The organism is Pseudoxanthomonas sp. J31 (assembly GCF_000510725.1).
Lineage (GTDB): Bacteria > Pseudomonadota > Gammaproteobacteria > Xanthomonadales > Xanthomonadaceae > Pseudoxanthomonas.
On record NZ_AZNZ01000002.1, the window covers coordinates 333741 to 442883 of the forward strand.

The 109143-nt window shown below is 71.7% G+C and carries 103 protein-coding genes, 8 tRNA genes and 1 other RNA gene (1 of these 112 cut by a window edge); 53 read left to right on the top strand and 59 right to left on the bottom strand.

Annotation, left to right across the window (positions count from 1 at the left end; genetic code table 11):
• Positions 1 to 57: 57 nt before the first annotated feature.
• Entirely contained in the window at positions 58 to 429 is a 372-nt protein-coding gene (locus PSEJ31_RS0104795) for a YciI family protein (protein ID WP_028914809.1), read from the bottom strand.
• Positions 430 to 617: 188 nt separating this feature from the next.
• Here PSEJ31_RS0104795 and PSEJ31_RS0104800 point away from each other — a divergent pair, with 188 nt between their 5' ends.
• From PSEJ31_RS0104800 to PSEJ31_RS15670, 4 genes are all read left to right on the top strand, one after another.
• A complete protein-coding gene (locus PSEJ31_RS0104800; RefSeq protein WP_028914810.1) occupies positions 618 to 1583 on the top strand; it encodes a helix-turn-helix domain-containing protein in 966 nt (321 codons plus the stop codon).
• A gap of 185 nt (positions 1584 to 1768) precedes the next feature.
• Positions 1769 to 1966 (top strand): hypothetical protein, encoded by a 198-nt coding sequence (locus PSEJ31_RS0104805; protein WP_028914811.1) that lies wholly within the window; start codon positions 1769 to 1771, stop codon positions 1964 to 1966.
• The gene (locus PSEJ31_RS16295) at positions 1963 to 2502 is read left to right on the top strand and encodes a DMT family transporter (protein WP_051403650.1); all 540 of its coding nucleotides are present in this window, start codon (positions 1963 to 1965) and stop codon (positions 2500 to 2502) included. Before PSEJ31_RS0104805 ends, PSEJ31_RS16295 begins: the two co-directional genes overlap by 4 nt.
• Positions 2427 to 2921: an EamA family transporter gene (locus tag PSEJ31_RS15670; RefSeq protein WP_051403651.1), complete on the top strand. Its 495-nt coding sequence runs from the start codon at positions 2427 to 2429 to the stop codon at positions 2919 to 2921. Before PSEJ31_RS16295 ends, PSEJ31_RS15670 begins: the two co-directional genes overlap by 76 nt.
• Positions 2922 to 2996: 75 nt before the next feature.
• Here PSEJ31_RS15670 and PSEJ31_RS0104815 read toward each other — a convergent pair whose 3' ends face one another.
• Positions 2997 to 3995, bottom strand: coding sequence for an AraC family transcriptional regulator (locus PSEJ31_RS0104815; RefSeq protein WP_028914812.1), 999 nt, complete (start codon positions 3993 to 3995; stop codon positions 2997 to 2999).
• 74 nt (positions 3996 to 4069) lie between these two features.
• Between PSEJ31_RS0104815 and PSEJ31_RS15675 the strand changes: the two genes are divergently transcribed.
• Entirely contained in the window at positions 4070 to 5299 is a 1230-nt protein-coding gene (locus PSEJ31_RS15675; RefSeq protein WP_051403652.1) for an MFS transporter, read from the top strand.
• Between the two features lie 11 nt (positions 5300 to 5310).
• Positions 5311 to 6339 (top strand): NADP-dependent oxidoreductase, encoded by a 1029-nt coding sequence (locus PSEJ31_RS0104825; protein WP_028914813.1) that lies wholly within the window; start codon positions 5311 to 5313, stop codon positions 6337 to 6339.
• Positions 6340 to 7048: 709 nt separating this feature from the next.
• On the opposite strand, the gene ffs is transcribed toward PSEJ31_RS0104825, so the two are convergent.
• From ffs to PSEJ31_RS0104860, 8 genes are all read right to left on the bottom strand, one after another.
• An RNA gene (ffs, locus tag PSEJ31_RS16455) (signal recognition particle sRNA small type) lies at positions 7049 to 7139 on the bottom strand.
• Positions 7140 to 7302: 163 nt separating this feature from the next.
• Entirely contained in the window at positions 7303 to 8373 is a 1071-nt protein-coding gene (locus tag PSEJ31_RS0104830) for a beta-propeller fold lactonase family protein (RefSeq protein WP_028914814.1), read from the bottom strand.
• Positions 8374 to 8394: 21 nt separating this feature from the next.
• Complete coding sequence (locus PSEJ31_RS0104835) at positions 8395 to 8859, bottom strand: molybdenum cofactor biosynthesis protein MoaE (protein ID WP_028914815.1); 465 nt, start codon at positions 8857 to 8859, stop codon at positions 8395 to 8397.
• 1 nt (position 8860) lies between these two features.
• Complete coding sequence (locus tag PSEJ31_RS0104840; protein ID WP_028914816.1) at positions 8861 to 9106, bottom strand: MoaD/ThiS family protein; 246 nt, start codon at positions 9104 to 9106, stop codon at positions 8861 to 8863.
• Positions 9103 to 9612 (bottom strand): cyclic pyranopterin monophosphate synthase MoaC, encoded by a 510-nt coding sequence (gene moaC, locus PSEJ31_RS0104845; RefSeq protein ID WP_026010627.1) that lies wholly within the window; start codon positions 9610 to 9612, stop codon positions 9103 to 9105. The genes PSEJ31_RS0104840 and moaC overlap by 4 nt, the downstream gene beginning before the upstream one ends.
• Positions 9613 to 10632 (bottom strand): GTP 3',8-cyclase MoaA, encoded by a 1020-nt coding sequence (gene moaA, locus PSEJ31_RS0104850; protein ID WP_019399122.1) that lies wholly within the window; start codon positions 10630 to 10632, stop codon positions 9613 to 9615.
• Positions 10629 to 11390: an MBL fold metallo-hydrolase gene (locus PSEJ31_RS0104855; RefSeq protein WP_019399121.1), complete on the bottom strand. Its 762-nt coding sequence runs from the start codon at positions 11388 to 11390 to the stop codon at positions 10629 to 10631. The genes moaA and PSEJ31_RS0104855 overlap by 4 nt, the downstream gene beginning before the upstream one ends.
• 1 nt (position 11391) lies before the next feature.
• Positions 11392 to 12141 carry a 3-deoxy-D-manno-octulosonic acid kinase gene (locus PSEJ31_RS0104860; protein ID WP_028914817.1) on the bottom strand — a complete coding sequence of 250 codons (750 nt, stop codon included), beginning with the start codon at positions 12139 to 12141 and terminating at the stop codon, positions 11392 to 11394.
• A 30-nt stretch (positions 12142 to 12171) separates the two neighbouring features.
• Here PSEJ31_RS0104860 and PSEJ31_RS0104865 point away from each other — a divergent pair, with 30 nt between their 5' ends.
• Positions 12172 to 13209: a glycosyltransferase family 9 protein gene (locus tag PSEJ31_RS0104865; protein ID WP_019399119.1), complete on the top strand. Its 1038-nt coding sequence runs from the start codon at positions 12172 to 12174 to the stop codon at positions 13207 to 13209.
• Between the two features lie 42 nt (positions 13210 to 13251).
• A complete protein-coding gene (locus PSEJ31_RS0104870) occupies positions 13252 to 16299 on the top strand; it encodes a spermine synthase (RefSeq protein WP_028914818.1) in 3048 nt (1015 codons plus the stop codon).
• Here PSEJ31_RS0104870 and PSEJ31_RS0104875 read toward each other — a convergent pair.
• Both PSEJ31_RS0104875 and PSEJ31_RS0104880 read right to left on the bottom strand, forming a co-directional pair.
• Positions 16275 to 16682, bottom strand: a complete 408-nt coding sequence (locus PSEJ31_RS0104875) for a DUF6165 family protein (RefSeq protein WP_019399117.1) — start codon at positions 16680 to 16682, stop codon at positions 16275 to 16277. The genes PSEJ31_RS0104870 and PSEJ31_RS0104875 overlap by 25 nt on opposite strands.
• Before the next feature lie 364 nt (positions 16683 to 17046).
• Positions 17047 to 17137, bottom strand: a tRNA-Ser gene (locus PSEJ31_RS0104880).
• Between the two features lie 159 nt (positions 17138 to 17296).
• On the opposite strand from PSEJ31_RS0104880, the gene PSEJ31_RS0104885 reads away from it, so the two are divergent.
• Positions 17297 to 18001 carry a protein phosphatase 2C domain-containing protein gene (locus PSEJ31_RS0104885; protein WP_019399116.1) on the top strand — a complete coding sequence of 235 codons (705 nt, stop codon included), beginning with the start codon at positions 17297 to 17299 and terminating at the stop codon, positions 17999 to 18001.
• A gap of 9 nt (positions 18002 to 18010) precedes the next feature.
• Here PSEJ31_RS0104885 and dnaQ read toward each other — a convergent pair whose 3' ends face one another.
• The 3 genes from dnaQ to PSEJ31_RS15680 are packed head-to-tail and all read right to left on the bottom strand — an operon-like array spanning position 18011 to position 19884.
• On the bottom strand, positions 18011 to 18754 hold the full coding sequence (gene dnaQ, locus PSEJ31_RS0104890) for a DNA polymerase III subunit epsilon (RefSeq protein ID WP_019399115.1): 744 nt from the start codon (positions 18752 to 18754) through the stop codon (positions 18011 to 18013).
• Between the two features lie 10 nt (positions 18755 to 18764).
• Entirely contained in the window at positions 18765 to 19211 is a 447-nt protein-coding gene (rnhA, locus tag PSEJ31_RS0104895) for a ribonuclease HI (protein WP_019399114.1), read from the bottom strand.
• A 13-nt stretch (positions 19212 to 19224) separates the two neighbouring features.
• The gene (locus tag PSEJ31_RS15680) at positions 19225 to 19884 is read right to left on the bottom strand and encodes a hypothetical protein (protein WP_019399113.1); all 660 of its coding nucleotides are present in this window, start codon (positions 19882 to 19884) and stop codon (positions 19225 to 19227) included.
• A gap of 12 nt (positions 19885 to 19896) precedes the next feature.
• Between PSEJ31_RS15680 and gloB the strand changes: the two genes are divergently transcribed.
• The gene (gloB, locus tag PSEJ31_RS0104905; RefSeq protein ID WP_026010625.1) at positions 19897 to 20655 is read left to right on the top strand and encodes a hydroxyacylglutathione hydrolase; all 759 of its coding nucleotides are present in this window, start codon (positions 19897 to 19899) and stop codon (positions 20653 to 20655) included.
• Positions 20652 to 21806 carry a lytic transglycosylase domain-containing protein gene (locus PSEJ31_RS0104910; protein ID WP_028914819.1) on the top strand — a complete coding sequence of 385 codons (1155 nt, stop codon included), beginning with the start codon at positions 20652 to 20654 and terminating at the stop codon, positions 21804 to 21806. The genes gloB and PSEJ31_RS0104910 overlap by 4 nt, the downstream gene beginning before the upstream one ends.
• Positions 21807 to 21891: 85 nt before the next feature.
• Here the strand turns inward: PSEJ31_RS0104910 and PSEJ31_RS0104915 are convergent, their stop codons facing one another.
• The 8 genes from PSEJ31_RS0104915 to tig form a co-directional block, all read right to left on the bottom strand.
• Positions 21892 to 23856: a peptidyl-prolyl cis-trans isomerase gene (locus tag PSEJ31_RS0104915; protein ID WP_028914820.1), complete on the bottom strand. Its 1965-nt coding sequence runs from the start codon at positions 23854 to 23856 to the stop codon at positions 21892 to 21894.
• Between the two features lie 271 nt (positions 23857 to 24127).
• Positions 24128 to 24204: transfer RNA gene (locus PSEJ31_RS0104920), tRNA-Asp, on the bottom strand.
• Between the two features lie 76 nt (positions 24205 to 24280).
• Positions 24281 to 24355 (bottom strand) — tRNA-Val (locus tag PSEJ31_RS0104925).
• A 33-nt stretch (positions 24356 to 24388) separates the two neighbouring features.
• Positions 24389 to 24661, bottom strand: a complete 273-nt coding sequence (locus PSEJ31_RS0104930) for an HU family DNA-binding protein (protein WP_019397794.1) — start codon at positions 24659 to 24661, stop codon at positions 24389 to 24391.
• A gap of 214 nt (positions 24662 to 24875) precedes the next feature.
• Positions 24876 to 27347 (bottom strand): endopeptidase La, encoded by a 2472-nt coding sequence (gene lon, locus PSEJ31_RS0104935; RefSeq protein ID WP_028914821.1) that lies wholly within the window; start codon positions 27345 to 27347, stop codon positions 24876 to 24878.
• Between the two features lie 177 nt (positions 27348 to 27524).
• On the bottom strand, positions 27525 to 28814 hold the full coding sequence (gene clpX, locus PSEJ31_RS0104940) for an ATP-dependent Clp protease ATP-binding subunit ClpX (protein WP_019397796.1): 1290 nt from the start codon (positions 28812 to 28814) through the stop codon (positions 27525 to 27527).
• A gap of 147 nt (positions 28815 to 28961) precedes the next feature.
• Entirely contained in the window at positions 28962 to 29585 is a 624-nt protein-coding gene (clpP, locus tag PSEJ31_RS0104945; protein WP_019397797.1) for an ATP-dependent Clp endopeptidase proteolytic subunit ClpP, read from the bottom strand.
• Positions 29586 to 29685: 100 nt separating this feature from the next.
• Entirely contained in the window at positions 29686 to 30981 is a 1296-nt protein-coding gene (gene tig / locus PSEJ31_RS0104950; protein WP_028914823.1) for a trigger factor, read from the bottom strand.
• A gap of 251 nt (positions 30982 to 31232) precedes the next feature.
• Here tig and PSEJ31_RS0104955 point away from each other — a divergent pair.
• The 6 genes from PSEJ31_RS0104955 to PSEJ31_RS0104980 all read left to right on the top strand — a co-directional run bounded on the left by PSEJ31_RS0104955 (position 31233) and on the right by PSEJ31_RS0104980 (position 32751).
• Positions 31233 to 31309 (top strand) — tRNA-Pro (locus tag PSEJ31_RS0104955).
• 39 nt (positions 31310 to 31348) lie between these two features.
• A tRNA-Arg gene (locus tag PSEJ31_RS0104960) sits at positions 31349 to 31425 on the top strand.
• Positions 31426 to 31459: 34 nt separating this feature from the next.
• Positions 31460 to 31536, top strand: a tRNA-His gene (locus PSEJ31_RS0104965).
• Positions 31537 to 31614: 78 nt separating this feature from the next.
• A tRNA-Lys gene (locus PSEJ31_RS0104970) sits at positions 31615 to 31690 on the top strand.
• An 82-nt stretch (positions 31691 to 31772) separates the two neighbouring features.
• A tRNA-Leu gene (locus tag PSEJ31_RS0104975) sits at positions 31773 to 31858 on the top strand.
• A 137-nt stretch (positions 31859 to 31995) separates the two neighbouring features.
• On the top strand, positions 31996 to 32751 hold the full coding sequence (locus tag PSEJ31_RS0104980; protein ID WP_019399631.1) for a Bax inhibitor-1/YccA family protein: 756 nt from the start codon (positions 31996 to 31998) through the stop codon (positions 32749 to 32751).
• A 143-nt stretch (positions 32752 to 32894) separates the two neighbouring features.
• Here PSEJ31_RS0104980 and PSEJ31_RS0104985 read toward each other — a convergent pair whose 3' ends face one another.
• From PSEJ31_RS0104985 to grxC, 3 genes are all read right to left on the bottom strand, one after another.
• The gene (locus tag PSEJ31_RS0104985) at positions 32895 to 33899 is read right to left on the bottom strand and encodes an isocitrate dehydrogenase (protein ID WP_028914824.1); all 1005 of its coding nucleotides are present in this window, start codon (positions 33897 to 33899) and stop codon (positions 32895 to 32897) included.
• Between the two features lie 150 nt (positions 33900 to 34049).
• Entirely contained in the window at positions 34050 to 34433 is a 384-nt protein-coding gene (locus PSEJ31_RS0104990; protein WP_028914825.1) for a carboxymuconolactone decarboxylase family protein, read from the bottom strand.
• Entirely contained in the window at positions 34430 to 34717 is a 288-nt protein-coding gene (gene grxC, locus PSEJ31_RS0104995; RefSeq protein ID WP_028914826.1) for a glutaredoxin 3, read from the bottom strand. The genes PSEJ31_RS0104990 and grxC overlap by 4 nt, the downstream gene beginning before the upstream one ends.
• A gap of 200 nt (positions 34718 to 34917) precedes the next feature.
• On the opposite strand from grxC, the gene PSEJ31_RS0105000 reads away from it, so the two are divergent.
• From PSEJ31_RS0105000 to PSEJ31_RS0105025, 6 genes are all read left to right on the top strand, one after another.
• Complete coding sequence (locus tag PSEJ31_RS0105000) at positions 34918 to 36558, top strand: M48 family metalloprotease (RefSeq protein ID WP_051403663.1); 1641 nt, start codon at positions 34918 to 34920, stop codon at positions 36556 to 36558.
• 75 nt (positions 36559 to 36633) lie between these two features.
• Positions 36634 to 37323, top strand: coding sequence for a phosphate regulon transcriptional regulator PhoB (phoB, locus tag PSEJ31_RS0105005; protein ID WP_026010729.1), 690 nt, complete (start codon positions 36634 to 36636; stop codon positions 37321 to 37323).
• A gap of 11 nt (positions 37324 to 37334) precedes the next feature.
• Positions 37335 to 38759 (top strand): phosphate regulon sensor histidine kinase PhoR, encoded by a 1425-nt coding sequence (gene phoR, locus PSEJ31_RS0105010; RefSeq protein WP_019399625.1) that lies wholly within the window; start codon positions 37335 to 37337, stop codon positions 38757 to 38759.
• Positions 38756 to 40885, top strand: a complete 2130-nt coding sequence (gene ppk1, locus PSEJ31_RS0105015; RefSeq protein WP_232210972.1) for a polyphosphate kinase 1 — start codon at positions 38756 to 38758, stop codon at positions 40883 to 40885. The genes phoR and ppk1 overlap by 4 nt, the downstream gene beginning before the upstream one ends.
• 46 nt (positions 40886 to 40931) lie before the next feature.
• The gene (gene ppx / locus PSEJ31_RS0105020; RefSeq protein ID WP_028914829.1) at positions 40932 to 42458 is read left to right on the top strand and encodes an exopolyphosphatase; all 1527 of its coding nucleotides are present in this window, start codon (positions 40932 to 40934) and stop codon (positions 42456 to 42458) included.
• A 336-nt stretch (positions 42459 to 42794) separates the two neighbouring features.
• Positions 42795 to 44276, top strand: coding sequence for a VWA domain-containing protein (locus PSEJ31_RS0105025; protein ID WP_232210973.1), 1482 nt, complete (start codon positions 42795 to 42797; stop codon positions 44274 to 44276).
• 189 nt (positions 44277 to 44465) lie between these two features.
• Here PSEJ31_RS0105025 and PSEJ31_RS0105030 read toward each other — a convergent pair whose 3' ends face one another.
• From PSEJ31_RS0105030 to PSEJ31_RS0105040, 3 genes are read right to left on the bottom strand one after another with little or no spacing between them, the layout of a single operon-like run.
• Entirely contained in the window at positions 44466 to 45410 is a 945-nt protein-coding gene (locus PSEJ31_RS0105030) for an aspartate carbamoyltransferase catalytic subunit (protein WP_019399621.1), read from the bottom strand.
• 59 nt (positions 45411 to 45469) lie between these two features.
• Positions 45470 to 45940 carry a Holliday junction resolvase RuvX gene (gene ruvX / locus PSEJ31_RS0105035; RefSeq protein WP_028914831.1) on the bottom strand — a complete coding sequence of 157 codons (471 nt, stop codon included), beginning with the start codon at positions 45938 to 45940 and terminating at the stop codon, positions 45470 to 45472.
• Entirely contained in the window at positions 45933 to 46499 is a 567-nt protein-coding gene (locus PSEJ31_RS0105040) for a YqgE/AlgH family protein (RefSeq protein WP_028914832.1), read from the bottom strand. Before PSEJ31_RS0105040 ends, ruvX begins: the two co-directional genes overlap by 8 nt.
• 80 nt (positions 46500 to 46579) lie before the next feature.
• Between PSEJ31_RS0105040 and PSEJ31_RS0105045 the strand changes: the two genes are divergently transcribed.
• Entirely contained in the window at positions 46580 to 47125 is a 546-nt protein-coding gene (locus PSEJ31_RS0105045) for a DNA-3-methyladenine glycosylase I (protein WP_028914833.1), read from the top strand.
• A 43-nt stretch (positions 47126 to 47168) separates the two neighbouring features.
• Complete coding sequence (locus PSEJ31_RS0105050; RefSeq protein WP_028914834.1) at positions 47169 to 48038, top strand: DUF72 domain-containing protein; 870 nt, start codon at positions 47169 to 47171, stop codon at positions 48036 to 48038.
• Positions 48039 to 48041: 3 nt separating this feature from the next.
• On the opposite strand, the gene PSEJ31_RS0105055 is transcribed toward PSEJ31_RS0105050, so the two are convergent.
• The 3 genes from PSEJ31_RS0105055 to PSEJ31_RS0105065 all read right to left on the bottom strand — a co-directional run bounded on the left by PSEJ31_RS0105055 (position 48042) and on the right by PSEJ31_RS0105065 (position 51247).
• Positions 48042 to 48716, bottom strand: a complete 675-nt coding sequence (locus tag PSEJ31_RS0105055) for a YitT family protein (protein WP_026010725.1) — start codon at positions 48714 to 48716, stop codon at positions 48042 to 48044.
• A gap of 216 nt (positions 48717 to 48932) precedes the next feature.
• Positions 48933 to 50063: a PilT/PilU family type 4a pilus ATPase gene (locus PSEJ31_RS0105060; protein WP_026010724.1), complete on the bottom strand. Its 1131-nt coding sequence runs from the start codon at positions 50061 to 50063 to the stop codon at positions 48933 to 48935.
• 146 nt (positions 50064 to 50209) lie between these two features.
• The gene (locus PSEJ31_RS0105065; protein ID WP_019399613.1) at positions 50210 to 51247 is read right to left on the bottom strand and encodes a type IV pilus twitching motility protein PilT; all 1038 of its coding nucleotides are present in this window, start codon (positions 51245 to 51247) and stop codon (positions 50210 to 50212) included.
• A gap of 107 nt (positions 51248 to 51354) precedes the next feature.
• Here PSEJ31_RS0105065 and PSEJ31_RS0105070 point away from each other — a divergent pair, with 107 nt between their 5' ends.
• From PSEJ31_RS0105070 to PSEJ31_RS0105085, 4 genes are all read left to right on the top strand, one after another.
• Positions 51355 to 52062, top strand: coding sequence for a YggS family pyridoxal phosphate-dependent enzyme (locus PSEJ31_RS0105070; protein ID WP_084220805.1), 708 nt, complete (start codon positions 51355 to 51357; stop codon positions 52060 to 52062).
• 52 nt (positions 52063 to 52114) lie between these two features.
• Positions 52115 to 52951 (top strand): pyrroline-5-carboxylate reductase, encoded by an 837-nt coding sequence (proC, locus tag PSEJ31_RS0105075; protein ID WP_028914836.1) that lies wholly within the window; start codon positions 52115 to 52117, stop codon positions 52949 to 52951.
• A 1-nt stretch (position 52952) separates the two neighbouring features.
• A complete protein-coding gene (locus PSEJ31_RS0105080; protein ID WP_037034593.1) occupies positions 52953 to 53423 on the top strand; it encodes a DUF4426 domain-containing protein in 471 nt (156 codons plus the stop codon).
• 209 nt (positions 53424 to 53632) lie between these two features.
• Positions 53633 to 54040, top strand: coding sequence for a hypothetical protein (locus PSEJ31_RS0105085; protein ID WP_028914838.1), 408 nt, complete (start codon positions 53633 to 53635; stop codon positions 54038 to 54040).
• Between the two features lie 47 nt (positions 54041 to 54087).
• Here PSEJ31_RS0105085 and PSEJ31_RS0105090 read toward each other — a convergent pair whose 3' ends face one another.
• The 9 genes from PSEJ31_RS0105090 to PSEJ31_RS0105130 form a co-directional block, all read right to left on the bottom strand.
• Entirely contained in the window at positions 54088 to 54948 is an 861-nt protein-coding gene (locus PSEJ31_RS0105090) for a pirin family protein (RefSeq protein ID WP_028914839.1), read from the bottom strand.
• A 120-nt stretch (positions 54949 to 55068) separates the two neighbouring features.
• Complete coding sequence (locus PSEJ31_RS0105095) at positions 55069 to 55914, bottom strand: ABC transporter permease subunit (RefSeq protein ID WP_019399607.1); 846 nt, start codon at positions 55912 to 55914, stop codon at positions 55069 to 55071.
• Entirely contained in the window at positions 55911 to 56816 is a 906-nt protein-coding gene (locus PSEJ31_RS0105100) for an ABC transporter permease subunit (protein ID WP_156924928.1), read from the bottom strand. Before PSEJ31_RS0105100 ends, PSEJ31_RS0105095 begins: the two co-directional genes overlap by 4 nt.
• A gap of 2 nt (positions 56817 to 56818) precedes the next feature.
• Positions 56819 to 57958: a polyamine ABC transporter ATP-binding protein gene (potA, locus tag PSEJ31_RS0105105; protein WP_026010722.1), complete on the bottom strand. Its 1140-nt coding sequence runs from the start codon at positions 57956 to 57958 to the stop codon at positions 56819 to 56821.
• Positions 57959 to 58024: 66 nt separating this feature from the next.
• Positions 58025 to 59161: a polyamine ABC transporter substrate-binding protein gene (locus tag PSEJ31_RS0105110; RefSeq protein WP_037034499.1), complete on the bottom strand. Its 1137-nt coding sequence runs from the start codon at positions 59159 to 59161 to the stop codon at positions 58025 to 58027.
• A gap of 154 nt (positions 59162 to 59315) precedes the next feature.
• A complete protein-coding gene (locus PSEJ31_RS0105115) occupies positions 59316 to 60440 on the bottom strand; it encodes a polyamine ABC transporter substrate-binding protein (RefSeq protein ID WP_028914842.1) in 1125 nt (374 codons plus the stop codon).
• A 73-nt stretch (positions 60441 to 60513) separates the two neighbouring features.
• Positions 60514 to 61878 (bottom strand): aspartate aminotransferase family protein, encoded by a 1365-nt coding sequence (locus PSEJ31_RS0105120; RefSeq protein WP_019399601.1) that lies wholly within the window; start codon positions 61876 to 61878, stop codon positions 60514 to 60516.
• Positions 61879 to 61933: 55 nt separating this feature from the next.
• A complete protein-coding gene (locus PSEJ31_RS0105125) occupies positions 61934 to 63325 on the bottom strand; it encodes a glutamine synthetase family protein (RefSeq protein WP_028914843.1) in 1392 nt (463 codons plus the stop codon).
• Positions 63322 to 64110 carry a gamma-glutamyl-gamma-aminobutyrate hydrolase family protein gene (locus PSEJ31_RS0105130; RefSeq protein WP_028914844.1) on the bottom strand — a complete coding sequence of 263 codons (789 nt, stop codon included), beginning with the start codon at positions 64108 to 64110 and terminating at the stop codon, positions 63322 to 63324. Before PSEJ31_RS0105130 ends, PSEJ31_RS0105125 begins: the two co-directional genes overlap by 4 nt.
• 168 nt (positions 64111 to 64278) lie before the next feature.
• Here PSEJ31_RS0105130 and PSEJ31_RS0105135 point away from each other — a divergent pair, with 168 nt between their 5' ends.
• From PSEJ31_RS0105135 to PSEJ31_RS0105155, 5 genes are all read left to right on the top strand, one after another.
• Positions 64279 to 65661: a glutamine synthetase family protein gene (locus tag PSEJ31_RS0105135; RefSeq protein WP_028914845.1), complete on the top strand. Its 1383-nt coding sequence runs from the start codon at positions 64279 to 64281 to the stop codon at positions 65659 to 65661.
• Between the two features lie 24 nt (positions 65662 to 65685).
• On the top strand, positions 65686 to 66963 hold the full coding sequence (locus tag PSEJ31_RS0105140; RefSeq protein WP_019399670.1) for an FAD-binding oxidoreductase: 1278 nt from the start codon (positions 65686 to 65688) through the stop codon (positions 66961 to 66963).
• A gap of 90 nt (positions 66964 to 67053) precedes the next feature.
• Entirely contained in the window at positions 67054 to 68349 is a 1296-nt protein-coding gene (locus PSEJ31_RS0105145; RefSeq protein ID WP_037034502.1) for a diguanylate cyclase, read from the top strand.
• Positions 68350 to 68443: 94 nt separating this feature from the next.
• Entirely contained in the window at positions 68444 to 68905 is a 462-nt protein-coding gene (locus PSEJ31_RS0105150) for a bacteriohemerythrin (protein ID WP_028914847.1), read from the top strand.
• A gap of 70 nt (positions 68906 to 68975) precedes the next feature.
• Positions 68976 to 69467: a bacteriohemerythrin gene (locus PSEJ31_RS0105155; protein WP_019399667.1), complete on the top strand. Its 492-nt coding sequence runs from the start codon at positions 68976 to 68978 to the stop codon at positions 69465 to 69467.
• Between the two features lie 36 nt (positions 69468 to 69503).
• Here PSEJ31_RS0105155 and PSEJ31_RS0105160 read toward each other — a convergent pair whose 3' ends face one another.
• Positions 69504 to 70766 carry an MFS transporter gene (locus tag PSEJ31_RS0105160; RefSeq protein WP_125076127.1) on the bottom strand — a complete coding sequence of 421 codons (1263 nt, stop codon included), beginning with the start codon at positions 70764 to 70766 and terminating at the stop codon, positions 69504 to 69506.
• 232 nt (positions 70767 to 70998) lie between these two features.
• On the opposite strand from PSEJ31_RS0105160, the gene PSEJ31_RS0105165 reads away from it, so the two are divergent.
• The gene (locus tag PSEJ31_RS0105165; RefSeq protein ID WP_051403654.1) at positions 70999 to 72195 is read left to right on the top strand and encodes an efflux RND transporter periplasmic adaptor subunit; all 1197 of its coding nucleotides are present in this window, start codon (positions 70999 to 71001) and stop codon (positions 72193 to 72195) included.
• An 82-nt stretch (positions 72196 to 72277) separates the two neighbouring features.
• On the top strand, positions 72278 to 75442 hold the full coding sequence (locus PSEJ31_RS0105170) for an efflux RND transporter permease subunit (protein ID WP_028914850.1): 3165 nt from the start codon (positions 72278 to 72280) through the stop codon (positions 75440 to 75442).
• Between the two features lie 48 nt (positions 75443 to 75490).
• Here the strand turns inward: PSEJ31_RS0105170 and PSEJ31_RS0105175 are convergent, their stop codons facing one another.
• On the bottom strand, positions 75491 to 76585 hold the full coding sequence (locus tag PSEJ31_RS0105175) for an aldo/keto reductase (RefSeq protein WP_051403655.1): 1095 nt from the start codon (positions 76583 to 76585) through the stop codon (positions 75491 to 75493).
• 128 nt (positions 76586 to 76713) lie between these two features.
• Between PSEJ31_RS0105175 and PSEJ31_RS0105180 the strand changes: the two genes are divergently transcribed.
• The 3 genes from PSEJ31_RS0105180 to PSEJ31_RS0105190 all read left to right on the top strand — a co-directional run bounded on the left by PSEJ31_RS0105180 (position 76714) and on the right by PSEJ31_RS0105190 (position 78104).
• Positions 76714 to 77001, top strand: coding sequence for a DUF3247 family protein (locus PSEJ31_RS0105180; RefSeq protein ID WP_019397885.1), 288 nt, complete (start codon positions 76714 to 76716; stop codon positions 76999 to 77001).
• Positions 77002 to 77192: 191 nt separating this feature from the next.
• The gene (locus tag PSEJ31_RS0105185; protein ID WP_028914852.1) at positions 77193 to 77696 is read left to right on the top strand and encodes a hypothetical protein; all 504 of its coding nucleotides are present in this window, start codon (positions 77193 to 77195) and stop codon (positions 77694 to 77696) included.
• Positions 77697 to 77822: 126 nt separating this feature from the next.
• Entirely contained in the window at positions 77823 to 78104 is a 282-nt protein-coding gene (locus PSEJ31_RS0105190; RefSeq protein WP_019397883.1) for a hypothetical protein, read from the top strand.
• Here PSEJ31_RS0105190 and PSEJ31_RS0105195 read toward each other — a convergent pair.
• A complete protein-coding gene (locus PSEJ31_RS0105195; RefSeq protein WP_051403665.1) occupies positions 78101 to 79177 on the bottom strand; it encodes an MFS transporter in 1077 nt (358 codons plus the stop codon). The two genes, PSEJ31_RS0105190 and PSEJ31_RS0105195, sit on opposite strands and share 4 nt — an antisense overlap.
• Positions 79178 to 79370: 193 nt before the next feature.
• Between PSEJ31_RS0105195 and PSEJ31_RS0105200 the strand changes: the two genes are divergently transcribed.
• The 3 genes from PSEJ31_RS0105200 to PSEJ31_RS0105210 all read left to right on the top strand — a co-directional run bounded on the left by PSEJ31_RS0105200 (position 79371) and on the right by PSEJ31_RS0105210 (position 80696).
• Positions 79371 to 79601 (top strand): DUF6522 family protein, encoded by a 231-nt coding sequence (locus tag PSEJ31_RS0105200; protein ID WP_019397881.1) that lies wholly within the window; start codon positions 79371 to 79373, stop codon positions 79599 to 79601.
• A 96-nt stretch (positions 79602 to 79697) separates the two neighbouring features.
• On the top strand, positions 79698 to 79964 hold the full coding sequence (locus tag PSEJ31_RS0105205; RefSeq protein ID WP_026010367.1) for a hypothetical protein: 267 nt from the start codon (positions 79698 to 79700) through the stop codon (positions 79962 to 79964).
• 66 nt (positions 79965 to 80030) lie between these two features.
• A complete protein-coding gene (locus PSEJ31_RS0105210) occupies positions 80031 to 80696 on the top strand; it encodes an HAD hydrolase-like protein (RefSeq protein ID WP_019397879.1) in 666 nt (221 codons plus the stop codon).
• Position 80697: 1 nt separating this feature from the next.
• Here the strand turns inward: PSEJ31_RS0105210 and PSEJ31_RS0105215 are convergent, their stop codons facing one another.
• Both PSEJ31_RS0105215 and xth read right to left on the bottom strand, forming a co-directional pair.
• Positions 80698 to 82884 (bottom strand): hypothetical protein, encoded by a 2187-nt coding sequence (locus PSEJ31_RS0105215; protein WP_028914854.1) that lies wholly within the window; start codon positions 82882 to 82884, stop codon positions 80698 to 80700.
• Positions 82885 to 82986: 102 nt separating this feature from the next.
• Positions 82987 to 83790 carry an exodeoxyribonuclease III gene (xth, locus tag PSEJ31_RS0105220; protein WP_028914855.1) on the bottom strand — a complete coding sequence of 268 codons (804 nt, stop codon included), beginning with the start codon at positions 83788 to 83790 and terminating at the stop codon, positions 82987 to 82989.
• A 152-nt stretch (positions 83791 to 83942) separates the two neighbouring features.
• On the opposite strand from xth, the gene PSEJ31_RS15685 reads away from it, so the two are divergent.
• On the top strand, positions 83943 to 84557 hold the full coding sequence (locus tag PSEJ31_RS15685) for a M23 family metallopeptidase (RefSeq protein ID WP_051403656.1): 615 nt from the start codon (positions 83943 to 83945) through the stop codon (positions 84555 to 84557).
• A gap of 267 nt (positions 84558 to 84824) precedes the next feature.
• Here the strand turns inward: PSEJ31_RS15685 and PSEJ31_RS0105230 are convergent, their stop codons facing one another.
• The 4 genes from PSEJ31_RS0105230 to PSEJ31_RS0105245 form a co-directional block, all read right to left on the bottom strand.
• Positions 84825 to 85586 (bottom strand): DUF72 domain-containing protein, encoded by a 762-nt coding sequence (locus tag PSEJ31_RS0105230; RefSeq protein WP_028914856.1) that lies wholly within the window; start codon positions 85584 to 85586, stop codon positions 84825 to 84827.
• A 61-nt stretch (positions 85587 to 85647) separates the two neighbouring features.
• Positions 85648 to 86550 carry a 4-hydroxy-tetrahydrodipicolinate synthase gene (gene dapA / locus PSEJ31_RS0105235; protein WP_028914857.1) on the bottom strand — a complete coding sequence of 301 codons (903 nt, stop codon included), beginning with the start codon at positions 86548 to 86550 and terminating at the stop codon, positions 85648 to 85650.
• Positions 86551 to 86822: 272 nt separating this feature from the next.
• Positions 86823 to 87323: a lipocalin family protein gene (locus tag PSEJ31_RS0105240; RefSeq protein ID WP_028914858.1), complete on the bottom strand. Its 501-nt coding sequence runs from the start codon at positions 87321 to 87323 to the stop codon at positions 86823 to 86825.
• 78 nt (positions 87324 to 87401) lie between these two features.
• Positions 87402 to 87671 (bottom strand): hypothetical protein, encoded by a 270-nt coding sequence (locus PSEJ31_RS0105245; protein WP_019397872.1) that lies wholly within the window; start codon positions 87669 to 87671, stop codon positions 87402 to 87404.
• 221 nt (positions 87672 to 87892) lie between these two features.
• Between PSEJ31_RS0105245 and PSEJ31_RS0105250 the strand changes: the two genes are divergently transcribed.
• Positions 87893 to 88687 carry an OBAP family protein gene (locus tag PSEJ31_RS0105250; RefSeq protein WP_232210974.1) on the top strand — a complete coding sequence of 265 codons (795 nt, stop codon included), beginning with the start codon at positions 87893 to 87895 and terminating at the stop codon, positions 88685 to 88687.
• Between the two features lie 108 nt (positions 88688 to 88795).
• Here PSEJ31_RS0105250 and PSEJ31_RS15690 read toward each other — a convergent pair whose 3' ends face one another.
• Positions 88796 to 89008 carry a hypothetical protein gene (locus tag PSEJ31_RS15690; RefSeq protein ID WP_019397870.1) on the bottom strand — a complete coding sequence of 71 codons (213 nt, stop codon included), beginning with the start codon at positions 89006 to 89008 and terminating at the stop codon, positions 88796 to 88798.
• 299 nt (positions 89009 to 89307) lie between these two features.
• Here PSEJ31_RS15690 and PSEJ31_RS0105260 point away from each other — a divergent pair, with 299 nt between their 5' ends.
• The gene (locus PSEJ31_RS0105260; RefSeq protein ID WP_028914860.1) at positions 89308 to 89736 is read left to right on the top strand and encodes an organic hydroperoxide resistance protein; all 429 of its coding nucleotides are present in this window, start codon (positions 89308 to 89310) and stop codon (positions 89734 to 89736) included.
• Between the two features lie 218 nt (positions 89737 to 89954).
• Here PSEJ31_RS0105260 and PSEJ31_RS0105265 read toward each other — a convergent pair whose 3' ends face one another.
• The 4 genes from PSEJ31_RS0105265 to PSEJ31_RS0105290 form a co-directional block, all read right to left on the bottom strand.
• On the bottom strand, positions 89955 to 90524 hold the full coding sequence (locus PSEJ31_RS0105265) for a dihydrofolate reductase family protein (RefSeq protein ID WP_019397868.1): 570 nt from the start codon (positions 90522 to 90524) through the stop codon (positions 89955 to 89957).
• Positions 90525 to 90621: 97 nt separating this feature from the next.
• On the bottom strand, positions 90622 to 92817 hold the full coding sequence (locus tag PSEJ31_RS15695; RefSeq protein ID WP_232210975.1) for a GGDEF and EAL domain-containing protein: 2196 nt from the start codon (positions 92815 to 92817) through the stop codon (positions 90622 to 90624).
• A 456-nt stretch (positions 92818 to 93273) separates the two neighbouring features.
• Positions 93274 to 94776 carry an aldehyde dehydrogenase gene (locus PSEJ31_RS0105280; RefSeq protein WP_028914862.1) on the bottom strand — a complete coding sequence of 501 codons (1503 nt, stop codon included), beginning with the start codon at positions 94774 to 94776 and terminating at the stop codon, positions 93274 to 93276.
• A gap of 350 nt (positions 94777 to 95126) precedes the next feature.
• Positions 95127 to 95675, bottom strand: a complete 549-nt coding sequence (locus PSEJ31_RS0105290) for a cupin domain-containing protein (protein WP_019397864.1) — start codon at positions 95673 to 95675, stop codon at positions 95127 to 95129.
• 234 nt (positions 95676 to 95909) lie between these two features.
• Between PSEJ31_RS0105290 and PSEJ31_RS0105295 the strand changes: the two genes are divergently transcribed.
• The 6 genes from PSEJ31_RS0105295 (at position 95910) to PSEJ31_RS17340 (ending at position 102746) form a co-directional block, all read left to right on the top strand.
• Entirely contained in the window at positions 95910 to 97205 is a 1296-nt protein-coding gene (locus tag PSEJ31_RS0105295; protein ID WP_125109082.1) for an aspartate aminotransferase family protein, read from the top strand.
• Positions 97206 to 97238: 33 nt separating this feature from the next.
• Positions 97239 to 98357: an alanine dehydrogenase gene (gene ald / locus PSEJ31_RS0105300; RefSeq protein ID WP_028914865.1), complete on the top strand. Its 1119-nt coding sequence runs from the start codon at positions 97239 to 97241 to the stop codon at positions 98355 to 98357.
• A 31-nt stretch (positions 98358 to 98388) separates the two neighbouring features.
• Positions 98389 to 99879: a CoA-acylating methylmalonate-semialdehyde dehydrogenase gene (locus PSEJ31_RS0105305; RefSeq protein WP_028914866.1), complete on the top strand. Its 1491-nt coding sequence runs from the start codon at positions 98389 to 98391 to the stop codon at positions 99877 to 99879.
• A 184-nt stretch (positions 99880 to 100063) separates the two neighbouring features.
• Positions 100064 to 101308 (top strand): DUF445 family protein, encoded by a 1245-nt coding sequence (locus PSEJ31_RS0105310; protein ID WP_037034507.1) that lies wholly within the window; start codon positions 100064 to 100066, stop codon positions 101306 to 101308.
• A 191-nt stretch (positions 101309 to 101499) separates the two neighbouring features.
• Positions 101500 to 101871 carry a response regulator gene (locus PSEJ31_RS0105315; protein WP_019397859.1) on the top strand — a complete coding sequence of 124 codons (372 nt, stop codon included), beginning with the start codon at positions 101500 to 101502 and terminating at the stop codon, positions 101869 to 101871.
• 29 nt (positions 101872 to 101900) lie between these two features.
• Positions 101901 to 102746: a chemotaxis protein CheX gene (locus tag PSEJ31_RS17340; protein ID WP_028914868.1), complete on the top strand. Its 846-nt coding sequence runs from the start codon at positions 101901 to 101903 to the stop codon at positions 102744 to 102746.
• A 57-nt stretch (positions 102747 to 102803) separates the two neighbouring features.
• On the opposite strand, the gene rlmKL is transcribed toward PSEJ31_RS17340, so the two are convergent.
• From rlmKL to PSEJ31_RS0105340, 4 genes are all read right to left on the bottom strand, one after another.
• Positions 102804 to 105029, bottom strand: a complete 2226-nt coding sequence (rlmKL, locus tag PSEJ31_RS0105325) for a bifunctional 23S rRNA (guanine(2069)-N(7))-methyltransferase RlmK/23S rRNA (guanine(2445)-N(2))-methyltransferase RlmL (RefSeq protein WP_028914869.1) — start codon at positions 105027 to 105029, stop codon at positions 102804 to 102806.
• A 118-nt stretch (positions 105030 to 105147) separates the two neighbouring features.
• Entirely contained in the window at positions 105148 to 106758 is a 1611-nt protein-coding gene (locus PSEJ31_RS0105330) for an ATP-binding cassette domain-containing protein (RefSeq protein ID WP_028914870.1), read from the bottom strand.
• A gap of 194 nt (positions 106759 to 106952) precedes the next feature.
• Positions 106953 to 107483, bottom strand: a complete 531-nt coding sequence (locus tag PSEJ31_RS0105335) for an alpha/beta hydrolase (protein WP_019399480.1) — start codon at positions 107481 to 107483, stop codon at positions 106953 to 106955.
• Positions 107480 to 107998, bottom strand: coding sequence for an MOSC domain-containing protein (locus PSEJ31_RS0105340; RefSeq protein ID WP_037034510.1), 519 nt, complete (start codon positions 107996 to 107998; stop codon positions 107480 to 107482). Before PSEJ31_RS0105340 ends, PSEJ31_RS0105335 begins: the two co-directional genes overlap by 4 nt.
• Positions 107999 to 108022: 24 nt before the next feature.
• Here PSEJ31_RS0105340 and PSEJ31_RS0105345 point away from each other — a divergent pair, with 24 nt between their 5' ends.
• Positions 108023 to 108607: an N-acetylmuramoyl-L-alanine amidase gene (locus PSEJ31_RS0105345; protein ID WP_028914871.1), complete on the top strand. Its 585-nt coding sequence runs from the start codon at positions 108023 to 108025 to the stop codon at positions 108605 to 108607.
• Positions 108608 to 108682: 75 nt separating this feature from the next.
• On the top strand, positions 108683 to 109143 hold the 5' portion of the coding sequence (gene tesB, locus PSEJ31_RS0105350; RefSeq protein WP_037034513.1) for an acyl-CoA thioesterase II. 451 nt of this gene lie beyond the right edge of the window; only the first 461 of its 912 coding nucleotides appear in the window; its start codon is at positions 108683 to 108685; its stop codon lies beyond the right edge, outside the window.

The window sequence follows — 109143 nt, forward strand, 5'->3', positions numbered from 1 at the left end:
CGCTTGCCCGGGCCACGCAGGCAGCGCATTGCCCGCAACGGTGTGGAGTCATCCTGCTCAGCTGGCCTGGCAGAACTCCAGCGGCACCAGCTCCACCGCCCACCCGGCTTCTTCGCCCAGCAGCGCGGCCGGGTGCATCGCGGCGATCCGCAGCGCCTCCTCCTCGCTGTCGGCCTCGATCACGAACAGGCCACCCACCACTTCCTTGGACTCGGCGTACGGGCCGTCGCTGATGCTCGTCCTGCCGCCGCGCGGGCGCAGGGTCTTGCGCGCCGGCGGCTCGGCCAGCGAGGCCGAAAGGCGCATCCTGCCGGTGGCCTGCATCTTCCGGTCCAGCTCCGGGCATTGGCCGACGAGTGCGGCGACGGCCTCCGGCGCCATCGCGGCGAAGGCTTCGGGGGAGTAATAGGCCAGGCCAAGGTATTTCATCGCGTTGCCTTCATGGGACTGCCCGCACGACGAGCCAGCGGACCGGATATCGACCGGCGGCGGTGCCGGCGATGATGCGGCCGGGCGGCACGGTCCTGGCCCGTTTCCAGCGCCGCGTGGCCCGGCCGGCGCTTGTTGGCCCGGATGCCCGGCCATAGCATCGATCGGGCCAACCAGGCCGCCTCCCCATGCCGCGCATCGCCGTCCTTGCCTCCGAAGGCATCAGCCTCTTCCACCTGTCCGTGCCCAGCCTGGTGTTCGGGCGCGACCGCCGCGATGCCGGCCTGCCGCGCCACGAGGTGGTGGTCTGCGCGCAACAGCCCGGTCCGGTGGCCACGGCCGATGGCCTGCCCGTCGAGGTGGCGCACGGGCTGGAGGCGCTGGAAACCGCCGACATCGTCATCGTCCCCTCCTGGGGCACGCCTGAGGTCCCGGCGCCGGAGGCGGTCATCTCGGCGCTGGCGGCCGCGCATGCGCGCGGGGCGACCATCGTCGGTTTCTGCGTGGGCGCGTTCGTGCTGGGCGATGCGGGCCTGCTGGACGGGCTGCCGGCCACCACGCACTGGGCCTGGCGCGAGCGCTTCGGCCAGCGCTTCCCCACCTCCTGCTTCCGGCCCGACGTGCTGTACGTGGATACCGGCCGCGTCGTCACCTCGGCCGGCACCGTCGCCGCGATCGACTGCTGCCTGCACCTGGTGCGCCGGCGCTACGGCGCGGAGGTAGCCAACCGGGTGGCGCGCCGGCTGGTCACGCCGCCGCACCGCGACGGCGGGCAGGCGCAGTACATCGAGCAGCCGGTGCCCGAGCGCGTGTCCGACGACCGCCTCGCCACGGTGGTCGAATGGGCGCGCGGCCACCTGGACCAGCCGCTGTCGATCGACACCCTTGCCGGCATGGCGCTGATGAGCCGGCGCAACTTCACCCGCCGCTTCCGCGAGGCGGTGGGTACTTCGGCCCAGCGCTGGATCGCGACCGAACGCCTGCGCCTGGCGCAGCGCCTGCTGGAAACCACCGACCTGGCCATCGACCAGGTCGCCGAGGCCGCCGGCTTCGGCACCTCGCTGTCGCTGCGCCAGCGCTTTGCCGAGGACGTGGGCATGTCGCCCTCGGCGTACCGGCGGGCATTCCGGCAATCGGCCGGGCGCGCGGCCTGACGCGGCACATCGCTGCCATCGCGCGTGGGCTGCGCCGGGCGCAGCCGCTGGCGCGCGCCGGCACGCCATACCGCCGGCTTGCGGAGATTGGCCCGATTCCATTGCCTGCTGTCGCAAAGGCCAATGTCGGGCTTCCCGGGCGGACAGGAAGATGGCTCCCCTGCTTTCCCCCTGCGAGGTCCGCCATGCATCCCATCCGCCGCGCCCTGCCCGTGATCGACGTGCAGAACGCGTACTTCGACGGCCAGCTGCCCATCGGGTTTCCCGACCGCCGCCGCAGCCTGGCCAACATCATCGCCGCCATGGACGCCGCGCACGGCCACGTCGTCCCGGTGGTCGTGGCCCAGGACATCACCCGGGCCGCGGGAGGGAAGGCGGCATGAGCGCGCTGCCCACCCCGCCGCCGGGCCGGAGCCTGGCCGGCACCTACCTGCGCATGCTGGGCGCCACCGCGATCTGGGCGGTGACCTTCCATGTCGGCCACTACACCGCCCAGCACGCCGATCCGCTGGGCGTGGCCCTCCTGCGCTTCCTGTTCGCCGGCCTGACCCTGGCCGGGATCGCGGTGCTGCGCGGGCAGTCGCTGCGGATCACCCGGGCGCAGCTGCCGCTGGTCCTGGCCCTGGCCATCCCCGGCGTGGTCGCCTACACCCTGTTCTTCCTAGCCAGCGTGCAGAGCATTTCCGGCACCCGCGCGGCGCTGATCACCGCCGGCAGCCCGGTGATGGTGGAACTGGCGTCGATCGTGCTGCTCGGCACCGCCGCCAGCGCCTCGCGCTGGACCGGGATCGTGCTGCGCTGCTGGGCACGGCGGTGGTCCTCACCCGCGGCAACCTGCAGGACGTGGCCACCACCGTCGGCCGCGGCGAGCTGTTCGCGCTGGGCTGCATGCTGGCCTGGTCGGCGCATGTGTTCATGAGCCGGCGGATCGCCACGGTGGGCCTGAGCGCGCTGGTGGCCACCGCCTGGTCGGTGCTGGCGGGTGCGGCGCTGCTGGCGGTGCCACTGGCGCTGGGCGGCAATCCCCAGCGCGTGCTGCACTACCCGGCCGGGGTGTGGCTGTCGGTACTGCACATGGCCTGGCTGGCGACCGCGCTGGCCTTCATCTGGTTTGCCGACGGCGTGCGCGCGGTGGGCCCGACGCGTGCCTCGGTGTTCACCAACTTCGTGCCGGTGGTGGCGGTGCTGGTGGGCGTGCTGGCGCTGGGCGACCACCTGCACTGGTCGATGGCCGTCGGCGGCCTGCTGGCGGTGGCCGGAGTCTGGCTGGCCAACCGCCAGCCCGCGCCGGCCGTCGTCCGGGCCGAAGCCGCCGAACGTTCCTCCTGCCACGCCTAGGCTGCGTGCGGCCTGCCGCGGCGGTGCGCGCCTGCGGTTCCGGCAGGCCAGCCGCACCCGCCGGGCCTGCGGCGCTCAGGCGTTCCCGGCCCGCAGCGCGCTCGGCGGCACGCCCATGATCCGCTTGAACGCGCGGCTGAAGGACGCCTCTGAGTCGTAGCCCAGGCGCTCGGCCGCGACCGCCACGCGCATGCCTTCGCGCTGGATCCAGCGGCGGGCCTGGAACATCTTCACCTTGGCCACGTAGCGTGCCGGGGTCTCGCCGACGATGCGGGTGAAGGACCCGGCGAAACGCGAGCGCGAGGCCCCCATGATTGCCGCCAGCGAGGGCACGTCCCAGTTGCGCCCGGGATCGGCGTGGATGGCGGCGATGACCTTGCCCAGCTTCGGGCGCCGTACCGCGGCGATCCAGCCGGTGGAGTCACTGCAGCCGCATTCGACCCAGGCACGGATGATGCTGGCGGCCAGCACGTCGGCCAGGCGTGCAAGGATGCCGCAGCTGCCGATGCGGTCCGCCTCGGCCTCGCGTTCCATGGCCTCCAGCAGCACCGGCACGGCCGGATCGCGGCTGACCAGTGCGCCGGCATGCATCACCTCCGGCATCATCGCCAGCAGCGGATGCAGCGGGTCGAGGTTGAAGCGCATCGCACCGCAGAACATCACGCACTCCGGCGCGGCCTGCGCGCCGGCGCCCGACACGGCCGCCGCGGCGCTGCCGTTGCCCAGCAGGTAGAGGTTGTCGGCGACCGGCTGGCGCGCCAGCGCATGGATATCGATGGCCGGGACGTCAGGCGCGCTGGCCAGCACGTGCATGCTTCCGCGCGGCAGCAGCACCGCGTCCCCGGCCCGCAGGTGCTTCCATTCCATGTGCGGCGTCCACAGCCAGGCCTCGCCGCGGGCGACGAAGTGGAAGCGCGCATCGCGCTGGGCGGGGAACGCCAGCGCCCACGGCTCGCGCATCTCGCAGCGGCCGTATTCCACGCCTTCCAGGCGCATGTCGAGCAGGACGCGGGTCAGCAGATCGCCGGCGTGCGGTTCGATCGGCCGATGCAGGCGGGAGGAATCGTCAAGCATAAGGGACTTTCCATCATTCAAACGCCCACAGCCTACGCCTAACGTGGCCGCCCTCCCCCACTTGGCTGGCTGTCATGTCCCGAACCGAGTGTTCCGTTTGCGATGCCACCACCCTGGTGGCCAATGCCGGGCCGGCGGCGCGCTGGCCGGCGGTGTTCTCCCTGACCCTTGGCGTGTTCGGCCTGGTCACCGCCGAGTTCCTGCCGCCCAGCCTGCTGACCGCGATGGCCGCCGACCTCGGCGTCAGCGAAGGCGCCGCCGGGCAGACCGTCACCGCCACCGCGGTGGCGGCGGCGATCGCCGGCCCTTCGCTGCCGGTGCTGACCGGGCGGATCGACCGGCGCCTGGTGATGCTGGGGCTGACCGTACTGCTGGTGCTCTCCAATGCCATGGCGGTGTGGGCCAGCGACCTGTGGACCCTGCTGGCGGCGCGGGTGGTCCTGGGCGTGGCCCTCGGCGGCTTCTGGTCGATGGCCGGGCCACTGGCCATGCGCCTGGTCCCGGAGGCGTGGTTCGCGCGGGCGATGGCGCTGGTGCTGTCGGGCGTGTCCCTGGCCACCGTGTGCGCCGCGCCGGTTGGCGCGTGGATGGGCGATACCTGGGGCTGGCGCAGCGCGTTCATCGCCGCCGGCGTGCTCGGCCTGGTGACCCTGGCCACGCAGTGGCCCACCCTGCCGAAGCTGCCGGCGCGCGGTACCGCCGACCTGCACACCCTGGTCCGGCTGCTCGGGCGCCCGCCGGTGCGCGCGGTGCTGCTGGCGGTGCTGCTGGTGATCTCCGGGCACTTCGCCGGCTTCACCTACGTGCGGCCGCTGATGGAAAACGTCGCCGGCCTGCCGATCGGCGCGATCTCGGCGGTGCTGCTGGGTTACGGCATCGCGGGCTTCTTCGGCAACCTCGCCGGCGGCCACGTGGCCGGGCGCAGCGAGCGCATGGCGGTGGTCCTGGGCAGCGCCTCGATCGCGGTGCTGGCGGCGGCGATGCTGGTGGCCGGACACTGGGCCGCGCTGACTTCGGTGGCGATCGTCCTGTGGGGCTTCGCGTTCGCCGCGTTCCCGGTCGCGTTCCAGGTCTGGATCATGCGTGCCGCGCCGGACCAGGCCGAGGCCGCCAACGGCCTGGTGGTGGCCGCGTTCCAGGTCGCCATCGCCAGCGGCGCCATCGGTGGCGGCGTCCTGGTCGACAGCATCGGCGCGCTGGGCGGGCCGCTGTTCGCGCTGGTGGCGATGTCGCTGGGCGCGGCGCTCACGCTGAAGTTCGGGCCGCGCGGCGGTTCGCCGGTCGCGGTCGCGCCCGGACACTGAGGAGGCCAACCGTGGAAGCTCCCCTCCGCAATCGCCGCCTCGTCCTGGCCGCCCATCCGCGCGGCCTGCCAACCGAGGACGACTTCCGCCTGGAAACCGCGCCCGTTCCCGGACCCGGCGAGGGCCAGGTGCTGCTGCGCACGCTGTTCCTGTCGATCGATCCCTACATGCGCAACCTGATGGACCAGGCGGGCCCCGGCTATGCGCCACCGGTGCCGCTGGGCGGCACCATGCCCGGCGGCACGATCAGCCGGGTGGTGGCCTCGCGCCACCCGGGTTTCCAGTCCGGTGCGCTGGTGCAGGCCAACGCCGGCTGGCAGGACTACGCGCTGTCCGACGGCAGCGACCTGGTCCCGGTGGATGGTCTGGCGCGCCCCTCGCTGGCGCTGGGCGGCCTGGGCATGCCGGGATTCACCGCCTACGTGGGGCTGCTCGACATCGGCCAGCCGCGGGCCGGCGAAACCGTGGTCGTGGCCGCGGCCACCGGTGCGGTCGGCGCGGTGGCCGGGCAGCTGGCGCGCCTGCATGGCGCGCGCGTGGTCGGCATCGCCGGCGGCGCGGACAAGTGCCGGCATGCGGTGGAGGTGCTCGGCTTCGACGCGTGCATCGACCATCGCGCACCGGACTTCCGCACCCGCCTGGCGGCCGCCTGCGCGGACGGCATCGACGTGTACTTCGAGAACGTCGGCGGCGCCGTGCTGGATGCGGTGCTGCCGCTGCTGAACCCGCATGCGCGCATCCCGCTGTGCGGCTTCATCGCCCACTACGACCAGGATGGCCCTGCGGCCGGACGCGACCGGCGCCCCGCCCTGCTGGCCACCCTGCTGTCCAAGCGCGTGCGCATGCAGGGTTTCATCATCCTCGACCACTACGCCAGCCGCTTCGCCGCGTTCCGGCGCGACATGGAGCCGTGGGTCGGCGAGGGCCGCATCGTGCTGGTGGAGGACGTGGTCGACGGCCTGGAGCAAGCCCCGGCGGCGCTGGCGGGCCTGCTGCAGGGACGCAACCTCGGCAAGCTGGTGGTGAAGGTGGCGGAGTAGCGCGTCACCCAGCGCCCCCGGTTCCAACCGGCCGCCCCGCCATTGGCTGGCCGCCCTCTTCCGCCACCGCTGCGGCCCTATGCTGTGGCCTTCCCGCGACCGCCACGGAGCCCGGAATGACCACCAGCCGCCAGGGAACGCGAGGCACCCGCGGGCGCATGGCCCGGCTTGCCCGCCAGGCCTGCCGCGCGATGGCCGCCGGCATCGCCCTGGTGCCCGCGGTGCAGGTGCCGGCAGCCACAGCGGCGCAGGTGCTCGAATGCGTGGTCGAAGGCGAGCCGCCGGAGCGCATGCGCGTCGGCGACGGGGTCTGGCAGGAGTGGGATGGCACCGCATTCTCGCCGCCGCTGTGCGGGCGTCGCGCCGGCGACCGCCGCCAGCGCGTGGCCTGGAGCTGCCGATGGCAGCCGCATGCGTGGACGCTCGAGTACGCCTCGGTCGACCGCCAGAGCCATGGCGTCTACCGCCGCGTGGAGACCCTGGATCCGCGTACCGGCGCCTACCACCGCCGCATCACCGACGACACCTTCGTGCTCGAAGGCGGCACGCGGCTGGAGTTCAACGCCTACGGGCAGTGCCGGGTGGTGGAGCACCGAGGCGCGCGCCCCGGTGCGATCCCGTGGCCGAGGCGGCCAGGACGCTCGCCACCGCGCGCGATGCCAGGGGCCGTTTCGCAGCTTTCCAGGGCCCCGGAAGGGTGGCGGCCCCGCCGGCTTGCCTCGGCGCCCGCGTCGATCGATACCGTTGCTGCCTTCCGGCCCTGGCGGGGTTTTCGACCTAGCGTCGCGAGGGGCCGACGGGGCCACCATAGACGCGGGCCGCGCAGCGCGCGGCCCGGTGAGGCGCGCATTCTAGCCCATCGCCGCGGCGCGGCGCCAATGGCGGTTCAGGAACGCGCGGGCCATGGTCCCGGCGTTCGCGGGGGACGCCGCGCGAACGCAAGGGCCTGGCGCGGGGCGCGGCTCAGGGCGCCGCGTGCGCGGGTGCGGCGGCCGGCGCCGGCGGCACGATGGCCAAGGCATCCGGCTCGTCGCCGGTGGACCAGCGCTCCACCACCTTCCAGCGCGCGGTATCGACCACCGCGACCTGGTTGCCGCCGCTGATGGCGACGTAGACGCGGCGGCCATCCGGGTCGGCGACGGCGCCAATCGGCAGGGCCGCGCGGCCAAGCATGGTCTGGCGGTACTCGGCGCCCGGCTCGGCCAGCGCCACCACCGCCAGCGGCCGGCGCTGCAACACCGAGAACACGCCCAGGGTCGCGGCGCGGGCGTTGGTCACCAGCGCATGCTGGCCGTCGGCGCTGAAGCCGACCCGGATCGGGAAGCCGGGGCTGTCCAGGGTGGCGATCACGTCCAGCGTTTCCGGATCGTGCACGGTGACGGTATCGGCCTCGCGGTTGCTCACCCACACCGAACCGTCGCGGGCCACGGCGATGCCTTCGGCGCCATCGCCGGCCGGCTTCTCCAGCACTTCGCCGGTGGCCAGCTCGACCCGGGCCACGGTCCCGGCCTCGACCTTGGCGACATAGGCGTGGCGGCCGTCCGGCGACAGCGCCAGCATGTGTCCCTTGCCGGGGCCGATGTCGAACACGCGCTCGATGCGGCCGTCCAGGCGGACCTGCAGCAGTGCGTCGCTGCCCTCGGTGGTGACCAGCAGGTGCCCGCCGTCGTGGGTGAAGCGCATCCCGTGCGGGCGGGTGTTGGCCCCCAGGTCGATCCGGCGCAGCAGCTGGCCGGCGTGGGCGTCGTACACGCCCAGGGTATGGCCAGGCTCGCGGTGGCCGTACTCGCTGACCACGGCGATGCGGCCGTCGCGGCTGACCACGATCTCGTGCGGCGCCGGCGCGGTCGGGGCCTCGCCCAGGCGCTGGCCGTCGGCCAGCGACAGCCGCCACAGGGTGTTGGCGGCCTTGTTGCCGACCAGCAGGGTGCCAGGCGGCGCCGGCAGTTCCGGGGTGCCGGCGGCGGCGCTGCCGGCGACGGCGGCGATGGCGAACAGGGGGGCGGCCAGGCGCAGGGGGAATGCGATCGCCATGGGAAGGTCTCCGGTTGCCCGTCAGGACGGCTGCGGCGGGCTGCCGGGTCCGTCCGGGTGCAGCCATTGTGGCGGGCCGTCGGTATAGCGCTCGTGTTTCCAGATCGGCACCCGCGCCTTGACCTGGTCGATGACGTAGCGGCAGGCATCGAAGGCGGCGTCGCGGTGCGCGGCGCTGGCCCCCACCCACACCGCCAGCCCGCCCACCGGCAGCTCGCCGACCCGGTGCACGCAGTGCACGCCGGCGACGGCGAAGCGCGCCACGGCTTCCTCGACGATGCGCCGCCCCTCCTCCAGCGCCAGCGCGGCGTAGGCCTCGTAATACAGGCCGCCGACCGGGCGGCCGTCGTTGTGGTTGCGGATCCAGCCCTCGAAGCTGGCATAGGCGCCGGCCTCGTCGCGCAGCAGGCCCTCGCGCAGCGGGGCGATGTCGAACGGTGCATCGGCCAGTTCGAAGCGGGCCAGCGGGGTACTCGGATCGCCCATCTCAGCCTCCCGATACCGGCGGGATGAACACCACCTCGCTGCCCTCGCGCGGCGGATCGGACCAGGCGGCGAACGAGCCGTCCATCGCCACCCGCAGGCGTTCGCGCGGCCAGCGCAGGCCGTGGCGGGCCGCGACCTCGGCGTACAGCGCCGCCAGGTCCGCCGCGGCGGTCTCGACTTCCTCGCGCTCGCAGCCAGCCGCGTCGCGCAGCGAGGCGAAGTACAGCAGCGCCACCCTCGCCATCATCCCACCTGCCCGAAGTCGCGCTTGCCGCCGCGCTTGCCCAGCAGCTTCGCCGGGCCCAGCACGATGGCATGCGACAACGCCTTGGTCATGTCGTAGACCGTCAGCGCGGCCACGGTGGCGCCGGTCAGCGCCTCCATCTCCACCCCGGTGCGCGCGGTCGTGCGCGCGGTGCACTCGATCCGCAGCTCGCGTTCGCCGTGCCAGTCGATGGCGATGCGCACGCCTTCCAGCGGCAGTGCATGGCAGAACGGGATCAGCTCGTGGGTGCGCTTGGCGGCCATGGTGCCGGCGATCACCGCGGTGTCGATGATCCCGCCCTTGCTGGAGCGCATGCCGCTGGCGCGCAGCTGCGCCGCCACCGTCGCCGGGAACGCGACCCTGCACTGCGCGGTGGCGCTGCGCGCGGTCACGTCCTTGGCGGATACGTCGACCATGGCCGGTCGGCCTTCGGCATCGACATGGGTCAGCGCGGCGGGCGCGCGGCGGGAAGACGTGCGTGTGGCCACTCAACCTCCGATCAGGTACATCTCGATGGGCCGGCGCGCCGGCGCCTGGCCGCGGATTTCGCTGTAGCGGTCCTCGCGCGCCGACCACAGCCGCGCCACCGCTTCGGCCACGCCCTGCCCGCCGCCGGCCAGCGCCGGCCTGAGGTCGTGGCCGCGGTCTGCGAACAGGCAGGTGTAGAGGTGGCCATCGGCGGAAACGCGGGCGCGGTGGCAGTCGCCGCAGAACGGCGCGCTGACCGAGCTGATGAAGCCGACCTCGCCACCACCGTCGGCGAAGGCGTAGCGCTGCGCCACCTCGCCGGCGTAGCTGGCGGCCAGCGGGCGCAGCGGCCAGCGCGCGGCGATGCGCGCGCGCAGTTCCTCGGCGCGCACCACCTGGGCCGGGTCCCAGCCGTTGCAGGTGCCCACGTCCATGTACTCGATGAAGCGCACCACGTGGCCGCTGCCGCGGAAGCGCTCCAGCAGCGGCAGCACCTGGTCCTCGTTGACCCCGCGCAGGACCACGCAGTTGAGCTTGATCCGGTCGAACCCGGCCGCTTCGGCGGCGGCGATGCCTTCCAGCACCGCGCCGACCTCGCCGCGTTGCCCGGACATGGCCCGGAACACGTCCGGATCCAGCGCATCCAGGCTCACCGTCAGCCGGCGCAGGCCCGCCTCGCGCAGCGCGCGCGCCTGCGCCGCCAGCAGCGCGCCATTGGTGGTCAGGGCCAGGTCCTCGATCCCGGGGATGCGCGCCAGGCGCGCGACCAGCCCGGGCAGGTTCCGGCGCAGCAGCGGCTCGCCCCCGGTCAGGCGCAGCTTGCGCACGCCCACCTGGACGAAGCCGCGCACCAGGGTCTCGATCTGGTCGAAGGACAGCCGGTCGGCGGCATGGGTGCCGTGGTCGTCGGGCACGCGCTCGGCCGGCATGCAGTAGCCGCAGCGGAAGTTGCAGGCGTCGATCACCGACAGGCGCAGGTCGCGCAACGGCCGCCCGAGCCGGTCCCGGGGCAGCGGCGCGCGGGCCTGCACCGCGCTCATGAGGCCTCCGCCACCGGCGCGGTGGGCTCGGCCAGGGCCAGCACCTGGCCGGGGCGGCCCACGGCATAGCCGCGGGCGGCCAGCGCCTCGCCGTCGGCGGGGCTGGCGTAGTGGTAAAGCACCATGCGCTGGCGCAGCTCGGCCGGATACTCGCGTTCCAGGTCCTCGATCCCGGTGTGCGAGGGATTGCCGACCAGGCCGCAGTCATGGGCCACCAGCTCGCCGGCATCGGCGTAGCGCGCCAGCGTCTCCGGGATCGGACGGGTATCGCCGCTCCACACCAGGCTGCCGCGCAGGCGCAGGCCGAAGGCGGTCTCGGGCCAGTGGTGGCGCACCGGGAACACCTCCAGGCGCACGCCCTCGTGCCAGAAGGCATCGCCCACCGGCACCAGCTGGAACGCATCCCAGAAGTTGGCGCCGCCCTCGGCCAGGACGTTGGGGTAGTCGCCGATGCGCCGGTGCAGCAGCGGCACCACCGGCGCCGGCACGTACACGCGGATGCGGCCGCGCCGCGCCGGATCGAAATAGGCGGAAACGAACAGGCGCTCGAAGCCGGCCACGTGGTCCAGGTGGACGTGGGTGACGAACAACGCGTCCGGATGGCCGCCGTAGTGCTGCTCGAACGCGGTCAGGCCCTCGGCGCCGCAATCGATGGTCAGCCAGGGACGGCCGTCGCGCTCGAGCGTGGCCATGGGCGAGCCCAGCGCCACCGCCGAGGCATTGCCCACGCCGTGCAGCCGCAGCGCCCAGGCGGCCATCTCAGCAGCCCCGGTTCCAGGACAGCTCGTAGGCGCGGCGCAGGCGCGAGAAGTCCTTCTCCACCTCCTCCACGCTGCGCTGGCCGCGCAGCTTCAGCAGCGAGCGCAGCAGCCGGCGCAGGTTGGCCTCGCGCCAGCCGGTGGCGGGGATGCGCATGCGCCCGCGGTCGAAGTCGATCAACCAGCCGCGGCCGTTGCCGTCGAAAAGGATGTTGTGCGCGTTGAGGTCGGCGTGCTCCAGGCCCTCGCGGTGGAAGCGCGCGATCAGGCGCCCGGTCTCCTCCCACGGCGCGCCGCTGCCGGCCACCTGGGCGCGGTCGGCCAGCGAGCGCACGCCCTCCAGCCGCTCCAGCAGGATCGCGGCGCGGTAGAACGCCCCCTGGCGCAGGTACGAGGCGGCCAGCGGGCGCGGCACCGGCAGGCCGCGCTTGAGCAGTTCGCGCATCAACCGGAACTCGGCGAAGCTGCGGGTACGGGCGGCGCCGCGCCACACGTAGCGGTCGCGGCTGACCGCGGCGGCCAGGCCGCCGCGCAGGTAGTGGCGCAGCACCGACGGGCCGAACGGCGCGTCCACGAACCAGGCGCCGCCGCGGCCGCCGGAACCCACCGGACGCGCGCGTTCGCCCCAGGCCGCGGGCGAGAACAGTTCCGGCCCGGCTTGCCGCAGCCGTTCGCGGTCGAACAGAATGGCGCCGTAACCGCTGCCGGCGCGGTAGGGCGACAAGGCTTCGTTTGCGTCGAACGCGACCATCCTCGCGAGTCTAACAACACCCCGAGACCGATGCGCCCCTCGATCTGCCTGCTGCGCCTGTCCGCCCTGGGCGACGTCACCCACGTGGTCCCGCTGGTACGGACGCTGCAGCGCGCCTGGCCGGGCCTCCACCTGCACTGGATCATCGATCCGGGCGGCCGGCGCCTGCTGGAAGGGCTGGAGGACGTCACCTTCCACGTCTACGACAAGCGCAGCGGCCTGGCCGGGATGCGCGCCTTGCGCCGGCAGCTGCCGGCGGAGCGGTTCGACGTGTTGCTGCAGCTGCAGGTGGCGGCGCGCGCCAACGTGCTGTCGGCCTTCGTGCCGGCGCGGCGCCGGGTCGGCTACGACCGTTCCCGCTCCAAGGACCTGCACGGCCTGTTCATCAACGAGCGCATCCCGGACCGCCCGGGCATCCACGTGCTGGACGCCATCGGCAGCTTCTGCGAGCCGCTGGGCCTGGTCCAGGACAAGGTCGAGTGGAACCTGCCGGTGCCGGCCGAGGCGCATGAATGGGCCGCGGCGCAATGGCCGGACGATGGCGCCCCGGTGCTGATGATCTCGCCCTGCTCCAGCCACCAGCGCCGCAACTGGTACCCGGACCGCTACGCCGCCCTGGCCGACCACGCCGCCGCGCGCGGCTGGCGGGTGGTGCTGTGCGGCGGCCGCAGCGGGCTGGAGCGCAGCACCGCCGATGCCATCGTCGCGGCCATGCGCGCCCCGGTGCTGGACCTGGTCGGCAAGGACACCCTCAAGCAGCTGCCGGCCCTGCTGGCGCGCGCCGACCTGCTGGTCACACCGGACTCCGGGCCGATGCACATCGCCAACGCCATGGGCACGAAGGTGCTGGGCCTGCATGCGGCCAGCAACCCGGCGCGCAGTGGCCCCTACTCGGACCGCCGCTACTGCGTGGACCGTTACGACGACGCGGCGCGCAAGTACCTCGGCAAGCCCGCCGCGGCCCTCAAATGGGGCACCAAGATCGAGCACGAAGGCGTGATGGAACTGGTCACCGTGCAGGATGCCATCGAGGCCTTCGAGCGCTACCGTGCCGACCATGGCCGCTGACGCCCAGATCCGGACCTGATGCGCCGGGCCGACGACGCAAGGTTGCCGGCCCCCGTCCTGCCCGCCGCCGCGGTGCTGGGCCTGTTCGTGGTTTCCGGCTTCGCCGGGCTGGTCTACCAGTCGCTGTGGTCGCATTACCTGGGCCTGGTGCTGGGACATGCGGCGTACGCGCAAAGCCTGGTGCTGGCGATCTTCATGGGCGGCATGGCCCTGGGCGCCTGGGGCGCGGCGCGGCTGGGCCTGCGCTGGCGCCGGCTGGTGCTGGCCTATGCGGCGGCCGAGGCCGCGATCGGCGTGCTGGGGCTGGCCTTCCACCCGGTGTTCGTTGGCTATACCCGGCTGTCGGAGGGCGTGCTCGCCGCCCTGGGCGACGGCCTGGCCGCACAGCTGTATCCGTGGCTTAGCGCGGCCCTGTTGATCCTGCCGGCCTGCATCCTGCTGGGGGCGACCTTCCCGCTGCTGAGCGCCGGCTGGATCCGCGCCCGCCAGGGCCAGGACGCGCGCGTGCTGGGCGGGCTGTACTTCGCCAACAGCCTGGGCGCGGCCGCCGGTGCGCTGGCCGCGACCTTCCTGCTGCTGCCACGGCTGGGCATGCCCGGGGCGCTGGCGGCGGCCGGCCTTGCCAACCTGCTGGTCGCGGCGGTGGCGGCGTGGCTGGCACGCGGCGACGGCGTGGCTGCAACGCGGGCAACGGCGGCCTCAGCGCCCGATGGCGCGTCCGCGCGGCACAGCCCGCTGCTGCGCGCGGTGCTGTGGGCCGGGCTGCTGTCGGGTGCCTGCTCGTTCGTCTACGAGATCGGCTGGATCCGCCTGCTCAACCAGGCCCTGGGCACCACCGTGCACAGCTTCGAGCTGATGCTGGCCGCGTTCCTGCTGGGCCTGGCCGGCGGTGGCGCCTGGGTCCATCGTCGCGGCGGCCGCCTGGACGATCCGCTGCGCACCGCGGCGATCGCCCAGGTCGCGATGGGCGTGGCGGCGTTGCTGTCGTTGCTGGCGTTCGCGCAGTCCTTCGACTGGGCCGCGGCGCTGGTGCAATCGCTATCGCGCACCGACGGCGGCTACCGCCTGTTCCTGCTCGGCAGCGCCGGGGTGGCGATGGCGGTGATGCTGCCGGCCGCGTTCTTCGCCGGCACCACCCTGCCGCTGTTCACCCTGGGCCTGCTGCGCGCCGGCGGTGGCGAGGCATCGATCGGACGGTTGTACGCGGCCAATACCGTCGGCGCGATTGCCGGCGTGCTGCTGATGACCCACGTGCTGGTGCCATTGCTGGGCGTGCGCCTGGGCCTGGTGCTGGCCGCGGTGGGCGACATCGCCATCGGTTTCTGGCTGCTGGCGCATGCGCGCGGCGAACTGCAGCCGGCGCGGCTGGCCGCGCTGTCGGGAAGCGCCGTGGCGGCGCTGCTGCTGGCCCTGGTGTGGGGCCGGGCGGATCCACGCACCCAGCTCTCCGGCGCGTTCCGCACCGGCCACGCGCGGCTGGACGCTTCGCTGGAGGTGCCGTTCCTGCGCGACGGCAAGACCGCCACCATCGGCGTGGTCCGCTCCGGCACGTACGGGACCCTCTCGCTGCTGACCAATGGCAAGTCCGACGGTGCCATGGCACAGGACCTGGAGCGCCCGCCCGGCGGCGACGAGCTGACCATGGTGAGCCTGGGCGCGCTGCCGCTGGCGCTGCATCCGCAGCCGCGCCAGGTCGGGGTGATCGGCTGGGGCCTGGGCCTGTCCACGCATACCCTGCTGGGCAGCGACCGGGTGCAGCGGGTGGAGACGGTGGAGATCGAGCCACTGGTGCACCGCGCCGGCGCGCAGCTGTTCGCGCGGCGGATCGCGCGGGCGCTGCAGGATCCGCGTTCGCAGGTGCATTTCGACGACGCACGCCGGTTCTACGCCAGCGGCCGGCGCCGCTACGACGTGATCGTGTCCGAGCCCTCAAACCCCTGGGTCAGCGGCGTGGCCGGCCTTTTCACCACCGAGTTCTACCGCTTCCTGCACGGCCACCTGGCCGAGGACGGGTTGCTGGTGCAGTGGCTGCAGAGCTACGAAATCGACGATGCGCTGCTGGCTTCGATCCTGGCCGCGCTGCTGGAGAACTTCGCCGACGCGCGCCTGTACCTGGCCCAGGACAACGACCTGGTGGTGGTCGCCTGCCGCAGCACCTGCCCGGCGGCCGACGCGGCGCGCCTGCGGGTCACCGGCGAACTGGCCCGGGAGACCGCGCGGGTCGGGCTGGATGGCGATGCCGCCCTGGCCGTGCGCGAACTGGGCGGCCGCGCCCTGCTGCAAACCTACGTCCGCGCCCTGGGCGCCGCCCCGCACAGCGATTTCCATCCGCAGGTCTCGCTGCAGGGCCCGCGGACGCGCTTCCGCGCCGACCGTGCCGACACCCTGCAGCGCCTTGCCGACAACGGCCTGCCGGTGCTGGACCTGATGGAGGGACGGATCCTGCCGCCGGCCAGCGAGGCCGTCGCCGCCCTGCCCGGGCACAGCGTGCTGCAGGCGCGGCAGCGCGCGATCGCGCTGGCCGCGGCGCTGTCCGGGCAGCCGCGCGCCACGCCCCTGCCGGCACGCCAGCACGAACTGGCCGAGGCCGAACACGAGCTGCAGGCGCTGCTGGGGCTGTCGCAGGGTCCGGTCGCCGACCTGGCCACCTGGACCCGCGCCGCGGCCGCGGTGGCGGCGGCCACCCTGGGCCACCTGCCGCCGCAGGACCTGGAACGGGTCTGGATCGCGCCGGCGTGGATCCAGCGCGACGTCCAGCCGGCGGCCGTGCGCGCGGTGCTGGACCTGTACGCCACCGCGGCCGCGCGCGATGCCGAAGCCATGCTGCGCACCGGCGAGGCGCTGCTGCAGCGGCCGGAGGCCTATCCGCTGGAACTGCAGGAACAAGCGCTGGTGCTGGCCCAACTGGGCGCGCTGGGTTCAGGCCGCGCGGAGGAGGTCGAGCGCCTGCACCGGGGCTACGGCGTGGCCCTGCCCCATGGCGAGCGCCTGCGCATGGTCCGGCACCTGGTCCGGGTACGCGGCCTGGAGCTGGCCGCGGCCGGGACAGCGGCCGGCGACGCGGCTCAGGGCGTAGCGCCGGTGCGGTAGTCCTGGTAGGACTTCTCCTCGACGTAGGCGGAGCCCAGCGCGAGGTTGATCTCCTTCTTCACCCGCGCGCGCTCGTCGTTCTCGAAGTACACGCTGCGGGCCAGGCGCACGAACTCCTCGTCGAACTCCTGCGCACGTTCCTTGAGCCGGATCTCGTCCTCGATGTCCCACAGCCGCTCGTTGACCGCCTTCAGGCGGGCACGCAGCTGGGCGATGTCGCGGTTGGCCGCCGGATGCGCCATCCAGGTCTGCTCCAGCGCCGACAGCTCCTTGCGCACGTTGGCCAGCTTGGCCTCGTCGGTCATGCGCTCGGACTTGATCTGCAGGATCGCGATCTTGTCCAGCAGTTCGCCAAAGGACACGGGGACGAGGATTTCGGACATGGGGAACAGCCAGGGGATTGGAAAGGCGCAAGTCTAGCGCCTGCGGCGAGACCGAGGCTGAAAGGCATTCCCCCGCAGCCTTCTCCGGCGGACCGGCAGCGCCCCTCCCGGGCGTGGAGCGGAGTCCGTCGGGGGCCTGCAGGGGCTTCGCCGGGCATGCCACGCTGAGCCCGGGGATTCACTCGGCCTGCGGGCCCGCCCTTCGGGCGGCTTCGCCGTGCAAACCGCTGCGCGGTTTGTGACGAGGCGCTGCGCGCCTCGCGCCACCCGCTTCGCGGGTGGTCGAACCAAGGGGTTCGAACCAGGCCACCCCTCACCGGATGCAAATAAAAAGGCCCCGCGAGGGGGCCTTTTTATTTGCATCTGGCGGAGAGGGGGGGATTCGAACCCCCGAGGCGCTATAAACGCCTGCCTGATTTCGAGTCAGGTACATTCAACCACTCTGCCACCTCTCCGGTGGCCCGGCCGCAGCCGGGGCGGGAATGATACGTGGCGCGGCGCGCGCGGACAAGCCAAGCGTGCCGGCGGGCCGCCCCCGCAAGCAAACCTTGCCCGCGGCACGGCCGGCCCGGATGATTGCACGCTACTCCAGCGCAGCCTCGCCCCGGGCCTTCATGATCGAATTCGGACACCTCACCCACCCCGGCCTGCGCCGGGCGCTGAACGAGGACACGTACTACGGCGACAGCGAGCTGGGGCTGTGGCTGGTGGCCGATGGCATGGGCGGGCACGCCTGCGGCGAGGTCGCCAGCGCGCTGGCGCGCGAGGCGATCGTGCGCGAGGTGCGCCAGGGCACGCCGCTGGCACAGGCGCTGCGGGTGGCCGACGAGGAGATCATCCGTGCCTCGCGCCGCCGCAACGACGCCCTGCCCATGGGCACCACGGCCGTGGTCCTGCGGGTCCAGGGCGAGCGCTTCGAGGTGGCCTGGATCGGCGACAGCCGCGCCTACCTGTGGCGCGACGGCCGCCTGGCCCAGCTCAGCCAGGACCACAGCTACGTGCAGGAACTGATCGCCCAAGGCAGCCTCACGCCCGAGGAGGCGCGCACCCACCCGCAGCGCAGCGCGGTCACCCAGGCCCTGGGCGTGACCGATCCGGCGCACCTGAAGGTGGCGACCATGTCCGGCGAACTGCGCCCGGGCATGCAGCTGCTGCTGTGCAGCGACGGGCTGACCGAGGAAGTGGACGACGCGCGTATCGCCGAGGTGCTGTCCTGGCAGGACTGCAGCGCGCAGGAATGCGTGGACATCCTGGTCGCGGCGGCGCTGGACGGCGGCGGTTCGGACAACGTCACCGCGGTGCTGGTGCGCTGCCACTGAGGCACCGGCTCAGGCCGGTTGCAGCTCGGCTTCCGGTTCCGGCAGCGGCTCGTACTGGTCCCAAAGCGCGCGCCCGGCCTTCTTGCGCAGGTGTGCCAGGCGGCGCGCATGCGCTTCCAGCTCCTCCGGCGCGGCCGCGATGCGCGGGCGCTCGCCGGCCACCGGGGCGAAGCTGACCGTGGCCACCGCCGGGCCGGTGGACGGCGCCTCGACCTCGGCGAAGCCGATCTCCTCCTGGCCGGAGGTCAGGGCGATGTAGACGTCGGCCAGGATCTGCGCGTCCAGCAGCGCGCCGTGCAGCTGGCGGTGCGAGTTGTCCACGCCCAGGCGCTTGCACAGCGCGTCCAGCGAATTGCGCTGGCCGGGGAAGCGCTCGCGCGCCAGCAGCAGGGTGTCGACCACGGTGCAGCGGTCGGCGATGCGGCCGTAGTGCTCGCCGCAACGCGACAGCTCGTAGTCGAGGAAGCCGAGGTCGAACGCGGCGTTGTGGATGATCAGCTCGGCGCCGTCGATGTATTCGAGGAATTCGTCGACGATCTCCTCGAACGACGGCTTGTCGGCCAGGAACTCCAGGGTCAGGCCGGTGACTTCCTGGGCGCCGGCCTCGAACTCGCAGTCGGGCTTGAGGTAGCGGTGGAAGTTGCGCCCGCTCGGGCGCCGCTCCAGCAGCTCCACGCAGCCGATCTCGACCACGCGGTTGCCCTTCTTCCACTCCAGGCCGGTGGTTTCGGTATCGAGGATGATCTGGCGCATCGGCGCAAGTTTACCGCGCCGCGGCCCGGGCCTGCTGGGACGCAGCGCGGGCGATCGCGTCCACGCGCTCGTTGTCCGGGTCGCCGTTGTGGCCCTTGACCCAGCGCCACTCGATGCTGTGGCGCTGGCAGGCCGCGTGCAGGCGCTCCCACAGGTCGCGGTTCTTGACCGGGTCGCCGCCGGCGGTCTTCCAGCCGCGGCGCACCCAGCCGGGCATCCATTCGGTGATGCCCTGGCGCACGTACTGCGAGTCGGTGAACAGTACCACCTCGCAGGGCTCGGTCAGCGCCTCCAGGGCGCTGATGGCAGCCATCAGCTCCATGCGGTTGTTGGTGGTGACCGGCTCGCCGCCGGACAGCTCGCGTTCGTGGGCCTTGTAGCGCAGCAGCGCGCCCCAGCCGCCCGGCCCGGGGTTGCCGGAGCAGGCGCCATCGGTGTGGATCTCGATCTTCTTCATCAGGTTTCCGTGTTCAGGCCGCCGGCGCGGCCCCGGGTCGCCGCCAGCCTGCCGGCACCGGTCCCACCGGCGCGAGCGCGCGCTTTTCGAACTCCAGCACGCACCCGGCGCGCAACGATGCCGCGCCCCCGCCGGGATTGCCAGCACTTTCGCGCGGACGCCAGCGCGGCCCGACGCAGCGCGGCGGCGCCACCGCCACCAGGCCGAGGGCGTGCAGGCGCTGGATCCAGGCGCCCAGCGGGCGCGCCGCGACCCCGGCCAGGCCGGCACGCAGGCGGTACGGGCTGTACGGGTTGAAGGTGCAAAGCCACAGCCGGCCGCCGTCCAGCAGCACCCGCTCGCACTCCTCCAGCAGGGTCTGCAGTCCCCGCGACGGGGCGTGCTGCACCACCACGTGGGCGATGCAGCCGCTGGCCACCGGCAGGGGCAGGTCGCAGCGCACGCTGCCCTGGTAGCCGCCGGCGCCGCCGCCATGGTGCAGCAGCAGGCCCCGTGCGGGCGGCGGGACCCAGTCCTCCGGGGCCTCCGGGCACAGCCACAGCCACGGCTGCACCGGCCGTTCAGCCAGGCGCCGCAGCACCCATTGGCGCTCCGCCGCCAGCAGGATCCGGCCCTGCGGGGCGCTGAACCAGGCCGGGGCACCGGGTTGACGGCGGGTGGCGGGCGCAGGCATGGTCCCGATTCTATGCGACCGACCCCGCTGCCGGCATTGCAGGACAACTATGTCTGGGCCATGGGTGCAGGCAGGGCGCTGGTGGTGGACCCCGGGTCCGCCGAGCCGGTGCTGGCCGCCGCCGGGCGCGGGATGGTGCCCGCCGCGATCCTGCTGACCCACCACCACGCCGACCACTGCGCCGGGGTGCCGGAGCTGCTCGAGCGCTGGCCGGGATTGCCGGTGGTCGCGCCGGAGGACCCGCGCATCCCGCACGCCACCGAGCGCGCCACCGACGGCGCGCGGCTGCAGCTGGCCGGGCGCGAGATCCGGGTGATCGCCGTGCCGGGGCATACCCGCAGCCATGTGGCCTATCTGGTCGAAGGCGTGCTGTTCTGCGGCGATACCCTGTTCAGCCTGGGCTGTGGGCGCCTGTTCGAGGGCGATGCCGAGCAGATGCATGACTCCCTGCAGCGCCTGGCCGCCCTGCCCGACCAGACCCTGGTGTGCTGCGGGCATGAATACACCCTGGCCAATGCCGCCTTCGCCCTGGCGGTGGAGCCGGGCAATCCGGCCCTGGTCCGGCGCCACGCCGAGGCCCGCGCCCAGCGCGAGGCCGGCCAGCCCACCGTGCCGGTCACCCTGGCCACCGAGCGCGACACCAACCCGTTCCTGCGCTGCGCCGAACCGGCCGTGCGCGAGGCGGCGGCGCACCGCCTGGGCCATGCCCCGCGCAGCGACGCGGAGTGTTTCGGCGCCCTGCGCGCCTGGAAGGACGGGTTCGGCGCATGAGGCGCGCCTGGCCCGCCGTGCTGGTGGCGTGCTCCTGTGCGGCCTTCGCCCAGGAGCCCCGCCCCGACCCGGCGGCCACCGAGCCACCCGCGCCGGCCAGCGAGCCGGCGGCGCCGGATGCGGACGCGCCGGCCGCTGACGCCTCCCCCGAGCTGCCGGAGGGCATGCGCAGCGGGCGCGAGATCTACCAGGCGTTCCTGGATGGCCTGGCCGAGCCTGGCTGCGACGCGGGCGCGACCCGCTACGAGCAACACTTCCGCCATGCGCCGGCGCGCCTGGCCGATCCGGACAGCGACGCCCTGCCCCTGTTCGGCCACGTGGTCGACGCCCTGCGCGCGGCGCACCTGCCGACCGAATACGCCCTGATTCCGTTCGTGGAAAGCGGTTACGCCCCCGGCGCGCGCAACGGCGGCGGCCCGGCGGGGCTGTGGCAGTTCGTCACCCATACCGCGCGCCACCACGGGGTGCCGGTCACCAAGCATTACGACGGCCGCCTGTCGCCGGCCGAGTCCACCCGCGCAGCGGTGCAGTACCTGCGCAAGCTCAACGGCATGCTCGGCGGCAACTGGCGCCTGACCGCGATGGCCTACAACGCCGGCGAGTCGCGCGTGCTGCGGGCGCTGCGCCATAGCGGCGAGCAGGCGCTGGAGGCCACGCCAGGCTCGCTGCAGGGCCTGTCCGGCGTCACCTATGCCTATGTCGACAAGCTCCACGCCCTGGCCTGCGTGCTGACCCGCGCCGGCGAGGAAGCGGAATGGATGGCGCGGCTGGACCGTCCGGTGCTGCACCTGGAGGCGCGCCCGCTGGAAGGCGCCGGCGGACTGGAGGCCTGGGCCCTGGGCAACGGCCAGGATCCAACGGTGCTGCGCCGCCTCAACCCTGCCCTGGGCCAGCGCTGGACCAGCCCGCCGCTGGCCCTGGTGCAGGCCATCGCACCGCCGGCGCCGGTGGCGCTGGCGCCGGTGCGTGCCACCGCGGAGGTGGAGGAAGCACCCGCGGTGGCGACCACCCGGGTGCACACCGTGCGCCGCGGCGAGTCGGCCTGGGTGATCGCCAGGCGCTATGGCGTGGCCGTGCGCCAGCTGCTGGAACTCAACAACCTCAACGCCAACAGCGTGCTGCGGCCGGGGATGCAGTTGCGCGTGGAGTGAGTGGGCCGGGCCACCCATCAAACAAACAAAAAAAAGGGGGCGCCAGGAGGCGCCCCCGTTCTTTTGGCCCCAATCGCCGCTCCCGTCAAAGCTGGGTTTCGTCGATGCGGACCTTGAACTGGCTGCGGATGCGGCGGATGTAGTCCTCGGCCGCGGCGGCGCCGTCGATCTGGGCGAACTGCTGGCGCAGCAGGGCGCGCTGCTCCTGCGGCAGTTCCTCCGGCTTGCCCGGATGCACGGCATTGACCGCGAACACCGCCTGGCGGCCATCCGGCAGGGCGAAGCGGCCGAACGCGGCCTTGCCCTCTTCCGGCGCGGCCACGGCGAAGATGGCGCGGTTGGCCTCGCGCGAAGGCACCGGCGCGCCACGCGGCAGGCCAGGCAGCGGCATGACGCCGTCCTCGGCAGTGGCCAGCGCGGCCAGCGCCTCGCCCTTGCGCAGGCGCTCCAGCGCGGCCTCGGCGGCGGCCACCGCGGCCTTGTTGCGGCGGTCGGCACGCACCGCGGCCTCGACCTGCCCACGCACCTCGGCCAGCGGCATGGCCTCGGCCGGCTCGTGCTCCACCACCCGGATCAGGACGCTGTGCTGCGGACCGATCTGGATCGGGTCGCTGGCGGTGCCGTCCTCGATCAGGGCCTCGGAGAACGCGGCACGCTTGACCTCGGGCGCCGCGGCGATGCCGACCGTGTCGTCGCGGCTGAACGGACCGAGCTTGCGCACTTCCAGCTTCAGCTCGCGCGCGGCCGGTTCCAGCGAGGACGGGTTCTCGTAGGCCAGGTCGGTCAGGCGGCCAACCAGTTCGCTGAAGGCGCGCTCGCGCTCGGCCTGCGCCAGCTCGCGCGCCAGCTCGTCGCGCACTTCCTCGAACGGGCGCGCGGCGCCTTCCTTGACCTCGCGCAGCTGCAGCACGTGCCAGCCGAAGTCGGTCTTCACCGGGCCGCGCACCTCGCCAGCCTGCATCGCGAACAGCGCTTCCTCGAACGGCGCCACCATGGTGCCGCGCTCGACCCAGCCCAGGTCGCCGCCGGCATCGCGCGAACCCGGGTCCTCGGAATGCTCGCGCGCCAGCGCGGCGAAATCGGCACCCGGCGCGGCGGCCTGCCTGGCCAGCTCGGCGGCCTTGCGCTCGGCCGCGGCGGCGTCGCCACCCTCCGGCACGCGCACCAGGATGTGCGAGGCCAGGCGGCGCTCCGGCTCGCCGAAGCGCAGCTTCTCTTCCTCGTAGCGCTGGCGCAGGGTGGCCTCGTCGGCCGGCGCCGGCTCCGGCACCTGCTGCGCGGTCACTTCCACGTACTCGATGCCCACCCGTTCCGGGCGCATGAAGTCGGCGGTGTGCGCCTCGTACCAGGCCTTGGCGTCGTCGTCGGTCACCGCTGCGGTGTCCTCCGGCGCCGGCGGCAGCACCACCAGTTCGACGTCGCGGGTCTCGCCGGACAGGCGCAGCAGGCGGTCCAGCTCGGCGTCGGTGACGAAGGCCGAGTTGCCCACCGCCATCGGCACCAGCGACTGCCGCAGCGACTGCCGCACCAGCTCGTCGAACTGGCTCGGGGTGCGCGGCGGGTACTGCGAGGACAGCGCCATGCGGTAGGCGTCCATGTTGAACTTGCCGTCCACCTGGAATGCCGGGATCGAGGCGATGTATTCGCGCACCGCGGCGTCGGAGACGACCACGCCCTCGCGGCCGGCGGCCAGCAGCAGCGCCTTCTCGTCGATCAGCTCGTCCAGCACGCGGCGCTTGTTCTCGATGCTCTCGAACTGGCGCGGGTCGAACGCCTCGCCCTGTTGCTGGCGGGCCAGCATCCGGGCCTGCTCGAAGCGCTGGCGGAACTCCTCGCCGCTGACCTCCTGGTGCTCCCACAGCAGCGAGACCGGCCAGAAGCCGGGCGCGCCCTTCCACCACGACGGCGGCGCCTTGACCTGGGCCACGTTGTTGGCGCCCATGCCACCGAGGTAGCTCTGGTCGACGACGAAGAGGAACGGAATCATCAGCAGGGCGATGATGACCGTGGCAACCCAGCCCGATGACCGATCGCGGAGTTTCTGCAGCATTGTTAGCCCGGTGTAGGTAAGCGGCGAATGTAAGCCGCGCAGTGTAACCCGGGCCGGCGCCGCGCGGACTGCCCGCCGGCTCCCCCGCAACCAGGCTTTTTGCGCTCCCCGGCCGGCGCGTTTCCGGGCATGGCCGTGTGGCGCACGCCCGGTCCGGCGCCTGCGCGGGAAGCCTGCCGTGGAGCAGGCAAGGCCGCTACGCATGCGCATTTGCCGCGCGAGGCGCGGACAAAAAGAAAGCCCCCGGTTTCCCGGGGGCTTTCCAGATAAGTGGCGGAGTGGACGGGACTCGAACCCGCGACCTCCGGCGTGACAGGCCAGCATTCTAACCGACTGAACTACCACTCCGCGCTGAGACAGCCATTGTAAGACAAGTTTTCAGGCTTGAGAAGACCGTCTTACAAATTTTTTTGCATTCCGAAGCTGGTGGGTGCTGAGGGTTTCGAACCCCCGACCCTCGCCTTGTAAGGGCGACGCTCTACCGCTGAGCTAAGCACCCGGGTCAGGCAAGCCCGCTTCGGAAGCGGGCCGGTTAGTTTACAGCGTCCTTCAGCGCCTTGCCAGCCTTGAACGCCGGATTCTTCGAGGCCTTGATCTTGATGGTCTCGCCGGTCTTCGGGTTGCGACCGGTGCGGGCAGCGCGCTTGCGCACCTGGAAGGTGCCGAAGCCGACCAGGGTGACGGCGTCGCCCTTCTTCAGCGCCTTGGTGACCGAGTTGATCACCGCGTCGACCGCGCGCGCGGCCTCGGCCTTGGTGATTTCGGCTTCGCTGGCGACGGCGTCGATCAGATCGGTTTTGTTCATTCGTATTTACTCCCTGTGCGGTCTTGCCGCGAGATGTGTGACCGGGTCGCGTCCGTGGAGCGTGCCGGCAGGTCTGGTTCCGCGGACTGGGCGTGGCCAGTGCGGGTGCGCCCGTTATACAGGGCGCCCCCAAGGGCCGCAAGCCGGAAATGCAGCACTGGCGGGCTTTTCATGCCCGCCTGTCGGATTCGCGCGGCGCGCGGCCGCGGACTTTTCAGTGCTTTACGTCGGTCCGGTCGGCCACCGGGCGCTGCCGGCGGCCACCGCTGCGGCCGCCGCCGCGCACGGCCACCTTCGCGCCGGCCGGGGCCAGCGGCCGCTCCAGGGCCAGGTCCAGGACCTCGTCGATCCACTTCACCGGCACGATCTTCAGCCCCTCGGTGACGTTGGCCGGGATGTCGGCCAGGTCCTTGCGGTTCTCCTCGGGGATGATCACCGTGCGGATGCCGCCGCGCAGCGCGGCCAGCAGCTTCTCCTTCAGGCCGCCGATCGCGGTGACCTTGCCGCGCAGGGTGATCTCGCCGGTCATGGCGATGTCCGCGCGCACCGGCACCTTGGTCAGGGTCGATACCAGCGCGGTGACCATGGCGATGCCGGCGCTGGGGCCGTCCTTCGGGGTGGCGCCGTCGGGCACGTGCAGGTGCACGTCGTGCTTCTGCAGGAAGTCGGCCTCGATGCCCAGCCGCTCGGCGCGCGCGCGCACCACCGACAGGGCCGCCGAGGCGGATTCCTTCATGACGTCGCCCAGCTGGCCGGTGAGGATCAGCTGGCCCTTGCCCGGGACCAGGGTGGCCTCGATCTGCAGCAGGTCGCCGCCGACCTCGGTCCAGGCCAGGCCGGTGACCAGGCCGATCTCGTTCTGCTCCTCGGCGCGGCCGAAGTCGAAGCGGCGCACGCCCAGGTACTTGTCCAGGTTGGCCGCGGTGACCTGCACCAGCGCGCCCTTGCGCTTGCCGGCGGCCTTGCGCGCGGGCTTCTTCTTCGCCGGCTCCGGCCCCTTGAGCGCGATCTCCTTGACCACCTTGCGGCAGATCTTGGCGATCTCGCGCTCCAGGTTGCGCACGCCGGACTCGCGCGTGTAGTAGCGCACGATGTCGCGGATCGCGTCCTCGGCGATCGACAGCTCCTCGGGCTTGAGGCCGTTGGCCTTCTGCTGCTTCGGCACCAGGTAGCGGGTGGCGATGCTCAGCTTCTCGTCCTCGGTGTAGCCCGGGATGCGGATGACCTCCATGCGGTCGAGCAGCGGGCCGGGGATGTTCAGCGAATTGGAGGTCGCCACGAACATCACCTCGGACAGGTCCAGGTCGACCTCCAGGTAGTGGTCGTTGAAGCTGTGGTTCTGCTCCGGGTCCAGCACCTCCAGCAGCGCCGACGACGGGTCGCCGCGGAAGTCCATCGACATCTTGTCGATCTCGTCGAGCACGAACAGCGGATTCTTGGTGCCGACCTTGTTGAGGTTCTGCACGATGCGGCCCGGCATCGAACCGACGTAGGTGCGGCGGTGGCCGCGGATCTCGGCCTCGTCGCGCACGCCGCCCAGGCTCATGCGCACGAACTTGCGGTTGGTGGCCTTGGCGATGGACTGGCCCAGCGAGGTCTTGCCCACGCCCGGCGGGCCGACCAGGCACAGGATCGGGCCCTTCATCTGCTTGACCCGCGACTGCACCGCCAGGTACTCCAGGATCCGCTCCTTGACCTTCTCCAGGCCGTAGTGGTCGGCGTCCAGGGTGTCCTGCGCGGCCTTGAGGTCCTTGCGCACCTTGCTGCGCTTCTTCCACGGCACGCCCAGCAGCCAGTCGAGGTAGTTGCGCACCACCGCGGCCTCGGCCGACATCGGCGACATCTGCTTGAGCTTGTTCAGTTCGCTCTTGGCCTTGGCCTCGATGGCCTTGGGCATGCCGGCCTCGGCGATCTTGCGCGCCAGCTCCTCCATCTCCCCCGGCGAGTCGTCCAGGTCGCCCAGCTCCTTCTGGATCGCCTTCATCTGCTCGTTGAGGTAGTACTCGCGCTGGCTGCGCTCCATCTGCGACTTCACCCGGCCGCGGATGCGCTTCTCCATCTGCTGCACGTCGATCTCGCCCTCGACCAGGCCGACCAGCAGCTCCAGGCGGTCGCCGGTGTCGAAGGTCTCCAGCAGGCGCTGCTTGTCGGCCAGGCGCACGCCGATGTGGGCCGAGATGGTGTCGGCCAGGCGGCCGGGCTCCTCGATCCCGGACAGGGTCTGCAGCAGCTCCGGCGGCAGCTTGCGGTTGGTCTTGACGTACTGCTCGAACAGGCTGGTCAGGGTGCGCGCCACCGCCTCGATCTCGCGCGGGTCGCGGCTGGTGCCCGGCTCGACCACGGTGCCGCGCCCGTGCAGGGCGCCGTCGCGCTCGGCGATGTCGCCCGCCTGCACGCGCGCGGTGCCCTCGACCAGGACCTTGATGGTGCCGTCGGGAAGCTTCAGCAGCTGCAGCACGGTGGCCAGGGTGCCGACGGTGTAGAGGTCGGCCGCCTGCGGGTCGTCGGTCTCGGCCGACTTCTGCGCGACCAGCAGGATCTGCTTGTCGCCTTCCATCGCCTGCTCAAGGGCGCGCATGGACTTGTCCCGGCCCACGAACAGCGGGATGACCATGTGCGGGAACACCACCACGTCGCGCAGCGGCAGGACGGGCAGTTCGAGGGCGTCGGATCGGGTGCGGGACATGGAAGCTCCGGGAAACATTGGCGGCGGCCGGCGGGCCGCCTGCCCCCGTTATGGGGGCAGGCCGGAAGCGATGCAAGATGCACGCAAGATCGCCTTCCGGATCAAGCACTTGGGAAAACAAAGCCCCCGCCACGGGGTGGCGGGGGCCGGGTTGCCGCGGGCGCTGGAGGCCGGCCGTCAGTCGGCCGAGGCCACCTTCGGCGAGGCCGCCGGCGGGGTCTGGTAGATCAGGTACGGCTCGGTCTTGTGCTCGATCACCGACTCGTCCACCACCACCTTGCTGACGTTCTCCATGGACGGCAGCTCGTACATGGTGTCCAGCAGCACCGACTCGACGATGGTGCGCAGGCCACGGGCGCCGGTCTTGCGCTTGAGCGCCTTGCGCGCGATCGCGGTCAGGGCGTCCGGGCGGAACTCCAGCTCCACGCCTTCCATCTCGAACAGCTTCTTGAACTGCTTGGTGATGGCGTTCTTCGGCTCGGTCAGGATCTTGACCAGGGCGGCCTCGTCCAGCTCCTCCAGGGTCGCCACCACCGGCAGGCGGCCGACGAACTCGGGGATCAGGCCGAACTTGATCAGGTCCTCCGGCTCGACCTCGGCCAGCAGCTTGCCGGTGTCGGCCTTGACCTTGGTGCTCTTGACCTTGGCGCCGAAGCCGATGCCGCCAGCCTCGCTGCTGCGCTGCTGGATGATCTTGTCCAGGCCGGCGAACGCGCCGCCGACGATGAACAGGATGTTCTTGGTATCGACCTGCAGGAATTCCTGCTGCGGGTGCTTGCGCCCGCCCTGCGGCGGGACCGAGGCCACGGTGCCCTCGATCAGCTTCAGCAGCGCCTGCTGCACGCCTTCGCCGGACACGTCGCGGGTGATCGACGGGTTCTCGCTCTTGCGCGAGATCTTGTCGATCTCGTCGATGTAGACGATGCCCTGCTGCGCCTTCTCGACGTCGTAGTCGCACTTCTGCAGCAGCTTCTGGATGATGTTCTCCACGTCCTCGCCGACGTAGCCGGCCTCGGTGAGCGTGGTCGCGTCGGCGATCGTGAACGGCACGTTGAGCAGCCGCGCCAGGGTCTCGGCCAGCAGGGTCTTGCCCGAACCGGTCGGGCCGACCAGCAGGATGTTCGACTTGGCCAGCTCGACGTCCTCGTTGCGCTGGCGGCTCTCGATGCGCTTGTAGTGGTTGTAGACGGCCACCGCGAGGGTCTTCTTCGCCCGATGCTGGCCGATCACGTACTGGTCCAGCACCTCGAGGATCTCGCGCGGCTTGGGCAGCGAGCTGCGCGCCGACTGCGCCTTCTCCTCGAGTTCCTCGCGGATGATGTCGTTGCAGAGCTCCACGCATTCATCGCAGATGAACACGCTGGGGCCGGCGATCAGCTTGCGCACCTCGTGCTGGCTCTTCCCGCAGAAAGAGCAGTAGAGGATCTTGTTGCCATCGCCGGTACGGCCTTGCCGGTCTTCGCTCATGCTTGTGCTTTTCCAGTATTGCGTCCCGCCGGGGCGGGTTGGGGGCGAGAATAGCACAGGGCCGGAACCGCGCCAGAAGCGCGCCGGACCTGGGGTCTCGGGGGGAGCCCGGGGGCGTCGGGGGACGCGCCCGGGGCCCGGGGCCGGTCAGCCGGCCTGGATGGAGTCCTCGGGGCGGCGCTCCAGGACCTCGTCGACCAGGCCGTAGGCCTTGGCCTCGGCGGCGCCCTTGAAGTTGTCGCGCTCGGTGTCGCGGGCGATGGTCTCGATGCTCTGGCCGGTGTGGTGGGCGAGGATCTCGTTCAGCCTGGCGCGCATGCTCAGGATCTCGCGCGCGTGGATGTCGATGTCCGTGGCCTGGCCCTGGAAGCCGCCCAGGGGCTGGTGGATCATCACCCGCGAGTTGGGCAGCGCGTAGCGCTTGCCCGGGGCGCCGGCCGCCAGCAGCACCGCGCCCATGGAGGCGGCCTGGCCGACGCAGATGGTGCTCACGTCCGGCTTGATGTACTGCATGGTGTCGTAGATCGCCATGCCCGCGGTCACCAGGCCGCCTGGCGAGTTGATGTACAGGCTGATGTCCTTCTCGGGGTTCTCGGCCTCCAGGAACAGCATCTGGGCGATGATCACGTTGGCCACGTGGTCCTCGACCGGGCCGACCAGGAAGATCACCCGTTCCTTCAGCAGGCGCGAGTAGATATCGTAGGCGCGCTCACCGCGGCTGGTCTGCTCGACCACCATCGGGACCAGGTTCAGGGCTTTGGTCGGAATCATTCTCATGCTGCGGGCGCCTCTTGCGGGTAGTCGGGGGTGCTTGGCCGGACGGACCGGCCGGCTGCGGCGGCGGGCGGTTCGGCCCGCCGCCACGGCGCCATCATGCCCGGATCGCTTCCTGGAACGACAGCGCCTGCTCGGTGTGCTGGGCGCGCTCGGCGATCCAGTCGATCACCTGCTCTTCCATCACCCGGGCCTGCAGTCCCTGCATCAGCTGGGGGTCGTTGCGGTACATCTCAATGACCTGCTCCGGCTCCTCGTAGGTCGAGGCGATGAGACGCAGGGTTTCGTTCAGGCGCTTGGGGTCCAGGCGCAGGTCGTTGCGGCGGGCGATCTCGCCCACCAGCAGGCCGGCCAGGACGCGCTTGCGCGCCGGCTCCAGGAACTGCTGCCAGGCGTCGGCCGGGACCTGGCCCGGGTCGCGGCCACTGCGGCGGACCTGCTCCAGCTGCTGGAACAGCATGCCGCGGGCTTCGTTCTCGACCGTGCGCGGCGGCAACTCGACGTGGGCGTAGGCGGCGACCAGCTGCTCGCCGACCTCGCGGCGCAGGCGGTTCATCAGCGCGCCCTTGAGCTCGCGCTCCAGGTTGGTGCGGATGTCCTCGCGGAACTTGTCCATCTGTCCGCTCTTGACGCCGAAGCTCTTGATGAACGCGGCATCGACCTCCGGCAGCACCGGCTCGGAGACCTGCTGCAGGACCACGTGGACCTGGGCGGTCTTGCCGGCCAGTTCGGCCTGGCGCCAGGCCTCCGGGAAGGCCACGTCGAGCACGTGCTCGGTGCCCTGCTCCAGGCCGGCCAGGGCGTCTTCCAGCGCCGGCAGCAGCTGGGCCGAGCCGATGATGGTGGAGAAGCGCTCCTCGCCCTCGGCCGGCTGGCGGAAGTCGCCGGCCTCGGTCCACAGGGTGCCGACCACCAGGTCGCCCTTGGCCGCGGCGCGCTCGACCTTGCTCCAGGTGCGGCGCTGCAGGCGCAGGTTCTCGATCATCTGGTCGATGTCGGCCTCGGTGACCTCGGCGGTGTGGCGGATCACCCGGAGCTTGGTCACGTCGATCTCGCCGAAGTCCGGCACCACCTCGAAGGTGGCGACGAAGTCCAGGCTGTCCTCGGCGGCGCGGTCGATGCGCGGGGCGCCGGCCAGGCGCAGCTCGTGCTCGCGCACCGCGGCGTCGAAGGTCTGGCGCACCAGCGCGCCCAGGACCTCGGCGCGGACCTGGTCGCCGAAGCGCTGCTCGATCACCTTGGCCGGAACCTTGCCCGGGCGGAAGCCCTTGATGCGGGCGGTGCGGGCGATCTCGCGCAGGCGGCCGCTGACGCCGGCTTCCAGCTGCTCCGCCGGCAGGCTGAAGTTCAGGCGGCGCTCGAGGTTGCCCGTGGATTCGACGGAAACTTGCATGTGGTCTTGGCTCCTGCGCCGCGGCGGCTGGCCGCGGGTCGATCGGTTTGGGTGGACGGACAGCGCCGACATCCTGCCGGCGTGCGCGGGAAACGCGCTAGTTTGGCCGATCCCCGGCGGCCGCGCCAGTATTCGTCACGATGCCATTGACAGGCGCTCGGCGCATTCACGACAATAGCCGGCCTTACGGAGCGCGGACGCTCCGGGAGCCGGTTTCCGGCCTGCCGGAGCCGGAGCCGGAGCCAGAACGCCGGGGTATAGCGCAGTCTGGTAGCGCGCCTGCTTTGGGAGCAGGATGTCGGGGGTTCGAATCCCTCTACCCCGACCATCCTGCTGTCGGCAGCAGGGCGATGCGAAACCGTGTTGTGCGCCTGTAGCTCAACCGGATAGAGCACCGGCCTTCTAAGCCGGCGGTTGCAGGTTCGATTCCTGCCAGGCGCGCCATTACGGGCACTGGCCGGAAGTTGCTTCAAATGTGGTGGCTGTAGCTCAGTTGGTTAGAGTACTGGATTGTGATTCCAGTGGTCGTGGGTTCGAATCCCATCAGCCACCCCACCCTTCGGTGCAAATTTCCTGCAAAGGGGGCTTGCACAAGTCGCGAGGTGTCATTACACTGAGCGGCTCAGGTTTCAGGGGCCGTTAGCTCAGTTGGTAGAGCAGCTGACTCTTAATCAGTAGGTCCAAGGTTCGAATCCTTGACGGCCCACCACCCTGTAGGAAGCGCCCGGCAATGCCGGGCGTTTTTCGTTGGGCAACCCGGATTTGCGGCGCGCTAGAATGCGCCGGCACGCGCGAAAGTGGCGGAACTGGTAGACGCACTGGATTTAGGTTCCAGCGGGTAACCCCCGTGCGGGTTCGAGTCCCGCCTTTCGCACCATTCCCGGCGGAACCGCCGGCAAACGCGCATCGTCCCTGCAGTCGTCCGCAGGCCGCCGCCGGTCGGCCGGTCATGCCCCGCTCCGGTGGCTGCCTGTATGCTTCCGGCCAGTCCATCCTGATTCGACGGAGCGAACCATGCGCAGCGGAAATCCCGCCCTCAGGGAATCCACCTTCCTCGACCTCGGCAGCGGCACCGTCGTGTCGCGCGATGCCGGGGCAATGACCCTCAACGGCACCGTCAACAAGACCGGCCTGCTGTTGCTGCTGGCCGTGCTGACCGGCGCCTTCGCCTGGTCGCAGGTGCAGGTCACCGAATACGGCGTGACCGGCATGGGCTATGTCTGGGGCGGCATGATCGCGGGCTTCGTCCTGGCCCTGGCCACCATCTTCAAGAAGGAGTGGTCGCCGGTCACCGCGCCGCTGTACGCGCTGGCCGAAGGCCTGTTCCTGGGCGCCATCTCCTCGGTGTTCGAGGCCCGCTTCCCGGGCATCGTGATGCAGGCGGTGATGCTGACCTTCGGCACCCTGTTCGCCCTGCTGTTCGCCTACCGCAGCGGCCTGATCCGGGCCACCGAGAACTTCAAGCTGGGCGTGGTCGCGGCCACCGGCGGCATCGCCCTGGTGTACCTGGCCTCGATCGTGCTGGGCTTCTTCGACATCCGGATCCCCTTCATCCACGAGTCCGGGATCATCGGCATCGGCTTCAGCCTGTTCGTGGTGGTGATCGCGGCGCTGAACCTGGTGCTGGACTTCGACTTCATCGAGACCGGCGTCGAGCAGGGTGCGCCCAGGTACATGGAGTGGTACGGCGCCTTCGGCCTGATGGTCACCCTGGTGTGGCTGTACCTGGAAATCCTGCGCCTGCTGTCCAAGCTGCAGTCGCGCGACTGACCTCCCGCCCCGGCGGGACCCGCGGACGGGCGCCTTCGGGCGCCCGTTTGCGTTTGCGCGCTCCCCGCCGCTGCCACCGGCGCAAAAAAGAACGGGGCGCCGAAGCGCCCCGTCCAGGTACTGCGTGGCTGCCGCGCGGCCGCTCAGAGGCGGCTGGCGATGGCCTTGGCGAAGCCCATGGTGGTGCCGGTGCCGCCCAGGTCGCCGGTCAGCGAGTCCTTGGCCTCCAGGGTGGCGACGATCGCCTTGCGCAGGCGCTCGGCGTTGGCGCCCTGGCCGATGTGGTCCAGCATCTGCGCCGCCGCCAGCAGCAGCGCACAGGGGTTGGCGATGCCCTTGCCGGCGATGTCCGGGGCGGTGCCGTGGACGGCCTCGAAGATCGCCGCCTTCTCGCCGATGTTGGCGCCCGGGGCCAGGCCCAGGCCGCCGACCAGGCCGGCGCACAGGTCGGAGATGATGTCGCCGAACAGGTTGGTGGTGACCAGGATGTCGAACTGCTCGGGGCGCATCACCAGCTGCATGCAGGCGTTGTCCACGATCATTTCCTGGAACTCGATGTCCGGGTACTGCGCGGCCACCTCGCGGGCGACGTTCAGGAACAGGCCCGAGGTCGACTTGATGATGTTGGCCTTGTGCACCGCGGTGACCTTCTTGCGGCCGGTGCTGCGGGCCAGCTCGAAGGCGTAGCGGACGATGCGCTCGGAGCCCTTGCGGGTGACGCGGGTGCTGGAGACGGCGACCTCGCCGTCCGGGGAGACTTCCTGGCCCTCGGACAGGTAGGCGCCCTCGGTGTTCTCGCGCACCGTGATCATGTCGATGTTCTCGTACCGCGACTTGGTGTTCGGGAACGAGATCGCCGGGCGTACGTTGGCGTACAGGTCGAAGTGGCGGCGCAGGCTGACGTTGATCGAGGTGAAGCCGCCGCCCACCGGGGTGGTCAGCGGGCTCTTCAGGGCGACCTTGTTGCGCTCGATGGAGGCCAGGGTCTCCTTCGGCATCAGGTCGCCGTGCTTCTCCAGCGCCACGACGCCGGCGTCGGCGAACTCGTACTCCAGGCCCGCGCCAAGCTGGTCGAGGACGTGCAGGGTTGCATCCATGATCTCCGGGCCGATGCCGTCGCCGCGGATGACCGTGATCTTCTGGGTCATGAGGAATAGTTCCGGACAGGCGCGGCAGGTCCCGGGAGCGGGTCCGGCTGCGCAGGGAGGGGAAAGTTGGTGCTGAAATTATGCCCCATCCCGGCTGAATACAGGTTCCGACCATGGGAGCATGCCCGACCGCCCTCGCCGGGCCCGGGCTCAACCGTGCTCGTGGACCGGGGGCTGGCCGGCCTCCCCCGCCTCCAGGCTGTCGAGGAAGTCCACGGCCCGGCGCAGGTGGGGGATGACGATCGAGCCGCCCACCACCAGGCCGACCGAGAACGCCTCGAAGAACTCCTCGCGGCTGACCCCGGCCTGCCGGCACTGGGCCACGTGGTAGCTGATGCAGTCGTCGCAGCGCAGCACCAGCGAGGCCACCAGGCCCAGCAGCTCCTTGATCTTCACGTCCAGGGCGCCGGCCTGGTAGGCCTGGGTGTCCAGGGCGAAGAACCGGCGCACGACCTGATTGGGCTCGGCCAGGATCCGCTGGTTCATGCGCTGGCGGAACTCGGTGAACTCTCGGACGCGGTCGCCGCCGCTCATGCCGAACCCTCCGGCGCCTGGCCTTCCAGCAGCGGCAGCAGCTTGCCGGCCCGGTGCAGGGCCATCATGTCGTCGTAGCCACCGACGTGGACCTCGCCGATGAAGATCTGCGGGACGCTGGTGCGGCGGGTCAGGTTGACCATCTTCTCGCGCTCGGCCGGGTCCAGGTCGACCCGGATTTCGGTCCACTCCCGGCCCTGGCTCTTGAGGAAGTTCTTGGCCGCCACGCAGTACGGGCAGATGGCGGTGGAATAGATGCGGATGGCGGGGGGCGCTTCGGACACGGGAAACTCCAGCGGTATTACGGGGTCGAAGCGGCTATGGTATCGGGCTGCGGAGATCGCGCGCGTAACGCTCCGTCCCGCCACCGGATTAACTTTGGATTCACCCGTCGGCCCGGCGCGCGCGCAATGCTGGGCCGAACCACGGAGTAACGCGCTTGCCCGCTCCCCGCCCCCTCGCCGCCGCCCTGCTGCTGACGCTGATGCTGGCCCCGGCCGGGCCGGCTCCGGCGCAGGACAGCCTGCGCCTGCCGGACATCGGGTCCTCGGCCGGCGAACTGCTCACCCCCGCCAGGCAGGAGGAGTACGGCGGGATGATGCTGCGCGAGCTGCGCAACTACGGCTACCTGCTGGACGACCCGCTGATCGACGACTGGCTGCAGGCGCTGGGCGACCGCCTGGGCGCCTACAGCGACCGGCCCGAACAGCGCTACACGCTGTTCATGCTGCGCGACCGCCAGATCAACGCCTTCGCTACCCTCGGCGGCTACATCGGTGTCAATGCCGGCCTGGTACTGACCGCCGAGCGCGAGGACGAGGTGGCGGCGGTGCTGGCGCACGAGATGGCCCACGTCACCCAGCAGCACGTGCTGCGCGGGGTCGAGCGCGCCCAGCGCGACCAGATCCCGATCCTGCTGGGCATGCTGGCGGCGGTGGTCGCGGCCCAGGCCGCCGGCGGCTCGTCCTCCGGCGACGCCTCGCAGGCGGCCATCATCAGCGCCATGGGCCTGATGCAGCAGAACCAGATCAACTACACCCGCGCCAACGAGCACGAGGCCGACCGCCTCGGCATCCGCGCCCTGGCCCGCAGCGGCTACGACGTGGACGCGATGGCCGACTTCTTCGCGCGCATGTCGTTCGCCACCCGCGGCAACTCCGGCGGCTACAGCGTGCCCGAGTACCTGCGCACCCACCCGGTCAACACCACCCGCATCGCCGAGGCCAAGCAGCGCGCCGACCAGATGCGCGGGCGCAGCGTCACCGCCACCACCACCGTGGGCGAGGTGGACGGGGAAACCGTCTCGCGGGTGGAGCGGGTGGTCGCCGAGCCCCCGACGCAGCCGCAGTTGCCGCCGCTGCTGGCCGGGCGCGGCAATCCCCTGCTCCCGGCCGGGCTGGAACTGGCCTCGCTGGGCGGCAGCGCGCGGCCCTCCGGGGCCACCGGCCACTTCGAGTGGGCGCGCGAGCGCCTGCGCGCGCTCAGCGCCACCACCACCGACGCGGCGGTGCGCGAGTACGAGGCCCTGCGCCGCGCCAGCCCCTCCGGGCTGAGCCCGGCGCAGCGCTATGGCCTGGCCGTGGTGCGCCTGTCCAGCGAACCGGCGGCGGTGGCGGGCGAGCTGCGCCAGCTGTTGGAGGAGGACCCGCAGAACCTGTGGGTGGCCCTGGCCCTGGCCGAGGCCGAGGCGCAGGCCGGGCGCACGGCCGAAGCCAATGCCCGCCTGGACCAGCTGCTGCAGCGCCACCCTGGCCACCGCGCGGTGGTGCTGACCTATGCCAAGGTGCTGGTCGCCCAGGGCAACGAAGCCGCCGGCAAGCGTGCCCAGGAAGTGCTGCGGCCACTGCTGGCGCGCTCCGGCAACGACCCGGTGTTCCAGCGCACCTTCGCCCGTGCCTGCGAGCTGGCCGGCGACAGCGCGCGCGCCGGCGAGGCTTATGCCGAGGCCGCCTTCCTCAACGGGCGGCCGGAGCAGGCGCTGATCCAGCTGGAGACGCTGAAGAAGCGCGGCGACCTGGACTACGTGGCGCGCGCGCGGATCGACGCGCGGATCGCCGCGATCACCCCCACGGTGCTGGAACTGCGCCGCCAGGGCGTGCGCGATCCGGACATGCAGCGGCGTTGAACGCCGCCGCCGGCCGTTGTCATGGAACTGTCATGCAACGGTAGTCTAATGACTGGCGATACTGGAGGAGCCGGCGTGCAGAAGCAGATCCTCATCGTCGACGACGAGCCCGCGATCCGCGACATGGTCGCCTTTGCCCTGCGCAAGGGCGAATACGTGCCGGTGCATGCGGGCGACGCGCGCGAGGCCCAGGCCGCCATCGCCGACCGCGTCCCGGACATGATCCTGCTGGACTGGATGCTGCCCGGCACCAGCGGCCTGGAGCTGGCCCGGCGCTGGCGCCGCGAGGCGCTGACCCGCGACATCCCGATCATCATGCTCACCGCCCGCGGCGAGGAGAACGACCGGGTCGGCGGCCTGGAGGCCGGGGTGGACGACTACGTGGTCAAGCCGTTCTCCTCGCGCGAGCTGCTGGCGCGGGTGCGGGCGGTGCTGCGGCGCGCGCGCGAGGACGACGAGGACGGCAGCGTCTCGGCCGGCGTCCTGCGCATCGACGGCGCGGCCCACCGCGTGTTCGCCGGCGAAGCCCCGGTGCCGATCGGCCCCACCGAGTACCGCCTGCTGCACTTCTTCATGACCCACCCGGACCGGGTGTACAGCCGTGCCCAGCTGCTGGACCACGTCTGGGGCGGCAGCGTGTACGTGGAGGAGCGCACGATCGACGTGCACATCCGCCGCCTGCGGCGGACCCTGGAGCCGTTCGGCGCCGAGGGCATGGTGCAGACGGTGCGCGGCGCCGGCTACCGTTTCTCGGCCTCGGCCTGATCCCCGCGCGGATGGACAGCCGGACCGGCCCCTTCCCGCCCGCGGGCGCACCACGCTTCCCCGACCCGGAGTCCGCCCTGCCCGCCGACGCCGGCGCGCGCGAGGACGCGGCCCGGCTACGCCAGGCCTGGCGCCGTACCCTGGCCGGCACGGTGCTGGTGCTGGCCGGCGCCGCCGTTGGCGGCTTCGCCAGCGGCCATCCCGGCGCGGTGCTGGCGGCGGTGGCACTGGCTCTGCTGGCCTGGCACGGCTGGCGCCTGCACCGGGTGCTGGCCGCGCTGGACCGGCGCCAGCACCGCGAACCGCCATCCGGCGGCGGCGCCTGGAACGCCCTGGACCGGCTCCTGCACCGCAACCAGGCCGGCATGCGCGCACGCAACCGCCGCCTGCTGGACATGCTGCAGGCCTACCGCGCCGCGGCCGCCGCGCTGCCGGACGCGGTGCTGGTGGTGGACCGCAACACCCAGCGCATCCTGTGGTTCAATCGCGCCGCCACCGCGCTGCTGGGCCTGCAGCACCCGCGCGACCTGGGCGCGCCGGTAGCCGCGCGCCTGCGGCCGCTGCCGATGGCACGCTGGATGGCGGCCGGGCGCAACGCCGAACCGATCCTCGACGCGCCCTCCCCGGTGGACCCGGGCCTGCGCCTGAACCTGCGCCTGATCCCCTATTCGGAGGACTACTGGCTGCTGCTGGCACGCGACGTCAGCAAGCTGCTGCACCTGGAGCAGATGCGCCGCGACTTCGTCGCCAACGTCTCCCACGAGTTGCGCACCCCGCTGACCGTGGTCCACGGCTACCTGGACATGCTCGACCCGGAGGACTTCCCCGGGTGGGGCCCGATGCTGGCGGAGATGCAGAAGCAGTCGCAGCGCATGACCCAGCTGGTCGAGGACCTGCTGGCACTGTCGCGGCTGGAGGCGCGCGACAGCCTGCCTGAGGAGGAAGTAGCCATGGGCCCGGTGCTGGCGAGCCTGCGACGCGAGGCCGAGGCCTGCAGCCAGGGCCGCCACGCCATCGAGGTGCGCGACACCGCCGGTTGCGACCTGCTCGGCTCGGCGCGCGAACTGCACAGCGCCTTCTCCAACCTGGTCGGCAACGCGGTGCGCTACACCCCCGCCGGCGGCACCATCGCGATCGAATTCCGCCGCGGCGAAGATGGCGGCGCGGTGCTGGCCGTGCGCGACACCGGGGTCGGCATCCCGCCCGAACACATCCCCCGCCTGACCGAACGCTTCTATCGGGTCTCCGGCAGCCGCTCGCGCGAGAGCGGCGGCACCGGGCTGGGCCTTTCCATCGTCAAGCACGTGCTGGGCCTGCACCAGGCCCGGCTGTCGATCGACAGCAACGTGGGCCAGGGCAGCACCTTCGCCTGCCACTTCGGCCCCGAACGCGTCCGTCCGAGGCATGATCAGCAGCTGCAGGGGGTGCTGCCATGAACCGTCCGACCACCGACACGCGCACAGGCACCGAGGCACCGCAGCTGGTGCCCCTGCCCACCGGCCACGAGCCGGCCGACCCGCTGCGCGACCCGGCGCTGTACCTCAACCGCGAGCTTTCCCAGCTGGACTTCAACTTCCGGGTGCTGGCCCAGGCCCTGGACCCGCAGGTGCCGCTGCTGGAACGGCTGCGCTTCCTCTGCATCTCCTGCACCAACCTCGACGAGTTCTTCGAGATCCGCACCGCCACCGTGCGCCATGCGGCACAGCTCGGCCTGCCGCCGGCGTCCGACGGGATGGCCCCGGCGCAGCTGCTGGAATCGATCTACGCGCGTGCGGCGGAGCTGGTGCAGGCCCAGTACGACTGCTGGAACCAGGTGCTGCGCCCGGCGCTGGCCGAGTCCGGCGTGCGCATCCTGCCGCGCCAGGCCTGGAACCCGCGCCAGCGCCGCTGGCTGCGCGCCTACTTCCGCAACAAGGTCATGCCGGTGCTGTCGCCGCTGGGGCTGGATCCGTCGCACCCGTTCCCGCGCATCCTCAACAAGTCGCTCAACGTCGTCGTGATGCTCGAGGGCATGGATGCGTTCGGGCGACCGGGACACCTGGCGATCGTGCGCGCGCCGCGCTCGCTCAACCGCATCGTCGAGCTGCCGCGCCAGCTGCGCGGCAGAGACGAGCAGGCCTTCGTGCTGCTGTCCTCGATGCTCGCCGCCTTCGTCGACGAGCTGTTCCCCGGCATGACGGTCAAGGGCGCATACCAGTTCCGCGTCACCCGCAACTCGGAGCTGGTGGTCGACGAGGACGAGGTCGACAACCTCGCCTCGGCCCTGCGCACCGAACTGGCCGGCCGAGGCTACCGCCCGGCGGTGCGGCTGGAGATCGCCCACGACTGCCCGCGCCCGATCGTGCGCTCCCTGCTGCAGAACTTCGAGCTGCCGGAGAACGCGGTCTACTACATCGACGGCCCGGTCAACCTCAACCGCGTCATCCAGGTCCACGAGCTGGTCCAGCGCCCCGAACTGAAGTACCCCGCGTTCACCCCGCGCAACCGCTTCGAGGAAGGCAGCGTGTTCGAGGCGGTGGCGCGCGGCGACGTGCTGCTGCACCACCCGTTCGACTCCTTCAGCGCCGTGCTGGAGCTGCTCAAGCAGGCCGCGGTCGATCCGGACGTGCTGGCGATCAAGCAGACCCTGTACCGTACCGGCAAGGACTCGGCGATCGTCGACGCGCTGGTACAGGCCGCGCGCAACGGCAAGGACGTCACCGTCGTGGTGGAGCTGCGCGCGCGCTTCGACGAGGACGCCAACCTCGGCGTGGCCGACCGCCTGCAGGAAGCTGGCGTGCAGGTGGTGTACGGCGTGGTCGGCTACAAAACCCACGCCAAGATGCTGCTGATCGTGCGCCGCGAGGGCCGGCGCCTGCGCCGCTACGTGCACCTGGGCACCGGCAACTACCACAGCGGCACCGCGCGCAGCTACACCGACCTGGGCCTGATCACCGCCGACCCGGAGATCGGCAACGACGTGCACCTGCTGTTCCAGCAGCTGTCCGGGCTGGCGCCGTCGATCCGCCTGCGGCGCCTGTTGCAATCGCCGTTCACCCTGCACCAGGGGCTGCTGAGCCGGATCGCGCGCGAGGCGCAGCTGGCCGCCTCCGGGCGCCCCGGGCGGATCGTGGCCAAGATGAACGCGCTCAACGAGCCGCAGGTGGTGCGCGCGCTGTACCAGGCCTCGCAGGCCGGGGTGCAGATCGACCTGATCGTGCGCGGCGCCTGCACCCTGCGCCCGGGCGTGCCGGGCGTGTCCGACAACATCCGCGTGCGCTCGATCGTCGGCCGCTTCCTCGAGCACAGCCGGGTGTACTGGTTCGGCAACGACGGCCGCCCGGAGATGTACTGCGCCAGCGCCGACTGGCTGGAGCGCAACCTGCTGCGGCGGGTGGAGATCTGCTTCCCGATCCTGGACCCGGCGCTGGCCGAGCGGATCGAGCGCGAGGTGCTGCAGAACTGCCTGGCCGACAACCTCAATGCTTGGGAGCTGGGCCCGGACGGCACGTACCGCAAATGCGTGCCCGCCGAGGGCGAGGCGCCGCACTCGGCACAGCAGGCGCTGCTGGACGCGCTCTAGCCTCCCCGGTTACGGGCCGCGGGACGGCATCCGCTAAGATTCGCCGATGCCCCATTCCTCCCAATCCCGCCCGCAGGTCCAGGATGGCGATGCGCTGGCCGCGATCGATCTTGGTTCCAACAGTTTCCACATGGTGCTCGCCCGCTATTCGCTGGGCGAGCTGCGGGTGATCGACCGCCTGCGCGAGACCGTGCGCATGGCCGACGGCCTGGACGCCGACGGCGGCCTGGCACCGCAGTCGCGCGCGCGCGCGCTGGACTGCCTGGCCCGCTTCGGCCAGCGCCTGCGCGGGGTGGAGCGGCTGCACGTGCGCGCGCTGGCCACCAACACCGTGCGCCGGCTGCGCGATCCGCAGCCGTTCCTGGCCGAGGCAGAGGCCACCCTGGGCTTCCCGGTGGAAGTGGTGTCCGGCCGCGAGGAGGCGCGCCTGATCTACCTGGGCGTGGCCCACGCCCAGCCGCCCAAGCCCGGCCAGCAGCGGCTGGTGATCGACATCGGCGGCGGCTCGACCGAGTTCATCATCGGCCGCGGCTTCGAGCCGATCGAGCGCGAAAGCCGGCAGGCAGGCTGCATCGCATCGACCCGCCGTTTCTTTCCCGGCGGCAAGCTGTCGAAGAAGCGCTGGAAGGAAGCACTGGCGGTCATCACCGGCGAGTTCCGCCAGTTCGCCAGCCTTTACCGCGCGCGCGGCTGGGACGAGGTCCTCGGCTCCTCCGGCACGCACAAGTCGATCAGCGAGATCTGCGTGGCGATGGGCCTGACCAAGGGCGCAATTACCGCGCAGGCCTTGCCCCAGGTGCGCGAACGCCTGCTGCAGGCGCGCAGCATCGACGAGATCGACCTGCCCGGCCTGTCGTCCGAGCGCCGGCCGATCATCGCCGGCGGCATCCTGGTGCTGGAGGCGGCCTTCCAGTCGCTGGGCCTGGAAAAGCTGCTGGTCAGCAAGGCCGCCATGCGCGAGGGCATCCTCTACGACATGCTCGGCCGCGGCGGCGAGAACGATCCGCGCGACATCTCGGTGCAGGCGCTGATCCATCGCTACGGCATCGACCAGGAACAGGCCGGGCGCGTGCGGGACACGGCCCTGCAGCTGTTCGGCCTGGTGGCCGAGGCCTGGGCCCTGGACGAGGACGACGCGCGCATGCTCGGCTGGGCCGCCAGCGTGCACGAACTGGGCATGGCGATCGCACACACCCAGTACCACCTGCACGGCGCGTACGTCCTTGAGCATTCGGACATCTCCGGCTTCTCCCGCCAGGAGCAGCAGGTGCTGGCGGCGCTGGTGCGTACCCACCGCCGCGGCGTCCCGAAGTCGGCCTTCGACGCCCTGCCCGACCGCCTGCTGCTGTCTGCGCGGCGCAAGGCGGCACTGCTGCGCCTGGCGGTGCTGCTGCACCGCTCCCATGAGAGCGACGAACTGCCACCGCTGCAGCTGGAGGCGGGCCCGGCGTCGCTGCGCCTCGTCCTGCCCCAGGCCTGGGTCGAGGACCGGGCGCTGCTGCGTGCCGACCTGGCCGACGAGAAGAAGGGCATGGCGGGCCTGGGCATCGAGTTCGAGCACGCGCTGGCCTGAACGCCGGCACGGCGGCCCGGCACCCGCCGGGAACCCGTACAACCCCATCGGGGCGCGCCGTCCGTTTGCATGTCCGAACCCACCCGAGATCCGCCCATGCCCGCACCATCCGCGATCCGCAAGACCTCCGCCTGCGCAGCCCTCCTGGCCGTCCTGCTCGCAGCCTGCACCACTCCGTCCAAATCCCCGCCTGCGGCCGCCGAGGCGGAGGCACGCACCCAGGCCATGCAGGCCGCGCGGGCCGCGGCCGAACGGTCGCGCGCCAGGGAGGCCGCGACCAGGCACCCGGCCCCGCCCTTCGCCCCTGCACCGGTAGCGTCGCTGGCCCATGCGCCCATGCCCATGCCGATGCCGCAGCGCCCGCTGCCGCGGCCGGCGGAAAACACCGAGCATTACGACACCCGCGAGGACAACCCGGTGCGCCGCACCCGCGAAGCCCCGGTGTCCACCTTCTCGATCGACGTGGACACCGGCAGCTATGCCAACGTCCGCCGCATGCTGCGCGATGGCTACCGCCCGCCGGCCGACGCGGTGCGGGTGGAGGAAATGCTCAACTACTTCGACTACGGCCACCCCGCCCCGGCCTCGCGCGAGGTGCCGTTCAAGGTGACCACCGAGCTGGCGCCGGCGCCGTGGAACCCGCGGCGGCAGCTGCTGATGGTCGGGATCAAGGGCTACGACGTGGACAAGCGCGAGCTGCCGCCGGCCAACCTGGTGCTGCTGGTCGACACCTCCGGCTCGATGGACTACCCGGACAGGCTGCCGCTGCTCAAGCGCGCCTTCGCCCAGCTGGTGCCGCAGCTGCGCGCGCAGGACCGGGTCTCGATCGTGGCCTACGCCGGCACCGCCGGCCTGGTCCTGCCGCCCACGCCCGGCGACCGCCACGGCGAGATCCTGGCCGCGCTGGAAGGGCTGCGCGCCTACGGCAGCACCAACGGCGACGAAGGCCTGCGCATGGCCTACGCGATGGCGCGCCAGGCCTACATCGAGGGCGGGGTGAACCGGATCCTGCTGGCCACCGACGGCGACTTCAACGCCGGCATCACCGACCGCGGCGCGCTGCTGACCATGGTCGCCGACCAGCGCCGCGCCGGCATCGCCCTGTCCACGCTCGGCTTCGGCATGGGCAACTACAACGACGCCATGGCCGAGCGCCTGGCCGATGCAGGCGACGGCCAGCACGCCTACATCGACACCCTGGAGGAAGCCCGGCGGGTGCTGGTGCAGCAGATGCAGGCCACCCTGCTGACCATCGCCAGGGACGTGAAGGTGCAGGTCGAGTTCAACCCGGCGGTGGTCGCCGAGTACCGCCTGGTGGGCTACGAGAACCGGCTGTTGCGCGAGGAGGACTTCGCCAACGACCGGGTGGACGCCGGCGACATCGGCGCCGGCCACGAGGTGACCGCGCTGTACGAGCTGACCCTGGTCGGTTCCGGCGCCGAGCGGCTGCCGCCGCTGCGCTACGCCGATCCGGTCCCGGCCGCGGCCGCCGCCTCCGCCGAACTGGCCCACCTGCGCCTGCGCTACAAGCTGCCCGGGCAGGACGAGAGCCGGCTGCTCGAGACCCCCGTGCTGCGCTCGGCGCTGCGGGCGCAGGCGAGCGAGTCCCTGCGCTTCGCCGCCGCGGTGGCCGGCTATGCCGACCTGCTGCGCGGCGGCCGCTACGTGGACCAGTGGACCTGGGACGACGTCGCCGCCACCGCGCGCGGCGCGCTGGGCGAGGACCGCTTCGGCCTGCGCCACGAGTTCCTGCGCCTGGTCGATGTGGCGCGCGACGTCACCACGCCGCAAACCGGCAACGGCGGCTCCGCGGAATAAAGCGCCGGCACGCCCCTCTCCCGCCGGAGAGGGGCCCGACGCGCCGCCCGGGCAAGGCCCGCAGGCCGCGTCCGGGAAGCCGCCAGCCATGCAAGCACGCAGGATCCAGCGGCACGGTGTCCCGTTCCGGATGCGCTTGGCTATCCGGCGAACGCGGGCCCGTCACCCTCCCATCGGGAGGAATACGCGTCAGCCCAGCAGGTGCTCCAGTACCGCCATGCGCACGGCCACGCCGTTGCCGACCTGGCGCAGCACCCAGGACTGCGGGCCGTCGGCCACCTCGTCGGTGATCTCCACGCCGCGGTTGATCGGGCCCGGGTGCAGCACCGCCGCGTCCGGCGCGGCGCGGCGCAGGCGCTGCGCGGTCAGGCCGTACCGGGCGTGGTACTGGTCCAGCGAGGGCACCAGGCCTTCCTCCATGCGCTCGCGCTGCAGGCGCAACATCATCACCGCGTCGACACCCTCGAGCATCGCGTCGAAGTCCTCGCCCACGATGCAGCCGGAGGTGACCTCGGCTTCCGGCAGCAGCGCCGCCGGGCCGCAGACGCGGATCTCGCCCGCGCCCAGGGTGCGCAGCGCGTGCAGGTCCGAGCGGGCCACGCGCGAATGCTTCACGTCGCCGACGATCAGCACCTTCAGCCTGGAGAAGTCGCTGCCCTTGGCCTGGCGCAGGGTCAGCATGTCCAGCAGGCCCTGGGTCGGGTGGGCGTTGCGGCCGTCGCCGGCGTTGACCACCGCGGTGCCCTCGCCGGCGGCGTCGGCCAGGGCCTGCACCGCGCCGTCGTCGGGGTGGCGCACGACGAAGCCGCGCACGCCCATCGCCTCCAGGTTGCGCAGGGTGTCGCGCGCGGTCTCGCCCTTGCGGGTGGACGAGGTGGATGCGTCGAAGTTGAGCACGTCCGCGCCCAGCCGCTGCGCCGCCAGCTGGAACGAGCTGCGGGTGCGGGTCGAGGGCTCGAAGAACAGGGTGCACACCGCGGTGCCGGCCAGCACCGCGCGCTTGCCGACCCGGCCCACGGCCGCGTCGCGGATCTGGCCGGCGCGGTCCAGCAGCTGCAGCAGGGTCGAGCGCGGCAGTCCTTCCAGGGTCAGCAGGTGGCGCAGGCGTCCTTCGGAATCGAGTTGGGGCGTCATCGGTCGTGGTCCTGTGGGGCCGGCTGCGCCGGCGGCGTGCGACATGGGAAAGGGTGCGGCTACGGCGGGGAGGCTTCCCCGGGGGCGGCCAGCCAGCGTTCGACGATCACCGCGGCGGCCTCGGCGTCCAGGGCCTCGGCGTCGCGCCGGCGGCGGGCGCCGGCGGCGCGGGCCCGGGCGAAGCGGTGCGCAGCCTCGACCGAACTGGAGCGCTCGTCGACCATCGCCACCGGCAGCCCCCAACGCTGGCGCAGGGCATGGGCAAAGGCACGGGCGCGGCGCCGCGCCGGCTGGTCCTGGCCGTCCAGGGTCAGCGGATCGCCGACGACCAGGCCGCCCGGTCCCCACTGGCTGCGCAGCCGGTCCAGCGCGGCCCAGTCCGGGCCGGAGGCGTGCACGTCGACCACCGCCACCGCGCGCGCGCCGCCGACGGCGCTGCCCACGGCCACGCCGATCCGGCGCGAACCGACGTCGAACCCGAGCACGATGGCGTCGGGCGGTGGCAACGCGGGCACGCTCGCCTCAGGCATGCCCGCTGTAGCCGGCCAGCCGGAACAGGTCCACGCCGATGCGGTGGGCGGCGGTCTGCCAGCGGCTGTCCAGTGGGAGGCCGAACAGCAGTTCCTTGTCCGCCGGCACGGTCAGCCAGGTGTTCTCGGCCAGCTCGTGCTCCAGCTGGCCGGCGCCCCAGCCGGCGCAGCCGAGGGCGAGCACGGCGTTGGCCGGGCCTTCGCCGGCGGCCATCGCCTCCAGCACGTCGCGCGAGGTGGTCAGGTACAGGCCTTCGCCGACCTTGAGGCTGGAGTCCCAGCCGCGGTCGCCGTCGTGGATCACGAACCCGCGCTCCTGGTGCACCGGCCCGCCGTGCAGCACCGGGCGGGCACACAGCGCGGCGTCGGCGCTGTCGATGCCCATCTGCGCCAGGACCTGGCCCAGGGTGTACTCGGAGGGCCGGTTGACCACCACGCCCATGGCCCCGTCGTCGTCGTGCTGGCAGACCAGCGCGACGGTGCGGGAGAAGTTCGGGTCGGCCAGCGCGGGCAGCGCGACCAGCAGGTGGTTGGCCAGGTTGTCTTGGGGGGCGGACATGCGCCCATTCTAGCCGCCGGCGCGCATCCGCCGGCGCTTCCCTGCCACAATCGGCGGCATCGACAGGAGGTTCCCCGCCCATGTCCGGCTACTGCGACTTCGCCCGCGGCCATCCCCTGCACGGCCCCTACCACGACCACGAGTACGGCGTGCCGCAACGCGCGGAGGCGGTGCTGTTCGAGCGCCTGCTGCTGGAGATCAACCAGGCCGGACTGCGCTGGGAGACCATGCTGCGCAAGCGCGAGGGCTTCCGCCGCGCCTACGACGGCTTCGACGTGGAAAAGGTCGCCGCCTACGGCGCGGCCGACCGGGCCCGCCTGCTGGCCGATCCGGGCATCGTGCGCAACCGGCTCAAGATCGGGGCGGCGATCCACAACGCCGGGGTGATCCTGCGCATGCGCGACAGCCACGGTGGCTTCGCCGCCTGGCTGGACGCCCACCATCCGCTGGACAAGGCCGGCTGGGTGAAGCTGTTCAAGCGCACCTTCCGCTTCACCGGCGGCGAGATCACCGGTTCGTTCCTGGTCTCGCTGGGCTACCTGCCCGGCGCCCACCGCCCGGACTGCCCCGCACACCAGCGCCTGCTGGCGACCCAGGTCCCGCCCTGGATGGCGGCCGCCGGCTGAGCCTTCACCCGGCCGTGCCGACGGCGCGGGCGATGATCGGCCCATGGCCATCCGCATCGGCATTTCCGGCTGGCGCTACAAGCCCTGGCGTGGCGTGTTCTACCCGGCCGGACTGCCGCAGCGGCGGGAACTGGAATACGCCGCGCGCAGCTTCGCCAGCGTCGAGCTCAACGGCTCGTTCTATTCGCTGCAATCGCCGGAAAGCTGGGCGGCGTGGGCCGAGCAGGTACCGCGCGACTTCGTGTTCGCGGTGAAGGGCCCGCGCTACGTGACCCACATGCTGCGCCTGCGCGGGGCGGAGACGGCATTGGCGAACTTCTTCGCCTCCGGGGTGCTGCAGCTGGGCCGCCACCTCGGGCCATTGCTGTGGCAGCTGCCGCCGTCCATGGCCTACGACCGCCAGGTGCTGGATGCCTTCCTCGGCCTGCTGCCACGCGATACCAGGGCCGCTTTGGCCCTGGCCCGCCGCCACGAACCGGCGCGTATGCGCGGCCGCACTGCCCTCCCGGCCGGCCCGAACCGGCGCCTGCGCCATGCCCTGGAGATCCGCCACGACAGCTTCGACGACCCGGGCTTCGTGCGCCTGCTGCGGCGCCACCGGGTCGCGCTGGTGGTCTCGGACACGCCCGGCCGCTTTCCCTACGCGGAGGACGTCACCGCCGGCTTCATGTACCTGCGCCTGCACGGCGACACCGAGCTGTACCGCAGCGGCTACGGCGACGCGGCGCTGGATCGCTGGGCCGCGCGCATCCGGCGCTGGGCCGACGGCGGCGAGCCACGGGACGCGCGCCGCTTCCTGGACGCGCCCGCGCCGGCGGCGAAGCGGCGCGACGTGTACTGCTACTTCGACAACGATGCCAAGGTCCATGCCCCGCTCGACGCCCAGGCGCTGTACGCGCGCCTGGCGCGCTGAGGCCTACACGCCCATGTAGCGGTTGGGCCGGTGGTTGAACGTCAGCACCAGGCTCAGCACCACCGCACCCAGCGCCGAGTACGCGACCTTGGCCGGAGACAGTACCGCCAGCGCCACCGCCATCAGCACCGCGTCGAACGCCAGCTGCACCTTGCCCGCGCTCCAGCCGCGCTCGCGCTGCAGGTACACGGCCAGGATGCCGAGGCCGCCGAGGCTGGCGCGGTGGCGGATGAAGAACAGGATGCCGAGCCCGCACAGCGCCCCGCCAACCAGCGCCGAGAACCAGGTATCCACGTGGGCGTAGCGGATCCAGCGCGGCAGCAGGTCGGTCAGCAGGCCGGTGGCGCCGACCGCGACGAAGGTCTTGAGGGTGAACTCCCAGCCCATGCGCCGCACCGCGATCCAGTAGAACGGCAGGTTGGAGAGCACGAACACCAGGCCGAAGTTCCAGCCCAGCGCGTAGTGCAGCAGCAGGGAGACCCCGGCCATGCCGCCGATCATCACCCCGCCCTGCGCGAACAATGACATGCCCAGCGCCGCCACCAGGCTGGCCAGGACCATGCCCTGCACGTCCTCGGCCACGCTGTGGTGGAAGGCCTTGTCGTCGGCAGGGGTGCCCGCCGAGTCGGGCGGCGGGGTCAGCGGGCCGGCGGTGACCACCGCCCCGTCGTCGGGCAGCGCGTCCTGGCCGGGCCGGAGGTCGGAATCGGGGAAGCTCACGGGAAGAGCGCCGCGTGGGGGGGCGCGTATTAGACACCAGGGCCGCGCAGGTTTCATCTGAAACCTGATGCCCGGCCGGGCGTGGGGCCGGGCCGGGGGGCTGGCTTCACTACAGCAGCAGCCCGCGCCGGGCCCATGCCGGCCGGCCGCCCGCGGCCGCCGGAAGCGCCCGCCTCAGCGCACCTCGGCGATCTCCACGCCGTCCAGGCCCTGGGACAGGGTGCGGGCGTCGCCGCCCTGGGAGAGCTTGATGCGCAGGCGCACCTCGTTCTGCGAGTCGGCGTAGCGCAGGGCGTCCTCGTAGGAGATCTCGCCGGCCTGGTACAGCTCGAACAGGCTCTGGTCGAAGGTCTTCATGCCCAGGTTGGTCGATTCCTTCATGACCTCCTTGAGCTTGTGGATCTCGCCTTCGCGGATGTAGTCCTGGACCAGCGGCGTGCCCAGCAGGATCTCCATCGCCACCCGGCGGCCCTTGCCGTCCGGGGTCGGGATCAGCTGCTGCGCGACCACCGCCTTGAGGTTCAGCGACAGGTCCATCAGCAGCTGGTTGCGCCGGTCCTCGGGGAAGAAGTTGATGATGCGGTCCATCGCCTGGTTGGCGTTGTTCGCGTGCAGCGTGCACAGCACCAGGTGGCCGGTCTCGGCGAAGGCGATGGCGTGGTCCATGCCCTCGCGGGTGCGCACCTCGCCGATCATGATCACGTCCGGCGCCTGGCGCAGGGTGTTCTTCAGCGCGGCCTCCCAGCTGTCGGTGTCGATGCCGACCTCGCGCTGGGTGACGATGCAGCCCTCGTGCTTGTGCACGAACTCGATCGGGTCCTCGATGGTGATGATGTGCCCGGTCGAGTTCTGGTTGCGGTAGCCGATCATCGCCGCCAGCGAGGTCGACTTGCCGGTGCCGGTGGCGCCGACGAAGATGATGATGCCGCGCTTGGTCATCGCCAGGGTCTTGATGATCGGCGGCAGGTTCAGCTCCTCCACCGTCGGGATCCGGGTCTCGATCCGGCGCAGCACCATGCCCACCTGGTTGCGCTGGTAGAAGCAGGAGACGCGGAAGCGGCCGACGCCGGCCACGCCGATGGCGAAGTTGCACTCGTGGGTCTTCTCGAACTCCTCGCGCTGCGCCGGGGTCATCACGTTGAGGACCATGTCGCGGCTCTGCTGCGGGGTCAGCGGCGTCTGCGTGATCGGCGTGATCTTGCCGTGCACCTTCATCGCCGGCGGCATGCCCGCGGTGATGAACAGGTCCGACGCCTTCTGGTGCGCCATCAGCTTGAGGAACGAGGTGAAATCCATGGTACTCATCGATGGCTCCTGCGGAGCCGGGATTCGTGATTGGTGGATTGGTGGTTCGAAAAAGCGCGGCTGCGCCCCAACTCACCGATCCCGCGTCACGACCCCCGGCCTTGTCGAATCACGAATTACAAATCGCCAATCGCGCGCCTTTCCGGTCACTCGAACAGCCGCTTGTCCTTGGCGTACTCGCGCGCCTGCTGGCGGGTGACCAGGCCCCGCTTGACCAGGTCCTGCAGGTGCTGGTCGAGGGTCATCATTCCGTACTGCTGGCCGGTCTGGATCGCCGAGTACATCTGCGCGACCTTGTCCTCGCGGATCAGGTTGCGGATGGCCGGGGTGCCGACCATGATCTCCCAGGCCGCGGTGCGGCCGCCGCCGACCTTCTTCAGCAGCGCCTGCGAGATCACCGCGCGCAGCGACTCGGACAGCATCGAACGCACCATCGGCTTCTCGCCGGCGGGGAACACGTCGATGATGCGGTCGATGGTCTTGGCCGCCGAGCTGGTGTGCAGGGTGCCGAACACCAGGTGGCCGGTCTCCGCGGCGGTCAGCGCCAGGCGGATGGTCTCCAGGTCGCGCATTTCGCCGACCAGGATGTAGTCCGGGTCCTCGCGCAGCGCCGAGCGCAGGGCCTCGTTGAAGCCGTGGGTGTCGCGGTGCACCTCGCGCTGGTTGATCAGGCACTTCTGCGAGGTGTGGACGAACTCGATCGGGTCCTCGACGGTGAGGATGTGCCCGTACTCGTTCTTGTTGATGTGGTCGATCATCGCCGCCAGCGTGGTCGACTTGCCCGAGCCGGTCGGGCCGGTGACCAGGATCAGGCCCTGCGGCTGGTTGATCAGCTGGCGGAACACCGGCGGGCAGCCCAGGTCCTCCAGGGTCAGGACCTCGGAGGGAATGGTGCGGAACACCGCGCCGGCGCCGCGGTTCTGGTTGAACGCGTTGACGCGGAAGCGGGCCAGCGACGGGATCTCGAACGAGAAGTCGACCTCGAGGAACTCCTCGTAGTCCCGGCGCTGCTTGTCCGACATGATGTCGTACACCAGCGCGTGGACCTGCTTGTGGTCCAGGGCGGGAATGTTGATCCGGCGGACGTCGCCATCCACGCGGATCATCGGCGGCAGGCCGGCGGACAGGTGCAGGTCCGAAGCCTTGTTCTTGACCGAGAAGGCCAGCAGTTCGGCGATATCCATTGCGTGAGTTTTCCCCAGAATTCCCCGGCCGCCCGGCCCCTTGGCGGGCTGGCGTGCGATGTCCCCTTGGCGGCAGTATAGCGCCCCATTCCCCCCTGCCAATCCCGTTGCCGACCGTGTCCCAGCCCGCCCCTTCCGAACGCCTGCAGCAGGTCCTCGCGCGCATCGACGCCGCGGCCCGGGCCGCCGGCCGCCCGCGGCCGCGCCTGCTGGCGGTGTCCAAGCTGCAACCGGCCGAGGCGGTCGCCGCCCTGGCCGCTGCCGGGCAGCTGGCGTTCGGCGAGAACTACGTGCAGGAGGGCGCGGCCAAGCGCCAGGCCCTGGATCCGGCGCTGGACGCCCCCCTGGAGTGGCACCTGATCGGGCACCTGCAGTCGAACAAGGCGGCGCTGGCCGCGCGCACCTTCCACTGGGTGCACAGCATCGACCGCCGCAGCGTGGTCGACGCCCTGGCCGCCAGGCGCAACCCGGACGCGCCGCCGCTGAACGTGCTGCTGCAGGTCAACGTCGAAGGCGAGGCCGGCAAGGCCGGCTGCCGCCCGGACGAGGTGGCGGCGCTGGCCGCGGCGGTGGCCGCGCAGCCGCGCCTGGCACTGCGCGGACTGATGGCGATCCCGGTGCCGCACCCGGACCCTGAGGACCGCCGCCCCGCCTTCCGCGCGATGAAGCAGCTGTTCGACGAGCTGGCCGCGCGCCACCCGGCCGTGGACACGCTGTCGATGGGCATGAGCGACGACTTCGCCGTGGCCATCGCCGAGGGCGCCACCCTGGTGCGCATCGGCACCGCCCTGTTCGGGCCGCGCCCGCCGCGCTGAGGCGCCGCGCGCTGGCGCTAGACTGCGGCTTTTCCCATCGCAGGTGGCGTCGATGTCCTCCATCCCCGATCCGACCGAGCTTCCCACCATCGCCTTCATCGGCGGCGGCAACATGGCCCGCAGCCTGATCGGCGGCCTGGTCGCGCGCGGCGCCGATCCGGCGCGGATCCGCGTGGCCGAGCCGGTGCCGGCCCTGCGCGAGGCGCTGGCCGCGGACTTCGGGGTGCAGGCGTTCGCCGAGGCGTCCGCGGCGGTGCAAGGCGCCGGGCTGTGGCTGCTGGCGGTCAAGCCGCAGGTCATGCGCGCGGCATGCGCACCGCTGGCCGCGACCGCGGCCGCGGCCAGCCCGCTGGTGGTCTCCATCGCCGCGGGCATCACCGTGGACCGGCTGCGCGAATGGCTCGGCGGCGATGCCGCGGTCGTGCGCTGCATGCCCAACACCCCTGCCCTGCTTGGCGCCGGTGTCACCGGCCTGTACGCCGGCCCCGGCGTGGACGCGCGCCGGCGCGCGCAGGCCGAGGCGGTGCTGGCCGCCGCCGGCGCCACGGTGTGGATCGGCGAGGAAACGCTGATGGACGCGGTGACCGCGGTGTCCGGCAGCGGCCCGGCCTACGTGTTCCTGCTGGCCGAGGCGATGCAGGCGGCGGCGCGCGGCGAGGGCCTGGACCCGGAGCAGGCGCGCACCCTGGTCGTGCACACCCTGCTCGGCGCGGCGCGCATGCTGGCCGAGACCGGCGAGCCTGCCGATGAACTGCGCCGGCGCGTGACCTCGCCCGGCGGCACCACCCAGGCGGCGATCGAACGCTTCCAGGCCGACGGCTTCGAGGCCCTGGTCGCGCGCGCGATCCATGCGGCGCGGGTGCGCGGCGCGGAACTGGCGGGAGGCTGAGATGCACGCACGCGCGAGGAAGAGCTGGCTGCTCGCCGCCCTGCTGCCGCTGCTGGCCGGCTGCGGCGGCGAGGCGCCGCAGCCGGCGCAGTTCGTGCCGCCGGCGCCGGCGGTGGCGGAGCTGGATGGACCGCTGCTGGCCCGCTACACCCTGCTGCCAACCCTGGCGCTGGACCCGGCCATGGCGCGCGGCTACGGCATCGAACGCACGCCGGGCAAGGCGCTGCTGCTGGTGGCCCTGCGCCACGACGATGGCGACGGCGACGAACGCCCGGCCGCCGGCCAGGTGCGCGCGCAGGCGCGCGACCTGTCCGGCCGCGTACAGCAGGTGGCGATGCGCGAACTGCGCAGCGGCGGCTACGTCGACCACATCGGCCTGGTCGACGTCGCCGCACACGACGTGGTCCGCGTCGACGTCGAGGTACTGGCTGGCGGGCGGCGCCACCGTTTCGATTTCCAGCGCAACTTCTAGTGCGTTTGCATCGCCTCGCTGCTGCACGTTAAGGTCGGCAGCGGGAGCGTCGGCGCGGCATCCGCCCGCGGCGACAAGGGGGGGAACAAGTTGCTGGCCGCATGGCGCCTTCGCGCCAGCGGGCCGCCGTCCGGCGTGCCCGTGCGGCCGGCTGGGGATCATGGGCCGCGCCTGCGGCCACCTTGGGGACGCTTTCAATGCAAAAGACGTTGATTCTGCCCGGCCTGCTGCTGGGCCTGGCCTTCGCCTCCACCGCCGTCGCAGCCGATTGCCCGACGCTGCCGCAAGGCGCCGGCGTGCAGTGGGAGGAAACCGAGGGGAAGAGCTACAAGGTCTGCCGCGCCATCGACCAGGACGGCACCCAGCTGCTGGGGGTGATGTTCACCGACAGCGAGCCGCTGAAGCTGCGCCGCCGCAACCGGGTCGAGGAAGGCTGGGTCGGCCAGCACGTGGTGGTGTGGTACCGCCCCGAGATCGCCGAGGCCGGCGCGGCCGAGAAGCGGATCACCGTGGTCGAGCTGGATGAGGACCGCTACGCCCAGATCTGGCTGGACGCCAACGACCCGGACCAGCTGCGGCGGGCGATGAACCTGGCGCAGCAGCTTTACCTGCACTGAGCCGTCCCTGGCGCCGGCCACGGCCGGCGCCAGGCCTGCACCCGCGGCTAGAAGCGCCCTTCCTGGAAGTCGACGAAGGCCTGCATCAGCTCCTGGCGGGTGTTCATCACGAACGGGCCGTAGCGGGCCACCGGTTCGCGCAGCGGGCGGCCGGCGACCAGGATCAGCCGCGCCGGCGTCGCGCCGGCGCGCAGCACCAGGCGGGTGCCGCCGCCGAGCACGCCCAGCTGGCTGGTTTCCAGCAGGCGTGCGTCCCCGCCCTCGCCCACCGTGGCCTGTCCTTCGAACACGTAGGCGAAGGCGTTATGGCCCGCGGCCAGTTCGCATTCCCACGCGCTGCCGGCAGCCAGGATGATGTCCAGGTACAGGGGATCGGTGGCCGGCTGCCGGATCGGGCCTTCGACGCCGCCGGCCCGGCCGGCGATCACCCTGACCTCCACGCCCGCGGCCGGATGCGCCACCGGAATGCGCTCGGCGCCGAATTCCTGGTAGCGCGGATCGGTCATCTTCTCGCGCGCCGGCAGGTTCACCCACAGCTGGAAGCCGCGCATGCGCCCGGACTCCTGCTCGGGCATCTCCGAATGCACCAGGCCGCGGCCGGCGGTCATCCACTGCACGCCGCCGGAGGTCAGCAGGCCTTCGTTGCCGTGGTTGTCACGGTGGCGCATGCGCCCGTCGAGCATGTAGGTGACGGTCTCGAAGCCGCGGTGCGGATGGTCCGGGAAGCCGGCGATGTAGTCCTCGGCGCGGTCGGTGCCGAACTCGTCCAGCAGCAGGAACGGGTCCAGGTCCGGCAGCTCCGGGCCGCCGATGACGCGGGTCAGGCGCACGCCGGCGCCGTCGGAGGTGGGCAGGCCGCGGACCTTGCGCAGCACGCGGACGGATTCGACCTGCGGATGGATGCTCATGGTGTTCTCCGGGTTGGATTGCACGGGAGCATGGGGCCCGCGGCCGCGGCCCGAAACCGGGCCTGCGGCGAAGAACCGTTGCGAAAGTGGAACGATTACAGAAAAAGACCCGCCGTCGTTTCAGCTATTGTCCTGCAGCGCCAGCTGCATGTCGCGCTGGCGCCGCTTGTCCTCGCGGTACATCAGCCACCAGCCGACCACCGCCGCCAGCGACACGGCCATCATCAGCAGGGTGGCCAGGGCGTTGATCTTGGGACTCACGCCCAGCCGCACCGAGGAGAAGATCTTGATCGGCAGGGTGGTCGATTCCGGGCCGGAGACGAAGCTGGCGATCACCACGTCGTCCAGCGACAGGGTGAAGGCCAGCAGCCAGCCGGAGACCAGGGCCGGGGCGATGATCGGCAGGGTGATCAGGAAGAACACCTTCAGCCGGTTGGCGCCCAGGTCCATGGCCGCCTCCTCCAGCGAGCGGTCCAGCTCCTGCAGGCGCGAGGACACCACCACAGTCACGAAGGACACGGTGAGGGTCACGTGCGCGATCCAGATCGCGACCATGCCCTTGGACGGCAGGCCCAGCGCACCGCCCACCGAGACCAGCATCAGCAGGATCGACAGGCCGATGATCACCTCCGGCATCACCAGCGGCGCGGTGACCAGGGCGCCGAACAGGGTCTTGCCGGGGAAGCGGCGGAACCGGGTCATCACCATCGCGCCGAGGGTGCCGATCACGGTGGCCGCGGTCGCGGTCCAGAACGCGATGCGCAGGCTGACCCAGGCCGCGTCCAGCATCTGCCGGTCGCGCATCAGCTCGCCGTACCACTTCACCGAGAACCCGGCCCAGACCGTGGCCAGGCGCGAGGAATTGAAGGAGTACACCACCAGCAGCACGATCGGCAGGTACAGGAAGGCGAAGCCCAGCACGAGCACCGCCCAGCGCAGCATGCGCATGCCCAGGGAGTCGTTCATGCCAGCCGGCCCTCCAGGGTGCGCTGCTGGGAGCGGTTGAAGACCAGGATCGGCACCAGCAGCAGGAGCAGCATCACGATCGCCACCGCCGAGGCCGCCGGCCAGTCGCGGTTGTTGAAGAACTCGCCCCACAGCACCCGGCCGATCATCAGCGTGTCCGGGCCGCCGAGCATCTCCGGGATCACGAACTCGCCCACGGTCGGGATCATCACCAGCATGCAGCCGGCGATGATGCCCGAGCGCGACAGCGGCAGGGTGATGCGCACGAACGCCTTCCACGGCCGCGCACCGAGGTCGTAGGCGGCCTCCAGCAGGCGGTGGTCGAGCTTCACCAGGTTGGCGTACAGCGGCAGGATCATGAACGGCAGGTAGCAGTAGACGATGCCGATGTAGGCCGCCAGCGGGGTGTAGAGGATGCGCAGCGGCGCGTCGACCAGCCCGGTCCACAGCAGGAAGCGGTTGAGGATGCCGTTGGCGTCGAGGATGCCGATCCAGGCGTAGACCCGGATCAGGAACGAGGTCCACGACGGCAGCACCACCGCCATCAGCGCGATGTTGCGGGTGGCCGGCGTCATCCGCGCGATGAAGTAGGCCATCGGGTAGCCGATCAGCAGGCACAGCACGGTGGAGACCACCGCAATCCTGATCGAGCTGAGGTAGGCCAGGCCGTACTGCGGGTCGGTGAACAGCGCCGCGTAGTTGCCCAGGTTCAGGCGCAGGTGCAGCGCCTTGTCCACCACCTCCACGATGGGCGTGTACGGCGGCATGGCGATGGCCAGCCGCGAGAAGGAGATCTTCAGCACGATCAGGAACGGGATCGCGAAGAAGAACAGCAGCCACAGGAAGGGGATGGCGATCACCGCCCACCGCCCCGAGGGCAGGTACCTGGCCAGCGCGCGCATGTTCATGACAGCAGCACCACGCCGTCGCTGTCGCGCCACCACACCCAGACCTCGTCGTTCCAGGTCAGGTCGTCGCTGGCCCAGCGCTGCTGGTTGGCGAAGTTGACCAGCAGCTTGGAGCCGCTGGGCAGGCGCACGTGGAACACCGAGTGGCTGCCGAAGTAGGCGATGTCCTCGATGATGCCGCGGGCCTTGTTGTACTGCTGGTCCGGCTCGGACTTGCCGATGCCCAGCTTCTCCGGGCGCAGCGCGAACGACACCGGCTGGCCCTCGAAGCCGGTGATGCCGTGGCCGATGTAGATCGGGGCATCGAACGCCGGGGTGCGCAGGGTGACGTAGTCCGGCTGGTCGTCGTCGATCACCGCGTCCACCAGGTTGACCGAGCCGATGAATTCGGCGGCGAAGCGGTTGGCCGGCTGCTCGTAGATCTCGTCCGGCTTGCCGACCTGCTGGATCCAGCCCTGGTCCATCAGCGCGATGCGGCTGGCCATGGTCATCGCCTCCTCCTGGTCGTGGGTGACCATCACGCAGGTCACCCCGGAGGACTCGATGATGTTGACCAGCTCCAGCTGCATGCGCGAGCGCAGCTTCTTGTCCAGCGCGCCCATCGGCTCGTCCAGCAGCAGCAGCTTCGGCCCCTTGGCCAGCGAGCGGGCCAGGGCCACGCGCTGCTGCTGGCCGCCGGACAGCTGGTGCGGCTTGCGCTTGGCCAGCTTGCCCAGCTGCACCAGCTCCAGCATCTCCCCCACCCGCTTGCGGATGGCGTCGCGCGACAGGCCGTCCTGCTTGAGGCCGAAGGCGATGTTCTGCTCCACGGTCATGTGCGGGAACAGGGCGTAGGACTGGAACATCATGTTGATCGGCCGCTCGTACGGCGGCAGGTCGTTCATGACCTCCCCGTCCAGCACGATGCGGCCGCGGGTCGGCCGCTCGAACCCGGCCAGGCAGCGCAGCAGGGTGGACTTGCCGCTGCCCGAGCCGCCCAGCAGGGCGAAGATCTCGCCCTTGCGGATCTCCAGGCTGACGTCGTCCACGGCGACGAAGCCGTCGAATTCCTTGCGCACGTTCTCGATGCGCAGGTACCCGGCCGGGTCGCCACCGGGGGCGGGAGTCGGGTTAGCGCGTTCGGGGCTTGACGCCATGTTTACTCCATTGGCAGGCATGGGGGCGGGCCGCCGCGGCGGCCCGCACCTGCGGTTGCGTGCAGCCTAGCGGCCGCTCTTCAGTTCGGTCCAGATCCGGGTGTACAGGCGGTCCACTTCCGGCGGCACCACCGCCAGCATGAACAGCTTCCCGGCCACTTCCGGCGGCGGGTAGATGGTCGGGTCGTTGCGGATTTCCTCGTCCACCTGCTCCAGCGAGGCCGGCACCGGGTTGGGAAAGCTGACGTAGTTGGTGTTGCTGGCGGCCACGTCCGGGCGCAGCAGGTAGTCGATGAAGGCGTAGGCCTGGTCGATGTTCTTCGCGTCCCTGGGGATGGCCAGCATGTCGAAGAACAGCGGCGCGCCCTCCTTCGGGATCGCGTAGGCCACCTTGACCCCGTTGCCGGCCTCCTCGGCGCGGTCGCGGGCCTGCAGCACGTCGCCGGACCAGCCCATCACCAGGCAGGCGCTGCCGTTGGCCAGGGCGTCGATGTACTGGCTGGAGTGGAAGGTGCGGATGTAGGGCCGGATCTTCGCCAGCAGCGCCGCGCCCTTGCGGATCACCTCCGGGTCGTGGCTGTTCGGGTCCTCGCCCAGGTAGGCCAGCGCCGCCGGGATCGCCTCGCTCGGCGTGTCCAGCAGCATCACCCCGCAGTGCGCCAGCTTCGAGACCTTGTCCGGGTCGAACAGCAGGCTCCAGCTGTCGGCCACCTCGGCGCTGCCGAAGGCCTCCACCACCTTGTCGACGTTGTAGCCGATGCCGGTGGTGCCCCACAGGTAGGGCACGGCGTACTGGTTGCCGGGGTCCTGGATCGCGATGCGCTCCATCAGCGCCGGGTCCAGCCCGGAGTAGTTCTCCAGCCGCGACTTGTCCAGCGGCTGGAACACCCCGGCCTGGATCTGCCGGCCGAGGAACTGCAGCGAGGGCACGACCACGTCGAAGCCCGAGCCGCCGGCCAGCAGCTTGGCCTCCAGCAGCTCGTTGCTGTCGAACATCCCGTAGGTGACCTTGATCCCGGTCTCGCGCTCGAAGCCGGGGATGGTGTCCTCGGCGATGTAGTCGGACCAGTTGTAGACGTGCACCACCCCGGCCGCGGCGGGCCTGGCCCCGTCCCCGCCGGCTTCCTCCCCGGACCCGCCGCATCCGGCCAGCCCGAGCACCACTACCAGACAGCCCAGCAATCCAGACTTGCACGTACCCATCGCATCCCCTTTGCCCCGCAGGGCCTGTGGTGATCCCCGACTCCATGGCGGCGGACGGCGGCCGGATTGCTCCGGCTGCCGCCCGGCCAGGGCCGCGGCCTCCGACGGATGCGCGGGCCGGGCGCCACCCCGCGGGCGGCGCCGGCCGCAGGGCTTACTTGCCCTGCTTGATCTCCGTCCAGAGCCGCGTGTACAGCCTGTCCGTCTCCGGCGAGTTGATCGCGTAGGTGAACATCTTCGCGGCCACCTCCTCCGGCGGGTAGATCGTGGGATCGTTGCGGATCTCCTCGTCCACCAGCGGGGTCGCGGCGCTCACCGGGTTGGCGTAATGGATGTAATTGGTGTTGTTGGCGGCCACCTGCGGGTCGAGCAGGTAGTTGATGAACGCGTGCGCGTTCTGCGGGTGCTTCGCATCGGCCGGGATGGCCAGCATGTCGAACCACTGCGGGGCGCCTTCCTTCGGGATCGAGTAGGCGACGTTGACGCCGTTCTCGGCCTCCTCGGCGCGGTCGCGGGCCTGGATGATGTCGCCCGACCAGCCCACCGCCAGGCAGATGCTGCCGTTGGCCAGGGCGCTGACGTACTGGCTGGAATGGAAGTTCTGCACGTACGGGCGGATCGACTTGATCAGGTCGGCCGCCTTCTGCAGCTTCTCCGGGTCGCCGCTGTGCGGGTCCTCGCCCAGGTAGTGCAGCGCGATCGGGAGCATGTCCGCCGGGGTATCCAGCAGGGTCACGCCGCAGTCCTTCAGCTTGCTGATGTTCTCCGGCTTGAACACGATGTCCCAGCTGTTGGCGACCTCGGTGGAACCGAAGATCTCGGTGATCTTGTCCACGTTGTAGCCGATGCCGGTGGTGCCCATCATGTAGGGCACGCCGTACTCGTTGCCCGGATCCTGGCCGGCGATGCGCTCCAGGATCTTCGGGTCGATGTTGGCCAGGTTCGGGATCTTGCCCTTGTCGAGCTTCATGAACACGCCGGCCTGGATCTGGCGGCCGAAGAAGTTCAGGGTCGGGACCACCACGTCGTAGCCGCTGGAACCGGCCAGCAGCTTGGTCTCCAGCACCTCGTCGCTGTCGTAGACGTCGTAGGTGACGCGGATGCCGGTCTGCTCCTGGAAGCCGGGGATGGTCTCCTCGGCGATGTAGTCGGAGTAGTTGTAGACGTTGAGGACCTTCTCCTCGCCGCCATCGCCCGGCCCCTGCGCGGCATCGTCCTTGCCGCCACAGGCGGCAAGCAGGGTGGCGGCAATGCCCAGGGAGAGCAGGCGGAGCTTCATCGCAGGTTCCTCGGAGGAAGGGGAGTTCAGGTGGTTCAGGTTAGCGCTGGCGGGGGGCTTTGCCCATCCCTTTTCAGCGGCCGATCGCCTCGGCGGTCTCGTCCAGGGCCTTCCAGGCCTTGTCGAACAGCTCGTCGACCTGCCCGCGGTCCAGGACCAGGGGCGGCGACAGCAGCATGGAGTCGTAGGTGGCGCGCAGGATCAGGCCGTGGCGCAGGGCGATGTCCCGGCACAGGCCGCCGACCTTGCCGCGCTCCGGGAAGAACGCCCGCCGGCGCTTGTCCGGGACCAGCTCCAGGGCGCCCATGAAGCCCACGATCCGGGCCTCGCCCACCAGCCGGTGCTGGCCCAGCTCGGCCCAGCGCTGGGCCAGGTAGGGGGCGACCTCCTCGCGGGCGCGCTCGACGATTTGCTCGTCGCGCATGATCCGCAGGTTCTCCAGGGCCACCGCGGCGCACACCGGGTGGCCGGAATAGGTCGCGCCATGGGCCAGCTCGCCGCCGGCCTCCTTGAGCACCCCCGCCACCCGGTCGTTGAACAGGGCCGCGCCCAGCGGGATGTAGCCGGAGGTGATGCCCTTGGCGATGGTCATCACGTCCGGCTGGAAGCCGAAATGCTGGCAGCCGAACCACTGCCCGGTGCGGCCGAAGCCGCAGATCACCTCGTCGGCCACCAGCAGCACGTCGTACTGGCGGCAGATCCGCTCGACCTCCTTCCAGTAGCTCATCGGCGGGATGTAGACGCCGATGGCGCCCATGACCGGCTCGCCGATGAAGGCGGCCACCCGCTCCGGCCCCAGCTCCAGGATCTTCTGTTCCAGGCGGCGGGCGGCGGCGATGCCGTACTCCTCCTCCGACAGGTCGCCGCCATCGGCGAACCAGAACGGCGGGTCGATGTGGTGGATGTCCGGGATCGGCAGCCCGCCCTGCTCGTGCATGCCCTTCATCCCGCCCAGGCTGGCGCCGGCCACGGTGGTGCCGTGGTAGCCGTTGTGGCGGCCGATGAAGATGTTCTTCTGCGGCTGGTCCTGCACCGCCCAGAAGTGGCGCACCAGGCGCAGGATGGTGTCGTTGGCCTCCGAGCCGGAGTTGACGAAGAAGGCGTGGTTGACGTCCCCGGGGGCCAGCTCGGCCAGCTGCGCGGCCAGGCGGATGGTCGGCTCGGTGGTGCACTGGAAGAAGCTGTTGTAGTAGGCCAGCTGCTCCATCTGCCGGGCCGCGGCCTGGCCCAGCTCCTTGCGGCCGTAGCCGATGTTCACGCACCACAGGCCGGCGAAGGCGTCCAGCAGCCTGTTGCCCTCCGCGTCCCAGACGTAGCAGCCCTCGCCGCGCACCAGCACCCGGGTTCCGCGCTTGGCCAGGGCAGCGTTGTCGTTGAACGGGTGCAGGTGGTGGGCGGCGTCCAGGCGCTGCAGTTCGGGCAGGTCGATCGGGGCCATGCGGCGGGGTTCCTCGGGTTGTCGGGCCACGCGCCGGCCGGCGGCGCGCGGCGGGTCAGACGTTCAGCAGCAGGAACTCGCGCTCCCAGGAGCTGATCACGCGGAAGAAGGTCTCGTATTCCTTGCGCTTGACCGAGACGTAGGCGCGCACGAAGCGCGGCCCCAGCAGGGTCGCCAGCGGGGTACAGGTCTCCAGCTCGTCCAGCGCCTCGCCCAGCGAGCGCGGCAGGTCGTAGCCCAGCTCCTTGGCGCTGACCTCGGTCGGCCCGGTCGGGGTGAGCTTTTCGCGGATGCCCAGCAGGCCGCAGGCCAGGGTCGCGGCCATGGCCAGGTACGGATTGGCGTCGGAGCCGGCGAAGCGGCTCTCCACCCGCTGGTTTTCCGGGGTGTCCATCGGCACGCGCAGGCCGCAGGTGCGGTTGTCGTAGCCCCAGCGCACGTTGCTGGGCGAGACCTCGCCGAACATCAGCCGGCGGTAGGAGTTCACGTTCGGGGCGAAGAACGCCATCGCCATCGGCACGTACTTCTGCAGGCCGGCCAGGTAGTGGCCGAACACCTCGCTGAACTCGCCGGGTTTCTTCCCGGTGAACACGTTGCGGCCCCTGCGGTCCACCAGGCTCTGGTGGATGTGCATGGCACTGCCCGGCTCGGTCTCCATCGGCTTGGCCAGGAAGGTGGCGTACACGCCGTGGCGCATCGCCGCCTCGCGCATGGTGCGCTTGAACAGGAATACCTGGTCGGCCAGCGACAGGGCGCCTGCGTGGGTGAAGTTGACCTCCAGCTGCGCCGCGCCGGACTCGTGGATCAGGGTGTCCACGTCCAGCTCCATCGCGTCGCAGTAGTCGTACATCAGGTCCAGGATCGGGTCGAACTCGTTGACCGCGTCGATCGAGTACGACTGCCGCGCCGTCTCCGGGCGGCCGGAGCGACCGGCCGGGGGCAGCAGCGGGAAGTCCGGGTCGGTGTTCTTCTGCACCAGGAAGAACTCCAGCTCCGGCGCGACCACCGGCCGCAGGCCTTCCTTCTCGTATTCGGCCAGCACCTTGCGCAGCACGTTGCGCGGCGCCAGCTCGTGCGGATGGCCGTCCTTGGTGTAGCAGTCGTGGATGATCTGGGCGGTCGGGTCGGTGGCCCAGGGCACCATCCGCACCGTGTCCGGATCCGGCCGCAGCAGCATGTCCGAATCCGAGGGCGAGGTCAGTTCGTAGTAGTCGTCCGGGTAGTCGCCGGTGACGGTGGTGGCGAAGATGCCTTCCGGCAGGCGGGTGCCGTAGTCGTGGCTGAACTTGTCGGCCGGGATGATCTTGCCGCGCGCGTTGCCGGTGATGTCCGGCACCAGGCACTCCACCTCGGTGATGTGCCGCTCCTTGAGCCAGCGCCGCAGCGAGTTCTCCTGCTGCTGCTCGGCGGTGGCCTCGGGTTTTCGGGTGCGTCTGCGTGTACTCATGCGGTTGTCCGGATGCGTTCGGGAGCCGGCGGGGCGGCGCGGCGTCCGGCCCAGGCCCGGCAGGCATCGCCGAACGCGCGGAAGATCGCCAGGTAGAAGGGATTGGACGCGACCTGCCACTCGGGATGCCACTGCACGCCCAGCAGGAAGCCGGGACCGGTGCCGCGGAAGGCCTCGACCAGGCCGTCCGGGGCGGTGGCTTCCACCACCAGGCCGTCGGCGAGCCGGGCGATGCCCTGCCCATGCAGCGAGTTCACCCGCACCCGCCCGGCGCCGGCCAGCGAGGCCAGCAGCCCGCCCGGGGCGAGGCTGATCTCGTGCGCGGGGCCGTACTGGACGTCCAGCGGGTCCTCCAGGTTCTCGCGGTGGTCCATCATGCCGGGCACCTCGTGCACCTTCTGGTGCAGGCGGCCGCCCAGGGCCACGTTGACCTCCTGCAGGCCGCGGCAGATCGCCAGCACCGGCAGGCCCATGGCAATCGCGCGCGGGGCCAGGGCCAGGGTGCTGGCGTCGCGGGCCGGGTCGTGCAGGTTGCCTTCCCAGCTGGGCTCGTCGCTGTAGTGGTGCGGCTCGATGTTGCTGACCGCGCCGGTCAGCAGCAGGCCGTCCAGGCGCGACAGCCAGGCATCCGGATCCAGCGGCGGATCCAGCGAGGGCATCAGGACCGGGGTCGCGCCGGCGCCTTCGACCACCGCGCGCACGTACTTCTCGCCGGCGGCGAGGAACGGGTGCGCTCCGATCAGTTTGCGGTCGGTGGGCAGTCCGACCAGCGGCGTCAGGGCCATGCGAGCAGCGTCCGATGGCGTTCCGGCAACTTACCCCGGGCGTTTTATTTTTACAACACGGCCCGGCCCGCATCCCGCACCACAGCGGTGCATGGACCCGGTGCGGCGTTGAGTATTCTTGACGACCGGACCGCTGTTACCCTCGTCCCGTCCCGCCGAGGTCCCGTCATGACCCCTCCGTCCGCCCCTGCCCTCCCCGCCGCCGACCTGGCCACCCTGCAGGCCATGGAGGGCGCGGCCGACGCCCATGTCGACCTGCTGCTGCCGGACGCCAACGGCGTGCTGCGCGGCAAGCGGGTCCCGGCCTCGGCGCTTGGCAAGGTGTACGCCAATGGCGTGTGCCTGCCGATGTCGCTGGTGGCCGCCGACATCCGCGGCAACACCGTGGAGGAAACCGGGCTGGGCTACGACATCGGCGACGAGGACCGGATCTGCCGCCCGATCCCCGGCAGCTTGCGCCCGGTGCCGTGGTCGCCACGGCCGGCGCTGCAGCTGCTGCTGCAGATGGAGGACGGCAACGGCGGCTGGTTCGAGGCGCATCCGCGGCGGGTCCTGCAGCGGGTGCTGGAGCGCTTTGCCGCGGCCGGACTGACCCCGGTGCTGGCGGTGGAACTGGAGTTCTACCTGTTCGACCGCCTGCCCGATGCCGACGGCCGCCCGCAGCCCACGTCCAACCCCGCCAGCGGGCGCCGCAACGACAGCACCCAGGTCTACTCGATCGACGACCTGGACGAGAACGCCGACTTCATCCACGCCGTGGCCAGCGCCTGCCGCGCCCAGGGCATCCCCGCCGACACCGCGGTGGCCGAGTACGCGCCGGGCCAGTTCGAGATCAACCTCGGCCACCGCGCCGACGCCCTGGCCGCCTGCGACGACGCGGTGCTGCTCAAGCGCGTGATCAAGGCCATCGCCCAGCAGCACGGCGCGCTGGCCAGCTTCATGGCCAAGCCGCTGGCCGGGCAGGCCGGCAGCGGCATGCACCTGCACGTGAGCCTGCTGGACCGCGAGGGCCGCAACGTGTTCGCCTGCACCCCGGATGCGCCGGCTGATGCGCTGCGCCACGCCGTGGCCGGACTGCAGGCCAGCGCGCGCGACAACCTGCTGCTGTTCGCGCCGCACGCCAACAGCTACCGCCGCTTCGTCGCCAACGCCTTCGTCCCGCTCAACGACAGCTGGGGCTTCAACAACCGCACCGTGGCCCTGCGCATCCCGCACAGCGACCCGGCCAACACCCGCATCGAGCACCGCATCGCCGGCGCCGACGCCAATCCCTACCTGGTCGCCGCGGCGGTGCTGGCCGGGATCCTGCACGGGCTGGAAACCCGCCAGGATCCGGGCCCGCCGGTGGTCGGCAACGCCTACGAGCAGTTCGAGGCCGGTCAGCCGCACTGGCGCCAGGCGATCGAGGACTTCCTCGCCAGCGGCTTCGCCGCCGACTGGTACGGCGAATCCTTCCGGCACGTCTACGGCCAGCAGAAGCGGCGCGAGATGCTGGATTTCAACACCCTGGTCAGCGACGTCGACTATGCCTGGTACCTGCGCACGGTCTGAGCCCATGCGCGCCCGGAGCCGCCGGTGAACGCGCCCTACCCGCCCAGCTGGTACGCCGCCAGCGCCGCACCCCTGCCGGAACAGCCGGCGCTGGAAGGCGTGGTCGAGGCCGACGTGTGCATCCTTGGCGCCGGCTACACCGGCCTGACCGCGGCGCTGGAGCTGGCCGAGGCCGGTTACAAGGTGGTGGTGGTCGACGCGCAGCGGGTCGGCTGGGGCGCCTCCGGGCGCAACGGCGGCCAGGCCATCGTTGGCTACGGCTGCGAGCAGTCCACCCTGGAGCGGTTGCTGGGCCCGGAGGAGGCGCGGCTGCTGTTCGACCTGTCGCGCGAGGCCATGGAGCGCCTGCGCGGGCGCATCGCCCGCCACGGCATCGCCTGCGACTGGCGCGACGGCCACGCCCACGTGCCGATCAAGCCGCGCCAGGAACGCGACCTGCGCGCCGGCCTGGTGGAGATGGCCGAGCGCTACGACTACCCGCTGGAGTGGTGGGACCGCGCCCGCCTGCGCCAGGAGCTGGCCAGCGACCGTTACCTCGGCGCGGTGTACGACCGCGCCTCCGGGCACCTGCACCCGCTGGAGTACTGCCTGGGCCTGGCCCGCGCCGCGCTGGCCGCCGGCGTGCGCATCTACGAGCGCTCGCCGGTGGTGCAGCTGGTGCAGGGCCCGAAGCCGGTGCTGCGCACCGCCCGCGGCGAGGCCCGCGGCGACTTCGCCGTGCTGTGCGGCAACGCCTGGCTGCGGGGTATCGCCCCGCAGCTGGAATCCCGGGTGATGCCGGTGGGCACCTACATCGCCGCCACCGCACCGCTGGGCGAGGACGGCGCGCGCGCCCTGATCCGCAACGACATGGCGGTGGCCGACGTGAACTGGGCGCTGGACTACTTCCGCCTGTCCCGCGACCACCGCCTGCTGTTCGGCGGGCGCGCCAGCTATTCCAGCTATCCGCCGCCGAACCTGCGCGGGGTGATGCGGCGGCGCATCCGCAAGGTGTTCCCGCAGCTGGCCGGGGTGCCGATCGAGTACCTGTGGGGCGGCTACGTGGACATCTCGCTCAACCGCGCCCCGCACTGGGGCCGGCTGGGCAGCAACGTGTACTTCGCCCAGGGCTTCTCCGGCCACGGCGTGGCCACCACCGGCCTGGCCGGGCGGCTGATCGCCGAGGCCATCGCCGGGCAGTCGCGGCGGCTGGACGCATTCGCGAAGATCCCGCACGCACCCTTCCCCGGCGGCCGCCTGCTGCGCATGCCGCTGCTGGTGGCGGCCATGGCCTGGTACCGGCTGCGCGACGCGCTGTGGTAAGACCCGGGCCCGGGAAAAACGTGACGCACCTCTAAAGTCCGCCCCGGCCTGGCCGCTAAGCACTGGGACGAACCGTGCAATGGCCGGGGCATGCCCGCGATAGCGCCCAATCCGCCTTCGCCTTCGCCTTCGCTTCCACAGCGTGTCCTGCTGGTGGAGAACTCGCGTGCGTTCGTGCAGGCCGTGGCCCAGGCGATCGAACAGCAGCTGGAACTGCCGGTGACGGTGGCCTCGACCCTGGCCGAGGCCCGCGCCGCGCTGGCCGCCCACGACGACTGGTTCCTGGTGCTGACCGGCCTGGTCCTGGCCGATGGCGACCACGAGGCCGTGGTCGACTGCTTCCTCGGCCGCGAGCTGCCCACCGTCGTGGTCAGCGGCGTGTACGACGAGGAGCTGCGCGAGCGCCTGCTGCGCCGGCAGATCATCGACTTCGTGCTCAAGAACACCCCCGGCAGCCTGGACTACATCGTCTGGCTGGTGCAGCGGCTGGAGCGCAACCGCCGCATCTCGGCCCTGGTGGTGGACGACTCGCCCAGCGCCCGCGCCCATGCCGGCCTGCTGCTGGAACTGTTTGGCTACCGCGTGGTGCAGGCGCCGGACGGCGACCGCGCCCTGGCCGCGGTGGAGGCCGACCCGACCATCCGCCTGGCGATCGTCGACCAGGAGATGCCGGGCATGCAGGGCATCGAGCTGACCCGCCGCCTGCGCGCCCTGCGCGCGCGCGACCGCATGGCGGTGATCGGCGTGTCCGGGCGCGACGACCCCGGCCTGGTCGCGCGCTTCCTCAAGAACGGCGCCAACGACTTCCTGCGCAAGCCGTACTCGCGCGAGGAGTTCTTCTGCCGGGTCTCGCAGAACGTGGACCAGCTGGAGCTGATCGGCAGCCTGCAGGACCTGGCCACCCGCGACTTCCTCACCGGCCTGCCCAACCGCCGCCACTTCCTCGACCAGGCCGAGCGCCTGGTGCCGCGCATGCGCGACGTGCGCCAGCCGCTGGCGATGGTCATGCTCGACCTGGACCACTTCAAGCACGTCAACGACACCTGGGGCCACGAGACCGGAGACCGCGCCCTGCGCGCGGTGGCCTCGGCGATCTCCGCCCATGCCCGGCCGCAGGACCACATCGCCCGCTTCGGCGGCGAGGAGTTCTGCATGCTGCTGCCGGGCCTGGAAGGCCAGGCCCTGCACGACCACCTCGAGGACCTGCGGCTGCGGGTGGAGGACCTGCGCCTGCCGGTGGAGCACGGCGAGCTGCGCCTGTCGGTGAGCATCGGCGCCTGCAACGCGCGCATCGGCGACACCCTGCACAGCCTGCTGGCCGAGGCCGACCGCCGCCTGTACCTGGCCAAGGCCGGCGGCCGCAACCGGGTGGTCGACGCCGGCTGAGCCATCCGCGGCGGTTGATCAGGATCAAGGTCCGCCGCGCGCCCCTGCCCCTAGCCTTCGCCGGTCCATTCGGTCGCCTCAGGGGGGAGGCAGCATGGTCCGGACCATTACCTGGCAGGACGAACTCGACACCGGCATCGATGTCATCGACCAGCAGCACCGGCGCATCCTGGCGATGATCAACCAGCTGTCCGAACGCACGCCGCAGCGCGCCGGCGAGGTGCTCGCCGACCTGGTCGACTACGCGCAATCGCACTTCGCCTTCGAGGAAGAACTGATGGAGGCGGCCGGCTACCCGCTCGCCGACGCCCACCGCCGGGTGCACGAGCTGTTCGCGCGCAGGGTGGCGCGCTACCAGGAGCGCCACCAGGCCGGCGAGGACGTGATCGCCGAGCTGCGCGACATGCTCTCGGTGTGGCTGTTCAACCACATCCGCAACGACGACAAGGCCTACGCCGGACAGGTGCGGCGCTACCTGGACGAGTTCGCGCGCAGCCAGGCCGGCGGCGGCTGGATCGCCGCGGCGCTCAAGCGCCTGTTCGGCGGGGGCGCTTGATCGCGATCAAGGCCGGCCGCCGGCCGCGCCCATAGCCTGCGCCCACCATCCACAGAGAGTGCATGACCGCATGTCCCTGATGATCTGGCAGGACGACCTCGATACCGGCATCGAGGTGATCGACGATCAGCATCGCCGCATCGTGTCGATGATCAACCAGCTGCACCAGGCGCAGACCGGGGCCTCGTCCCTGGCCGTGGGCGAGGTGCTGGACGAACTGGTGGACTACACCCTCTCCCACTTCGCCTTCGAGGAGGAGCTGATGGAGGAAGCCGGCTACCCGTTCTGCGCCGCGCACAAGCGGGTGCACGAGGTGTTCACCAAGCGGGTGGCCGAGTACCGCATGCGCTTCCAGGCCGGCGAGGACGTGGTCGACGAGCTGAAGGGGATGCTCTCGCGCTGGCTGTTCAACCACATCCGCAACGACGACAAGGCCTACTCCGAGCAGGTGCGCCGGCACCTGAACCGCTTCGCCCGCGAGCACCAGGAAGGCGGCTGGCTGGCGCGGACCATGGGCCGGCTGTTCCACCGCCACGGCCACAGCAGCCACGCCCGCCACTGAGCCGGGCGCGCCGGCGCGCGGGCAGCGCCGGCGCGCTCAGTCCACCGGCTGGCGCGGCACCAGCAGCAGCGCCAGCAGGGTCAGCGCGGCCATGCCGGCCAGGTAGGCGCCGACCGCGCCGATGCCGTGGCTGGCAGCCAGCCGCGTGGCGATGTACGGGGCCGGCGACGCACCCAGGATCCCGGCCAGGTTGAACGCCAGCGAAGCGCCGGTGTAGCGCACCGGGGTCGGGAACATCTCGGCCAGGATGGTGCCGCAGGGACCGTAGGTCAGTCCCATCAGCCCCAGGCCCACGCACAGGAACAGCAACACCTGCCAGGCGCTGCCGGCCTCGAACAGCGGCTTGAACAGCAGGCCGAACAGGATGATGCCGACGGTGGCCAGGATCATCGCCCGGCGCCGGCCGAAGCGGTCGGCGTACACCGCCGACAGCGGGATGGTCGCGGCGAAGCACAGCACGCCGGCCATCTGCAGCAGCAGGAACTGCTCGCGCCCGTAGCCCAGGCCGGAGGTGCCCCAGCTCAGCGCGAACACCGTCATCAGGTAGAACAGGACGAAGGTCGCCATCAGGGCCAGGGTGCCCACCACCAGGGTGCCGGGGTGGCGCAGCAGCACCGTGGCCATCGGCAGGCGCTCGCGCTCCTCGCGCTCCAGGGTCTTCCGGAACGCCGGGGTTTCGGTGATGCGCAGCCGTACCCACAGGCCCACCAGCACCAGCGCGGCGCTGGCCAGGAACGGCACGCGCCAGCCCCAGGCCATGAACTGGCCCTCGTCCAGGAAGTGCGCCAGCCCCAGGAACACCCCGGTCGAGCACAGGAAGCCCAGCGGCGCGCCCAGCTGCGGGAACATGCCGTACCAGGCACGCTTGCCCGGTGGCGCGTTCTCGGTGGCCAGCAGCACCGCCCCGCCCCATTCGCCGCCCAGGCCCAGGCCCTGGCCGAAGCGGCACAGCGCCAGCAACGCCGGCGCCAGCACCCCGACCTGGGCATAGGTCGGCAGCAGGCCGATCACCACGGTGGAGATGCCCATGGTCAGCAGCGCCGCCACCAGGGTCGCCTTGCGCCCGATGCGGTCGCCGTAGTGGCCGAACACCGCCGAGCCCAGCGGCCGCGCCAGGAAGGCCAGGGCGAAGGTCGCCAGCGACTGCAGGGTGGCCGCGGTCGGCTCCGAGGCCGGGAAGAACAGCTTCGGGAACACCAGCACCGCGGCGGTGGCGTAGATGTAGAAATCGAAGAACTCGATCGTCGTACCGATGAGGCTTGCGAACAGGATGCGACGTGGCGAGGCGGGTGCACTCATCGGCAGTCTGCAAGGCATTGGAACGGGCGGCCGATTATGGCCCAGGATCCGGCCGGGCCCGGCAGCCGTTGCGCCGGCAACCGGCCTGCGGCCAGATTCGCGCTTTCCCTGCCGCCGCCGTCCCCCGCCGTGGCGCCGGCAATGCCGCATCTCATCGCAAGGACCGGGGCCGCCCGCGCGGCCGCCCCGTCGCGACCCGTCCCCCGTACGACCTGAAGCAATGGAACCCCACATGAGTGCCAGCAAGCCGCAACGCGCCGGGCGCCCGCCATCCACCGGCCGCCGCATGACCCTGATGCTGATCCTGTTCGTCGTCGTGTTCGGCGGCGTGTTCGGGCTGTGGTTCGCGTCGCAGCGCGCGCTCAACAGCTTCTTCGACAACATGCCGCAGCCGCCGGTGGAGGTCAGCACCTTCGAGGCGCGCGCCGAGACCTGGAGCGACACCGCCGAGGCGGTGGGCACCCTGGTCGCCGACAACGGCACCCAGGTCACCACCGAGGCCGGCGGCGTGGTCCAGCGCATCGCCTTCGAGTCCGGCCAGCGGGTGCGCAAGGGCGACCTGCTGGTGCAGCTGAACACCGCCAACGAGCTGGCCCAGCTCAACGCACTGGAGGCGGCCGCCGAGCTGGCCGCCACCCAGCGCGACCGCTGGCGCGAGCTGGGGGCGCAGAAGCTGGTGTCGCAGGCCGAGGTCGACGAGCGCGTCTCCGACGCCGCCCAGACCCACGCCCAGGCCGAGGCGCAGCGCGCCCTGATCGCGCAGAAGACCATCCGCGCGCCGTTCGACGGGGTGCTGGGCATCCGCCGGATCAACATGGGCCAGTACCTGAACCCGGGCGACCCGATCGTGGCCCTGCAGGCGCTGGACCCGATCCACGTCGACTTCACCCTGCCCGAGCAGCGCCTGAACCAGGTGGTGGTCGGCAGCAAGGTGCAGGTGAGCGTGGATGCCCTGCCCGAGCAGGCGTTCGAGGCCGAGATCACCGCGGTGGAGCCGGCTGTGGAGACCAACACCCGCAACTTCGGCGTGCGCGCCACCCTGGCCAACCCGGACGGGGTGCTGCGCCCGGGTACCTTCGCCCGGGTGCGCTTCGACCTCGGCCAGCCGCGCCAGGTCGTGGTGGTGCCGCAGACCGCGGTCAGCTTCAACCCATACGGCAACTCGGTCTACGTGCTGGTCGATGCCCCGGACGAGGTGAAGAACGCCGAGGCCCAGGAAGGCCAGCAGGCACCGCAGCACGTGGTCAGGCAGCGCTTCGTGACCACCGGCCCGACCCGCGGCGACCTGGTCGGCATCACCGACGGCCTCGAGCCCGGCGAGGTGGTGGTCAGCAGCGGCCTGCTGCGCCTGCGCAACGACGCCCCGGTGCTCATCAACAACACGGTGACCCCGCAGGCCGACCCCGACCCGCGTCCCGAGAACCGCTGACCGGCGGCAACGCCGCCGCTCCCGGCCGCTGCCCGCGCGGCGCCCACCACCCCGGCCGCCCCCGCGGCCGGAGGAGGACACGATGAAATTCACCGACATCTTCATCAACAAGCCGGTCCTGGCCCTGGTCGTCAGCCTGTTCATCCTGCTGCTGGGCCTGCGCTCGTTCTCCGAGCTCAACGTGCGCCAGTACCCGGAGCTGCAGAACGCGGTGGTCACCGTCAGCACCGCCTACTACGGCGCCGACGCGGACCTGATGCAGGGCTTCATCACCACCCCGCTGGAACGCGAGGTGGCCTCGGCCGAGGGCATCGACTACCTGACCTCGACCAGCGCCGCCGGCATCTCCACCATCCAGGCCTACATCCGCCTGGACCACGACGCCAACGAGGCGCTCACCCAGATCGCGGCCAAGGTCAACAAGCTGCGCAGCCAGCTGCCGGCCGAGTCCGAGGATCCGGTGATCGACCTGCAACAGGGCCAGCAGATCGCGGCGTTGTACGTCTCCTTCGCCAGCGACCGGCTCGACAACAACCAGATCACCGACTACCTGGTGCGGGCGGTGGAGCCGCGCATCGCCACCATCCCCGGCGTGCAGCGCGCCGAGATCCTCGGCGCGGGCACCTTCGCCATGCGCGTGTGGCTCAAGCCCGACCGCATGACCGCGCTGCGGGTCACCGCCAGCGACGTGCACCAGGCGCTGCAGGCCAATAACGTGCTCTCGGCGCTGGGCTCGACCAAGGGCCAGATGGTCGCCGTGGACCTGACCGCGCGCACCGACCTGCGCAGCCCGGAGGAGTTCCGCCGGCTGATCGTGCGGGAGGAGAACGGCGCGATCGTGCGCCTGGGCGACGTGGCCGACGTGGAACTGGGCTCGGAGAGCTACGGCACCTCGGTGCAGATCAACGGCGACGCCGCCACCTTCATGGGCATCTTCGTCTCCCCGGACGCCAACTCCCTGGACGTGATCGAGGAGGTGCGCCGGGTGTGGGACGAGGAGATCGTGCCGCAGCTGCCGGAGGGCATCGAGGCGTCCATCCCGTACGACAGCACCGAGGCGATCGAGGACGCGATCAACGAGGTGGTGCGCACGATCATCGAGGCGGTGGTCATCGTGATCGTGGTGATCTTCCTGTTCCTCGGTTCGCTGCGCAGCGTGCTGGTGCCGGCGGTGACCGTGCCGCTGTCGCTGGTCGGCGTGATGTTCCTGATGCTGCTGCTCGGCTACACCATCAACCTGCTGACCCTGCTGGCGATGGTGCTGGCGATCGGCATCGTGGTGGACGACGCGATCATCGTGCTGGAGAACATCCACCGCCACATCGAGGAGGGCATGAGCCCGCACGACGCGGCGATCAAGGGCGCGCGCGAGCTGGCCTGGCCGGTGGTGGCGATGACCACCACCCTGGTGGCGGTGTACCTGCCGATCGGCTTCCAGGGTGGCCTGACCGGCGTGCTGTTCACCGAGTTCGCCTTCACCCTGGCCGGCTCGGTCCTGCTTTCGGGCGTGATCGCCCTGACCCTGTCGCCGATGATGTGCGCGCGCATCCTCAAGCCGCACGCGAACGGCGCCGGCAAGGGCCGCCTGGAGGGCTGGCTGGACGCGCGCTTCGAGAAGCTGCGCAGCGGCTACCAGCGGCGCCTGCACGGCGCGCTGGAGACGCGCAGCGTGATCGCGGTGTTCGGCCTGCTGGTGCTGGTGTCCTGCGGGCTGCTGTACTGGACCGCGCCCAAGGAGCCGGCGCCGCTGGAGGACGAGGGCTTCATCTTCGCCATCGGCAGCGCCGACGCCTACACCACCCTGGACTACGTCGAGCGCTACACCGCGCAGATCAACGCGATGGCCGCGGAGATCCCCGAGGTCAACGACTTCTTCCTGTTCAACGGCGGCTTCGGCGGGGGCGGCGGCGCCAGCAACAGCGCCATGGCCGGCTTCGTGCTCAAGCCATGGAGCGAGCGCGAGCGCTCGACCAACCAGGTGCTGCAGCAGGAGCTGCAGCCGAAGCTGGCCCAGGTCACCGGCCTGAACACCTTCGCCCTGGTCCCGCCCTCGCTGCCCACCGCCGGCGGCGACGGCGGCGGCGAGTTCCTGGTGCTGGGCATCGGCTCGCTGCAGCAGCTCAACGAGCTGTCGGACGCGATCCTGCAGAAGGCGATGGAAAGCCGCCGCTTCATCTTCCTGGACAAGGACCTGAAGATCGACAAGCCACGGGTCGAGGTGCAGATCGACCGCGAGAAGGCGGCCTCGCTGGGCATCGACATGCGCACCCTGGCCGCGGACATGGCCGCCATGCTGTCCGGTGGCTACACCAACCGCTTCGCCATGGAGAACCGCTCGTACCGCGTCATCCCGCAGGTGCGCCGCAGCGACCGCCTCAACGCCGACCAGCTGCGCAACTACTACACCCGCACCCGCGACGGCGAGCTGGTGCCGCTGTCGACCCTGGTCACGCTGAAGGAGACCGCGCAGCCGCAGACGCTCAAGCGCTTCCAGCAGCTCAACGCGGTGGCGATCACCTTCGCCCCGCGCCCGGGCGTGTCCAAGGGCGAGGCGCTGCGGGTGCTGGAGGAGGCGGCGGCCGAGGTGCTGCCGCAGGGCTACAGCGTCGACTACGCCGGCGAGTCGCGCCAGTACAAGCAGGAGGGCGCGACCATGCTGGTCACCCTCGGCTTCGCCCTGGTGGCGATCTTCCTGGTGCTGGCCGCGCAGTTCGAGAGCTTCCGCGACGCGCTGATCATGCTGGTGACCGTGCCGATGGCGATCTCCGGCGCGCTGCTGGTGCTCAACTTCCTGGCCCTGGTGGCCGGCGCGCTGCAGATCGCCGGGATCGAGGCATTCCCGGGCATGAGCATCAACATCTACACCCAGGTTGGCCTGGTCACCCTGGTCGGCGTGATCTCCAAGCACGGCATCCTGATCGTGGAGTTCGCCAACAAGCTGCAGCTGCAAGGCCTGTCCAGGCGCGAGGCGATCGAGCAGGCCGCCGGCATCCGCCTGCGCCCGGTGCTGATGACCACCGCGGCGCTGGTGTTCGCGATGATCCCGCTGCTGCTCGCCAAGGGTCCCGGCGCCGCCGCGCGTTTCTCGCTGGGCATGGTGATCGCCTCGGGCATGACCATCGGCACCGCGTTCACCCTGTTCGTGCTGCCGGCGTTCTACCTGTACCTGGCGCGCGACCACAGCCATGACCGCGTGGCCGCGCGCGAGGCCGGCGCCACCGGCGAGCCGGAGCCGCAGGCCGGCTGAGCCGGCAGGGCCGCGGCGCCCCCGCTGGCGTCGCGGCCTCCCGGCGGCTCAGGCCGCCGGCACCGGGGCCTCGCGTTCGACCAGGCCCTCGTCCTTCAGTTCCGCCCACAGCGCCGACGGCACGTCCACCGCCATCGAAGCCACGTTCGCCCGCACCTGCTCCGGCGTGCGCGCGCCCGGGATCACCGCCGCCACCACGTCCGGCGCCGCGGCGAACTGCAGGGCCACGGTGCGCAGGTCCACCCCGTGGCGATCGCAGGCCGCCTGCACCCGCGCGCGCTTGCCGGGTGCCCAGTCCGGCACCTCGCCTTCGTAGAGATAGCGGTCGCGCCCGGCCAGGTAGCCGGCCAGCAGGGGTACACCCACCACCACCGAAGCGCCGCGCGCGGCGATCCTCGGGAAGGTCTCGTGCAGCGCCCGGGCGTGGTCCAGCAGCGAGTACTGGCAGGCCAGCAGGAAGATGTCCGGATCGGCTTCCTCCAGCGCAGCCAGCGCCGGCTCGGGGCGGTTGACCCCGAAACCCCAGGCCTTGATCAGGCCTTCCGCCCGCATCCGGGTCAGTTCGGGCATGGCACCCTTGGCCGCCTCGGTGAAGCGCCGCTCCCAGGGCATGCCCAGGTCCTGCTCGTTGTCCGGCGACAGGTCGTGGATGAACACCACGTCCAGCTGCGATACGCCCATCCGGTTGAGGCTGTCCTCCACCGAGCGCCTTGTCGCGGCGGCCGAATAGTCGTAGCGGTAGCGGAACGGCGCCGGCTCCACCCACATGGTCTCCTGCAGCGGGCCGCTGGTGCCGGTCAGCAGCCGGCCCACCTTGGAGGACAGCACGTATTCCTCCGCCGGATGCCGGTGCAGGACATGGCCGAAGCGCCGTTCCGACAGGCCCAGGCCATACCAGGGCGAGGTATCGAAGTAGCGCACGCCGGCCTCCCAGGCCGCGGCCAGGGTCGCCTCGCACTGCGCGTCGCTGGCCGCGGCGAAGCCATTGCCGAACGCCACCCCGCCCAGGCCCAGCTTGGCCGGCGGGCGATAACGCTGCGAGGGCGGGTTGCGCGGCAGGGAACGGGTGGAAACATGGCCGCGGGTGGGCAGGACGCTGCCGGGCTCCGGCAGCGGGGGCGCGGTCCGGGTCGGATCGGTCATGGCCGCGTGCTCCGCAGGATGGCGCTCCAGACTGCGGCCGGCGCGGTCCACGCCACGTGCAGGCGCGGCCATGATCCGGCGGTCACTTGCCTCCGGCTAGCGTGTGCAGTCCCCGATGGAGGACGGCCATGAACAGCATAGCCATCGCACCGCGCGTGCATTCCGACCCGCAGGCGATCGAACGCCTCAAGGCCCTGCAGCTGGAGCTGGACGGCGAGCTGGAGGTGGAGGTGCACATGCGCGACGGCAGCATCCTGCGCGGCACCCTGCCCGAGCGCCCGGCGATCCAGCAGTTCCTCGATCCGGACGGCAACGAGGGCACCAACGGCCTGTTCCGGGTCGACGACGGCGACGGCGGCATGCACCTGTACTGGCTGGACGAGGTGGAACGCGTGGTGCGGGTCGGCTCCTCCTGAACCCGATCCGCGACCGCGGTCGCCATTGCACGCTTTGCATCGCGGCCACCGCGGCGATTCACGCGCGGGCCCCCCGCGACCGGACAGCGTGGCCGCGCGCCCCACCCCAACGACGGATCAATGCAAAGCCATCGCCACGCCTGTCGACCACGTTGCCTGCCCCCGGCTTGCACCATCACCGGGGGCAGGCCGTGAACGGACCCGCGCCCCACGCGGGCAAGCCCCGCCTCCGCATCCGCCGCAGCCTGACCTTCCAGGCCGGCGCCACGCGCATCCTCGATGCCTGGTGCGATCCGGCCGTGCAGGCACGGATCCTCGACGGCGCGGCCGAGCCCGTGGCCGGCGGGGATGCCGGATTGTGGCGGGTCAGGACGCCGCTGGGACCGTCGCCGCGGGTGCACCTGCGCCTGGATGCGCGCGACGCGGCGCGTGCCTGCCACCACGCCGAAGGCGAAGGCGGATTCCTGCTGTCCAGCGAACTCACCGCCCTGCCCGCCCGCGGTCGCCCGGGCACCGAAGTGGCACTGGAAGTCGCGTTCCACGCCGAAGGCTTCCCCACCGGACTGCTGGGCCGCCAGGCCGACCCGGCACCCCTGCTGCTGGCCGGCCAGGCCCTGCGCCGGCTGCGCGAATGGGTGGAAACCGGCCGCATCTCCCCGGCCTTGCCGGGTCCGCGCGCCGCCGATGATGCCTGAGGGCGGGAGCCTCACCCCGGTTTGACCCTCCGCGCGCGAAGCTGGGCCGCCTCCGGCCATTCCCGTGCAGACGATGACGCGCCCATCTTGCAGCCAGTCCAGCCACCGACGCCGCCGGAGCCGGCCATGAACCCGGACCTGATCGGCTGGGCCGCATCGGCGGTGCTGCTGGCCACCCTCGCGCGGCAGATCCTCAAGCAGGCCCGTAGCGGCGGCGAAGGCGTGTCGACCTGGCTGTTCGTCGGCCAGGCCACCGCCTCGGCCCTGTTCATCGTCTACTCGGTGCTGCTGGACAACACCGTGTTCATCGTCACCAACAGTTGCCTGCTGGCCACCGCCATCGTCGGCCAGGTCATGGCCTGGCGCACGAAGCGGCGCGGCGGCGATGCCAACGCCGCCGCCGGCTAGGCGCGCAACCAGCGCGTGGCCACCGCCACTCCCAGCACCGCCGCACCCAGGCACCAGAACGCGAACTGCAGCGAGGTGCCGTGGGCGACGAAGCCGACCAGCGCCGGCCCGGCCAGCACGCCGGCATAGCCGAGGGTACTGATCGCCGGCACCGCCAGGCTTTCCGGCATCGCGGCCTGGCGCCCGGCGGCGGAGAACATCACCGGCACGATGTTGGCGCAGCCGATCCCCACCAGCACGAACCCGCCCAGCGCCGCCCACGCCCCCGGCGCCAGCACGATCAGCGCGAAACCCGCGAACGCCACCAGTGCGCCGGCCACCACCGCGCGCAGCGGACCGATCGCCTGGACCACGCGGTCGCCGCTCAGGCGCGCCACGGTCATCGCCAGCGAGAAGGCCACGTAGCCCACGCCCGCGCGCGCCGGATCCATGTCCTTGGCCTGGTCGAGGAACACCGCACCCCAGTCGAGCATCGCGCCCTCGGCCAGGAACATCACGAAGCACACCGCGCCGATCAGCAGCACGCTGCCGCGCGGCCAGGCGAAGGCCGGCACGTCCGAATCCACCTCTTCAGCGCGCCAGTGGCGGCAGGCGGCGGCCACCAGCGCCAGCACCACCGCCACCGCCGCCACGCACGCCGACAGCGGCGCGGCGCCGGCGCTCAGCAACGCGGTCATGGCGGCCGCGCCGGCGAACCCGCCAATGCTGTAGAACGCGTGGAAACCCGACATCAGCGCGCGCCCGCTCTCGCGCTCCACCGCCACCGCCTGCAGGTTCATGGTGCAGTCCATCGCGCCGATGGCCGCGCCGAACACGAACAGCGCCAGGCCGAGGCCGACCGCGCCCGGGGCCACCGCCAGGGCCGGCAGCGCCAGGCTGGCGGCCAGCATCGCCGCGACCATCACCCGGCGGCACCCCTGGCGCGCGGCCAGGGCGCCGGCCAGCGGCATCGCCACCAGCGAGCCCGCGCCCAGGCACAGCAGGACGATGCCCAGCATCGCCTCGTCCAGCCCCGCGCGCGCCTTGGCGAACGGCACCAGCGGCGCCCAGGCGGCGATGGCGAAGCCGGGCATGAAGAAGGCCGCGCGGGTGGCGTGCTGCTCGAGGCGGGGCGTGGTTGGCACTCGGGGAACTCCTGGGTGGGCCGGGCGGCCATTATCCCCGCCGCCAGTGGGGGCCACCGCTTGTCCGCGCGTGGCGGCATGACCTGGATCAAGGACGCCATCCCGCCGCCCTGTGATGCTGGGAGGGCACAGGAGGCATGCGATGGCCAGCGGCAACCTTCCCGCCCTCGAGATCGACGGTGCCCGCGTGGCGGCGCGGGTCGGCCTGGAAGTGCCCGAGTTCCGCCGGCTGATGGACCAGGGCAGGATCGCCGTGCTGTGCGAGCGCGGCACCGGCGAGGACGCCGGCACCTGGCGCGCCACCTTCTACCACGGCCGCCGGCGCGCGCGGTTCCTGATCGACCGCTGCGGCCGGGTGGTGGACGTGGACTGAAGCGCTCGCCCGGAAGATCGTGCAGGCGCGTTGACCGCCCGGGCACGCGCCCGGGAGGAACCTGCAGCCATCCCCACAGCAGCGAGGTGCACCATGATCCGGGGCCTGTTCGTCGGCGGCGTGGTCGACAACACCGAGATCGACCTGGACCCGGGCAAGCCGCCCATGCACTACCCGCCCGACGGCGGCGGTGGCCAGTCCCGCTACCGCCTGCGCCAGGTGGGCACCGGGCAGGACGGCGAGGTCGCCTGCGCGGTCTACGGCGCCCCCGACACGCCCTACGCGGAGGTGGCGCGGGTCAGCGGGGAACGGGGCTACGCGCGCCGCTTCGAGGTGGCGCTGCAGGAAATCGAGGGTGAATGACGGCACGGGCACGGGCCGGGCGGGACCGGGCAGAATCGCGTCCTTCCCGCCACCCGCGCCCGCCGCATGCCTTCCATCACCGCCGCAACCACCGGTACCTGCCGCCGCTACGACCTGGCGGTGTTCGACCTCGACGGCACCCTGGCCGACTCCTTCGGTTTCTTCGTGGCCAACCACAACCGGCTGGCGCAGCGGCACCGCTTCGCCCCGATCGCCGCGCACGAGGTCGAGCACCTGCGCGGCATGAGCCCGCGCCAGGTCATGCGCCACACCCGCCTGCCGGCATGGCGGCTGCCGCTGGTGGCGCGGGATTTCCGCCGGCTGATGCAGGCCGAGGGCCATGCCATCGCCTGCTTCGACGGCGCACGCGAGGCCCTGCACGCCCTGCATGCGCGTGGCATGCGCCTGGCCCTGGTCACCAGCAACTCGGCGCAGAACAGCCGCCGCATCCTGGGCGAGGACTGCTGGGACCTGCTGGCCCACGTCGAATGCGGCGCCTCGCTGTTCGGCAAGGCGCGGCGCCTGCGGCGGGTGCTGGCCCGCACCGGCGTGCCCGCCGCGCGTGCCATCTACATCGGCGACCAGGCCTCCGATGCCGAGGCCGCGCGCCAGGCCGGGCTGGCCTTCGGCGCGGTGGCCTGGGGCTATGCCACGGCCGAGGCGCTGCAGGCCTGCAATCCGGAGGTATGGCTGCAGCAGGTGTCCGAGCTGCAGGCGCTCGGCGGCGCCTGAGCTACTCCGGCAGCAGCGCCGGCCTGGATTCGTACCACTCGCGCGCCCCGGCCAGGTGCAGCCTGCGCTGCCCCGGCTGCAGTTCCACGCCCATGCCCAGCACGCCCCAGCGCGCGTAGAGGTCGCCGTCGGGCTGGCCGCCGGCGATGCGCAGCCGCGCCTGCAGGCCGATGCGGTCGTTGCTGGCGTGGACATGGTCGAACACCAGTTCCTGGTCGCGGATGCGCAACCGCCCGCTGGCCTGGGCCCGTCCGGAATCGACCAGGTTGCCGATCCAGCGCGGGAACGCCTTGCGCTCGGCGAACAGGCCCAGCAGCACGCTGGCGTCGCGCATTTCCACCGTGCCGCGGCCGTTGACCTCGAACGGCTCGCGCCAGTGCAGTTCGCCCTGTTCCAGGCGCATGCGCGCCCACCAGGGCGCCTGGCCGCCACGCTCCTGCTCCAGGCGCACGCCGTCCAGGTCCACGCTCAGCGCTTCGACCGCGTAGCGGCGTTCGCCCACCTGCAAGCGGCGCAGGCGGCTGTCCAGTGCCACGTTGCCCGACAGCCGCGAAGGCCCGAGCGCCAAACGCACGTCGCGCCCGCGCAGGCGCATGTGGCCGTCGACCATGCCGCCCTCGCGGTCCAGGTGCAGGTCGCCGCCGGCCAGGCCGCTGCCGCCCAGCAAGCGCGCACTGGCACCGGGCAGGTAGCGGTTGTAGCTGCGCAGGTCCGGCACCTCCGCGTCCTCGAAGCGCAGCCGCGCCCGTAGGTGCTGCTGGAACTCCGCCAACGGGCCGGCCGACACCAGCTCCAGGCGCAGGTCGCGCCCGCGCAGGTCCACCTGGCCCGGACGTGCTTCGGGTCCAAGCGCGAAGTGCCGCAGCCGGATGTCGGCTTCGGTGCGCGGGGCGCCGGCCTGCTCCAGCACGCGGACACGCGCCTGCGCCTGTCCCGCGAAGCGGTTGTCCAGGACGCGCGCGGCCAGCCCCAGGCGGTCCAGGTCCATGCGGCTGCCGGGCCGTGGCTGGCCGTCGGCCAGCACGATATCGGCGTCCAGGTCGCCGCGCCCGTCCACCTCCAGCCAGGCCAGGTCGTCCAGCAGGGTGTCGATCCAGCGCAGCGGCAGCTGCGGCCAGTGCGTGCGCAGGCGGCCGTTGAGCGCACGCACCGGACGCAGCCAGTCGTCGGGCCCCAGGCGGCGGTCGTCCACCCGCAGGTCGGCCTGCAGCCAGGGTGCACCGGGCCTGGTGCGCGGCATGCGGAGCGCCAGCTCGATCGCCTCGCGGCGCGTGCGCAGCGCCGCACCCAGCGGGTACCGCACCGGCCGCCCTTCCGCATCCAGCGCGTGCACCGGCGCCGACCAGTCCAGGCGGCTGCCGGGTCGCAACACGCCGCGGCTGAGCGCCAGGTCCGCGCGCAGGTGACCGGCCTGCCCGGGCGCGCCCAGCGGCAGCGCCTCGCCATGGCGCGCGGACAGGTCGATCGCCGGCGCGGCACCCTCGGCGCGCAGGTACGCGTCCAGGATCCCGAACTTCTCCCGGCCCTGCGCCCGTTCCCTGATATGCGCCGGGATCGCCAGGCCGAACTCCAGCCTGCCCCCGCGCAGCAGTTCCACCCCGGCCACCGACAGGGTGGCTTCGGGCATGCGCAGGGTGGATGCGCCCACCGCCATCGGTCCGCCCTGCAGCTGCTTGGTGAACACGAAGCGGGCGTCACCGCGGCCGCTGACCCGCGCCTGGTAGAAATCCAGGCGCAGCAGGCTGGGCGTGGTGATGGCCGGGAAATCCAGGGTCCAGCCACGGCCCTCGCGCTTCGATGGCAGCTTGTCCTCGGCGACCCTGGACACATGCACGGAAACGTCGTGCGCGCGGATGGTGCCGAAGGACACCGTGCGCCACAGCAGCGGCAGCACCCGGATGCGGCCGTCGGCGCGGGTCGCGGCGACCGCCCAGCGGTTGGTGCGCGCATGCCCGCCCATCACCACCCCGCTGGCGTGGATATGCCCCGGGTAGGCGCTCAGCGCCCAGTCCCAGCGCGCGTGGTAGCGGTCGGGCTTGCGGTTGGCCACGCGCTCGCCAATGGCGCCGTTGAGGAACAGGTTGGCGGCGAACAGGTACAGCAGGTACAGGCCCAGCAAGGTCCAGCCGGCCCGGCGCAGGCCGGTGCGATGGGCCTGCAGCCAGGCGCGGGGGGAAGGAATTGGCATGCGCACAGCATCGCCGGCGGCGGGTGATGGCGGCCTCCACGCGCCCGGGGTCCCGTTGCCCGGAGCTTGGCGATGCAGCGGCGCGTGGCGCTTCGCCTGCCCCTACCGCGGCAGCTTCACCGTTACCCAGGTCGGGGCATGGTCGCTGGGCTTCTCCAGCGCCCGCACCCAGCGGTCCACCCCGGCATCCTCCAGCCCGGCCGCCAGCACCGGATTGAGCAGCAGGTGGTCGATGCGCAGGCCGCGGTCGCGTTCGAAGTGCGGGCGGAAGTAGTCCCAGAACGTGTAGATCCGCGCCTGGCCGTGCACCTGGCGCAGGGCGTCGGTCCAGCCCTGGGCCAGCAGCTTCGCGTAGGCCTGGCGTACCTCCGGCTGGATCAGCGCGTCGCGCTTCCACGACTTCGGGTCGTACACGTCCTCGTCGCTGGGGATCACGTTGAAGTCGCCGAGCAGCGCCACCGGATGCGGCAGTTCGACCAGGGTCGCGGCGTGCCGCGCCAGGCGTGCCATCCACTTGAGCTTGTAGTCGAACTTCGGGCCCGGCTGCGGGTTGCCGTTGGGCAGGTACAGCGCGCCCACCACCATGCCATGCACCGCCGCCTCGATGTAGCGGCTCTGGTGGTCGTCGCGGTCGCCCGGCAGCCCGCGGCGGCTTTCCACCGGCCTGGCCCCGCGCCCGAGCAGCGCCACGCCGTTCCAGCGGTGCTCGCCATGCCAGATGGCGCAGTAGCCAGCCGCTTCCAGCTCCGCCGCCGGGAACGCCTCGCCGCGCGCCTTCAACTCCTGCAACGCCACCACGTCCGGCTGCTCGCGCTCCAGCCAGGCCAGCAGGTGCGGCAGGCGCGGGCCGATGCCGTTGACGTTGTAGGTGGCCAGCTTGAGCACGCGTGGCTTGCGGCGGGGCATCATCGCTCCGTGGTCGTGGCGGGATCCTCCTCCGCGCGAAGCTAGGGCCAGTGGGGTCGGCAGGCAGTGAACGCCCATGCGAACCCGGTCACGTTCGGCGCGCCTTGCGGCTTGCTAAGCTCGCCCGGCATCGACGCGCACGGGGAGGGTGCATGGAGTTCCGGAACATCCTGCAGTCGAAGTGGGCGCTGGCCCTGCTGGGCCTGGTGGTCGTGCCGGCCGCGTCGGCCCGGTCCTCGCGGACCGATCCCGAGCCGCCGCCGCAGTTCCTCGCCCACCCCCTGTACGCCACGCGCTACACCTGCACCGAGCACGCCGCGGGCGACCTCGGCTACCTGGGCGACGACCTTGGCCAGGACTGCCTGGTCCAGGAGTTCGTCGAGAGCGATGGCCGCGCCTTCACCCGCCTGTACCGCAACGACGGCTACAGCAACGCCGACTGGTACGGCTGGAACCAGCCGGTGCTCTCGCCCTGCGATTGCACGGTGCGCAGGATCTTGCTCAACCCGGTCACCAACGAGCCGGGCATCGCCGGCAAGCCGCCGGCTTCGATGATCCTGCTGGAAGCCGCGGACGGCACCCAGGTGGTGCTGGGCCATATCCAGGACCCGGTGGTGCGCGAGGGCGAAGCCGTGCGCGCCGGGCAACAGTTGGCCCGGGTCGGCAACAATGGCTATTCGCGCAGCCCGCACATCCATATCGGTGCCTGGCGCGACGAACAGCCGCTGCAGATCCGCTGGGACCAGCGCCGGATCGCGAGCCCCTGACGCCACCCGCACTGCCAGCCCGCCCTTGCCCGGACAGCACCTGCAGGTCCCGGGCAGGCAGGCGCCTGGCCCTGCACCCTGCCCACGCTCCGGGCCAGGCGTCCGTGCTGCCGATGATGACCACCTGCGAGAACCCACCGGCACGGCGCGTCCGCCATGGAGCGCCGTCGCACTTCGGCCAGCAAGGCGAACCAGGGATTGGGATGGCCGATGCGCAGGACCGGAAGCGATGCCGCCGGCGAGTCCGGGGTGGCCTCCCTGTGCAGGTCAACCGCGGGCCTGCTTCGGCACGTCCCCATGCAGCAACTCCTGCAGCCGCGCCGCGTCGGGGATCGCGAAGCCGTGCGCGGTGTTGTCGAACACCACCCAGCGCTGCCCCCTGCCCGTCGCCGCGCGCACCTGTGTGGCCAGTTCGCGCAAGGCCGGCTCTGCGTAGTCGCTGTAGTAGATCCGGGGCGAGCCATGCCAGCGCCAATAGCGCCAGCGCGGCGCGGCCGCAGGCGCGTCGCCGCCGGGCACCCGCGGCGGATCGGCCGCCACCCGGGCCACGTCGTACCGCCGCAGCAGGTCCTCCGCGCGTGGCGTGAACCAGCCGGGATGGCGGGGCTCGCACGCCAGCGGCACGTCGCTGCGGCGGCGGAACATGGCGAAGAACGCCGATGCGCTACGCGCGTCCAGTTCCAGTCCGGGCGGCAACTGCAACAGGAAGCCGCCAAGCTTCCGGCCCAGGCCATCGACCTGCTCCAGGAAGCGGTCCAGCGCGGGGCCGGCGCCGCGCAGCCCCAGTTCGTGCGAGATCTCCTGCGGCAGTTTCACCGAGAAGCGGAAGCCGCGCGGCACCGCGGCGGCCCAGCGCCGCCAGGTGGCGTGCTGGTGCGGGCGGTAGAACGAGGAATTGACCTCGACCACGTCGAAGCGCGTGGCATAACGCGCCAGTGCGCTGTCGCCCGCGCCGAACAGCGCTGCGTGGCGGCCCGGGATGGACCAGCCGGCGCAGCCGATGCGTACCCCGCCGGTTCCCGCGCCCATGGTCCCTCCCGCCAGACCGGGGGAGTGTCCGGCACGCGGCGTGAGTGTGCGGCGAAGCCCGTCAGCCTTCGAGCAGGCCGGCCTCGCACAACGCGGCCTCGACCTTTGCCTGGTTGGCGGGCTCCAGCTCGGTCAGCGGCAGGCGCAAGTGGCCACCGATGCGGCCCAGGCGCTTGAGCGCCCACTTCACCGGGATCGGATTGGCCTCGCAGAACAGCTGGCGGTGCAGCGGCAGCAGGCGCAGCTGGATGCGCATGGCTGCCTCCACGTCCTTCGCCAGCGCCGCGGCGCACAGTTCGCGCATCAGCCGCGGGGCGACGTTGGCGGTCACGCTGACATTGCCATGGCCGCCGCACAGCATCAGTGCCACCGCGGTGGCGTCGTCGCCGGAGAACACTGCGAACCCGGGGGGCGCCTCGCGCACCAGCCACTGGGCGCGCTCGATGTTGCCGGTGGCTTCCTTGATGCCGGCGATCCCCGGTACCTGGGCCAGGCGCAGCACGGTGTCGTGCTGCAGGTCGGCGCCGGTGCGGCCGGGCACGTTGTACAGCACCACCGGCAGGTCGCCGGTGGCCTCGGCAATGGCGCGGAAGTGGCGGTACTGCCCTTCCTGGCCGGGCTTGTTGTAGTACGGCACCACCTGCAACTGGCTGTGCGCCCCGACCTTGCGCGCGTATTCGGCGAGGGCGATCGCTTCGGCGGTGGAATTGCCGCCGCAGCCGGCCATTACCGGCACCCGTCCAGCCGCCTGCTCGACCGCGACGCGGATGATCTCGCAATGCTCCTCGACGCTGACCGTGGGCGACTCGCCGGTGGTGCCGACCACGCCGATGCAGTCGGTGCCTTCGGCCACGTGCCAGTCCACGAGTTTGCGCAGCGCGTCGTAGTCGACGCTGCCGTCGTCGTGCATGGGCGTGACGAGCGCGACGATGCTGCCGCGCAGGAAGACATCCGGACCGGTCATGGCGTGGGGTGTTGTTGGCGTGGAAGCGCCGATTCTATCGGCCCCGGCGCGGCATGCACGGGTAGTCACCGCTGCAACAAAACCCGCCACCGCCACCGTGGCCGGGTAAGCCAAGCGCACCGGGGAGGCGGCGACAGGCCATCCAGGTTCCCGGCGGGAGCAGGGTGCTTCCTTTGCACGAGGCGCACACCGGGACGACGGCATGCGCCTTCCAGGCCCGGGACGGGCCGGCCCCCTGCCCTCGCCCAGGACAGGGTGGCCGGCCGGACTGCTCAACGCACCGGATTGCCCGTGTGCGGGGTGAGGATCAGGTCCTGCAGTTCGTAGCCCTGCGCCCGCGCCGTGTCCAGGAAATCCTGCTGCACCGGCGCCGGCAACACTGGCTCGCGCGCCAGCAGCCACAGGTACTTGTGGTCCGGCGAACCGACCAGGGCGGTGTGGTAGTCCGGGTCCAGGCGCAGGATCCAGTAGTCGCCCTTGGTGAACGGAATCCACTTCAGCCCGTCGGGCATGAAGCTCACTTCCAGCTTTGCGTTGCCGCTGCCCTCGACCACGGTGGCCTCGCCCTCGGACTCCTGCGGCTCGCCCTCGCCGTCGCGCGCGCGGTTGAGCACCCGCACGCTGCCGCCCGGGTTGAGCGAATAGGTCGCGGTGATGTCGGTGTAGTCCGCCGGCTCGTGGCGCATCGGCAGGCGCGCGATCTCGTACCAGGTGCCGAGGTAACGCTGCAGGTCGACGGCGGCGACGGTCACGGGCGTGGAAGCATCGTTCATGGGCATGTCCGCTTGGGAAGGAGCCCGCATTGCAGACGCAGCAGCGTGAATCCGCCGTCGTCCGCGCCCGCCTGCGGCTCAGTCTTCGCCACTGTCGCGGATGCCATGCGGCGCGTCGCTGCGCACGTCGTCGGCGAACGAGCGGCCATAGGCATCGCGGTCGCCGGGCTCCTCGTCCAGCGCCACGTCGAGCAGGTCGGCCTGGTCGTCCACGCCGATGTTGTCGATCGCCGCGACCGAACGCGGGTCCTTCAGTTCAGGCCCCTGCTGTTGCAGCGGCACGCCGTCCTCGCCCAGGCAGACCTCGTCCTCGGGCGCGTCGGGGGTGGTGGGATTGGACCTGGCCATGGCGGCCTCCTGCGATGGGGAAGCCCGACCGTAGCCCCGCGCGGGGAAGCATGGCGTCAATGCCTCGCGCCTGTCCGTTGACGTCGACGTTGCTTCCCGACCGCACGGCGGGAGTGCGTGCTTCCCGCGATCCGGTGCCTGCGCGGCGTGCCAGGCCGGCGCTTCACCGCATGACGATCACCTGCGTGCTATCCCGGCCTCCCCGATGGAGGCCCCCCGCCATGCACCGGACCCGCGCCGCATTGCCCCTGCTGGCCCTCGCCCTTGCCGCCTGCACCGGCGGCGACCGCGTCGATCCGGCGGTAACGCCGCCCGGCGCGGACGAGTCCGCCCGTACCAGTGCCCTGGAGGCCGGCGCTGCCCTGCTGCAGGGCAATGGGCCGCTGGGAAAGATGGACATGTACGTGGTCGGCTTCCATCCGATGAAGGACCATCCGTTGCAGCAGATGGAGGCGCACCACTTCTGCCGCCAGGTCAACGAGGACTTCGCCCAGTGCACGCTGTTCGACGGCAACGGGGCCGAGGCCAACCTCACCGGCATCGAGTACATCATCTCCGAGACGCTTTACGAGTCGCTGCCGGAGGACGAACGCGGCTACTGGCATCCGCACAACGGCGAGATCCTGTCCGGCCAGCTGGTCGCGCCCAACCTGCCCGAGGCAGCGGAGAAGGAGCTGATGCGCTCCAAGATGAACAGCTATGGCAAGACCTGGCATACCTGGCACACGCGAGACGGCGTGCAGCCCGGCGACAGGATGCCGCTGGGCCCGGCGATGCTGGCCTGGTCGTTCAGCCGCGATGGCGAAGTGCGGCCGGAACTGGTCGACGAGCGCGACAAGCGCAAGGACATCTCCACCGACGAACGCCGCCGCGACCGCGCCGACCTGGTCGAGCTGGCGCGGCCGCAGGACGGCGTGAACACCTTGCGCCGCCAGTTCCCACGGTCCCAGCCAATCCCGGGCGTGGTCGACAAGGCCGAGGCCGCTACGCCGGCTCCGGTGGCGATGTTCTATTGAGGCCGGGATCCGGGGATTGGTGATTGGTGGGGGTGGCGTGGCAGGGCCACGGAAGTGGGGCGACCGCAGGCGAAGCGCAGCACGTCGCTGCAAAGGCCGTACGCGGACTCAACGCTGGGCGCGGGGGCGCTGCTCGTCGGCTTCCGGGTCCTCGCCTACCCGGGTTTCCTGCGCGCCGGTGGCGTAGCGTGCATCGGCCTCCGGCTGGTGCGCTTCGGCGGTGGGCGCGGGATTGTCCCGCGCCGGGTCGGCCGGGTGTTCCTGGCGGCATGCCGGCAGGCAAAGCGCGGCGACCAGCGCCGGCAGTAGCAGTGTCCTCATCGATGCGTCCTCTTTCCTGGATGGCCAGGCGATGGTCGACGCCGGCAGGTGAACGCGGCGCATCCCCGGGGCGCACGAGCGCCTGAACACCGGCGTCACGAGCACGGAAACCACCGTCCAGCCCTAATCACAGGCGCCATGCCCGTGCGGTGGACGCAACCTCGCACGCAAACCGGCGCGCAGCCCTGCCCGGACGCCCGGCCAAGTTTTCCGGACGCCACGGCCGCCCGCGCCCGCGGGACGGCGGCACAGTAGGCCTCGCCGGATGCGCCGCTCCGGCCCCATCCAAGGAGCCCACCATGCCCCCCGAGAAGATCCTCTACACCGGCACCGCCACCTCCACCGGCGGCCGCGAAGGCCGTGCTTCCACTTCCGACGGCAGGCTCGACCTGGCCCTGTCCACCCCGCGCGAACTGGGCGGCTCGGGTGGCGACGGCACCAACCCGGAGCAGCTGTTCGCCGCAGGCTATTCGGCCTGTTTCCTCAGTGCGCTGAAGTTCGTCGCCGGCAAGCAGAAGATCGCCCTGCCGGCCTCGACCTCGGTGACCGCCGGTATCGGCATCGGCCCGCTGGGTGGTGGCTTCGGCCTGCAGGCCACGCTCACCATCTCCGCTCCGGAGATCGATCGCGACACCCTGCAGTCGCTGGTCGGGCAGGCCCACCAGGTCTGCCCGTACTCCAACGCCACCCGCGGCAACATCGAGGTGGAGCTGCGCCTCGCCAGCTGACTGAAGCCCCGATACATCGCGCCCCTCGCCGCTGCCCCCGCAGCGGCCGGCGCCCACCCAAGGACATCGCCATGAACACCCTGCTTCGCGCCCTACTGGCCACCGCCATCACCGCAGCCGCGCGCGAGGCCGGAAAGGCAAGGAAGTAGGCCATCTGCCGATGCCGGCACCGCGCAACCGGTGCCGGCATTCCCTTCGCCGGACATCCGGAAACGGAACTAACCTGCAGCTGCGGCGTCCCTGCGGATCTGGTAACGCAGCTCGACCATCTCGCCCCCCAGCTTCCGCACGGATGCCAGGTGCAGCGCCGGACTCAGGACCTGGCGCGGGAACAATGGCTTGCCGGCGCCAAGGGTCGCCGAACCGATCTGGACGATCAGCTCGTCGAGCAGCCCGGCATCGTGGAACTGCCCGGCGAGGTCTCCCCCGCCAACGACCCAGATGTTCTTGCCATCCGCCACCCTGCTCATCTCGCGGTGGACGGCGACGACGTCGCCCTGCACAAACCTGATGTCCGCATTTGGAACAGTTGGCAGGTTGCGCCGGGTGAATACCCAGGCGGGCTGCGTGTACGGCCAGGGAGACCCCGTTTCCCTGGCGACCGTTTCCGCGTTGCGCAGCATCCACTCGTACGTCGCCGCCCCCATGGCCAACGCACCGACATCACGGATGAACTCTGGATAGCTGGACTCCTCCAGGCTGCCCAAGGGGAACAGCCAATCCAGCGAGTCGCCCTCCGTAGCAATGAATCCATCGAGGGTGGAAGCCACGTAATACTGGGTCTTCATCGAGCGAGCGTCCTCCGTGGGTGGTTCCCGGTTTCAGGCAACCGACGAACCGTAACCGGCTGCTGCCACGCCGGACACCCCGCGGACAGGGGCGGGTTCACGTGCAGGCAGGCCTGCCCGCCACGGCAGGAACGCCCGGGGCCATGACGCTCACCCGCTCATGGCCCGCTTGCGCGAAAACCCCTCGCCCGGACACCCGGCCCGCAAGCTCCTCGAAACGGTGCCCGCGAACGCCACGGGACGGCAATGCCCAGGCAGGCTCCAGCTTTGGGGAGATCGAACGCCAGCGTGCTCCCGTTGCGTGCAGGTGGCCTCCCGGAGATTGCCGCGGCAGGTGGAGCCATGCGGGAACCCATTCCCCTGGCGATCGACATCCGCCAACGGTTCGCACGATTGCCTGCGCCGGGATTGGCCGCACTGGCCGCCCCTCCATCCTGCCGCTGCGCCGCGCGCGTTCGGCCGGGCGCTGCTCCACCAGGCCTGGCTGGCCAGCGCAGGCGGTATCAGGCGCCCGGAGCAGCGATGCCCTGCCCCGCGATCCAGCCCGGCAGGTCCTGCGGCGCCATCGGCCTGGCGAAGCTGTAGCCCTGCGCCAGCCGGCCGTACCGTCCTGCGGATACATGGCCACGCCCACGCTGACGCTCAGGTCCACCCGGGCATCGGGCAGCTGCAGCATGCGCACCAGGTGCGCCTGCCAGCGCTCGACCAGGGCATTGACCTCCTCCCCGGCACGCAGGGGCAGGGCCAGGACGAACTCATCGCCCGGCAGGCGCCCCGCCACGCCGCCCTGGTGCACCAGTTCCCTGGCGCGCACGGCCACTTCCCGCAGCAGTGCATCGCCGCTGGCATGCCCGAGGGAGTCGTTGATGCTCTTGAAGCGGTCCAGGTCCACGTGCAGGACGGCCACGCGCTGGTCGCTCTCCTGGGCCGCGTCCAGCAGCAGCGCCACCTGGGTTTCCAGCAGGCTGCGGTTGGGCAGGCCGGTGAGCGCGTCATGGAACGCCAGCTGCCGGATCCGCTGGCGCGCCGTCTCCCGTTCCATGGCCAGGGCGCAAAGGTCCGTACAGGCTTCCACCAGCTGCTGGTGGAAACTGGACGCCACCACCGGACTGTTCTGGCGGTAATAGAAGGCGAACGTCCCCAGCACCCTGCCATCCTTGCGCAGGATGGGCGTGGACCAGCAGACATTGAAGCCCAGCGGCAGGACCAGGTGGCGGAAATCCGCCCATAGCGGATCGGTGGCGATGTCGGTGACCAGCACCGGGCTCTTGCGCCAGGCGGCGGCACCGCAGGAACCCACCTGCGGCCCGATCGGCACGCCGTCCAGCTGCGAGGAATAGCTGAACGGCAGGCTGGGACTGGCCAGTGGATGCAGCAGGCCCTGCTCGTCCACCTGCAGGATCGACGCGCACACCTCCGGGGCCAGGCGCTCGACCTCCTCGCACACCACCTCCAGCACCTGCATCAGCGGCAGGTCGCTGGACATGGCCTGCAGGGCGCGGTGGTGCAGCACCTCGTGGATCTTGGTCTTGGTGATGTCCAGCAGTACCGAAACGGTGTAGGCCCACTGGCCCTGGGCATCCATGACGGGGTTGCAGATGATCTTGCCCCAGTAGCGCCGCCCGCCCTTGCCGGTCACCACCTCTTCCATTTCCGCCGCACGCCCCTGGCGCAGGTCGCCGCGGATGCGCTCGAACAACTCGACCGGCGATTGCCGCGCCAGCAGTTCCAGCATCTTCTGGTCCTGCAGCTCGCGCAGGGTCCAGCCGAACATGCGGTGGAAGCCGTCGTTGCTGTAGACCACCCGCGAATTCGCGTCGGTGATCACGATCGCCGCATCGGTGGTGTCGGCCACCAGCGACAGGCGCCACAGGTGGTCCCGCCTTGCCAGCTCCGTGCGCTTGCTCTGGGTGACATCGGTGGCGACCATCATGATGTGGTTGACCACGCCCTGCCTGTCGCGCACCGGGGCATAGAGCGCTTCCAGCCAGCAGGAACTGCCGTCGCTGCACAGCCGCTCGACCACGCCCGAGAACTCGTGGCCGGCACACAGGGACTGCCACATCGCCTCGTAGGCCTGGCTTTGCGCCTGGCCCGCCGGGCACAGCTGGGCATGGTGCAACGTGCCCACGTGCTCCGGCGCCAGCCGCAGCAGGGCCAGGAACCTGGGATTGGCGGAGATGAGCCGGCCATCGAGCGAGAACTCCGCCAGCGCCATGGCCTTGTCAAGCGCTTCCCACCGGTCTTCCAGCTGTGCGGCAGCTTTGGATTGGCTGGCGGCGGGTGACTGCATGCAGGGGACTCCAAACAGGCGGCAAGCGGAGGAATCGGTGGCGACGGGCCTGGGGCGGTCCAGCATGCATCGTGGAAGGGAACCTGGATATAAGCCCTAAGTCGCCCCGTCCCCTACATACGCCTGCGGCACAGGAGGCGGCGTGAACCGCCGGTGGCGCCGTCCCCCGCGGGGCCGGCGGCGGAAACGCTGGACCGCGGCGACGGCCACCACGGCATGGCGCGGGCAGACGTAGCCGAAGACCACCTGCGCGGCGAGCACGCAATCGCCCGGATGGCATGGGCCCGCGCGCCCTGGGCCTGCCTCCATCCGTTGCGCACGCTGCGCCTTGCGTACCCGGTGCATCGGCAGGACCGTCGCCACCAGCAGCACGATGGCCACGGCGAACGCGGCCGGCACGCAGCAATGGCACGCAGGCGTGCCGCGCGCTGCCTCCGCGGGCGGTGGCACCGCGGCTCAATCCGCCAGGTTGATCCAGGTGGCCTTGATCTCGGTGTACTTGTCGAAGGCGTGCAGCGACTTGTCGCGGCCATTGCCGGACTGCTTGTAGCCGCCGAAGGGCGCGGTCATGTCACCGCCGTCCCAGTAGTTGACCCAGACGCTGCCGGCGCGCAGGCCGCGGGCGACGCGGTGGGCGCGGGCGAGGTTGGCGGTCCACACGCCGGCAGCCAGGCCGTATTCGGTGTCGTTGGCGATCTCCAGTGCCTGGGCCTCGTCGTCGAACGGGATCACCGCCAGCACCGGGCCGAAGATCTCCTCGCGGGAGATGGTGTGCTCCGGGCGCACCTCGTCGAACACGGTCGGCTCGACATAGCAGCCACCTTCCACTGGGGCGATGCGCTTGCCCCCCAGGGCCAGCTTCGCGCCCTCGGCCTGGCCCCTGGCGATGTAGTCCAGCACGCGCCTGGTCTGGGTCTCGTCGACCAGGGCGCCCATCGGCGCGCCCGGCTCCAGCGGGTGGCGCGGCTGCATCTTGCGGCCGGCCTCGACCACGCGGGCGACGAACTCGTCCTTGATGCTGCGCTCCACCAGCAGGCGCGAGGCCGCGGTGCAGACCTCGCCCTGGTTGTAGAAGATGCCCACCGCCGCGGCCTCGGCCGCCTTGTCCAGGTCGGGGGCATCGGCAAACACGATGTTCGGGCTCTTGCCGCCGCACTCCATGTACGCGCGCTTCATGTTGGACAGGCCGGCGCACTGCAGCAGGCGCTTGCCCACCGCGGTGGAACCGGTGAACACCAGCCCGTCCACGTCCATGTGCAGGGCCAGGGCCTCGCCCGCTTCCTGGCCGTAGCCGGGCAGGACGTTGAACACGCCTTCGGGGATGCCGGCCTCGGCCACCAGCTCGGCCAGGCGCAGCGCGCTCAACGGCGACTTCTCCGAGGGCTTGAGCACCACCGAGTTGCCCATGGCCAGCGCCGGGGCCAGCTTCCAGGCCGCCATCAGCAGCGGGAAGTTCCACGGCACGATCGCGGCGACCACGCCCAGCGGTTCGCGGGTGACCAGGCCCAGTTCGTCCTCGCCGGTGGGCGCGACCTCGCCGTAGACCTTGTCCAGCGCCTCGGCGGTCCAGCCGAAGCAGCGGATGGTGGCGGCCAGGTCGACGTTGCGCGCGTCGTCGATCGGCTTGCCCATGTCCAGGGTTTCCAGCAGGGCCAGCTCGTCGGCGTGCTGCTCGATCAGCGCGGTCAGCCTCTGCAGTACCTTCTTGCGCTTGACCGGCTTGGCCCGCGACCAGTGCCCGGCCTCGAAGCTGCGCCGCGCCGCGCGCACCGCGCGCTCGACGTCGGCCTGGCCGCAGCGCGCCACCTGGCCCAGCACGCGGCCGTCGATCGGACTGGTGCAGGCGAAGGTACGGCCGTCGGCCGCATCGACGTACTGGCCGTCGATGAAGGCGCGGGTGCGCAGTTGCAGCCCGTCGGCCATGGCCTGCCAGTCGGCGCGGGTACGTGGGGTGGACATGGATCGCCTCCGGATTCTCTAAAGGGAATGACCGGCGGGCCGGTCAGAGTGCTTCGATATGTGCCGGCCTGGGCGGCGGCCGGAACCACCACAGCCCGACCAGCCACGCAGGCAGGCCGACCCAGGCCGGCAGGCGCTTGCGGATCGCGGGCGCCGCCAGTGCCCCGGTGGAAGGCACGCCGCTGGCGCGGGCCGGCGCAGCGCGGCCCGGGATGGCGGACGCCGCCAGCAGCACGGACCGCGGCTTGCGGTGGCGGGGCTGCGCGCCGCTCCACGCGCGCGGCAGGCGCGCGCCGGCTCCAGCGGGGTGCCGGCGGTGCGTTCGGCCTGCTCGCGGTCCATGCTGCGCCTCAGAACGTCGCCGGCGTGTTGGCGCTGACGATCACCGCCTCGCCCTCGCCCACGTTGCGGAAACGGTGCGGGATCCGGCTCTCGAAGTAGTACGCGTCGCCGGGCCCGAGCACGCGCACCTGGCTGCCGACGGTCACCTCGACCTGGCCGGAGACGATGACGCCGCCCTCCTCGCCCTCGTGCACCAGCATGGCCTCGCCGGTGTCGCTGCCCGGCGGCATCACCTCGCGCAGGATGCACATCTGCCGCTGCGGCCGGCGCTGGCCCACCAGGAAATAGTGGATGTCGTTGTTGCCCACGTCCGGCAGTTCGGCCGCCGCGTAGAACGGCTGCTCCGGCTCGCCGGGATCCAGGTCCTGGGTGAAGAAGTCGGCCAGAGAGATCGGGATGCCGTCCAGCACCTTCTTCAGCGAGCTGACCGAGGGACTGACCTTGTTCTGCTCGATCAGCGAGATCGTGCTGTTGGTGACGCCCACGCGACGGGCCAGCTCGCGCTGGCTGAGGCCGCGGGCCGTGCGTACCCGCTGCAGGCGTGCGCCGATGTCCATCCGCGTAGGTCTGCTCCGCTGCCGGACGCGCCGGCGTGTTGCCGGATACTTTACATGGCACCCCGCCACGGTCAATTTTTTTGGCTTAGACTCGCCCCAGCGTTGAATTTATCGAACGGCCCCCGCCCAGGCGGGTGCCGGCCCCGCCCTCCCGAACGGAGCCTGCGCATGAGTCGTGACGACGCCTTCCCCGCTCCCGGAGCGACCGCACCGGGACTGACCGCCCCGGCGTCGATGGACGCCTTCTGGATGCCGTTCACCGCCAACCGCCAGTTCAGGCGCAGCCCGCGCCTGCTGGCCGCGGCCGAGGGCATGTACTACCGCGACGTCGAGGGCCGCCCGATCCTGGACGGCACCGCCGGGCTGTGGTGCTGCAACGCCGGCCATGCGCGCCCGCGCATCGTCCAGGCGATCGCGCGCCAGGCCGCGACCATGGACTTCGCCCCGCACTTCCAGATGGGCTCGCCGCTGCCGTTCGAGCTGGCCGGGCGGCTGAAGGAACTGGCGCCGCGGCCGCTGGACCATGTGTTCTTCACCAACTCCGGCTCCGAGTCGGTGGATACCGCGCTGAAGATCGCCATCGCCTGGCACCGCGCCCGCGGCGAGGGCCAGCGCACGAAGCTGATCGGCCGCGAGAAGGCCTACCACGGCGTCGGCTTCGGCGGCATCTCGGTCGGCGGCCTGCCCAACAACCGCAAGTGGTTCGGCCCCGGCCTGCCAGGGGTGGACCATATGCGCCACACCCTGGACATCGCCCGCAATGCGTTCTCGCGTGGCCTGCCGCCGCACGGCGTGGAGCTGGCCGAGGACCTGGAGCGGCTGGTGCAGCTGCACGACCCGTCCACCATCGCCGCGGTGATCGTGGAGCCGGTCTCCGGCTCGGCCGGGGTGATCCTGCCGCCGCCGGGCTACCTGCAGCGCCTGCGCGAGATCTGCGACAAGTACGGCATCCTGCTGGTCTTCGACGAGGTGATCACCGGCTTCGGCCGCGTCGGCGCGCCGTTCGCGGCGCAGCGCTTCGGGGTCACCCCGGACATGATGACCGTGGCCAAGGGCCTGACCTCCGGCTGCGTGCCGATGGGCGCGGTGTTCGTGTCCGATCGCGTGCATGAGGCCTTCATGCAGGGCCCGGAAGGGGCGATCGACCTGTTCCATGGCTACACCTACAGCGGCCATCCGCTGGCCTGCGCCGCGGCCCTGGCCACGCTCGATACCTATGCCGAGGAAGGCCTGCTCACCCGCGCGCTGGAACTGGAGGACTACTGGGCCGACGGCCTGCATGCGCTGCGCGGCAGCAGCCCGCACATCATCGACATCCGCAACTACGGCCTGATCGGCGCGATCGAGCTGGCGCCGCAGGACGGTGCACCCGGCGCGCGCGGCTACCAGGTGCTGGAACAGGCCTTCCGCAAGGGCCTGCTGGTCCGCACCACCGGCGACACCATCGCCTTGTCGCCACCGCTGATCGTGGAACGACGGCACATCGACGACATGTTCTCGATGCTGGGCGAGGTGCTGGCGACGCTGTGACGCCGGCAAGGCTTCCGCAACGGAGAACCGCCCATGCTCGTCGGCGTCCCCACCGAAACCAAGGTCCATGAATACCGCGTCGGCCTCACCCCGGCCGGCGCGCGCGAACTGTCCGCCCGCGGCCACCAGGTGCTGGTGCAGCGTGGCGCCGGGCTGGGCGCAGGCCTGGCCGACGAGGCCTACGAGGCCGCCGGCGCGCAGCTGGTGGACGGCGCCGCCGAGGTCTACGCCCGCGCCGAGCTGGTGGTGAAGGTCAAGGAGCCGCAGCCGGACGAGTGCGCGATGCTGCGCCCCGGCCAGGTGCTGTTCGCCTACCTGCACCTGGCCCCCGACCGTGCCCAGGCCGAGGCATTGCTGGCCTCCGGCGCGACCGCCATCGCCTACGAGACCGTGACCGACGCCGGCGGCGGGCTTCCGCTGCTGGCGCCGATGAGCGAGGTCGCCGGGCGCATGGCCATCCAGGCCGGCGCGCATGCGCTGGAAAAGGCGCAGGGCGGCTCCGGCGTGCTGCTGGGCGGCGTGCCCGGCGTGGCCCCGGCCGAGGTGTTGGTGCTCGGCGGCGGCACGGTCGGGCTCAACGCCGCGCGCATGGCCATGGGCCTGGGCGCGCGGGTGACCGTCGTGGACCGTTCGCTGGAGCGGCTGCGCCAGATCGACGAACTGTACGGCGACCGCATCGCCACGCTTTATTCCACCCGCGATTCGATCGACGACCGCCTGCCGCGCAGCGACCTGGTGGTCGGCGCGGTGCTGGTGCCCGGCGCCGCCGCGCCGCGGCTGGTCACCCGCGCACAGCTGGCGCTGATGCGCCCGGGCTCGGTGCTGGTGGACGTGGCCATCGACCAGGGCGGCTGTTTCGAGACCAGCCGCCCGACCACCCACGACGCACCGACCTACGAGGTCGACGGGATCATCCACTACTGCGTGGCCAACATGCCCGGCGCGGTGGCGCGCACCTCGACCTTCGCGCTCACCAACGCCACCCTGCCGCGGGTGCTGGAGCTGGCCGAAAAGGGCCTGGTGCAGGCCCTGGCCGACGACGTGCACCTGCGCAACGGGCTGAACGTGCATGCCGGGTGCATCACCCACCGCGCGGTGGCCGACGCGCTTTCGCTTCCCCATACCCAGGCCACCGAGGCACTGGCCCCCTGAGGCCGCGCCGGCCACATCCGAAGGAGCTGCCATGACCCGACAGCTGCACCACTACATCGGCGGCCAGGCCCGGCCCGGCACCGGCGGCCGCCACGGCGACGTGTTCGACCCGGCCACCGGCCAGGTGGCCGCGCAGGTGCCGCTGGCCTCCGGCGCCGAGGTGCGCGCGGCGGTGGATGCGGCCCAGGCCGCGTTCCCGGCGTGGGCGGCCACGCCGCCGCTGCAACGGGCGCGGGTGATGTTCCGGCTGCGGGCGCTGCTCGAGCGCGATGCCGACGTGCTGGCGCGGCTGATCACCGCCGAGCACGGCAAGACCCTGTCCGATGCACGCGGCGAGGTCACCCGCGGCATGGAGGTGGTGGAGTTTTCCTCCGGCATCCCGCACCTGCTCAAGGGCGAGTACTCGGCCGCGGTGGGCCGCGACGTGGACAGCTGGAGCGAGCGCATGCCGCTGGGCGTGGTCGCCGGCATCACCCCGTTCAACTTCCCGGCCATGGTCCCGCTGTGGATGGCGCCGGTGGCGCTGGCCTGCGGCAACAGCTTCGTGCTCAAGCCTTCGGAGAAGGTGCCCTCGGCGGCCCTGCACCTGGCCGGCCTGTTCGCCGAGGCGGGGCTGCCGGAGGGCGTGTTCAACGTGGTCAACGGCGACCGCGGCGCGGTCGAGGCGCTGCTGGACGAGCCGCGGGTGCAGGCCCTGTCCTTCGTCGGCTCCACCCCGGTGGCCGCGGCGCTGTACGCGCGCGGCAGCGAGCGCGGCAAGCGCGTGCAGGCCCTGGGCGGGGCCAAGAACCACGCCGTGGTGCTGCCGGACGCGGACGTGGCGCTGGCGGCCGACGCCCTGCTGGGCGCGGCCTACGGCTCGGCCGGCGAGCGCTGCATGGCGATCTCGGTGGCGGTGTGCGTGGGCGACCAGGTCGCCGATGCCCTGGTCGCGGCGCTGGCCGAACGCGTGCGCAACCTGCGCATCGGCCCGGGCATCGAGGATCCGGACATGGGCCCGCTGGTCGACGCCGCGCACCGCGCGCGGGTGCGCGCTGCGATCGACGCCGGCGTGGCCGACGGCGCCACCCTGGTGGTCGATGGTCGCCGCCATCCCTGCGCTTCCGGTCCCGGGTTCTTCCTGGGCGGCAGCCTGTTCGACCATGTGCAGCCAGGCATGCGCCTGTGGCGCGAGGAAATCTTCGGCCCGGTGCTGTGCGTGGTGCGCGTGCCCGACTTCGAGGCCGCGCTGGCACTGGTCGACAGCCACGAGTATGGCAACGGCACCGCGGTGTTCACCCGCAGCGGCGGCGCCGCGCGCGAGTATGCGCGGCGGGTGCAGGCGGGCATGGTCGGGATCAACGTGCCGATCCCGGTACCGATGGCGTTCCACTGCTTCGGCGGCTGGAAGCGCTCGCTGTTCGGCCCGCTGCACATGCACGGCCCCGATGGCGTGCGCTTCTTCACCCGCCTGCGCACCATCACCGCGCGCTGGCCCGAAGGTGCATCCGGCGCCGAGTTCGTGATGCCGACGATGCGCTAGCACGTCTTCCGCCTCACGGCGGGCGGCTTGCGTGCGCCACGGATGCAGCCTCCGGCCTTGTCCGGGCTACACCCCGGTGCCGCTACACTGCCTTGCCATGTGCCACCGCGCCGGGCGCGGCGGGAGGCATGCCCACGGGAACCGCATGAGCACACAGGATCCACGCCCCGCGCAGCTGCGCCGCATGAAGGCCATCGCCCTGGCGATGCTGCTGGCGATGGTCGCCGGCTTCGCCACCAGCCACGTGATGGGCAACCAGGGCGCGTGGGCCTGGGTTTCGGCGTTCTGCGAGGCGGCCACGGTCGGCGCGCTGGCCGACTGGTTCGCGGTGGTGGCCCTGTTCCGCCGCCCGCTGGGCCTGCCGATCCCGCATACCGCCATCGTCCCGCGCAGCAAGGCGCGCATTGCCGACAGCCTGGCCGCGTTCGTGCGCGACCACTTCCTCGAGCCGCAGACCCTGCTGGCGCGGCTGGAGGTGTTCGATCCGGCCGAGCGCCTGGGCCAGTGGCTGTCGCGCCCGGAGCAGTCGCGCAAGCTGGCCGGCATGGCCCGCGGCTGGGCGCTGCAGGCGCTGGACCTGCTGGACGAGCGCGCGGTGCGCGAGCGCATCCGCGAGTTCGTGATCGCGCGCCTGCACGCCTGGGACGCCTCGGCCACCGCCGGCGACGTGCTCGGCCTGCTGACCGCCGACGGCCGCCACCAGGAGGTGCTGGACGAGGCCCTGCGCCGGCTTGGCCGCTACCTGGACAGCGAGGACATCAAGCAGCGCGCCTCCGCCATGCTGGTCAGGCACGCCCGCCGCGAGTGGCCGCGGCTGGTGGGCACGGTGGACTGGGTCAAGCCGGTGGAAGGCATCGCCGACCGCATGGCCGAGCGCATCGCCCGCGCCCTGCTGGACGAGCTCAACGAGATCCTGGTGCAGCCGGAGCATCCGCTGCGCCGCGACTACGAGCAGTGGCTGCAGGGCTACGTGCAGCGCCTGCGCGGGGACCCGGCGCTGGCGCAGCGGGTGGAGCAGATCAAGCAGCAGCTGATCGCCCATCCCAGCGTGCAGGAATACGTCAGCGGGCTGTGGGACCAGGTCCACGCCGCGCTGCGCCAGGACCTGGAGCACGAGGACGGGGTGCTGGCCTCGCACCTGGACAGTTCGCTGGCCGGGCTGGGCGCGGCGCTGGGCCGCGATCCGGAACTGCGCGAGGCGATCAACCAGCATGTGATGGGCGGGGCCGAGAAGCTGGCGCTGCGCCTGCGCGGCGGCGTCACCGACTACATCGCCCAGACGGTCAAGGGCTGGGACGAGCGCCACCTGGTGCGCGAGCTGGAACTGGGCGTGGGCCGCGACCTGCAGTACATCCGCTACAACGGCACCCTGGTCGGCGGGCTGATCGGCCTGCTGCTGCACGCGGCCATCGTCCTGCTGGAGGGCTGAGCGCCGGAGCGATGCCCGGCCGCCCGGCCGCCCCCTCCCCGTCCGCATCCTCGACGAGTTCCGGCGGCAACGCCGCGCAGGTCACGGCAGCCCTCCCACCGCGGTCACGAACCGACCCCTCAAGTATCCGGCACGCCGGCCGATAGGCCGATCGGGGCCCCATGCGGCCCATCAACGGGGGAAAAAATCTGATGACGACCGCACGACCGACCGTGCTGCTTTGCGACGACTCGCGCGCCCTGCGCATGCTGGCCGCCAGCCAGCTGGAGGAGGCCGGGTTCCAGGTCGTGGGCGAGGCCGGCAATGGCAACGAAGCGCTGGCGCAGTACCGCACCCTGAAGCCGGACCTGGTGCTGCTGGACCTGGTGATGCCCGAATGCGACGGCCGCCAGGCGCTGGCCGCCATCCTCGCCGAGGACCCGCAGGCCAGGGTGGTGATCCTCAGCTCGCTGGGAGCCCAGGCCGACATCGAGCAGTGCCTGCGCAACGGCGCCCGCTCCTACCTGCAGAAGCCGATCGACCCGGAAGTCATGGAGCGCGTGCTCCGTGAAGTCCTGGCCTGAGCGGCCGGCCCACACCACCGGAGCACCACATGGCAGTCAAGTTCCTGGGCCAGTTCCTGCTGGAACGCGGCCTGATCACGCCGCAGCAGCTGCTGGCGGCCACCGAGGCGCAGCGCGCCTCCAATCCCCTGCTGGGCGAACTGGCCGTGCGCCAGGGCCTGCTGACCGAGGCGCAGGCGCGCCGCATCAACGAGCGCCAGCGCGCCGAGGACCGGCGCTTCGGCGACATCGCCATCGAGCTGGGCCTGCTCGACGCGCGGGAGGTCGAGGCGCTGCTGTCGGCGCAGAAGGCCGGGCGCAAGCTGTTCGGCCAGGTCCTGGTCGAACAGGGCGTGCTCGACGCCGAGACCCTGGAGCAGGCGCTGGCCGAACACCACGCCGAGCAGCAGGCCGGCAACGAGGAGCTGGCCGGCGCCCTGGCCGGCCACCGCCTGGGCGCGCTGGCCCAGGAGGCGACCGAACTGTGCGTGCGCCTGTTCCCGCGCATGCTCGGCACCCAGTGCCAGCCGGTCGGCCTGGTCGACGACGCCCTGCCCACCGCGACCTGGCCGTACACCGCGCACGTGCGCATCAGCGGCGAGCGCAGCCTGCGCGTGGGCCTGTCCTGCGACCGCGCCACCCTGCAGGCACTGGCCTGCGCCTTCCTGCGCATGCCCAGCGAACAGTGCGACAGCGAGCTGGCGGTGGACGCGCTGGGCGAGATCGTCAACGTGCTGATGGGCTACGTGGTGCGCAACACCCTGCCCGACGACGCCGACTACCGCGCCACGCCGCCGGACTTCAGCCGCACCGCCGCGTCGCTGGTGGACGAGGGCGCGCTTGCGCTGCAGCTCAACAGCCCGCTGGGGCAGTTGCTGCTGCTGGTCGGCGACTGAGCCGCGCGCACGCTGGCGCCAATGGCGGCCCGGGAGCGATCCCGGGCCGCTTCCGCATCAGGCGTGGGTCAGGCGCCAGGCGCGGTGGATGCGCCGGTTGCGCTCGAAGTCCGCCGGGATGGTCGAGGCGCTGATCTCCTCGCATTCGGCGAACTGCGCCACCGCCTCCGCGTCCAGGCGGAAGCGGCGGAAGTTGTTGGAGAAGTACAGCACCCCGCCCTGCGCCAGCCGCGCCGTCGCCGCTCGCAGCAGGCGCACGTGCTCGCGCTGCACGTCGAAGTCCTCGGCGCGCGCGGAATTGGAGAAGGTCGGCGGGTCGCAGAAGATCACGTCGTACCAGCCGCGGTCGGCCTCCAGCCAGGACAGCGCGTCGCCCTGCACCAGGCGGTGCGCGGTGCCGCCGAGGCCATTGAGCGCCAGGTTGTCCGCGCACCACTGCAGGTAGGTGGCCGACAGGTCCACGCTGGTCGTCTGCGCCGCGCCGGCCACCGCGGCCTGCACGCTGGCCACGCCGGTGTAGCAGAACAGGTTGAGGAAGCGCCTGCCCTTGGCCTCCTTGGCCATGCGCCGGCGCAGCGGGCGGTGGTCGAGGAACAGGCCGGTGTCCAGGTATTCGAACAGGTTCACCCACAGCCGCGCGCCGTTCTCGCGCACCACGAAGCGCTCGCCGTGCTGCTGGAAACGGCCATACTTGGAACCGCCCTTGCCGCGCTCGCGGGTCTTCAGCGCCACCCGCTCCGGGGGCACGTCGAAGCTGGCGCGCGCGGCGGCCAGCAGCTCGCCGCGGCGGCGGCGCACGTCGGCCTCGGGGATCTCCTTCGGCGGTGCGTATTCCTGCACGTGCAGGAAGGTGCGTTCGTCGCCGCCGTCCTCGGCGTAGACGTCGATCGCGGCGGCGTACTCGGGGATGTCGGCGTCGTAGGCGCGGAAGCAGGTCACGCCCTCGCCGTTGCGCCAGCCCTTGAGCTTGCGCAGGTTGCGCTGGATGCGGTTGGCGACCATCCGTGCGCCCTCGGACAGCTCGCGCGGCGCGGCATCGCGCGGCGCCACCTGCACCGGGTCGCACACGACCAGCGCGCATTCCAGCGCGCCGTTGAACAGCTGGTACTTCTTCGCCGCGCGCAGGCCGGTGGCATGCGCCAGCTCGGCATCGCCGCACAGCAGGCTGGCGCGCCATTGCGGCACCGCCCGCTGCAGGGCCTGGCCCAGGCGCCGGTACAGCGCGCCGTCGGCGGCCAGGCGGCGGTCGTAGGGCGGATTGCATGCGACCAGGCCGCGTTCGGCGGCCTGCGGCGGCAGCGCATCGATGTCGCCCACCTGCAAGTCGATCGCCGCCGCCACGCCGGCGCGGGCGGCATTGGCGCGCGCGGCCTCGATCGCGCGCGGGTCCAGGTCGCTGCCATGGAACACCGGGCGCAGCGCCGCCAGGCCGGCTTGCGCGCGCTCGCGCGCCTCGGCCACCAGCGCGTTCCATTGCGCAAGGTCGAAGCCGCGCCAGCGCGAGGGTGGCGGCACTGCGTCGCCGGCACCATCCGGCATGGCGGCCTTTCCGCGCGCGGCGGCCCAGCGATCATCGGCCACCCCCGCCTCATCCACCTCCGGCACGGCCTGCACGCGGCCCAGGCCAGGGGCGACGTCGGCGGCCATCAACGCGCCCTCGATGAGCAGCGTGCCGCTGCCGCACATCGGATCCAGCAGTGCACCGCCCTCGGCGTACAGCCGCGGCCAGCCGCCGCGCAGCAACACCGCCGCGGCCAGGTTCTCCTTCAGCGGCGCCTCGTGCTGCGCGCTGCGCCAGCCACGCCGGTGCAGGGCGCCGCCGCCCAGGTCCACCGACAGGGTGGCCTTGCCCTTGCGCAGCGACAGGTTCAGGCGCAGGTCCGGCGCGTCCACGTCCACCGACGGGCGCTCCAGCCCCCGGGCGCGGAACACGTCGACCACCGCGTCCTTGACCCGCTGCGCGGCAAAGCGCGCATGGGTGATGGCTCCGCCCGACACGTGGGCATCGACCGCCAGGGTCTGGCCCTCGGCCAGGTGCTCGGTCCACGGCAGCGCGGCCGCGCCGGCGTACAGCGCCTGCTCGTCCGGGCAGTCGAACGTGGCCAGCGGCCACAGCACGCGGCTGGCCAGGCGCGACCACAGCACGGCGCGCTGCGCATCGGCCAGGCTGCCCTCGGCATTGGCACCGGCGACCGCGGCGGTGGCGCGGCTGGCGCCCAGCGCGACCAGTTCGTCGGCAAGCAGGTATTCCAGGCCCTTGGCGCAGGAAACGAAGAACTTCATCGGGAAGCGGACTCGCGGTCAGGGCCGCCCGGCCGCGGGGGCGGCGACGGGCATCGGCATGGGATGCGAATGGTCGGGCATCGGGCGCGGCGGCGCCAGCCCGACGGCCCCGCGCGGCTCACCATGGCCTGGCCTCCCAGGCGCCGGCACCGGCTTCCAGCCGCGTGTCCAGGCCCAGGCGGCCGAGGAAATCCTCGTCGTGGGAGACCACCGCCAGCGCGCCCGGATACTCGCGCAGCACCTGCTCCAGCGCCTCCTTCGATGCCAGGTCGAGGTGGTTGTCCGGCTCGTCGAGCAGGAGCAGCTGCGGCGGGTGGGCGGCGTAAAGCACGCAGGCCAGCGCCGCCTTGAGGCGCTCGCCGCCGCTGAGTGCCGCCGCCGGCGTGGCGATGCGCGCGGCATCCAGGCCGAGCAGCGCCAGGCGCGTGCGCAGGACGCCCTCGCCCACGCCCGGCGCCGCCTGGCGCAGTGCCTGCAGCGCGGTGGCACGGGCCGGCAATGCGGCCAGGTCCTGGTCCAGCAGGGCGACGCTGCCGTGCACGCGGCACTGGCCCTGCGCCGGCGCCACCTTGCCGGCCAGGATCCGCAACAGGGTCGACTTGCCGCTGCCGTTGTCGCCGACGACGCCGATCCGCTGCGTGCCCAGGATCACCAGGGACAGCGGCGCCATGCCGGGCGGGTATGGCGGCAGCACCGCGTCCAGCACCGCGACCCGCCGCTGCGCCGCGGCCGCCGGCAGCGGGGCGGACATCGCCACTGGCGCCGCGTCCGTGATCCTGGCCGCGGCCTCGCGCACGCGCTGGTCGGCCTGCGCCGCCAGCTGCCCGCGCACCAGCGCGCGGCGCGCGGCCGAGCGCTCGCTGCGCTGCTGCTGGCGGTCGAGCAGGATCGCCGCCTGGTTGGCCTCGCTGCGCCGGCGTTCGCCGCGCGCCTGCCGCCGCTGCTCGCGCTCCAGCTGCAGCGCGGCCTCGCGCCGCTGGCGCGCGCGTGCGGCCCGCGCGTGCTCCAGCTCGCGCCGGGCGGCATCGTCCGCGAGCTTCCGCTGCTCCAGGTACTCGGCGAAGCCACCGCCATGGCTGCGCAGGCCAGTGGGGACCAGTTCGACCACCCGCGCCATCTCCCGCAGCAGGGCGCGGTCGTGGCTGACCACCAGCAGGCCGCGCGGCCATTGCCGCAGCTGTTGCAGCAGGCGCAGGCGCGCGCCACGGTCGAGGTGGTTGCCGGGCTCGTCGAGGACCAGGAAATCGGCGTCGGACAGCCATGCGCCGGCCAGGGCCACGCGCATCGCCTCGCCCCCGCTCAGCCGCGTGGCGGGGGTGTCCGGGTCGAGGCCTTGCAGCCCCTGGGCATGCAGCGCCGCCTCGAGCCTGGCGCGCAGGTCCCAGCGCTCGCCGACCAGCGCGAAATCCTCCGGATCACTGCTGCCGGCCTCGATCCGGCGCAATGCCGCCAGCGGTTCATGCACGCCGGCCAGGCCGGCAACGGTGGCGCCCGGCGCCGGGCTGGCCTGCTGCGGCAGGAAGTGCACGCGCCCGCTGCGCAGGCAACGTCCGCGGGTCGGCGCGATGGTGCCGGCGAGGATTCCGGCCAGCACGCTCTTGCCCACGCCGTTGCGTCCGACCAGCGCGGTGGGGCGCGCATCGAACCGCTCATGCAGGTCTTCGAACAGGATCCGGCCGTCGGCCAGCTGATGGCTGACGCCTTCCAGCGCCAGGAATGGATGCGACATATGCGCTCCGGATTGATGCCATGGACCTCCGGCCGGCCACGCGGGCGGCGGAGACTCGGGCCGTCGGTGACGGCGGCATCAGTGGCGCATCGGACGCATCCTCCAGCAGGGTCTGCAGGCCGCGCATGCTAGCGCGGCGCGGGCGCGTCGCGCTGAACCGGACACGACCCGCGATCCGTGCGGGACCAGCGGGCCTAGAGGGTTTCCAGCAGTTCGGCGAAGGCGCGCGCGGTGGTTTCCACGTGCGCCGAAAGGCGGTGGCTGTCGTCCAGCAGCAGCAGCCGCGCCGAACGCGCGCGCGCCCACTCGACGACACCCATCGCCGGGATGATCTCGTCGTGCCAGGCATGCACCACCGACAGCGGCACCGGCGCGGCATCGAGCCGCGGCATCGGCCCCATCTCCAGCGGCGGCACCATCAGGAACAGCGCGCGGGTCGGCACCTGCAGCGAGGCGAGCGCGGAGATGTAGGCGCCCAGGCTGGAACCGCCCAGCACCACCGGCCCGCCGCGCTCGACCGCGCGGGTCGCCAGTTCCACCAGGCGTTGCAGGCGCGCGGGTACGTCGCCGACACGGCTGATGTCGCTGCGTGCGTCCAGGTCGGTGTAGTCAGGGCGCTCGGTGGTGAAGCCCAGGGTCTCGGCCGCGGCGGCCAGGGCGGTGACCTTGGTCGCGTCCGGACCGCTTTCGAAGCCGTGCGAGAGGATGCAGTGGCCGCGGCTCATGCACCCTCCTCCGCCAGCGGCACGACCGCGTCGCCCACGCGCAGGGTGCCGCCGGAGACGATCCGCGCGCACAGGCCGCCATGGCCGCGCATGGCATTGAATCCGCCCGGGCCCAGCGCGTCCTCCATGCGCGAGCACGGATCGCAGGGCACGGTGCCTTCCAGCACCACCTCGCCGATGCGGAAGCGGCGGCCCTTGAGCGCCACCAGCGGGATCCCGGAAACCATCAGGTTGCGGCGCAGGGTCGCCGGGGCGACCGCGTCATGCCCGGCAAGGGCCGCGATCACCGGCAGGTGCTCGGCCTGGAGCAGGGTCACGTCGCGCTTGCCGCTGCCGCCCTTGTAGCGGTCGCCGGCCAGGCCGGCGCCGACCGCGGCCTCGGCGCTTTCCACCTCGCGCATGGCCACGCCGCGTGCCGGGCGCAGGCCGATCCATTCGACCCGGCCGGGGCGCGGCAGGGTCGACATCAGTTGCCCCAGCGGGCTGTCCGCGGGAGGTCGGGAGAGGGCAGGCATGCGCGAATGCTAGCATCCCGCCCCATGCCGACCCTGCCCCCGCCGATCGTGATCGACCAGCCCCTGCCCTACGTGGAGCGGCTCGCCAGACGCGATCTGTCGGGGGTGGACCTGGTGGTGGTCCACTGCACCGAACTGCCCGACCTGGCCACCGCGCGCGAGTATGGCGAGCGCGTGCTCTACCCCAGTGGCACCGGCAACAGCGGGCATTACTACGTCGACCGCGACGGCACGGTGCTGCGCTACGTGCCCGAGGACCGTACCGCACACCACGTGCGCGGCTGGAACGAGCGCGCGGTCGGGATCGAGCTGGTCAACCGGGGGCGCTGGCCGCACTGGCTGGACTCGCGCCACCAGGCCATGGACGAGCCCTACACCGAACCGCAGCTGGAGGCGCTGGTCGCGCTGCTGCGGCGGCTGGCGCAAACCCTGCCGGCGCTGCGCTACATCGCCGGGCACGAGGACCTGGACCGCGAGCGGGTGCCGGCCAGCGACGATCCCTCGCTGCAGGTGCCGCGCAAGCGCGACCCGGGCCCGCGCTTTCCCTGGGAGCGGGTACTGGCCGCGGTGCCGCTGCAGCGCCTGCCCGATCCGCTGCCGCCGGCCTGAGCGCGGGCCGCGCCCACCGGGGCGTGCGCGCCTGGCCGGTATAATCGCCCGTTCCTTCCCGAGCTGGCCCGCCCCGTGTCCGCCGTCCTTGGTCCCGTGGTATCCGAACTGATCGACCTGCTTGCCCTGGAACGGCTGGAGGACAACCTCTTCCGCGGGCAGAGCCGCGACATCGGCACCCGCTACGTGTTCGGCGGGCAGGTCCTGGGCCAGGCCCTGGCCGCTGCCCAGGCCACGATCGACAACGGCCGCCAGGTGCACTCGCTGCACGCCTACTTCCTGCGCGCCGGCGACATCGACCACCCGATCGTGTACGACGTGGACCGCACCCGCGACGGCGGCAGCTTCTCCGTGCGCCGGGTCACCGCGATCCAGCACGGCAAGGTGATCTTCTTCTGCGCCGCGTCGTTCCAGGACGGCGAGAGCGGCGCCGAGCACCAGCTGAAGATGCCGGAGGTGCCGCAGCCGGAGGACATCGCCCCGGCCGAGCCGGTGCCGGCCGACGTGATGGCCACCCTGCCGACCAAGGTCCAGCG

Excerpts from the sequence above, each read along its gene's own strand:
- gloB (WP_026010625.1), top strand. The coding sequence starts at position 19,897 with ATGCGACCGACCCCGCTGCCGGCATTGCAGGACAACTATGTCTGGGCC.
- PSEJ31_RS0105335 (WP_019399480.1), bottom strand. The coding sequence starts at position 107,483 with ATGAGCCGCGGCCACTGCATCCTCTCGCACGGCTTCGAAAGCGGTCCG.
- PSEJ31_RS15685 (WP_051403656.1), top strand. The coding sequence starts at position 83,943 with ATGGAGTTCCGGAACATCCTGCAGTCGAAGTGGGCGCTGGCCCTGCTG.
- PSEJ31_RS0104855 (WP_019399121.1), bottom strand. The coding sequence starts at position 11,390 with ATGGCCGCCTGGGCGCTGCGGCTGCACGGCGTGGGCAATGCCTCGGCG.
- PSEJ31_RS0105080 (WP_037034593.1), top strand. The coding sequence starts at position 52,953 with ATGCACGCACGCGCGAGGAAGAGCTGGCTGCTCGCCGCCCTGCTGCCG.
- PSEJ31_RS0105095 (WP_019399607.1), bottom strand. The coding sequence starts at position 55,914 with ATGAACGACTCCCTGGGCATGCGCATGCTGCGCTGGGCGGTGCTCGTG.
- PSEJ31_RS0104800 (WP_028914810.1), top strand. The coding sequence starts at position 618 with ATGCCGCGCATCGCCGTCCTTGCCTCCGAAGGCATCAGCCTCTTCCAC.
- PSEJ31_RS0105250 (WP_232210974.1), top strand. The coding sequence starts at position 87,893 with ATGCACCGGACCCGCGCCGCATTGCCCCTGCTGGCCCTCGCCCTTGCC.
- PSEJ31_RS0104865 (WP_019399119.1), top strand. The coding sequence starts at position 12,172 with ATGCGCCCCTCGATCTGCCTGCTGCGCCTGTCCGCCCTGGGCGACGTC.
- PSEJ31_RS0105120 (WP_019399601.1), bottom strand. The coding sequence starts at position 61,878 with ATGGCCCCGATCGACCTGCCCGAACTGCAGCGCCTGGACGCCGCCCAC.
- PSEJ31_RS0105295 (WP_125109082.1), top strand. The coding sequence starts at position 95,910 with ATGGACGCCTTCTGGATGCCGTTCACCGCCAACCGCCAGTTCAGGCGC.
- PSEJ31_RS0105065 (WP_019399613.1), bottom strand. The coding sequence starts at position 51,247 with ATGGATATCGCCGAACTGCTGGCCTTCTCGGTCAAGAACAAGGCTTCG.
- PSEJ31_RS0105040 (WP_028914832.1), bottom strand. The coding sequence starts at position 46,499 with ATGTCCGCCCCCCAAGACAACCTGGCCAACCACCTGCTGGTCGCGCTG.
- PSEJ31_RS0105000 (WP_051403663.1), top strand. The coding sequence starts at position 34,918 with ATGCTGGCCCCGGCCGGGCCGGCTCCGGCGCAGGACAGCCTGCGCCTG.
- PSEJ31_RS0104930 (WP_019397794.1), bottom strand. The coding sequence starts at position 24,661 with ATGAACAAAACCGATCTGATCGACGCCGTCGCCAGCGAAGCCGAAATC.
- PSEJ31_RS0105170 (WP_028914850.1), top strand. The coding sequence starts at position 72,278 with ATGAAATTCACCGACATCTTCATCAACAAGCCGGTCCTGGCCCTGGTC.
- PSEJ31_RS0104985 (WP_028914824.1), bottom strand. The coding sequence starts at position 33,899 with ATGACCCAGAAGATCACGGTCATCCGCGGCGACGGCATCGGCCCGGAG.
- ald (WP_028914865.1), top strand. The coding sequence starts at position 97,239 with ATGCTCGTCGGCGTCCCCACCGAAACCAAGGTCCATGAATACCGCGTC.
- PSEJ31_RS0104795 (WP_028914809.1), bottom strand. The coding sequence starts at position 429 with ATGAAATACCTTGGCCTGGCCTATTACTCCCCCGAAGCCTTCGCCGCG.
- PSEJ31_RS0105195 (WP_051403665.1), bottom strand. The coding sequence starts at position 79,177 with ATGCCCGGCTTCGCCATCGCCGCCTGGGCGCCGCTGGTGCCGTTCGCC.
- PSEJ31_RS0104885 (WP_019399116.1), top strand. The coding sequence starts at position 17,297 with ATGATCGAATTCGGACACCTCACCCACCCCGGCCTGCGCCGGGCGCTG.
- PSEJ31_RS0105260 (WP_028914860.1), top strand. The coding sequence starts at position 89,308 with ATGCCCCCCGAGAAGATCCTCTACACCGGCACCGCCACCTCCACCGGC.
- PSEJ31_RS0105050 (WP_028914834.1), top strand. The coding sequence starts at position 47,169 with ATGGCCATCCGCATCGGCATTTCCGGCTGGCGCTACAAGCCCTGGCGT.
- PSEJ31_RS0104860 (WP_028914817.1), bottom strand. The coding sequence starts at position 12,141 with ATGGTCGCGTTCGACGCAAACGAAGCCTTGTCGCCCTACCGCGCCGGC.
- dnaQ (WP_019399115.1), bottom strand. The coding sequence starts at position 18,754 with ATGCGCCAGATCATCCTCGATACCGAAACCACCGGCCTGGAGTGGAAG.
- rlmKL (WP_028914869.1), bottom strand. The coding sequence starts at position 105,029 with ATGAAGTTCTTCGTTTCCTGCGCCAAGGGCCTGGAATACCTGCTTGCC.
- PSEJ31_RS0105280 (WP_028914862.1), bottom strand. The coding sequence starts at position 94,776 with ATGTCCACCCCACGTACCCGCGCCGACTGGCAGGCCATGGCCGACGGG.
- PSEJ31_RS0104840 (WP_028914816.1), bottom strand. The coding sequence starts at position 9,106 with ATGATGGCGAGGGTGGCGCTGCTGTACTTCGCCTCGCTGCGCGACGCG.
- PSEJ31_RS17340 (WP_028914868.1), top strand. The coding sequence starts at position 101,901 with ATGGCAGTCAAGTTCCTGGGCCAGTTCCTGCTGGAACGCGGCCTGATC.
- PSEJ31_RS0105175 (WP_051403655.1), bottom strand. The coding sequence starts at position 76,585 with ATGACCGATCCGACCCGGACCGCGCCCCCGCTGCCGGAGCCCGGCAGC.
- PSEJ31_RS0104875 (WP_019399117.1), bottom strand. The coding sequence starts at position 16,682 with ATGTCCGAAATCCTCGTCCCCGTGTCCTTTGGCGAACTGCTGGACAAG.
- phoR (WP_019399625.1), top strand. The coding sequence starts at position 37,335 with ATGGACAGCCGGACCGGCCCCTTCCCGCCCGCGGGCGCACCACGCTTC.
- PSEJ31_RS0105145 (WP_037034502.1), top strand. The coding sequence starts at position 67,054 with ATGCCCGCGATAGCGCCCAATCCGCCTTCGCCTTCGCCTTCGCTTCCA.
- PSEJ31_RS0104805 (WP_028914811.1), top strand. The coding sequence starts at position 1,769 with ATGCATCCCATCCGCCGCGCCCTGCCCGTGATCGACGTGCAGAACGCG.
- PSEJ31_RS0105060 (WP_026010724.1), bottom strand. The coding sequence starts at position 50,063 with ATGAGTACCATGGATTTCACCTCGTTCCTCAAGCTGATGGCGCACCAG.
- PSEJ31_RS0105155 (WP_019399667.1), top strand. The coding sequence starts at position 68,976 with ATGTCCCTGATGATCTGGCAGGACGACCTCGATACCGGCATCGAGGTG.
- lon (WP_028914821.1), bottom strand. The coding sequence starts at position 27,347 with ATGTCCCGCACCCGATCCGACGCCCTCGAACTGCCCGTCCTGCCGCTG.
- PSEJ31_RS0105110 (WP_037034499.1), bottom strand. The coding sequence starts at position 59,161 with ATGGGTACGTGCAAGTCTGGATTGCTGGGCTGTCTGGTAGTGGTGCTC.
- PSEJ31_RS0104980 (WP_019399631.1), top strand. The coding sequence starts at position 31,996 with ATGCGCAGCGGAAATCCCGCCCTCAGGGAATCCACCTTCCTCGACCTC.
- clpP (WP_019397797.1), bottom strand. The coding sequence starts at position 29,585 with ATGATTCCGACCAAAGCCCTGAACCTGGTCCCGATGGTGGTCGAGCAG.
- PSEJ31_RS0104990 (WP_028914825.1), bottom strand. The coding sequence starts at position 34,433 with ATGAGCGGCGGCGACCGCGTCCGAGAGTTCACCGAGTTCCGCCAGCGC.
- PSEJ31_RS0104915 (WP_028914820.1), bottom strand. The coding sequence starts at position 23,856 with ATGCTGCAGAAACTCCGCGATCGGTCATCGGGCTGGGTTGCCACGGTC.
- dapA (WP_028914857.1), bottom strand. The coding sequence starts at position 86,550 with ATGACCGGTCCGGATGTCTTCCTGCGCGGCAGCATCGTCGCGCTCGTC.
- PSEJ31_RS0104830 (WP_028914814.1), bottom strand. The coding sequence starts at position 8,373 with ATGGCGATCGCATTCCCCCTGCGCCTGGCCGCCCCCCTGTTCGCCATC.
- xth (WP_028914855.1), bottom strand. The coding sequence starts at position 83,790 with ATGCCCCGCCGCAAGCCACGCGTGCTCAAGCTGGCCACCTACAACGTC.
- PSEJ31_RS0105315 (WP_019397859.1), top strand. The coding sequence starts at position 101,500 with ATGACGACCGCACGACCGACCGTGCTGCTTTGCGACGACTCGCGCGCC.
- PSEJ31_RS0105240 (WP_028914858.1), bottom strand. The coding sequence starts at position 87,323 with ATGAACGATGCTTCCACGCCCGTGACCGTCGCCGCCGTCGACCTGCAG.
- PSEJ31_RS0105310 (WP_037034507.1), top strand. The coding sequence starts at position 100,064 with ATGAAGGCCATCGCCCTGGCGATGCTGCTGGCGATGGTCGCCGGCTTC.
- PSEJ31_RS0105245 (WP_019397872.1), bottom strand. The coding sequence starts at position 87,671 with ATGGCCAGGTCCAATCCCACCACCCCCGACGCGCCCGAGGACGAGGTC.
- clpX (WP_019397796.1), bottom strand. The coding sequence starts at position 28,814 with ATGAGCGAAGACCGGCAAGGCCGTACCGGCGATGGCAACAAGATCCTC.
- PSEJ31_RS0105100 (WP_156924928.1), bottom strand. The coding sequence starts at position 56,816 with ATGCGCGCGCTGGCCAGGTACCTGCCCTCGGGGCGGTGGGCGGTGATC.
- PSEJ31_RS15675 (WP_051403652.1), top strand. The coding sequence starts at position 4,070 with ATGTCCCGAACCGAGTGTTCCGTTTGCGATGCCACCACCCTGGTGGCC.
- PSEJ31_RS0105215 (WP_028914854.1), bottom strand. The coding sequence starts at position 82,884 with ATGCCAATTCCTTCCCCCCGCGCCTGGCTGCAGGCCCATCGCACCGGC.
- rnhA (WP_019399114.1), bottom strand. The coding sequence starts at position 19,211 with ATGAAGAAGATCGAGATCCACACCGATGGCGCCTGCTCCGGCAACCCC.
- PSEJ31_RS0105200 (WP_019397881.1), top strand. The coding sequence starts at position 79,371 with ATGGCCAGCGGCAACCTTCCCGCCCTCGAGATCGACGGTGCCCGCGTG.
- PSEJ31_RS0104910 (WP_028914819.1), top strand. The coding sequence starts at position 20,652 with ATGAGGCGCGCCTGGCCCGCCGTGCTGGTGGCGTGCTCCTGTGCGGCC.
- PSEJ31_RS0105125 (WP_028914843.1), bottom strand. The coding sequence starts at position 63,325 with ATGAGTACACGCAGACGCACCCGAAAACCCGAGGCCACCGCCGAGCAG.
- PSEJ31_RS15695 (WP_232210975.1), bottom strand. The coding sequence starts at position 92,817 with ATGCAGTCACCCGCCGCCAGCCAATCCAAAGCTGCCGCACAGCTGGAA.
- PSEJ31_RS0105180 (WP_019397885.1), top strand. The coding sequence starts at position 76,714 with ATGAACAGCATAGCCATCGCACCGCGCGTGCATTCCGACCCGCAGGCG.
- PSEJ31_RS0105340 (WP_037034510.1), bottom strand. The coding sequence starts at position 107,998 with ATGCCTGCCCTCTCCCGACCTCCCGCGGACAGCCCGCTGGGGCAACTG.
- PSEJ31_RS15680 (WP_019399113.1), bottom strand. The coding sequence starts at position 19,884 with ATGCCTGCGCCCGCCACCCGCCGTCAACCCGGTGCCCCGGCCTGGTTC.
- PSEJ31_RS0105025 (WP_232210973.1), top strand. The coding sequence starts at position 42,795 with ATGCCCATGCCGATGCCGCAGCGCCCGCTGCCGCGGCCGGCGGAAAAC.
- PSEJ31_RS0105030 (WP_019399621.1), bottom strand. The coding sequence starts at position 45,410 with ATGACGCCCCAACTCGATTCCGAAGGACGCCTGCGCCACCTGCTGACC.
- PSEJ31_RS0105045 (WP_028914833.1), top strand. The coding sequence starts at position 46,580 with ATGTCCGGCTACTGCGACTTCGCCCGCGGCCATCCCCTGCACGGCCCC.
- PSEJ31_RS0104815 (WP_028914812.1), bottom strand. The coding sequence starts at position 3,995 with ATGCTTGACGATTCCTCCCGCCTGCATCGGCCGATCGAACCGCACGCC.
- PSEJ31_RS16295 (WP_051403650.1), top strand. The coding sequence starts at position 1,963 with ATGAGCGCGCTGCCCACCCCGCCGCCGGGCCGGAGCCTGGCCGGCACC.
- tig (WP_028914823.1), bottom strand. The coding sequence starts at position 30,981 with ATGCAAGTTTCCGTCGAATCCACGGGCAACCTCGAGCGCCGCCTGAAC.
- PSEJ31_RS0105345 (WP_028914871.1), top strand. The coding sequence starts at position 108,023 with ATGCCGACCCTGCCCCCGCCGATCGTGATCGACCAGCCCCTGCCCTAC.
- PSEJ31_RS0105135 (WP_028914845.1), top strand. The coding sequence starts at position 64,279 with ATGACCCCTCCGTCCGCCCCTGCCCTCCCCGCCGCCGACCTGGCCACC.
- PSEJ31_RS0104835 (WP_028914815.1), bottom strand. The coding sequence starts at position 8,859 with ATGGGCGATCCGAGTACCCCGCTGGCCCGCTTCGAACTGGCCGATGCA.
- PSEJ31_RS0105130 (WP_028914844.1), bottom strand. The coding sequence starts at position 64,110 with ATGGCCCTGACGCCGCTGGTCGGACTGCCCACCGACCGCAAACTGATC.
- PSEJ31_RS15690 (WP_019397870.1), bottom strand. The coding sequence starts at position 89,008 with ATGAGGACACTGCTACTGCCGGCGCTGGTCGCCGCGCTTTGCCTGCCG.
- PSEJ31_RS0105090 (WP_028914839.1), bottom strand. The coding sequence starts at position 54,948 with ATGAGCATCCATCCGCAGGTCGAATCCGTCCGCGTGCTGCGCAAGGTC.
- PSEJ31_RS0105265 (WP_019397868.1), bottom strand. The coding sequence starts at position 90,524 with ATGAAGACCCAGTATTACGTGGCTTCCACCCTCGATGGATTCATTGCT.
- moaA (WP_019399122.1), bottom strand. The coding sequence starts at position 10,632 with ATGAGCGCGGTGCAGGCCCGCGCGCCGCTGCCCCGGGACCGGCTCGGG.
- ruvX (WP_028914831.1), bottom strand. The coding sequence starts at position 45,940 with ATGCCTGAGGCGAGCGTGCCCGCGTTGCCACCGCCCGACGCCATCGTG.
- PSEJ31_RS0105115 (WP_028914842.1), bottom strand. The coding sequence starts at position 60,440 with ATGAAGCTCCGCCTGCTCTCCCTGGGCATTGCCGCCACCCTGCTTGCC.
- PSEJ31_RS0105330 (WP_028914870.1), bottom strand. The coding sequence starts at position 106,758 with ATGTCGCATCCATTCCTGGCGCTGGAAGGCGTCAGCCATCAGCTGGCC.
- PSEJ31_RS0105305 (WP_028914866.1), top strand. The coding sequence starts at position 98,389 with ATGACCCGACAGCTGCACCACTACATCGGCGGCCAGGCCCGGCCCGGC.
- proC (WP_028914836.1), top strand. The coding sequence starts at position 52,115 with ATGTCCTCCATCCCCGATCCGACCGAGCTTCCCACCATCGCCTTCATC.
- PSEJ31_RS0105190 (WP_019397883.1), top strand. The coding sequence starts at position 77,823 with ATGAACCCGGACCTGATCGGCTGGGCCGCATCGGCGGTGCTGCTGGCC.
- PSEJ31_RS0105290 (WP_019397864.1), bottom strand. The coding sequence starts at position 95,675 with ATGGACATCGGCGCACGCCTGCAGCGGGTACGCACGGCCCGCGGCCTC.
- PSEJ31_RS0105165 (WP_051403654.1), top strand. The coding sequence starts at position 70,999 with ATGAGTGCCAGCAAGCCGCAACGCGCCGGGCGCCCGCCATCCACCGGC.
- PSEJ31_RS0105160 (WP_125076127.1), bottom strand. The coding sequence starts at position 70,766 with ATGAGTGCACCCGCCTCGCCACGTCGCATCCTGTTCGCAAGCCTCATC.
- PSEJ31_RS0105210 (WP_019397879.1), top strand. The coding sequence starts at position 80,031 with ATGCCTTCCATCACCGCCGCAACCACCGGTACCTGCCGCCGCTACGAC.
- ppk1 (WP_232210972.1), top strand. The coding sequence starts at position 38,756 with ATGAACCGTCCGACCACCGACACGCGCACAGGCACCGAGGCACCGCAG.
- PSEJ31_RS0105150 (WP_028914847.1), top strand. The coding sequence starts at position 68,444 with ATGGTCCGGACCATTACCTGGCAGGACGAACTCGACACCGGCATCGAT.
- potA (WP_026010722.1), bottom strand. The coding sequence starts at position 57,958 with ATGGCGTCAAGCCCCGAACGCGCTAACCCGACTCCCGCCCCCGGTGGC.
- PSEJ31_RS0105230 (WP_028914856.1), bottom strand. The coding sequence starts at position 85,586 with ATGGGCGCGGGAACCGGCGGGGTACGCATCGGCTGCGCCGGCTGGTCC.
- ppx (WP_028914829.1), top strand. The coding sequence starts at position 40,932 with ATGCCCCATTCCTCCCAATCCCGCCCGCAGGTCCAGGATGGCGATGCG.